89 protein-coding genes, 1 tRNA gene and 10 pseudogenes (2 of these 100 only partly in view) are annotated in these 115,343 nt (G+C 68.9%); 45 read left to right on the plus strand and 55 right to left on the minus strand.

Annotation, left to right across the window (positions count from 1 at the left end; all coding sequences use genetic code 11):
* A protein-coding gene (gene xylA / locus CP975_RS02475) for a xylose isomerase (protein ID WP_055528817.1) crosses the window boundary here: on the minus strand, positions 1–42 show its 5' end (the start). 1,125 nt of this gene lie to the left of the window's left edge; 42 of the gene's 1,167 nt are visible here — the first part of the coding sequence; it begins with the start codon at positions 40–42; its stop codon lies off the left edge, out of view.
* Between the two features lie 129 nt (positions 43–171).
* Here xylA and xylB point away from each other — a divergent pair, with 129 nt between their 5' ends.
* The 6 genes from xylB to exaC all read left to right on the plus strand — a co-directional run bounded on the left by xylB (position 172) and on the right by exaC (position 6,944).
* Positions 172–1,626, plus strand: coding sequence for a xylulokinase (gene xylB / locus CP975_RS02480; RefSeq protein WP_055528815.1), 1,455 nt, complete (start codon positions 172–174; stop codon positions 1,624–1,626).
* 14 nt (positions 1,627–1,640) lie between these two features.
* A complete protein-coding gene (locus CP975_RS02485) occupies positions 1,641–2,849 on the plus strand; it encodes an ROK family transcriptional regulator (RefSeq protein ID WP_055528814.1) in 1,209 nt (402 codons plus the stop codon).
* Positions 2,850–3,108: 259 nt separating this feature from the next.
* A complete protein-coding gene (locus CP975_RS36200) occupies positions 3,109–3,237 on the plus strand; it encodes a hypothetical protein (RefSeq protein WP_281292816.1) in 129 nt (42 codons plus the stop codon).
* 66 nt (positions 3,238–3,303) lie between these two features.
* Positions 3,304–3,900: an N-acetylmuramoyl-L-alanine amidase gene (locus CP975_RS02490; RefSeq protein ID WP_055528813.1), complete on the plus strand. Its 597-nt coding sequence runs from the start codon at positions 3,304–3,306 to the stop codon at positions 3,898–3,900.
* 118 nt (positions 3,901–4,018) lie between these two features.
* Positions 4,019–5,296, plus strand: a complete 1,278-nt coding sequence (locus CP975_RS02495; RefSeq protein WP_055528812.1) for a helix-turn-helix domain-containing protein — start codon at positions 4,019–4,021, stop codon at positions 5,294–5,296.
* A gap of 124 nt (positions 5,297–5,420) precedes the next feature.
* Positions 5,421–6,944: an acetaldehyde dehydrogenase ExaC gene (gene exaC / locus CP975_RS02500; protein WP_055528811.1), complete on the plus strand. Its 1,524-nt coding sequence runs from the start codon at positions 5,421–5,423 to the stop codon at positions 6,942–6,944.
* 163 nt (positions 6,945–7,107) lie between these two features.
* Here exaC and CP975_RS02505 read toward each other — a convergent pair whose 3' ends face one another.
* The 4 genes from CP975_RS02505 to CP975_RS02525 form a co-directional block, all read right to left on the minus strand.
* Positions 7,108–8,496, minus strand: a complete 1,389-nt coding sequence (locus tag CP975_RS02505) for a tyrosine-type recombinase/integrase (RefSeq protein ID WP_055528810.1) — start codon at positions 8,494–8,496, stop codon at positions 7,108–7,110.
* Positions 8,493–8,690: a helix-turn-helix transcriptional regulator gene (locus tag CP975_RS35645; protein WP_116152606.1), complete on the minus strand. Its 198-nt coding sequence runs from the start codon at positions 8,688–8,690 to the stop codon at positions 8,493–8,495. The genes CP975_RS02505 and CP975_RS35645 overlap by 4 nt, the downstream gene beginning before the upstream one ends.
* Positions 8,691–10,364: 1,674 nt before the next feature.
* Complete coding sequence (locus CP975_RS02520) at positions 10,365–10,880, minus strand: PGRP and LysM peptidoglycan-binding domain-containing protein (protein ID WP_150476522.1); 516 nt, start codon at positions 10,878–10,880, stop codon at positions 10,365–10,367.
* A 407-nt stretch (positions 10,881–11,287) separates the two neighbouring features.
* Positions 11,288–11,701 carry a hypothetical protein gene (locus CP975_RS02525; protein ID WP_055528807.1) on the minus strand — a complete coding sequence of 138 codons (414 nt, stop codon included), beginning with the start codon at positions 11,699–11,701 and terminating at the stop codon, positions 11,288–11,290.
* Between the two features lie 98 nt (positions 11,702–11,799).
* Between CP975_RS02525 and CP975_RS02530 the strand changes: the two are divergent.
* Positions 11,800–12,570 (plus strand): annotated as a pseudogene (locus CP975_RS02530) (transposase).
* A gap of 119 nt (positions 12,571–12,689) precedes the next feature.
* Here CP975_RS02530 and CP975_RS02535 read toward each other — a convergent pair.
* The 12 genes and pseudogenes from CP975_RS02535 to CP975_RS02595 all read right to left on the minus strand — a co-directional run bounded on the left by CP975_RS02535 (position 12,690) and on the right by CP975_RS02595 (position 27,102).
* Entirely contained in the window at positions 12,690–13,937 is a 1,248-nt protein-coding gene (locus CP975_RS02535; protein ID WP_055528806.1) for an MFS transporter, read from the minus strand.
* 62 nt (positions 13,938–13,999) lie between these two features.
* Positions 14,000–14,761 carry an SDR family NAD(P)-dependent oxidoreductase gene (locus tag CP975_RS02540; RefSeq protein ID WP_055528805.1) on the minus strand — a complete coding sequence of 254 codons (762 nt, stop codon included), beginning with the start codon at positions 14,759–14,761 and terminating at the stop codon, positions 14,000–14,002.
* 87 nt (positions 14,762–14,848) lie between these two features.
* Positions 14,849–15,091, minus strand: a complete 243-nt coding sequence (locus CP975_RS02545; protein ID WP_055528804.1) for an acyl carrier protein — start codon at positions 15,089–15,091, stop codon at positions 14,849–14,851.
* A 73-nt stretch (positions 15,092–15,164) separates the two neighbouring features.
* Positions 15,165–16,421, minus strand: coding sequence for an aminotransferase class I/II-fold pyridoxal phosphate-dependent enzyme (locus CP975_RS02550; protein WP_055528802.1), 1,257 nt, complete (start codon positions 16,419–16,421; stop codon positions 15,165–15,167).
* Positions 16,418–18,256, minus strand: a complete 1,839-nt coding sequence (locus CP975_RS02555; protein WP_246201375.1) for a condensation domain-containing protein — start codon at positions 18,254–18,256, stop codon at positions 16,418–16,420. The genes CP975_RS02550 and CP975_RS02555 overlap by 4 nt, the downstream gene beginning before the upstream one ends.
* 145 nt (positions 18,257–18,401) lie before the next feature.
* Entirely contained in the window at positions 18,402–19,664 is a 1,263-nt protein-coding gene (fabF, locus tag CP975_RS02560) for a beta-ketoacyl-ACP synthase II (protein WP_246201376.1), read from the minus strand.
* A 17-nt stretch (positions 19,665–19,681) separates the two neighbouring features.
* On the minus strand, positions 19,682–21,367 hold the full coding sequence (locus tag CP975_RS02565; RefSeq protein ID WP_055528800.1) for a thiamine pyrophosphate-binding protein: 1,686 nt from the start codon (positions 21,365–21,367) through the stop codon (positions 19,682–19,684).
* The gene (locus CP975_RS02570) at positions 21,364–23,997 is read right to left on the minus strand and encodes an aldehyde dehydrogenase family protein (RefSeq protein WP_055528799.1); all 2,634 of its coding nucleotides are present in this window, start codon (positions 23,995–23,997) and stop codon (positions 21,364–21,366) included. Before CP975_RS02570 ends, CP975_RS02565 begins: the two co-directional genes overlap by 4 nt.
* 563 nt (positions 23,998–24,560) lie before the next feature.
* Positions 24,561–25,139 (minus strand): annotated as a pseudogene (locus tag CP975_RS02575) (HARBI1 family protein); the annotation flags it as partial.
* Between the two features lie 7 nt (positions 25,140–25,146).
* Positions 25,147–25,473, minus strand: coding sequence for a PI-PLC domain-containing protein (locus tag CP975_RS02580; protein WP_425474306.1), 327 nt, complete (start codon positions 25,471–25,473; stop codon positions 25,147–25,149).
* Between the two features lie 277 nt (positions 25,474–25,750).
* Positions 25,751–26,049, minus strand: a pseudogene (locus CP975_RS02590) (transposase); the annotation flags it as partial.
* A 63-nt stretch (positions 26,050–26,112) separates the two neighbouring features.
* Positions 26,113–27,102 carry an AraC-like ligand-binding domain-containing protein gene (locus CP975_RS02595; protein WP_246201377.1) on the minus strand — a complete coding sequence of 330 codons (990 nt, stop codon included), beginning with the start codon at positions 27,100–27,102 and terminating at the stop codon, positions 26,113–26,115.
* Between the two features lie 235 nt (positions 27,103–27,337).
* On the opposite strand from CP975_RS02595, the gene CP975_RS02600 reads away from it, so the two are divergent.
* The 8 genes from CP975_RS02600 (at position 27,338) to CP975_RS02635 (ending at position 35,358) form a co-directional block, all read left to right on the plus strand.
* Positions 27,338–28,306, plus strand: a complete 969-nt coding sequence (locus tag CP975_RS02600) for an alpha/beta hydrolase (RefSeq protein WP_055528797.1) — start codon at positions 27,338–27,340, stop codon at positions 28,304–28,306.
* Between the two features lie 93 nt (positions 28,307–28,399).
* Positions 28,400–29,128, plus strand: coding sequence for a GPR1/FUN34/YaaH family transporter (locus tag CP975_RS02605; RefSeq protein WP_246201378.1), 729 nt, complete (start codon positions 28,400–28,402; stop codon positions 29,126–29,128).
* A gap of 100 nt (positions 29,129–29,228) precedes the next feature.
* Positions 29,229–31,124, plus strand: coding sequence for an amidohydrolase (locus tag CP975_RS02610; RefSeq protein WP_055528795.1), 1,896 nt, complete (start codon positions 29,229–29,231; stop codon positions 31,122–31,124).
* Positions 31,125–31,201: 77 nt separating this feature from the next.
* Positions 31,202–31,876: a hydrolase gene (locus tag CP975_RS02615; RefSeq protein ID WP_055528793.1), complete on the plus strand. Its 675-nt coding sequence runs from the start codon at positions 31,202–31,204 to the stop codon at positions 31,874–31,876.
* A gap of 15 nt (positions 31,877–31,891) precedes the next feature.
* Positions 31,892–32,434, plus strand: a complete 543-nt coding sequence (locus CP975_RS02620; RefSeq protein WP_150476525.1) for a DoxX family protein — start codon at positions 31,892–31,894, stop codon at positions 32,432–32,434.
* A 36-nt stretch (positions 32,435–32,470) separates the two neighbouring features.
* Positions 32,471–33,322 (plus strand): alpha/beta fold hydrolase, encoded by an 852-nt coding sequence (locus CP975_RS02625; protein ID WP_055528790.1) that lies wholly within the window; start codon positions 32,471–32,473, stop codon positions 33,320–33,322.
* Positions 33,323–33,344: 22 nt separating this feature from the next.
* Positions 33,345–34,217 carry an alpha/beta hydrolase gene (locus CP975_RS02630; RefSeq protein WP_055528788.1) on the plus strand — a complete coding sequence of 291 codons (873 nt, stop codon included), beginning with the start codon at positions 33,345–33,347 and terminating at the stop codon, positions 34,215–34,217.
* 298 nt (positions 34,218–34,515) lie between these two features.
* Entirely contained in the window at positions 34,516–35,358 is an 843-nt protein-coding gene (locus CP975_RS02635; protein WP_055528787.1) for a ribosome-inactivating family protein, read from the plus strand.
* Between the two features lie 90 nt (positions 35,359–35,448).
* Here the strand turns inward: CP975_RS02635 and CP975_RS02640 are convergent, their stop codons facing one another.
* Positions 35,449–36,474 (minus strand): helix-turn-helix domain-containing protein, encoded by a 1,026-nt coding sequence (locus CP975_RS02640; RefSeq protein ID WP_055528786.1) that lies wholly within the window; start codon positions 36,472–36,474, stop codon positions 35,449–35,451.
* A gap of 701 nt (positions 36,475–37,175) precedes the next feature.
* Entirely contained in the window at positions 37,176–38,063 is an 888-nt protein-coding gene (locus CP975_RS02650) for a DUF5655 domain-containing protein (RefSeq protein WP_055528784.1), read from the minus strand.
* Between the two features lie 209 nt (positions 38,064–38,272).
* On the opposite strand from CP975_RS02650, the gene CP975_RS02655 reads away from it, so the two are divergent.
* The 10 genes from CP975_RS02655 to CP975_RS02705 all read left to right on the plus strand — a co-directional run bounded on the left by CP975_RS02655 (position 38,273) and on the right by CP975_RS02705 (position 50,835).
* A tRNA-Arg gene (locus CP975_RS02655) sits at positions 38,273–38,348 on the plus strand.
* Positions 38,349–38,481: 133 nt separating this feature from the next.
* Complete coding sequence (locus tag CP975_RS02660) at positions 38,482–38,757, plus strand: DUF317 domain-containing protein (protein WP_150476528.1); 276 nt, start codon at positions 38,482–38,484, stop codon at positions 38,755–38,757.
* A gap of 13 nt (positions 38,758–38,770) precedes the next feature.
* Positions 38,771–39,175: an SPDY domain-containing protein gene (locus CP975_RS02665; protein WP_055528782.1), complete on the plus strand. Its 405-nt coding sequence runs from the start codon at positions 38,771–38,773 to the stop codon at positions 39,173–39,175.
* Positions 39,176–40,545: 1,370 nt separating this feature from the next.
* Complete coding sequence (locus CP975_RS02670) at positions 40,546–41,088, plus strand: CRISPR-associated endoribonuclease Cas6 (protein WP_199782917.1); 543 nt, start codon at positions 40,546–40,548, stop codon at positions 41,086–41,088.
* Positions 41,088–42,473, plus strand: a complete 1,386-nt coding sequence (locus tag CP975_RS02675) for a hypothetical protein (RefSeq protein WP_055528780.1) — start codon at positions 41,088–41,090, stop codon at positions 42,471–42,473. The genes CP975_RS02670 and CP975_RS02675 overlap by 1 nt, the downstream gene beginning before the upstream one ends.
* Before the next feature lie 2 nt (positions 42,474–42,475).
* Positions 42,476–43,504, plus strand: coding sequence for a type I-B CRISPR-associated protein Cas7/Cst2/DevR (gene cas7i, locus CP975_RS02680; RefSeq protein ID WP_055528779.1), 1,029 nt, complete (start codon positions 42,476–42,478; stop codon positions 43,502–43,504).
* Between the two features lie 108 nt (positions 43,505–43,612).
* Positions 43,613–44,290, plus strand: a complete 678-nt coding sequence (gene cas5 / locus CP975_RS02685) for a CRISPR-associated protein Cas5 (RefSeq protein WP_055528778.1) — start codon at positions 43,613–43,615, stop codon at positions 44,288–44,290.
* Positions 44,291–44,292: 2 nt separating this feature from the next.
* Positions 44,293–46,677, plus strand: a complete 2,385-nt coding sequence (locus CP975_RS02690; protein WP_055528776.1) for a CRISPR-associated helicase/endonuclease Cas3 — start codon at positions 44,293–44,295, stop codon at positions 46,675–46,677.
* 1,915 nt (positions 46,678–48,592) lie between these two features.
* Positions 48,593–49,677 (plus strand): IS630 family transposase gene (locus CP975_RS36510; protein ID WP_425474222.1). Its coding sequence is split into 2 segments (ribosomal slippage): positions 48,593–49,054 and positions 49,057–49,677, totalling 1,083 coding nucleotides; the frame shifts between segments, so codons are not numbered across the junction.
* Positions 49,678–49,815: 138 nt separating this feature from the next.
* Positions 49,816–50,835, plus strand: a complete 1,020-nt coding sequence (locus tag CP975_RS02705; protein ID WP_167532660.1) for a pentapeptide repeat-containing protein — start codon at positions 49,816–49,818, stop codon at positions 50,833–50,835.
* A gap of 637 nt (positions 50,836–51,472) precedes the next feature.
* On the opposite strand, the gene CP975_RS02710 is transcribed toward CP975_RS02705, so the two are convergent.
* The 11 genes and pseudogenes from CP975_RS02710 to CP975_RS36520 all read right to left on the minus strand — a co-directional run bounded on the left by CP975_RS02710 (position 51,473) and on the right by CP975_RS36520 (position 67,208).
* The gene (locus tag CP975_RS02710) at positions 51,473–52,243 is read right to left on the minus strand and encodes a hypothetical protein (protein ID WP_055528773.1); all 771 of its coding nucleotides are present in this window, start codon (positions 52,241–52,243) and stop codon (positions 51,473–51,475) included.
* A gap of 7 nt (positions 52,244–52,250) precedes the next feature.
* Entirely contained in the window at positions 52,251–55,925 is a 3,675-nt protein-coding gene (locus tag CP975_RS02715) for a CHAT domain-containing protein (RefSeq protein ID WP_150476531.1), read from the minus strand.
* Positions 55,926–55,941: 16 nt separating this feature from the next.
* On the minus strand, positions 55,942–58,020 hold the full coding sequence (locus CP975_RS02720) for an Hsp70 family protein (RefSeq protein ID WP_055528771.1): 2,079 nt from the start codon (positions 58,018–58,020) through the stop codon (positions 55,942–55,944).
* Entirely contained in the window at positions 58,017–58,973 is a 957-nt protein-coding gene (locus CP975_RS02725) for a hypothetical protein (protein ID WP_055528770.1), read from the minus strand. Before CP975_RS02725 ends, CP975_RS02720 begins: the two co-directional genes overlap by 4 nt.
* Positions 58,970–61,216, minus strand: a complete 2,247-nt coding sequence (locus tag CP975_RS02730) for an Hsp70 family protein (protein WP_150476532.1) — start codon at positions 61,214–61,216, stop codon at positions 58,970–58,972. Before CP975_RS02730 ends, CP975_RS02725 begins: the two co-directional genes overlap by 4 nt.
* Before the next feature lie 50 nt (positions 61,217–61,266).
* Positions 61,267–62,895 carry a dynamin family protein gene (locus CP975_RS02735; RefSeq protein ID WP_150476533.1) on the minus strand — a complete coding sequence of 543 codons (1,629 nt, stop codon included), beginning with the start codon at positions 62,893–62,895 and terminating at the stop codon, positions 61,267–61,269.
* Positions 62,892–64,892 carry a dynamin family protein gene (locus tag CP975_RS02740; RefSeq protein WP_055528766.1) on the minus strand — a complete coding sequence of 667 codons (2,001 nt, stop codon included), beginning with the start codon at positions 64,890–64,892 and terminating at the stop codon, positions 62,892–62,894. The genes CP975_RS02735 and CP975_RS02740 overlap by 4 nt, the downstream gene beginning before the upstream one ends.
* 242 nt (positions 64,893–65,134) lie before the next feature.
* Positions 65,135–65,356, minus strand: coding sequence for an IS3 family transposase (locus tag CP975_RS02745; RefSeq protein ID WP_150476534.1), 222 nt, complete (start codon positions 65,354–65,356; stop codon positions 65,135–65,137).
* Positions 65,357–65,704 carry a DDE-type integrase/transposase/recombinase gene (locus tag CP975_RS02750; RefSeq protein WP_150476535.1) on the minus strand — a complete coding sequence of 116 codons (348 nt, stop codon included), beginning with the start codon at positions 65,702–65,704 and terminating at the stop codon, positions 65,357–65,359.
* Positions 65,704–65,940 (minus strand): IS3 family transposase, encoded by a 237-nt coding sequence (locus CP975_RS36515; RefSeq protein ID WP_167532661.1) that lies wholly within the window; start codon positions 65,938–65,940, stop codon positions 65,704–65,706. Before CP975_RS36515 ends, CP975_RS02750 begins: the two co-directional genes overlap by 1 nt.
* 169 nt (positions 65,941–66,109) lie before the next feature.
* Positions 66,110–67,208 (minus strand): annotated as a pseudogene (locus tag CP975_RS36520) (IS110 family RNA-guided transposase).
* A gap of 404 nt (positions 67,209–67,612) precedes the next feature.
* Here CP975_RS36520 and CP975_RS02765 point away from each other — a divergent pair.
* Together CP975_RS02765 and CP975_RS34915 are read left to right on the plus strand one after the other, a co-directional pair.
* A pseudogene (locus tag CP975_RS02765) lies at positions 67,613–67,961 on the plus strand (ATP-binding cassette domain-containing protein); the annotation flags it as partial.
* 61 nt (positions 67,962–68,022) lie between these two features.
* Positions 68,023–68,715 (plus strand): hypothetical protein, encoded by a 693-nt coding sequence (locus CP975_RS34915; RefSeq protein ID WP_055528764.1) that lies wholly within the window; start codon positions 68,023–68,025, stop codon positions 68,713–68,715.
* 7 nt (positions 68,716–68,722) lie between these two features.
* Here the strand turns inward: CP975_RS34915 and CP975_RS02775 are convergent, their stop codons facing one another.
* Positions 68,723–69,175, minus strand: a complete 453-nt coding sequence (locus CP975_RS02775) for a hypothetical protein (RefSeq protein ID WP_055528763.1) — start codon at positions 69,173–69,175, stop codon at positions 68,723–68,725.
* An 18-nt stretch (positions 69,176–69,193) separates the two neighbouring features.
* The gene (locus CP975_RS02780; protein WP_150476537.1) at positions 69,194–70,987 is read right to left on the minus strand and encodes a hypothetical protein; all 1,794 of its coding nucleotides are present in this window, start codon (positions 70,985–70,987) and stop codon (positions 69,194–69,196) included.
* A 72-nt stretch (positions 70,988–71,059) separates the two neighbouring features.
* Between CP975_RS02780 and CP975_RS02785 the strand changes: the two genes are divergently transcribed.
* The 3 genes and pseudogenes from CP975_RS02785 to CP975_RS36530 all read left to right on the plus strand — a co-directional run.
* Positions 71,060–72,166: a hypothetical protein gene (locus tag CP975_RS02785; protein ID WP_055528760.1), complete on the plus strand. Its 1,107-nt coding sequence runs from the start codon at positions 71,060–71,062 to the stop codon at positions 72,164–72,166.
* Between the two features lie 304 nt (positions 72,167–72,470).
* Positions 72,471–72,623: pseudogene (locus CP975_RS36525) on the plus strand (transposase); the annotation flags it as partial.
* 73 nt (positions 72,624–72,696) lie between these two features.
* A pseudogene (locus CP975_RS36530) lies at positions 72,697–73,442 on the plus strand (IS701 family transposase); the annotation flags it as partial.
* Between the two features lie 54 nt (positions 73,443–73,496).
* Here the strand turns inward: CP975_RS36530 and CP975_RS02795 are convergent.
* Positions 73,497–74,330: a hypothetical protein gene (locus CP975_RS02795; protein ID WP_150476538.1), complete on the minus strand. Its 834-nt coding sequence runs from the start codon at positions 74,328–74,330 to the stop codon at positions 73,497–73,499.
* A 407-nt stretch (positions 74,331–74,737) separates the two neighbouring features.
* On the opposite strand from CP975_RS02795, the gene CP975_RS36205 reads away from it, so the two are divergent.
* A complete protein-coding gene (locus tag CP975_RS36205) occupies positions 74,738–74,872 on the plus strand; it encodes an MmyB family transcriptional regulator (RefSeq protein ID WP_281292903.1) in 135 nt (44 codons plus the stop codon).
* A gap of 2,042 nt (positions 74,873–76,914) precedes the next feature.
* Here the strand turns inward: CP975_RS36205 and CP975_RS02800 are convergent.
* Positions 76,915–77,262 (minus strand): annotated as a pseudogene (locus tag CP975_RS02800) (ATP-binding protein); the annotation flags it as partial.
* Positions 77,263–77,392: 130 nt separating this feature from the next.
* On the minus strand, positions 77,393–77,881 hold the full coding sequence (locus CP975_RS02805; protein ID WP_342787897.1) for a DUF4231 domain-containing protein: 489 nt from the start codon (positions 77,879–77,881) through the stop codon (positions 77,393–77,395).
* 107 nt (positions 77,882–77,988) lie between these two features.
* On the opposite strand from CP975_RS02805, the pseudogene CP975_RS36535 reads away from it, so the two are divergent.
* Positions 77,989–78,574, plus strand: a pseudogene (locus CP975_RS36535) (transposase); the annotation flags it as partial.
* A gap of 328 nt (positions 78,575–78,902) precedes the next feature.
* Positions 78,903–80,189 carry a low temperature requirement protein A gene (locus CP975_RS02820; protein ID WP_055530432.1) on the plus strand — a complete coding sequence of 429 codons (1,287 nt, stop codon included), beginning with the start codon at positions 78,903–78,905 and terminating at the stop codon, positions 80,187–80,189.
* A 187-nt stretch (positions 80,190–80,376) separates the two neighbouring features.
* Here CP975_RS02820 and CP975_RS35485 read toward each other — a convergent pair.
* From CP975_RS35485 to CP975_RS02855, 7 genes and pseudogenes are all read right to left on the minus strand, one after another.
* A pseudogene (locus CP975_RS35485) lies at positions 80,377–80,849 on the minus strand (transposase); the annotation flags it as partial.
* Between the two features lie 131 nt (positions 80,850–80,980).
* Complete coding sequence (locus CP975_RS02830) at positions 80,981–81,817, minus strand: sulfotransferase family protein (protein ID WP_055530340.1); 837 nt, start codon at positions 81,815–81,817, stop codon at positions 80,981–80,983.
* Positions 81,818–81,856: 39 nt separating this feature from the next.
* Positions 81,857–83,743, minus strand: coding sequence for an ATP-binding cassette domain-containing protein (locus tag CP975_RS02835; protein WP_150476539.1), 1,887 nt, complete (start codon positions 83,741–83,743; stop codon positions 81,857–81,859).
* Positions 83,744–83,865: 122 nt separating this feature from the next.
* Positions 83,866–85,278, minus strand: coding sequence for a sulfotransferase (locus tag CP975_RS02840; protein WP_055530342.1), 1,413 nt, complete (start codon positions 85,276–85,278; stop codon positions 83,866–83,868).
* Positions 85,275–85,904 (minus strand): sulfotransferase family protein, encoded by a 630-nt coding sequence (locus CP975_RS02845; protein ID WP_150476540.1) that lies wholly within the window; start codon positions 85,902–85,904, stop codon positions 85,275–85,277. The genes CP975_RS02840 and CP975_RS02845 overlap by 4 nt, the downstream gene beginning before the upstream one ends.
* Complete coding sequence (locus CP975_RS02850) at positions 85,901–86,893, minus strand: NAD-dependent epimerase/dehydratase family protein (protein WP_055530346.1); 993 nt, start codon at positions 86,891–86,893, stop codon at positions 85,901–85,903. The genes CP975_RS02845 and CP975_RS02850 overlap by 4 nt, the downstream gene beginning before the upstream one ends.
* A complete protein-coding gene (locus tag CP975_RS02855; protein WP_150476541.1) occupies positions 86,890–88,065 on the minus strand; it encodes a glycosyltransferase family 4 protein in 1,176 nt (391 codons plus the stop codon). Before CP975_RS02855 ends, CP975_RS02850 begins: the two co-directional genes overlap by 4 nt.
* A 792-nt stretch (positions 88,066–88,857) precedes the next feature.
* Between CP975_RS02855 and CP975_RS34930 the strand changes: the two genes are divergently transcribed.
* The 7 genes from CP975_RS34930 to CP975_RS02885 all read left to right on the plus strand — a co-directional run bounded on the left by CP975_RS34930 (position 88,858) and on the right by CP975_RS02885 (position 95,031).
* Positions 88,858–89,574, plus strand: coding sequence for an aKG-HExxH-type peptide beta-hydroxylase (locus CP975_RS34930; protein WP_167532664.1), 717 nt, complete (start codon positions 88,858–88,860; stop codon positions 89,572–89,574).
* 23 nt (positions 89,575–89,597) lie between these two features.
* The gene (locus CP975_RS34935; protein ID WP_167532665.1) at positions 89,598–90,767 is read left to right on the plus strand and encodes a YcaO-like family protein; all 1,170 of its coding nucleotides are present in this window, start codon (positions 89,598–89,600) and stop codon (positions 90,765–90,767) included.
* A 20-nt stretch (positions 90,768–90,787) separates the two neighbouring features.
* The gene (locus CP975_RS02865) at positions 90,788–91,531 is read left to right on the plus strand and encodes a class I SAM-dependent DNA methyltransferase (RefSeq protein ID WP_070321192.1); all 744 of its coding nucleotides are present in this window, start codon (positions 90,788–90,790) and stop codon (positions 91,529–91,531) included.
* Positions 91,532–91,671: 140 nt separating this feature from the next.
* Positions 91,672–92,376, plus strand: coding sequence for a class I SAM-dependent methyltransferase (locus CP975_RS02870; protein WP_199782961.1), 705 nt, complete (start codon positions 91,672–91,674; stop codon positions 92,374–92,376).
* A 37-nt stretch (positions 92,377–92,413) separates the two neighbouring features.
* On the plus strand, positions 92,414–93,292 hold the full coding sequence (locus CP975_RS02875) for a phytanoyl-CoA dioxygenase family protein (protein WP_055530365.1): 879 nt from the start codon (positions 92,414–92,416) through the stop codon (positions 93,290–93,292).
* Positions 93,293–93,435: 143 nt separating this feature from the next.
* Positions 93,436–93,768, plus strand: a complete 333-nt coding sequence (locus CP975_RS02880; protein WP_199782964.1) for a hypothetical protein — start codon at positions 93,436–93,438, stop codon at positions 93,766–93,768.
* A gap of 384 nt (positions 93,769–94,152) precedes the next feature.
* Positions 94,153–95,031 carry a hypothetical protein gene (locus CP975_RS02885; RefSeq protein WP_055530369.1) on the plus strand — a complete coding sequence of 293 codons (879 nt, stop codon included), beginning with the start codon at positions 94,153–94,155 and terminating at the stop codon, positions 95,029–95,031.
* 65 nt (positions 95,032–95,096) lie between these two features.
* On the opposite strand, the gene CP975_RS35660 is transcribed toward CP975_RS02885, so the two are convergent.
* From CP975_RS35660 to CP975_RS36350, 3 genes are all read right to left on the minus strand, one after another.
* Complete coding sequence (locus CP975_RS35660; RefSeq protein ID WP_246201383.1) at positions 95,097–95,498, minus strand: IS110 family transposase; 402 nt, start codon at positions 95,496–95,498, stop codon at positions 95,097–95,099.
* Between the two features lie 169 nt (positions 95,499–95,667).
* Positions 95,668–95,916, minus strand: coding sequence for a hypothetical protein (locus CP975_RS36345; protein ID WP_342788012.1), 249 nt, complete (start codon positions 95,914–95,916; stop codon positions 95,668–95,670).
* A gap of 10 nt (positions 95,917–95,926) precedes the next feature.
* Complete coding sequence (locus tag CP975_RS36350; protein ID WP_055530373.1) at positions 95,927–96,211, minus strand: IS110 family transposase; 285 nt, start codon at positions 96,209–96,211, stop codon at positions 95,927–95,929.
* A 504-nt stretch (positions 96,212–96,715) separates the two neighbouring features.
* Here CP975_RS36350 and CP975_RS02895 point away from each other — a divergent pair.
* On the plus strand, positions 96,716–97,084 hold the full coding sequence (locus CP975_RS02895) for a hypothetical protein (protein ID WP_246201385.1): 369 nt from the start codon (positions 96,716–96,718) through the stop codon (positions 97,082–97,084).
* Here CP975_RS02895 and CP975_RS02900 read toward each other — a convergent pair.
* From CP975_RS02900 to CP975_RS02910, 3 genes are read right to left on the minus strand one after another with little or no spacing between them, the layout of a single operon-like run.
* On the minus strand, positions 97,057–97,872 hold the full coding sequence (locus CP975_RS02900; RefSeq protein ID WP_055530378.1) for a hypothetical protein: 816 nt from the start codon (positions 97,870–97,872) through the stop codon (positions 97,057–97,059). The genes CP975_RS02895 and CP975_RS02900 overlap by 28 nt on opposite strands.
* Before the next feature lie 2 nt (positions 97,873–97,874).
* The gene (locus tag CP975_RS02905) at positions 97,875–98,246 is read right to left on the minus strand and encodes a hypothetical protein (protein ID WP_150476544.1); all 372 of its coding nucleotides are present in this window, start codon (positions 98,244–98,246) and stop codon (positions 97,875–97,877) included.
* Positions 98,233–99,921, minus strand: coding sequence for a hypothetical protein (locus CP975_RS02910; RefSeq protein WP_055530382.1), 1,689 nt, complete (start codon positions 99,919–99,921; stop codon positions 98,233–98,235). The genes CP975_RS02905 and CP975_RS02910 overlap by 14 nt, the downstream gene beginning before the upstream one ends.
* A gap of 1,001 nt (positions 99,922–100,922) precedes the next feature.
* Between CP975_RS02910 and CP975_RS02915 the strand changes: the two genes are divergently transcribed.
* Together CP975_RS02915 and CP975_RS02920 are read left to right on the plus strand one after the other, a co-directional pair.
* A complete protein-coding gene (locus CP975_RS02915; protein WP_055530386.1) occupies positions 100,923–102,731 on the plus strand; it encodes a C1 family peptidase in 1,809 nt (602 codons plus the stop codon).
* A gap of 36 nt (positions 102,732–102,767) precedes the next feature.
* Entirely contained in the window at positions 102,768–103,091 is a 324-nt protein-coding gene (locus CP975_RS02920) for a protease inhibitor I42 family protein (protein ID WP_055530389.1), read from the plus strand.
* A 277-nt stretch (positions 103,092–103,368) separates the two neighbouring features.
* Here CP975_RS02920 and CP975_RS35335 read toward each other — a convergent pair whose 3' ends face one another.
* The 5 genes from CP975_RS35335 to CP975_RS02945 all read right to left on the minus strand — a co-directional run bounded on the left by CP975_RS35335 (position 103,369) and on the right by CP975_RS02945 (position 112,603).
* Positions 103,369–103,962, minus strand: coding sequence for an ATP-binding protein (locus CP975_RS35335; RefSeq protein ID WP_208835534.1), 594 nt, complete (start codon positions 103,960–103,962; stop codon positions 103,369–103,371).
* Between the two features lie 212 nt (positions 103,963–104,174).
* The gene (locus CP975_RS02930) at positions 104,175–106,364 is read right to left on the minus strand and encodes a WD40/YVTN/BNR-like repeat-containing protein (protein WP_055530405.1); all 2,190 of its coding nucleotides are present in this window, start codon (positions 106,362–106,364) and stop codon (positions 104,175–104,177) included.
* Positions 106,365–106,412: 48 nt separating this feature from the next.
* A complete protein-coding gene (locus CP975_RS02935; RefSeq protein ID WP_055530407.1) occupies positions 106,413–108,794 on the minus strand; it encodes a non-reducing end alpha-L-arabinofuranosidase family hydrolase in 2,382 nt (793 codons plus the stop codon).
* Positions 108,795–108,974: 180 nt separating this feature from the next.
* Positions 108,975–110,492 carry a sigma-70 family RNA polymerase sigma factor gene (locus CP975_RS02940; protein ID WP_055530410.1) on the minus strand — a complete coding sequence of 506 codons (1,518 nt, stop codon included), beginning with the start codon at positions 110,490–110,492 and terminating at the stop codon, positions 108,975–108,977.
* A 134-nt stretch (positions 110,493–110,626) separates the two neighbouring features.
* On the minus strand, positions 110,627–112,603 hold the full coding sequence (locus CP975_RS02945) for a hypothetical protein (protein ID WP_055530412.1): 1,977 nt from the start codon (positions 112,601–112,603) through the stop codon (positions 110,627–110,629).
* 174 nt (positions 112,604–112,777) lie between these two features.
* On the opposite strand from CP975_RS02945, the gene CP975_RS02950 reads away from it, so the two are divergent.
* On the plus strand, positions 112,778–113,320 hold the full coding sequence (locus CP975_RS02950; RefSeq protein ID WP_055530414.1) for a GNAT family N-acetyltransferase: 543 nt from the start codon (positions 112,778–112,780) through the stop codon (positions 113,318–113,320).
* A 43-nt stretch (positions 113,321–113,363) separates the two neighbouring features.
* Here the strand turns inward: CP975_RS02950 and CP975_RS02955 are convergent, their stop codons facing one another.
* On the minus strand, positions 113,364–113,639 hold the full coding sequence (locus tag CP975_RS02955) for a hypothetical protein (protein WP_055530416.1): 276 nt from the start codon (positions 113,637–113,639) through the stop codon (positions 113,364–113,366).
* Between the two features lie 554 nt (positions 113,640–114,193).
* On the opposite strand from CP975_RS02955, the gene gap reads away from it, so the two are divergent.
* On the plus strand, positions 114,194–115,198 hold the full coding sequence (gene gap / locus CP975_RS02965) for a type I glyceraldehyde-3-phosphate dehydrogenase (RefSeq protein ID WP_055530418.1): 1,005 nt from the start codon (positions 114,194–114,196) through the stop codon (positions 115,196–115,198).
* A gap of 6 nt (positions 115,199–115,204) precedes the next feature.
* Here the strand turns inward: gap and CP975_RS02970 are convergent, their stop codons facing one another.
* Positions 115,205–115,343, minus strand: the end of a protein-coding gene (locus tag CP975_RS02970) for a MarR family winged helix-turn-helix transcriptional regulator (protein ID WP_055530420.1). Its footprint extends 323 nt past the window's final position; 139 of the gene's 462 nt are visible here — the last part of the coding sequence; the start codon falls outside the window, past its right edge; it ends in the stop codon at positions 115,205–115,207.

A 115,343-nucleotide genomic window follows, 5' to 3' on the forward strand; every position in this document is an offset into this window, starting at 1 on the left:
GCCGAAGCTGAACTTGTCCTCAGGAGTGGGCTGGTGGTTCATGTGCGGCTCCCTCGACTATCGACTATTTCGTCATGGCCCTTTACAAATTAGTGTCCGGAGGCTCCGCTGGGAAGGTCGGGAAGGAAACTCCAGGACGCACCCGAAGAGCCGAAGGAAACGGAGACCGCCATGTCCTCAGCGCCATCAACCCAGGGACCTCTTGTCGTCGGCGTGGACAGCTCCACACAGTCCACCAAGGCACTGGTCGTCGACGCGGCCACCGGCCGGGTCGTGGCAAGCGGCCATGCTCCGCACCACGTCACTACGGGCGAGGCGCGCGAGAGCGACCCCCAGGAGTGGTGGGAAGCGCTGTGTGCGGCTCTGCGACAGTGTGGCCCCGCGGCCAGGGAGGCCGCGGCGGTTTCCATCAGCGGCCAACAGCACGGACTGGTCACGCTCGACAAGAGCGGGCGCCCCGTGCGGCCCGCTCTCCTGTGGAACGACGTGCGCTCCGCCGCGCAGGCACGGTCTCTCCTGGAGCGGTTCGGCGGCCCAAAGGAGTGGGCTGATCGGGTGGGCAGTGTGCCGGGGCCCTCCTTCACCGTGACGAAATGGGCCTGGCTCGTCGAGCACGAGCCGTCCGCCGCCCGCTCCACGGCATCCGTGCGCCTGCCCCACGACTACCTCACCGAACGCCTCACAGGACTCGGTACGACCGACCGGGGTGACGCTTCGGGAACCGGGTGGTGGGCATCGGCTTCGGAGACGTACGACGAAGAGATCCTCGGCATGGTGGGGCTCGATCCGGCATTGCTGCCCCGCGTGGCACGCCCCGGAGAGGTGGTCGGCACGGTGCACGTCGGCGATGAACTGCCGTTCTCCAAGGGCACGCTGGTCGCGCCCGGCACCGGTGACAACGCGGCGGCCGCCCTGGGGCTCGGCCTGCGCCCCGGCACCCCGGTGTTGAGCCTCGGCACCTCGGGCACGGTGTACGCGGTCTCCCGGCACCGCCCCGCGGATCCGACAGGTACGGTGGCGGGCTTCGCCGACGCGCGGGATGCCTGGCTGCCCCTGTCCTGCACTCTCAACTGCACACTGGCCGTCGACCGGATGGCCGCGCTGCTGAGCCTGGACCGCGAGGCGGTGGCACCGGGAGGCGCCGTCACGCTGCTGCCCTACCTGGACGGTGAGCGGACGCCCGACCTCCCCCACTCCACCGGGATGGTGCACGGCCTGCGCCACGACACCACACCCGGGCAGCTGCTCCAAGCCGCGTATGACGGGGCCGTGCACTCACTGCTCGGCGCTCTCGACCTCGTCCTGGACCAGGACGCCGACCGGTCGTCCCCGCTGCTGCTCATCGGAGGCGGAGCGCGCGGCACGGCCTGGCAGTACACCGTACGTCGCCTCTCCGGCCGTCCCGTTCAGGTGCCCAAGGCACGAGAACTGGTCGCACTCGGTGCTGCCGCGCAGGCCGCCGGCCTCCTCACCGGCGAGGACCCGAGCGCGATCGCACGGCGCTGGGGCACGGCCCAGGGGCCCGTGCTCGACCCCACGGAGCGCGACGACGAGACGCTGTCGCGGATCTCCGGGGTACTCTCCGACGCGGCGCCGCTCCTTGACAGGGCGCCCCGTGGGGAGTGAGGACCGACCGAGGTATGACCGCACCGCTGCACGACAAACGCCCGGGAACGACGAGCGTCCAGCTGCCCGACACCCAACAGGGGATGCGCCGCCGCAACCTTTCCCGGGTCATGCACGCCGTGGCCGCGCACGGCCCGCTGTCCCGCGCCGCCGTGGCCACCAGGATCGGGTTGACACGAGCCGCCGTCTCCACGCTGGTGGACGAGTTGATCCGCTCGGAACTCTTGGACGAACTCGGCCCCGAGCGGCCCGGGCGAGTGGGCCGCCCCGGCTCCGCTCTCGCGGTCAGCTCACGCGGCCCCGTAGGCGTCGGGGCGGAGGTCGGCGTCGACCATCTCGCGGTCTGCGCGGTCGATCTGCGCGGCGAGGTGCGCGCGCGTGCCGTCCAGCACGTCCGCAATCGCGGGCGCTCGCCCGAGCTGGTGCTGCGGGACGTTGCCACATTGGCGCAGCGAGCGTGCGCCGAGGCCCGCCAGGTGGGCCTGTCCCCCGCAGGTCTCGCGGTGGCCGTGCCGGGCCTGGTCGCCAGGGACACGCGTTCGGTCGTCCGCGCCCCCAACCTCGGCTGGCACGACATCGACCTGGAACCGCTGCTCCCGTCCGGGCTGCCGCTGACGGTGGACAACGAAGCCAACTTCGGGGCGCTCGCCGAACTGTGGCTCGGCGAGGGCACACCGGAGGACTTCCTCCACGTCTCGGCGGCGATCGGCATCGGCGCCGCGCTGGTCGTCGAAGGGCGGCTGCTGCGCGGGACGCACGGTTTCGCAGGCGAACTGGGGCACGTACCGGTGCGGCCCGAGGGTCCGAGTTGCCCGTGCGGGGGGCGCGGCTGCCTTGAGCAGTACGCGGGAGAAGAAGCGGTGCTTCGAGCAGCGGGGCTGGAGCCGGGCGAAGGCCACGTCGGGCTCCTCGCCGAGCGCGCCGCGGCAGGTGACAGGGCGGTTCGGCGAGCGCTGGGCGGCGCGGGGGCTGCCATGGGCATCGCGCTCACGGGGGCGGTCAATCTGCTGGATCCACAGGCGGTGGTGCTCGGCGGGGCGCTGGCCCGCCTCGCGCCGTGGCTGCTCCCTTCGCTGGAGCAGGAGCTGATGGGGCGCATGGGAGGCCGGGCCTGCGGGGTGACGGTGTCCGGGCTCGGGCCCGACGGGCCTTTGCTGGGCGCGGCGCACTCGGTTGCGCGGGCCGTGCTGGACGATCCGGTGGGGGTTTGCACGGCGGGATAGGGCGGGGCAGGTGAACACTCCGGCCGCTTGCGACGAAGAAGGCAGCCGCAGGGCCGCCGCGGCCTCAGCACAGCCTCCTCGACGGGCGTCACCAGCCGTAGAGCCACCCGTTCGGGTGGCCGAGATATCCACAATCGCGATGCCGTACACAGATGTGAGTCTCGCCCTTCCACCCCAACCGGCAGGCGCCGTAACGTAATTCACGCGAGGCTCCGTCGGCCCTGATGACGGCGGCGTCCTCGCGGATCAGGAGATTCGCGTGTCGGGGGTGACCAAGCTCCGCAAGGAGTGGCTGCCCGCCCGTGAGGCGCACCGCGGACTGCACGCGCGGCTGCTCGAGACAACCGCCAAGCTCGCCCACGGACCAGCCCACGGCACGTCCTGGTAGCCGTATCAGCCCTTCCACCCGCAGCGCCCGTCCAGCCCGTTCCTCCCACCGAGAGGCAGGTCAGTCATGGATCGACCAAGACGCTTCCCGAGCAGGCGCCGACTGCTCCAGGGCGCGGCCGCCGCCGCACCTGCGGCGCTTCTGCCCGCCGGCTACGCGCGCGCCCAAGCTCTGGCAGTCGACTACCCCCTGGCCGAGTGGGTGCCGGCCAGCACGTCCAACTACACGGCCGCCAGCCGCCCCAGCACCTACCCCATCGACTACGTGATCATCCACGTCACCCAGGAGACATACGCGGACACGCTCGCCATCTTCCAGAATCCGGCGAAGAAGGTCTCGGCCCACTACGTGGTGCGTTCCCGTGACGGACACATCGCGCAGTGCGTACGCGACCGCAATGTCGGGTGGCATGCGGGCAATTGGACCTACAACACACGTAGTATCGGCATCGAGCACGAAGGGTGGGTCGACAGACCCCAGTACTTCACCAACGCGATGTACGAGCAGTCCGCCGCGCTCACCGCCGCCGTCTGCTCGAAGTACGGCATCCCCAAGGACCGCCAGCACATCATCGGTCACCACCAGGTGCCCGGCTCGGACCACACGGATCCCGGCCCGTACTGGGATTGGACGCGCTACATACGGCTCGTCAACTTCGCCTGACGGCGACCGAGACGCACCAGGCAGGAGAACGGCGAGTTCCGCCCTTCGCGGCACGCTTGTCGGCTTCCGCTCGCGGGGCGACGATGGCACCACCGCATCGCCGTCCCGGGAGGCCGAGTTGTCCGATCCATGGGTGGCGCTGGAGCCGGGTGCCGACCCCGCCGAGCGGGTGCGGGTGCTGCGCCGGGCGCACGAGAGGTTCACCGTCGCCGGGACGGTTGCCCGTCCGGTGCGTTCCGTCGTGGCGGAATCGTGGCGGAGGTCTGCCAGGGCCCGCGTCAGTCCGGAGGGCAGCGGCGCTGCGGTGGAGCTGACCGACGGCGACTTGGGGGCGTACCGGGCGGAGCATCCGCTGGCGAGGGTGATGCCGCTGTTCCGCGAGTTGATGGGCACCTTCGCTGCGGATGGGGAGCATCTTCTCGCCGTGTGTGACGCGCAGGGAAGGTTGCTGTGGGTCGAGGGTCACGCGGTGGCGCGGCGGCACGCGGGGCGGATGAACTTCGTGCCGGGGGCGCGGTGGGCGGAGTCCGCCGTAGGGACCAACGCTCCGGGCACGGCGGTCGCCGTGGACCGGCCTGTGCAGGTCTTCGCCACCGAGCACTTTATGCGGCGCGTGCAGCCGTGGACATGTGCTGCGGCCCCCGTGCACGATCCGCGCACGGGGAGGTTGATCGGGGCGGTTGACATCACCGGTGGGGACGGCCTCGCGCACCCGCACAGTCTCGCCTTCGTCCAGGCGGTGGCGAGGGCGGCCGAGTCCCAACTGGCGCTCCTCGCACCACCAGTAGCGCCCGATGGGACGGTTGAGCTGTCGGCGCTGGGCCGGGACGAGGCACTGCTTCTGGCGGGTGGGCGCAAGGTGCGGCTCAGTCGTCGGCACAGCGAGATCGTCGTGCTGCTCGCCCGCCACCCCGAGGGGTTGAGCGGCGACGAGCTGCTGTGCGCGCTGTATGAGGACGAGTCGGTGCCGCAGGTGACGTTGCGGGCGGAGATGGCGCGGCTGCGGCGCATTCTCGGGGCGGAGCTGCTCCGGTCGCGTCCGTACCGCTTGGCCGTGCCTGTCGAGTGCGATGTCGACACGGTCGAGCGGCGTCTGGGAGCGGGCGCGGTGGCGGCGGCCGCCGCCGCGTACGCCGGGCCGCTGCTGCCGCAGTCGCAGGCACCCGCTCTGATCCGTCTCCGCCGCAGACTCGCCGATCAGTTGCGGGCGGCGCTCATCGATCGCAACGACCCCGATCTGCTGGCGGACTGGGTCCACGCTCCATGGGCCGAGGACGACCTGGTGGCGTGGCGGGCACTGGCCTCGCTGCGCCCGACGCCTCCCGTCCTGGCCCGTCTGCGCGAACTCGACACCGATCTGGCCTTGGCGGTACGGAGGCCCGAGCGGGCACGCTGACCGCCCCGATCATTCCCACTGGCGACCGACGGAAGGACCGCAACGTGGATGCAACGTCCTTGGTCCTAGCCTCCGGGCGAGAGCTGCCCAACGGCGGGCAGTCTTCCCCGGGAGGCCAGCCAAGATGACCCGATACTCAGCACCCGGCACCAAGGGTGCGATCGTCTCCTACCAGTCGCGCTACGACCACTTCATCGGTGGCGAGTACGTGGCTCCCGCCCGCGGTCAGTACTTCGAGAACCCCAGCCCGGTCAATGGACAGTCGTTCACGGAAATCGCCCGGGGCACCGCCGAGGACGTCGAGCGTGCCCTCGACGCGGCGCACGCGGCGGCGCCCGCTTGGGGGCGGGCCTCCGTCACCGAGCGCGCGGATGTCCTGCGGAAGATCGCCGACCGGATGGAGGCCAATCTCGAACAGCTCGCGGTCGCCGAGAGCTGGGAGAACGGCAAGCCCATCCGCGAGACGCTGGCGGCCGACATCCCGCTCGCCATCGATCACTTCCGCTACTTCGCGGGCGTCATCCGGGCGCAGGAGGGGTCGTTGAGCGAGGTCGACGAGGACACCATCGCGTACCACTTCCATGAGCCGCTCGGTGTCGTCGCGCAGATCATTCCGTGGAACTTCCCGATCCTGATGGCGACATGGAAACTGGCCCCCGCGCTCGCGGCAGGCAACGCGGTGGTCCTCAAGCCCGCCGAGCAGACACCGGCCTCCATCCATTACTGGATGAGCCTGGTCGCCGATCTGCTGCCGCCTGGCGTGGTCAACATCGTCAACGGTTTCGGCGTCGAGGCGGGCAAGCCGCTGGCCTCCAGTTCGCGCGTCGCGAAGGTCGCCTTCACCGGGGAGACCACCACGGGGCGGCTGATCATGCAGTACGCCTCCGAGAACATCAAGCCGGTGACGTTGGAGCTGGGCGGGAAATCGCCGAACATCTTCTTCGACGACGTGTGGGCCGCCGACGACGACTTCAGGGACAAGGCGCTGGAGGGCTTCACTATGTTCGCCCTCAACCAGGGTGAGGTCTGCACCTGCCCGTCGCGGGCGCTGGTGCAGCGCGGGCACTACGGCGAGTTCCTCGAAGCGGCGATCGCCCGCACCGAGCAGATCAAGGCCGGGCATCCGCTCGACACCGACACCATGATCGGCGCGCAGGCCTCCAACGACCAGTTGGAGAAGATCCTCTCCTACCTGGACATAGGCCAGCAGGAGGGAGCCAAGATCCTGACGGGCGGCCAACGGATCGATTACGACGGCGAGTTGGCGGGCGGCTACTACGTCCAGCCGACGATATTCGAGGGCGACAACCGCATGCGGATCTTCCAGGAGGAGATCTTCGGCCCGGTCGTCTCGGTCGCGTCGTTCAATGACTTCGACGACGCCATCAAGATCGCGAACGACACGCTCTACGGTTTGGGAGCCGGGGTGTGGACGCGGGACATCAACACCGCGTACCGGGCGGGGCGTTCGATTCAGGCGGGACGCGTCTGGACGAACTGCTACCACGCGTATCCGGCGCACGCGGCCTTCGGCGGGTACAAGCAGTCGGGCATTGGGCGCGAGACGCACAAGATGATGCTGGAGCACTACCAGCAGACGAAGAATCTCCTCGTGTCGTACTCGCCGAAGAAGCTCGGCTTCTTCTAGCCGCACGAAAAAAGGCGCCTGACCTGGGCTTTTACCCGTCAGGCGCCTTTCACCCGATCCGCTCAGAGCGGGGCCTGGTTTATGCCGTACCTCCCATTTTCTCCCACCGCTATCCCGCTTCTGACCAGCACTTCCGGACCAGTCACGGACCAAAACCCCCCACTCACCCCGTTGGCGCCCCGCCCAGGCTGACGCGGTCCCACTCCTCCATCGACTGCTCGATCAGCCGGTTGGCTTGCTCCCGGACGCCGTCCAGGAACTTGGCGTAGTGCCGGAAGAGGACCTCGATGCTCTGGCCCGCGCGGCGAGCACATTCGGCCGGGTCCACACCGGAGTACAACCAGAACGAGATCCCGGCGTGCCGGAGATCGTAGGGCCGCTTGGCGAGACCGGAGGCGAGTTCCGTGCGGGTCAGGACGTACTTTCGTGCCCGCGCCCACGTAATGCCATACGCAGACGCGTCCACGTAGTTGCCGGCCTGGTTCCGGAACACCCGACCGTCCGGCGCCACGCCGAACCGTTTGATGTGCGCGCGCAGGATGCGCACGAACTGCGGCGGGATAGGCACCGGCCGGGTCGCGGTAGCCGCACGGCGCTTGAGCGAGTGCACCTCGTGCACCGCGCCGTCGTCCGTCCACTCCTTGCCCGCGGTGATGACGCCGCCCGACAGGTTGAGCATCCCCCACCCGGTCTCGGGCAGATGGCACTGTTCGAGACGCAGGTGAATGACCTCCCCCGGCCTCATGGCCGCGTAGTACATGCACCCGAAGAACGCCTCCAGGTGAGGGCCGCGCCCGCGCTGCTGAGCAACTGCCGCGAGCAGCCGGGCGACTTGGGCCAGATTGGGGACGGCAGCCGGGTCCACCTCCTCGCTGACCGCCGGAGCGTTCCACCTGAGCCCGTTGAGAGGGTTCTCCGCGAAGTAGCCTTTCTCCACTGCGGTGCTGAGCACTTCGCTCAACGCAGCCCGCTTGCGCCGCACCGTCTTGGCTGCAGCCGCTTTGCCGTCCAGCTTGCGACACAGGCTGTCCAGTGCCCGCCGCAGCACGTCGGCTTCCGCGAGAGCACCGACGGGCAAGGAGTTTCGCTTCAGCCAGTCCAGGGCCTTCCGCCACTCCTCCCTCGGCTCTTGGGTCCATGCGTTTTTGTTGAACGCCCACGAGTACAAGGCGCGCCGCAGTACCCGCGGCTCCGGATATATTGCGCCATGGTGCACCAGGGCAGGCGTGATGGTGGCGAATGCGTCGGCCAGGGTACGACGGGTGTTTCCGGGCGTACGGTCCCACCGTTGGTCGATGTATTCGTGGGCAAGGTCGTACCACGTCGTTCGCTGCTTGATGGCCCGCAGCTCGGACGCCGGCAGCCCCGTGTATTCATCGAAAGGCTCGCCCTCGCGCGCCGCCGTCATCAGCTTCGCGTGCCTGCTCTCGGCGAGCCCGACGGTCATGAATGACTCTGATTTTTCACGTCCGTTGACTGTCCACCGGACCATAAACGCCTTGCGTCGGTCAGGACGCTCGCGTATGTCCCAGAAACGGACGTTGTAACTCATCGCCAAGTGTCAGAATCTCTCTCGCACGCGTCCCACCAGGCATCCAGATCTGTGCGGCGGCACCGGAGTTCGCCATTGGGTAGCTTGATCATGCGGGGGGCTTGCCCGCGGGCACGCATGCGGTAGAACGCCGACGGACTCATGCGGATCTCCGCAAGCACCTCGGCCAGCTTCAGCGCAGGAGGACGAGCCATGCAATTTCACCTTCGTATCGATAAAGGCTTCATACCGGAAATCCAGGCGTGCATTGATACGCAATACAGACCACCCTTTCCGAGAGAACCATCCATGGTGGAGTGGGCTATAAAACGCAGCGGGTCATCGTGAATCGGCACAGTGTGGGTTACGCCTCACGGCGCACAGTCGAGCGGCCAGGGGGAGACCTGGCGTAGCAAGCAGCCAGCCAAAGCCATGGGCATGAAGACGCGGTCATTGATAGGGCAGCAGGCGGCAGCAGCGCCCTATACCTCCTCGCGAATGCGTGCGGCGCTGCCAACTGCGTCCGCCACGGCTCCACCGCCAAGCACAGCCGTGTGCGAACACCATCAATGCTCTGCACGATCCCCGGTTTCGCTAACCGGGGATCGCCTGCTATGTATCGCGCAGCACGAAAAGGGCATCGCCTGTGGGCACCCCCTGTCATCTCCGTTAGGGCGACAGCCGGTAGGACCGGAGAGCGGGGTCGCTCCGTCCATGACGAACGTCAGAAGCCCGTCTTCGGTGAGTCGGCTGAGGCTACGAGCCTCGACACGCTCGAGGGCGCCAACGGCTCGGGCGACTTGTCAGGGTGCGGCTCCGGGGTGCACTGCGATGTGCGCGACAACCGCTCGAGCACGACGGTAGCCCCGGTGCACCAGGTCGAAGAGCGCGGCCGCGCAGACGCAGAGACAGAGCGCCGTGGAGAGCGCGCCATGGTCTTCTGTCTCCTGCGTGGGCTACGCGTTCAGGGCGCCGAGCGCCAACAGGATGGGGCAGTGAAGCGAGCAGATCGGAGAGCGGGATTCGACAGACGGGGCCTCCTTAGAACAGGTCTCGGCGGCAAGACCGAGCAGAGCGGGAGTACGGGCTCCCAAGGCGTCCGGCATGCATACCGGTCGCCCCGAAGCCGCATCACGTCGCTGACCTGGTGTTTTCCGGGACGTTGTACGTTGACATGGTCTCGGAGGAGGTTCCAGTCGTTTGGGGCTCTTTCCCGTCTGCCGTGGGCGAATCCGCGCCGGGCACACCGCAGGCAGCGTCTTCGCTGCCTGGCTTGTACCCGCCTCTCTGCACCGCGGTCGAGCAACTACCCCCACCGTGTGGATGACGGCTTGCCCAGCGCTCTCCGCCAGCTGACCTTTATCACGGCGGAGGTTTCGTTGTTGAAGCCCGACGGCGAGTGCCGGATTGATAGCGGATTCGTCACGGCCGCGTCGGAGCAGCCTGCGGGGCAGTCACCGCCGCGTCATATGCCGGGCTCGATGCGCCAGAGGTACTCGGCAGCTTGGTCATCGACCAGTTCTGCAAGGCGGCAGCGTTGGCTCGGTGTTCTTCGCGTTCGGGCCCGGCACCCCGGATGGCGTAGGCAGGGGCGCCCGTTCGGTCCGGACCAGCAGGGCCCGTACATCCGGTACGTGCACGCTGACGGGGGGGCGGATGACGTTCGTGCCGGACCGGGTGGTCGTGGCCGAACTGCGGTCCGTGGCAGAGCTCGACCTGCGGTCCTCCACCCGCTGAACAGCCTCACCGGTACCGAGGCTCGCGGCGACTCGGGCGAGGATGAGTCCCGTCGGCAGGTCGTCCACGGAGTAAGGCGACGAGGGGCCAGCGCCGCGGCGGCGATCGTGTAGAGGCGGGTGCTGTGCGCCTGAATGAAGTCGATCAACGTTCTATTTCCCGTCGGCAAGTTCGCGCAGGAGGCTCCAGCCCCGACGGCCGATCACCGGATCATCGGGGTGACCTGCGGTGAAAAGGTTGTGCTTGCGGTTGAAGGCGGCGACGGCCTTCTGCGTCTGCGGCCCGTAGGCGTCGGACAGCGGCACCGACCGGTCAAGCCAGCCAGCGTCCTTCAGCGCCTTCTGGAGACCCTGCGCAGACGGTGCCGAGCGGCCCGGAGCAAGACCCTCCGGAAACGGAGGAGCCGAGTAGGAGCCGGCGCTCACCTTCCCCGGAACGGTGAGCTTCTGCCCTGCCCTGATCACGAACGGCTTCTTGATCTTGCTGGCCTGGGCGAGGACTTCCCAACGGACGCCGAGCTTCTTGCCGATCCCGGACAGCGCGTCGCCGCTCTTGACCACGTAGGTCGACGAGCCCGCCGACGAACCCCCCGCCGAGCCACTGTCTGAACCTCCACTGGACGGCTTCGACTTCAGCCGGGCAGCCACGCGCTCGCGCAGCCAACTCATGGTGAACCCCTGGCCACGTCCAGATCTCGGGCTGCGGCCCGTCCTGCGGGCGCCAGGGGCGGGTCGGTTCCGGCTCGGGGGCACGGCTCATGCCTTCGACTCCACGATCCGCCCGACGCCGCCGTCCGAGAGGCTGGGGACGCCCACCGCGCAGCACATCGCCCGCATCCTCTCGCCGCAGGTCCGGCCCCGGCACTCCCGGAAGGTATGACGCAAGCCGTAGAAGACGCGCACGATACGGAGCCTCTGCCCCCTTGGAAGGCCACACTCATGTCCACCCGTCACTACCCGACTCCGTTCGCTGCGCCTCACCGCGGCGGCCACCGCCACCGTTGCCGCCGTTGCGCTGCTATTGACCGGCTGCTCCAGGGCCTATGAGTTGTCCCGATATCCCGTGAGGCTGAGGGTCAGGCTGTGTCCGGGTCGGCGCCGATAGCGCCGGCTGAGCGAAGCGAACGCCCGAGGTCTCCGGTGAGGATGCGGGGGTGGCGCCGCCACCACCACAGGTCGGGGCCGGGGACCCTGTGGAACTGGTCGAGTGCTATGCCGTCGTCGTCAACGGTCGCGGCCTTGTGCCGCTCATCAAGAGTTCTGATCTGCGGGGTCCAGAGCTGGACGATGTGGTCGTCCAGTAGGAGCCAAGCCTCGTGCAGCCAGTTTCGGCAGAAGAGGTCGTTGGCGTACTCGTAGATGTGATCGCCGTAGCCGCGCTCGATGGCGCTCACCAGGACGGCCCACGCGTTCACCCTTTCAGCGACCGTGAACGCCGTCCGCCAGCCGCGCTGGTGCAACAGCTCTCCGGCCCCGGTTTCCGTAGCCACGGGTGTGAGGTTCTCATGCCGAATCCTCCAGGCGACTGAGATGTTTCCAGCCCGAGGCAGGCGGCCCCGCAGCGCGATCAAGATGAGACGATCTCGCCGTGGCTGGTGTGATCGCGGCGTCGGAACCGTCCTGGATAGCCCCGTTCACCGGACTGAGCCCGCGGCAGTTCGGCAAGCTGGTGACGGTTCTGCGGCGCGAGGGTGCGGACGCGGTCCGCAGGGGCCGGCCGTGGAGTCTTTCGCTGAAAGACCGGGCCCTACTGGTCGCGGCGTACTGGCGAACGAACCTGACCATGCGGCAGCTCGCTCCGCTGTTCGGGGTGTCGAAGTCGGCGGCGGACCGGATCATCGACCACCTCGGGCCGATGCTCGCGCTCCGACCCCGGAAGCGGTTCGCAAAGGACACCGTGCTCATCGTGGACGGCACCCTTGTCCCCACCCGGGACCACACCATCGCCGAGCGGTCGAAGAACTACCGGTACTCCACCAACCACCAGGTCGTCATCGACGCCGACACTCGCCTGGTAGTCGTGGTCGGCCGACCACTCGCCGGGAACCGCAACGACTGCAAGGCATGGTAGGAATCCGGCGCCAAGGCCGCCGTCGGCAACACCGTCACGATCGCCGACGGCGGCTACCCGGGCACCGGACTCGTCATCCCGCATCGCCGGCAGCGCGGCCAGACCGAACTGCCGGACTGGAAGGAAGAGCACAACAAGTCCCACAAGCAGGTCCGGGCCCGGGTCGAGCACGTCTTTGCCCGCATGAAGACCTGGAAGATCCTCCGCGATTGCCGTCTCAAAGGCGACGGCGTCCACCACGCCATGCTCGGCATCGCCCGGATGCACAACCTCGCCCTCGCCGGATAGGCGAGCGGTCCGCACGACGGGTCGAGCACGCCCCAGTCGACTCGTAGATCATTTACGGGACAACCCTTAGGAGACGGTCGAGGCTCGCCCGGCAGCGGGGAGCCACAGAAGAGGTCGGGTCAGCGCAGCGTACGCATCGCCGGGCTCGTGGCCATCAGTGCGGCGCAGGCCAGGACCGCGCCGCCGCTTGCCAGGAACAGGACCGTCGTGCCGTACGGGAGAAGGGCTCCGGCGAGGGCGTAGGAGATCGGGTCGAAGGCCACCGTGGCCAGGACGACGAGGCTCAGCACCCGGCCGCGCAGCCCTTCGGGCACGCTCTCCTGCAGGGTGGCCACGATGACCACGCCGAGGAACCCGGACCCGATGCCGGCGAGGGAGACGACCGCGGTCGCGGCGATCACATGGGTGACGGCGGCGAGTCCGGCCGTGCCCGCGCCGATCGCCGCGACCCCGCCGACGACGATCCAGCCGCGCCGGTCGGACGGGAGCAACCCGGCCAGCAGCGAGCCTGTCAGCGCGCCCGCTCCGAACCCGGAGAGCACGATGCCCAACGCGCCCGCACCGCCCAGGCGTTGGTCAGCGAGTACCGCTCCGCCCACGATCACGGGGCCCACCACGGCGATGTTGATCACCGCGACCGCCGCCAGCATCCCCCGCACCAGCGGTTCGTTCCAGGCGTGGCGCAGGCCCGCCGCGAGGGCGCGGGCGCTGCTCTGAGGTTCGGCGTCGTGATCGGCCTCCGCCGCCTTCGCCACGCGGCGCAGCGAAACGAGGGCGAGAGCGGCCGACGCCGCCACAACGGTGATCCCGGCGAGCGTCGCCTCGAAGCCGACGGCCGCGATCACGCCTGCGGCTACCGCCGGGCCGATCAGGTCGCCGCCCGACTCCGCTCCCTGCACCAGTGCGTTGACCTGCGGCAGTTTCGCGGCCGGCGCGACCGCGGGCAGCAGCGCCAGTGCCGCCGGGAAGTACGCGGCGTCGGCGATGCCGAGCAGCCCGGCGAGTATCGCGACCGTCGTCACCGAGGGCGAGGTCGAGGTCGAGGTCGAGACGACGATCACGGTGAGGGCGAGCAGCACGCCCACTCGCAGCCACGCGGCCACGGCCGCGACCCGGCCCGGACCCACGCGGTCCACCAGTACTCCGGCGGGGAGCAGCAGCAGCGTCCGGGGCAGTGCCACCGCCACCAGGACGAACCCCGTGGTCATCCCGGGTTCCGAGAGCTTCAGTACGAAGAGCGTGAGCCAGATCAGGAACAGGGCGTCGACCACGGCCGCCAGCCCCTGCCCCACCACGAGGCGGCGCAGGCGCGTGTCGCCCGACGGTTCGCGCTGCTTGGCGTCGGCGGCGGTCGGCTCCGACGTCATCGTCCGCTCTCCTTGCGCTCGTGGATTGTGGTGGTGCGGGCTGCCCGCCGCTGGGGCTTGTTCTAGGCGATGTGCGTGCCGCCGTCGACCATCAGGGTGGTGCCGGTGACGTAGGACGCCGCGTCCGAGACGAGGAAGACCAGGGCCGCGGCGAGTTCCTCGGGCTGCCCGATGCGGCCCGAGAGGACGCGGGGCAGCATCTCGTCGACGTACCCCTCGGTGTATCCGTCGGTCATCGGGGAGCCGAAGAGGCCCGGCGCGAGGGCGTTCACGCGGATGCCCCTGGTGGGGGTCCACTGCTGGGCGAGGTCGCGGGTGAGGCCGAGGAGTCCGGCCTTGGACGCCGAGTAGGCGGCTTGCGGCAGGCCCCCCGTGACCAGCGCTAGGATGCTGGAGACGTTGACAATGGCGCTGCCGGGAGGCATGACCGCGCCGGCGGCCTGGGACATCCAGTAGGAGCCGTTGAGGTTGATGTCGACAACCTCACGGAACTGCTCCGGCGTCTCATCCGTCGCGTGCCGCTCGCCGCTGATCCCGGCGTTGTTGACGAGGATGTCCACTCGCCCGAACTCCCGCACCGTCGCGTCGATCAGCGCTCGGCAGTCCTCGGGGCGGGCGATGTCGGTACGTACGGCGACGGCCCGGCGGCCGAGCTTCTCGACGGCCCCACGCACCTCCTCCAGCTTCTCGACCCGGCGCGCGCCGAGTACCACGTCGGCGCCCGCCTGCGCCAGCGCGGTGGCGAAGGCGACGCCCAGGCCGGAGGACGCGCCGGTGACCACGGCGACGCGGCCGTCGAGCCGGAAGCGGTCGAGGATGCTCACGGCTGCCTCCTGGCGGCGGGACGAACCAAGGTGTGCATGTCCGGTCTCCCGAGATGATGAGTGAGGTGCGGGGTCCTTGAGCGGTGGTCAGCCATCCTCGGTGATGAAGCCCACCACGTCGCCGACGGTCTTCAGGCCGGCCGTGCTGCCCTCGGGGAACTTCACTCCGTACGCCTCCTCGACGGCGACGGTGATCTCGACCATTGACAGGGAGTCGATGTCGAGGTCCTCGACTAAGGACTTCTCGGGGGTCACCTCGGCCGCGTTGATGCCGGTGACTTCCTCGACCAGCTTGGCGACGGTGCGGAGAACGTCGGTGTTCTGCGTCACGGGTTCCTCTTTCCGGTGGGTCGTGTGGAGTGTGCGGGTCGTACCCGTTGGTTGTCGTGGTGCGGTGCGGGTGTCACATGCCGAGACGGCGGCGGTAGGCGACAAGCGTGCGCAGGAAGCCGTCCATCTGCTCCTCGGTGTGGCCCGCGTGCGGGAACAGCCGCAGCAGCGCCTGGTTGCGCGTGACGGCCGGGTAGGAGAAGACCGGGACGAGGTAACCGTCCTCGACGAACCACTCCCGCATCTGGAGCGCGGCGGCGTCGTTGCCGATCGGCACGGAGAGCATGTACGAATCGGTCGGCGTGGTCGCCGTTCCGGATGCGTGGATCTGTTCACGGAGGCGTGCGGCGTGCGCTAAGTAGTCGTCCACGATGGCGGGTTGGACGGCGAGAGCCTCGATCGTGCGCTCGGCGGCGTACGCGGTGGGCGGCTGGATGGCGGCGGTGAACATCGAGGTGCCGGAGAGCAGTTCGAAGGCGTCGATGGCCGCAGCCGGTCCGGCGATCGCGCCGCCCTCCAGGCCGATGGCCTTGGAGAGGGACACCATCACGAAGTCGGCCCGTTCCCGGATCGCGGTCGCCTCCCGGGCGTACGGGCGGTTCTCGGGCCCGTACACCATGAAGCCGTTCGCGTCGTCGATCATGCTGATCGCGCCGTACCGGTCGCAGGCGTCGAGGATCTCCACGATCGGGCCCATGGTGCCGTCGGCGGAGTAGATGCTCTCGGCGATGACCACGATCTTGCGGTTCTCGCCCGTCTGCAGGCGGTTCAGGATGCGTGCGAGGTCGGCGGCGTCATTGTGCCGGAACGCGTGCACGTTGCGGCCGTAGCCGAGTCCTTCGAGACCCTTCCAGACGCTCCAGTGCACATCACGGTCGGCGATGAAGACAGTGTCGTGGTTGCGCACCTCGATCCCGGTGTCGAAGTGCGCGGAACTGCTCATGGCGGTGACGAACCCGATGTTGGCCAGCAGCCCGGTGGCGAAGCTGATGGCCCGCTCCTTGCCGGTGCGGCGGGCGATCGTCTCCTCCAGCACCTGGTGCGGGCGGCAGATTCCCTGGGTCATCCGGGAGCCGCTGGTGCTCAGCCCGTGGGCGTGCGCCCCTTCGGCGAAGTGGCGTCGTACCGGAATGTGCCGTTCCAGGTCGAGAAAGCTGATGCTGGCGAAGTTCACCAGTTCGCGGCCGCCCTGGACGATGGTGGGTCCGACAGGACCGTCCACGACCGGCGGGCGGTACGCCGTGTCGTGGGTGTTCGCCTCGACGAACTCGGCGAAGGCCCACGGGGCGAGCCGGTCCACGGACGGCGGGGCGGTTCGGGACGTGGTCATGGGGCGGCTTCTCCTCCGGGCGGGGTGCAGGGCACGACGGGTTCCAGGGCTGCGGCGAGGTGGCCGAGCGAGGCCGTTCCGGCCAGTTCGTCCGAGGCGATCGCGGTGAAGCCGAACTGGCGGAGCAGCACCAGGAGGCGGGGGACGGTGACCAGGGTGATGCCGTGGTCGGCGAGACAGCGGTTCATGTCGACGGCGGCCGGTCCGTCGAGGGGGTCGGGTTCGGTCGGCGCGGAGGCGGCGACGGCGACGGCCAGCGCTTGCTCCGCCCTCGTCGCGGGCGGGCGCGGGGGCAGTGCGTCGGTGGTGGACGGGATGAGAAGTGCGGCACCGGTCGGCGTCAGGACGTACCGGTCCGGGGCCACGAGGCCGTGCACCTCGTCGAGGTGGTCCAGGAGGTGGTGGTGCAGTACGTCGGCGGTGACGCCGGGGGCGACCCGGGCCCGTACGACGAGGTGCGGTCCGCCGGACTCCGTCGTTTCGCTGGGCTGCGTCGTGACGCCCGCGCTGGGTGTCACCGTCACGTCCAGCACTCCGGGATGCTCGCGCAGCACGTCCGCGATCCTGGGCAGGGACGCCCACCCCTGCGGGGTGCGCCACCAGCCGGGAGCAGGCGGCGCGAGCGCTTGGGCGGGCACCGGGCGGTGGGCCCCGTCGGCGACCGCGCGCAGGAGGCCGCACAGCCGCACGGGCAGCGAAATGGCCTCCTCGGCGTCGAGCAGGTGATCCCCGACGGTGACATCGAGGGTGAGCACGCCCGCGTCACGGCTGACGTCGACGTAGAGCGTGTCGCAGGGTGCGTCGGGGGCACTGTCGATCCAGGCGACCGGCCCGTCGGGCGCGGTGCCGTAGGCCGGGACCAGGTAGTCGCGCGGCCATGAGTAGCAGTTGTACTCGATGGTCGGTACGGTCACGGCTCCGCGGCGCCGGTCCAGGCAGGCCTGGGCGGCGACCAGTTCCGCCGGGCGCCACTGACCGTGCCGGTAGGCGGCCGACAGGGCGGCGGCCACGGAGGCGACCGCCTCGGCGAAGGGCACTCCGGGGAGGAGGTCGATCTGTACAGGAACGGTCAGCGCCCGTACGCCGATGCTGTCGCGCCAGACCGCACGCGCCCGGTTGGAGACCACCACGGAGGCCAGGAAGCGGTGTTCGCCGGTGCGGGCGGCGACGTCGTGGGCGAGCGCCGCGAGCACGACGGTCTCCGGGCTGACCCGGCAGTGTGCGGCCACGCGGTCCAGCGCGTCGTGGGCGTCCGCCGAGCGGTACTGGAGGCGGTGGCGGCCGGCGCCGTCCTCGGTTCCGCCGAACGGGGCCAGGACGTGGGCGGGGTTGTCCCCCAGGCGCGCGAGCCACTCGCGCTCCGCCGCGCGGGCGCGCTCCAGGGACTGGGCGGCCAGCATGTCGAGGGGGTGCGGCAAAGACTCAGGCGGCACGTCGGCGCCGCACAGACGCTCGTACAGCTGGTCGATCAGTACGGCGAGTCCCCAGCCGTCGATGACGACGTGGTGGACGGTCACCAGAACCGCGCGCGGCTTCCCCGACTCCAGCAGCACCCGCGCCCGCCACGGCGGTTGACACACGGGATCGATCGGGAGGGCGGCCAGCGCTGCCGTCGCGGCATCCAGGGCGGCCGTGTCGACGGTGGGGACGTCGACGCGGTCGAGCGGGAGCGGGGCCCAGTCGGCGCCGTGGACGTGCTGGACGGGGCGGAGGGCGTCGACGGTGGTGCGCAGCGCTTCGTGGCGTTCGGTCAGGGTCGTGAGCGCGGCGTGGATGTCGGCGATGGTTGCCGAGGGGGGTACGCGGCAGTGGTCTGCGAGCGGGGTGGGGTTCACGCGGCGTTGCGGGGGGATGGTGTGCTCGTACCAGTGCCACTGCTGGATCCAGGTGAGCGGTCCGCTCCGGACGGCCGTGGCGCGCCTGGGGGGCGGTTGTTGAGGAACGGAGGGCTGTCGTTGCAGTCGGTTCACGGGCCCGGCCTCAGATCGCGCGGATGACGAGGGCGGCGTTGTGGCCGCCGAATCCGAAGGAGTTGCTGAGCGCGGTCCGCAGACCCCGATGGTGCTGGGTGTGGTGGGCGACGAAGTTGATGTCCGGGTCGATCGGGTCGTCGCAGTTGATCGTCGGCGGGACGTCACCCGTGCGCAGGGCCTGGATCGACGCCACCAGCTCGACCGCACCGGCCGCACCGATCATGTGACCGGTCATCGATTTGGTGGAGCTGACCGGGATCCGGGTGACCCGCTCCCCCAGCACCCTGCGCAGGACGGCGGTCTCCGTGGCGTCGTTCAGGAGGGTGCCGGTGCCGTGGGCGTTGACGTAATCCACATCCGTTCCCGTGACCCCCGCGTCGCGCAGCGCCGCCTCGACGGCCAGGCACGCACCCCGCCCCTCGGGGTGCGGGGCGGTCCAGTGGTGGGCGTCGGAGCTGGCTCCGTAGCCGGTGAGTTCGGCCAGCGGGGTCGCACCGCGCGCCTCGGCCACCTCGGCGGCCTCCAGCACCAGGACGGCGGCTCCCTCGCTCATCACGAACCCGTCGCGCTGCCCGTCGAACGGCCTGCACGCGGCTGTCGGGTCGTCGTTGCGCCGGGACAGCGCGCGGGCGTTGCCGCTGCCCGCGAGGTCGACGGTGGTGACGCAGGCGTCGGCGCCGCCGGCGAGGACGACGTCGGCCTCGCCGTGGCTGATCATGCGCATCCCCGCGCCCACCGCGTCCGAGCCGCTGGCGCACGCGGTGCTCTGAGCGCGGCAGGGCCCTTGGGTGCCCAGGCGCATGCTGATCTCACAGGCCGAGCTGTCCATGGCGGTCGTGACCTGGGTGAACGGACCGATCGCCCGGGGCCCTCTGGCGCGCAGCCGGTCCGCGGCCCGATAGATCGACCCCACCGGACCGTAGCCACTGCCGATGACCACCGAGATCCGGGGTGCCAGCCGCTCGGTCACCACCAGTGCGGCGTGCTCGACGGCCTCCAGCGCCGCGGCGAGCGCGTACTGCGCGTACGGGTCGGCACGACGGCTGACAGCCGCGGGCATGTAGTCGCCGGGTTCGAATCCGCGGACCTGACCGCCGATCCGTACCCCCAGATCCGTCACGTCGATCGCTTCCACGGTGTCGATGCCGCTGCGCCCGGCCACCATCGCCTTCCACGTCGCGTCGGCGCTGTGGCCAAGGGGCGTGACGGCCCCGTACCCGGTGACCATCACCCGGCGTCGGATGTCGCGCCGCTCTCTGGTGCCTGTCACGGCGGAACGTGGGGGTGTCACAGCGGAATCACCTCGGCGTCGCGGAGGGGCGGAAGGATGTCGTCGGGGGCGACCGGCACCATGAGCACGGCCGTGCCTCCCTGGGTGCAGAAGCGTCGCGCGGTACGGATCTCGTCGGTCAGCGCGGCCTTGTCCCGCAGAACGCGGTGGCGGATGTCCGGTCCGTCCACGGCGGGCGGCGGCGCTCCGGGGCGGGTGAAGGGGTGGCGCTCGGCGTCGAGGCCGAGGAGGGCGCGCTGGGAGTCCAGCCAGCCGTATCCGCCGTTGCACAGCACCACGTAGAGAATCCCGCCGTGGTCCCGGGCGGTGACGGCGATGTCCGCGCGGGCCGCGAGGAACGCCCCGTCCCCGACGAACGCGGTCACCTCGTGGTCCGGGGCAGCGCGCTTGACTCCGATGGCGGCGGCTGCCCCGAACCCCAGCGGGGTCTGCTCGGACGGTACGACGGAACCGCCGCCGGCGCGGTAGGGGTAGCCGTAGGACCACATGTCCTGAAGCCCGTTCTCCTGGACCAGCACACGGCGTTCGCCCGAGGTGGCGTCGAGGGCGGCGAGGAGTTCGGCGACGCGGATCTCCGGATGCCGTGCCGCGCGGTCGAGTTCCGTCTCCGCTTCGAGCGACATGGCCTTGCGGGCACGGCCGATGGTGTCCGCCCACTCCCCGTCGGCTGCCGTGCCGTGCTCGTCCAGCGCGCGCGTCCAGCCGAGCACTGCGTGCCGCCCGTCGGCGAGCACCCGCGGGCCCGCGAACTCGGCCGAAAGGCCGCCCGGATCGGTGTTGACCTGAACGACCGGGACCGACGGCCATGGCCTGCCGCCTTCGACGGCCGTCTCCTCCAGCCGGCCGGCGAGCGACACCACCAGGTCGCAGGCCGCCCACAGTTCGCGGGCCGGCGCCGTGGCGTACAGCCCCGCCGAGCCGCAGTACGCCGGGTGGTGCTCGTCCACGGCACCCCGGCCGGACGCGGTCGTGAACAGGGCCGCGCCCAGACGCCCGGCGAAGCGCTCGACCACGCCGTCGGTGTTGCGGTGCCGCATACCGCCGCCCACCAGCACCACGGGGCGTCGGCTCGTACGTATCGCCTCCAGCGCGGGCCCCGGCAGCACGGGTACGGATTCCAGGACCAGCGGTACGGGCAGGGACGGCAGGGGCCCGGTGACGACCACCTCCGCCGCGCGGACATCGTCCGGCATCTCCAGGTACACGGGCCCCGACGGCGGTCCGACCGCCCGGGTCAGCGCCGTCACCGTCGCGGGGACCACCCGGTCCGCATGTCCCACCCGGTGCGCCCAGCGCACCAGGGGCGCGGTCACGGCCACCTGGTCGAGTTCCTGGAACCCCCCGCTCCCCCGCCGCCTTTCGGGCGCGCCCGCGGCGAGCACGAGCACCGGGACACCGGACTCACGCGCCTCCAGCAGCCCCGTGGCGGCGTGCGTGACGGCGGGCCCCTTACCCAGCGCGCACACGCCGACCCGGCCCGACTGGAGCGCGTAACCGGTCGCCATGTACATCGCGTTGCGCTGATCGCGGCACGGTACGAGGTCCACGCCCGCGGCATCGAGCGCCCGCAGCAGCTCCAGGTCGTCGCCCGGCAGCCCGAAGCAGGTGTCCACCCCGTTCGCCACCAGCACGTCGACGACCGCGGACCAGGCGTCGGCGTACCGCTTGACCGCCCCGCTCACCGCCCCACCCCCGCGACCGGGTCGCCCGACGGGAGGGCCCTCGCCACCGCCTGCGAGACGAGCAGGGGTTCGGCGCGCCGCTCCCCTCCGTAGGAGAGGTAGTTCGCCCTCATCCCGTAGCCGCCGAACGGCCGGTTGCCGTCCTCGGCGTCGAGCAGCGTCCGGTTGACGCAGGTCTGGTGGCGCCTGGCCAGCACCTCCACCGTCTCCGGGTCGTTGCCGTAGACCATCGCTCCCAGCGCGCGTTCGTTGAAGTACGGGCTCGCCAGGCGCTCGCGCAGCCGCCGCGCGCCGGGGTAGGAAACGACGTTGAACACCGGGGCGAACATCTCGTCCAGGGGAATCTTGTCGTCGAAGTCCCAGAGCAGCACGGTCGGTTCGACCCTGCGGGAGGGGAGGTCGAGGCGGCCGCCGTAGTGGATGCGCCGTGCGTGGCGCGCCAGGTAGTCCGCACAGTCGACCAGGGCCGAGTCGTAGCTGAGGGGACCGTAGTCGGCCTCGGGGTCTTTGTTCTGCCCGAAGCGCAGTGCCGACAGTTCGGCCGTCAGCAGGTCGAGGAATTCCTCGGTGCGGCCTTGTGGCGCGTATACGACGTCGGGGCCGAAACAGTCCTGGCCGGAGTTGTGCATGCGTATGCGTACGAGATCGCGCACGGCGTGCGGGAGATCGGCGTCCGGTGCGATCACGAAGGGATTGATGCCCTGGCCGAAGAAGAGGAAGAGCTGGTCGTCCGCCAGCCCTTCGCGGATCGTCTCGGCATTGGAGAATTCACCGGTGAAGACGATGAAGTCTGCTTCGCGGACGGGGCCGGTGACGAATTTCCGGCGACTGAGTTCGAATATCTCGATGGGTAATCGGTGCACAGGGCCCAACAGGGCGTGCAGGCGCTGCATTTGGTTCTCTATCGCCGTTGCCGGACGGAACGTGACCCGATCGCTGTACAGGGAGGTGACGAGCAGGTAGAGGGCGTATGAGTAGAGCGGAATGTTGGAGGGCATGAAGACGGCGGCCTGCGGCACGCCGTTCGGGCGTCCTCGTCGGATTTCCTCCTCCGCTCCGTCGAGTACGCAGAGGAACGACTGGATTTCCGTGCGGGCGGTGTCGTACGGCGAGATGTCGGTGAGGATTTCGAGGACCTCGTCCTCGTGCTCCGCCACGTACCGGCGGACGGCGCGCAGTGCGTGGACGCGTTCGGCGAAGGGGATGCGGTAGGCGGCCGTCCCGGTCTCGGTCGCAGCGGTGGTCGCGTGCAGCGAGGTCATGGCGATCTGCTCCAGGGCGGACAGGTCGGGCTTCCCGGTGGTCGTGAGCGGCAGCTCGGGGAGCACGGCGAGGTGGTCGGGCTGTTCGTAGCGGGCGAGCACGGAGCGCAGGAGCCGCTTCCAGTGCGCGGGCTCCTGGCCGGCCGGATCCGCGACGACGAACACCAGGCGGGAGCCGAGGCGCTCGTCGGGGACGGCGACGACCTGGGTCTGGGCGCCCACCGACTCGGCGCGCTCGGCGAGGTGGTCGGGGTAGAGGGTGTGGCCGTCGCGGTGTACGGCGCGCTTGCGTCCGACCGGGAAGACGCGCCCGGCCGCATCGCGCCTGCCGATGTCGCCTGTGCGGTGCACGGAATTCCGCACCGGAACGATCTCGCCGTCCTCGCCCAGGTGACCGGTCATCAGGCCATCGGTGCGCACGACGAGTTCGCCGAGCCGGTCGTGGGGCAGCGGCATGCCGTTCTCGTCATGGACCTCGACGGTCACACCGGGCAGCGGCGTGCCGCACCCGACCGGATCGCCGGGGGGCGCCAGCGCGATGTTCCCGACCTCGGTCGCTCCATAGCCGTCGAGGAGATGCCGGCCTGTGCGGGCGAGGAACCGGTCGGCCAGGTTCCGGCCCAGCGGTGCACCGCCTACACACCAGGCACGTACGCTCTTCAGCGTGTCGACGAGGACGGGGCGCCGGTCGAACAGGTTGAGCAGGCTGTAGTACGTCGAAGGAGCCGCGTCGACGACGGTCAGCCCGTGCTCGGCTCCCGCCTCCAGCGCACGGTCCAGGCGCGTGGTCGGCCCGTAGACCACCAGCGTGCCGCCGCCCAGCCACCAGCACAGGACCAGGGATAGCCCGTACTGGTGGGAGTACGGCAGGACGGGCAGGAAGACGTCGTCGGGCCGGTAGCCCATGCGCTCCGCGCTGAGCGTGAGGTTATCCAGGATCGAGCGACCGGAGCGGACGATACCCTTGGGCTCGCCGGTGGTGCCCGAAGACCAGGAGATCACGGCGTCCTGGCGGCGGGACCAGGCGGCGACGTTGGGCACCACACCCGCGCGCCTGACCGGCTGCGGTGACGCGGTACAGCCGATGCCGTCGCCCGCGTCGAGCACGACCCGGGCCTGGCGGCGGATCCGTGCGCGCTGCGCGGCAGCGGCCCGGTGGTCGGTGAGAACCACGGAGGCGTCCAGATGAACGAGCGCGAGCAATTCGACGACCCATTCCGGTGAATTCACGCCGCCCACCATCACGCGCGAACCGGGTTCGACGCCACGGCGTTGCAGGAGGTCGATGGCATCGCGTATGCGGTCCGCCACCTCTTCGGTCTCCCAGATGCGCCCCTCGGCCGAGGCCAAGCGCCTGTAAGTGGGCAACGCGCACTCCTTAACAGCAGAAGGCGTTCTCGATTTCCCGGACGGAGGCGTGTGAACCTCCGCAGCACTCACTTTTCCGTTCAACGGCAAAAGCAGAAAGACTATCCCATACCCATGGACCGGTGTCGAGGATACGAAGAACCCCCATGGTTCGCCTGTGACTGCCGAGTCTGCCGTGACTGAACGTGCAGGTGGGAGTGGCCAATTCCTGGCATCGGAATCCATGTTTCAGGACACCTGGCCGAATTCCGAAATTCCGGGCCAGGGCGCGGAATCTGCTGCACTGCCCATACGGCAGCAACCCGCACGCGAGGCCGGCCGTCCCCCTGTTCTCATCGCAACAACGAAAAGAACGCGCCGCACGAAATCCGTTGAATTTGAACGCAGTTGCACCGCCCGCGCTAATGCCTATATCGGCCACGCCGTCCGGGACCGGCCATCATCGGCGACCCCGAGGCGTGTTCTACGAATCATGCCTGGTGTGGGGCGCGACGCCCGTCCGGCGTGTGGTTGCTGCGCTGCGAGGTCTCGGCGGCTGCGGCATGGGTGACCAGTGAGCCTTCTCAGCGTTGCCTCTCCAGGGTGAGGACCGCAGCAGCGATCAGGGTGAGGCGTGTTGGGCTGCAGCGGACGCGTCGAAAGATCCGCCAGGACTTCAGGCGGGCGACTCCGCGTTCGACGGGTGCCCGGGCGGCGGACAGGGCTCGGTTGACCGTCCGCTCGGTGGGTGTGAGCTCGCCGTTGGGCGGGCGGCGCTTTGCGGTGGTGACCCAGTCCCCTGCACCGATGTAGGCCATGTCCGCGAGGATCGGGACGCCCTGGCGTTCACAGATCCGGATGATCTTGTGGGTTCGGGCGGCTGTCAGGTCGTGGGTTCGGCCCGGCAGTGCCGGCGACAGCCAGAGGATCCTTCCGGCGGGGTTGGTGACGACCTGCACGTTCACGCCGTGCCGCTTGTGCCTGGAGGAGTAGTCGGCCCGTCCGTCACCGACCCGGTCGCACTCGGCGAGGGTGCCGTCCACGAGGACGTAGTCGGGGTCCGTCTCCCTCAGTGCCTTCAGCAGTCCTGGCGCCTTGTCCGCCAGGTGCCGGACGACGGCGGTGACGTAGGCGTGGGTGGTGCCGATGGATATGCCTGATCCGCGAAGATCATCCGCGGCGGGGGTCGAGGAAGGCTTCGAGCCCCGCGAGGTCATCGGTGTTGAGGTGGTCGACACCGGCGGCGAGCAGTTCGCCCCAGACCGCGTCGCGCTGCGGGCCCGGCAGATCGGGCGTCGCCCAGAAGCGGACGCGCTGCCCGCGCTTGTGGGCCGAGGAGACGATGCCGCGCAGCTTGGCGCGCTCGGCCGCGGGGATCGGGCCTGTGCCCTGCCAGCTGAAGTTGAGCGACCAGTTGTCGCTGATCAGCGGGATGAACGAGGCGGGCGCCGCGGTCCCGAGGTCGGCGAGGCGGCCGTCGTAGAAGGCGTGCCGCACCTTCTGCGCCTCCGTCGGGGCGCGGGCCGCGCGGTGGACCAGGGCGACGAGAGCACGCTGGTGGGGCGGGAGTTTGCAGCGGCGGTCACTCTACCGGGTGACGATGAGCATGGTTACCCACTCGACCAGGGCGTGAGGCAGGTCGAGTGCGGCAGGATAGGGAACCAACGAGGCTCCTGCGCTGATGAGTTGAGACGTCGAACACCTCTCTCAACGGCACGGGAGCCTCGTGCGTTGCGGGCACCGGCCTCGTCACCCGTCCGGTGGCAACGCTGAGAAGGCTCAGTGAGTCCGCGCGGCGAAGTTCCGTCAGCAGGGCGGCGTGCAGGCGTGGCCAGACGCCGGCCTCGGTCCAGTCACGCAGTCGGCGCCACGCCGAGACTCCTGAGCAGCCCACCGTCTCGGCCGGGACATCGCGCCAGGAAACGCCGGTCCGCAGGACGTACATGATGCCGGCGAGCGCCACTCGGTCCGGAACGCGAAGCCGCCCGGGATAGCGATGGCGCCGTTCGGGAGCAGGTGGCAGGGCGGGGCCAGCCGCTCCCACAGACCGTCCGGAACAAGATCAGCACGCACCGGAACCCTTGCCCACCAAGATCGGGAAGTACCTTGCCAGCCGCTGGAGTCGTTCCGAAACGATCATTTCTCGGTGGAGTGGGTCCGGTGGCGACGCCACTCGGTCGGGGTGGTCCCGTAGGCGGCGCGGAAGCGCCGGGTGAAGTGGCTGGGGCTGGTGAAGCCGCACCGTGCCGCCACGGCGGAGACGGGCACTGCTGCGTGGCGGGGTGAGGTCAAGAGCCGGCACGCCGCGTCCAGCCGCTCGGCGATGAGCCACTGTTCGAGCCGGATGCCCGCGCGTGCCAGCACGACGTACAGCTGTCGTTTGGAAATGGCGTGTGCTGCGGCAATGCACTCCGGTCCGAGGTCGGGGTCGGTGAGGTGACGGCGCGCGTACGCCATGATCCGGGCGACCAGGGAGCTGTCCATGGCATCCCGGACCCGCTGCTCCCCTCCGTCGTGGGCTGCCGAGGTCAGCAGGGCCCGCATGAGTTCGGTGGTGGCGTTCGCAAGGGCTCCGGCTCCGGGATCCATTTCGAGGCGGTCCGGATCACGGAAGAGCGTCCGCAGATGACCCAGGAGCAGGTCGTGCACGGGACTGGCCCGCAGCCGTAGGGAGGCCCGCACGACGGTGTCGATGGGTAGCCCGAGGTACTCCATGTCGATGGTGACGGCCTGAGAGGCGCCGTAGCCGGACCAGCCGTAGATGCGTGGCGCGAGTTCGTGGAAGACGCAGATGTCCTGCGGCCCGAGGGTGAACTGCCTGCCCGACTGTTCGGCGCGGTGGAGGCCCCTGGTCTGAAGCGAGACGGAGACCACCGGACGGTCCCGGTGGCTGCGCACGTGCCTGGCCGTGCGGCGGACCTCGAATCCCGAGCACCGAACGTCGAAGAGATCAAGGCCGCCCACCCGCCATCCTTCGATCCGGGCGCTCATCCCCGCTGGGTGCTCCTCGTGGACGATGTCGTTCGGTACGGAGGTGTCCGTCATCGCGTGGTGGAACGCGTCCACCCGCTCGCGCGGCGTGAAGTCCTCCAGGTCCAGCAGCAGCACGAACCAGTCCTCCAGCACGGTCTCGGGGTGCGGCAGCGCCCATCATCGCGTGAGCACCGGCCCGCCCACTTGTCCGCGCGTGCACGCGGCTGTTCTCCTCGTGCAGCGCCTCCCGGCACAGCCCTGCGCGGAGGGGCAGCTCCCCTGCACGCACAGGCGACCAACCCCGCTGCCCTGCATCTAGCTTCGGACGTGCGCTGCCCACCCATCCGGTGTCGGCACACACTTCTCGATCCGCAGAGAGGCCCGATCCATGAGCGACCACAACCCTGTCGCGCCGATACTGGAACCGGAGGCCGCCGCCTTCGCCGAGGCGACCGCGACACCGCCGTTCCTGTTCCAGCTGCCGCCGGCCGAGGGCCGCGAGGCCGTCGAGGAGGTGCAGTCCGGCGAGATCGACCTGCAGGCCGTCGACGAGGAGTGGGTGGGCGTCCCCGGCGGCCCGACCGGCGAGGTGCGGGCCCGCATCCTGCGACCGGCCGGTGCCGAGGGCGAGCTGCCTGTCGTCGTCTTCGTGCACGGCGCCGGCTGGGTCTTCGGCAACGCCCGCACCCACGACCGCCTGGTGCGCGAACTCGCCGTCGGCACCGGCGCCGCGGTCGTCTTCCCCGAATACGACCTCTCACCCGAGCACCGCTACCCGGTGGCGCTGGAGCAGGTCTGGACGGTCGCGCGCTGGGTCGTCACCGACGGAGCCGCGCACGGCCTGGACGCCACCAGGATCGCGGTCGCCGGTGACTCAGTGGGCGGCAACCTGAGCACCGCGTTGACCCTGCTCGCCAAGGAGCGCGGCGGCCTCACCCTTGCCCACCAGGTCCTCTTCTACCCGGTGACGGACGCGAACTTCGACACCGGCTCCTACCGGCAGTTCGCCGAGGGCTACTTCCTGCGCCGCGACGGCATGCAGTGGTTCTGGGACCAGTACACGACCGACGAGCGCGAGCGCGCGCAGATCACCGCCTCCCCGCTGCGAGCCGCAGTCGAGCAGCTGGCCGGCCTTCCCCCGGCGCTGGTGATCACCGCCGAGGCGGATGTGCTACGCGACGAGGGCGAGGCGTACGCCGCCAAGCTGCGGCAGGCCGGTGTCGAGGTGACCGCCGTCCGCGTCCAGGGCGTCATCCACGACTTCGTCCTGCTCAACGCGCTGCGCCCCACTCAGGGTGCCGAGGTGGCCATCGCGCTGGCCGTCACCACACTGCGCAAGGCCCTCGCCCCCCACTGACCCCGAGCGGTGGGCCTGGACCAGGCGCCGCCGACACGGGCGAATCCGGTGCCCGGCCCGCCACGGCGCCCGCCCCCAGCCCGAGGAGACCGCGTGGCCACCAGCGACACCATTCCCGAGGGGCCCGACGCCCCGATCCGGCCGCCCGGCGGCCGGCACCACGAGCCCGACTTGCGCGCCATGACGCGCATCACCCTGCGGCCCATCGCCTCGCCGATGCCGCTCGGCTTCTACGCCGTTGCGATCGCCTCGATCATCGTCGGCTGCTTCCAGCTCGGCCTGTTCGAGGACGGTGCCCAGCGCGCCGTCGCGCTCGCGATCCTGCCTGCCTTCTTCCTCCAACTCCTGGTCGGCTTACTTGCGTTCGGCGCCAGGGACGTCCTGGCGGCCACCCTGATGGCCTGCTTCTCCGGGATGTGGCTGGCCAGTTCACTGGTTCTTGCCATCGAACCGACTGGCGGTGCACAGGTGTTGGGCGTGCTGAACCTCTGCTTCGCCCTGTTCGCCCTGATGATGGCGAGCGTCGCCATGCCCAAGCGGGCGCTGTGGCTGGTCCTGTGCACCGCCGTGCCGCGCTTCACCGTGGCCTCCGCTGCCAGCCTGACCGGGGTGCACTGGATCGCCACCGTATCCGGCGCACTGGGCCTGCTGCTGGCCGCAGTGGCGATGTACGCCGCGTTCGCCCTGATGCTGGAGGACATGCGCGGCCAGGAGGTCCTGCCGCTCGGCCGCAGCGGTCCCGCCCACCAGGCCGTGCACGGCGACCTGACGGTCCAACTGCGCAACCTCGAACGCCACGCGGGCGTGCGCCGAACCCTGTGACGGCCCGGCCGCCCGCAGTCCCGCCGACCCGACCGTCCACACCGGGTGCGGCCCGTGCCGCCGCCCCACATGCCGTGACCACTCCCGAAAGCGAGCCACCATGCCCTCGATGCCGGTCAGCGGCGTCACTCCCGTGCCCGGAAGCGGCGACGGCGCCGACCTCGTCCTGCGCAACGCCAGGATCCACACCGGCGACCCGCTGCGCCCCGGCGCCACCGCCCTGGCCGTGCGCGCGGGCCGGATCACCGCCCTCGGCGACGACGGCGATATAGCCGCGTATGTCGGACCTCGCACCCGCGTCGTCGACGCCCTCGGGTGCCGGGTGGTGCCCGGCCTGAACGACTCGCACCTGCACGTCATCCGTGGCGGGCTCAACTACGTGCTGGAGCTGCGCTGGGACGGCGTGACCTCGCTGCGCCAGGCGCTGGCGATGCTGCGCGAGCAGGCCGGCCGTACTCCGAAGGGCCAGTGGATCAGGGTGGTGGGCGGCTGGACGGCGGATCAGTTCGCCGAGCGGCGGATGCCGACCGCTGCCGAGCTCACCGCCGCCGCCCCCGACACCCCGGTGTTCGTGCTGCACCTCTACCAGTCGGCGATCCTCAACCGGGCTGCCGTCCGCGCGGCTGGCTTCACCCGCGACACCCCCGACCCGCGCGGCGGCCAGATCGTGAGGGGCCGCGACGGCGAGCCCAGTGGGGTGCTGCTGGCCGCACCGAGCGCACTGATCCTCTACTCCACCCTCGCCGCCGCCCCGACCCTGGACGAAGCCGACAAGCGGACCTCCACCCGGCACTTCCTGCGCGAGCTGAACCGCTTCGGCCTCACCTCCGCCGTGGACGCCGCCGGCGGCGTCCAGAACTTCCCCGACAACTACGCCACCGTCGTCGAACTGGCCCGCGCGGGCGAGCTGAGTGTTCGGATCGGCTACCACCTCTTTCCGCAGACCGCCGGGCAGGAGCTAGCCGACCTGACGCGCTGGGTGGAGACGGTGCGGCCCGGGGACGGCGACGAGTGGCTGCGGCTCAACGGCGCCGGGGAGAACCTGACCTGGGCCGCGGCCGACTTCGAGAACTTCTCCGAGCCCAGGCCCGAACTGTCCGCCGGGTACGAGGGAGAGTTCGAGCAGGCCGTGAGGCTGCTGCTGGAGCACGGCTGGGGATTTCGGCTGCACGCCACCTACGACCAGACGATCCGGCGTGACCTGGCCGTCTTCGAGAAGCTCGCCGCCGAGGGCCTGTTCCCCGGAGGCAACCGCTGGCTGTTCGATCACGCCGAGACGGTCACCCCCGGCAGCCTGGAGCGGATCGCCGCGCTCGGCGGCGCGATCAGCGTCCAGAACCGGATGTCCTTCCAGGGCAAGACGTTCGCCGACCGCTACGGCGCCGAGGCCGCGGCTCGCACCCCTCCACTCAAGGAGATGCTCGCCTGCGGCATCCCGCTGGCGGCCGGCACCGACGCCACCCGGGTCTCCTCCTACAACCCGTGGGTCGCCCTGCACTGGCTGGTCACCGGACAGACGGTCGGCGACCTGTCCCTCTACCCGCCGGACCGGCTCATCTCCCGCGAGCGCGCCCTGGAGCTGTACACCCGCGGCGGAGCCAGGATCACCGGCGAGGACGACGTCAAGGGAGTGCTCAGGGAGGGCTGGTACGCCGACTTCGCCGTCCTCAGCCACGACTACTTCGCCGTGCCGCAGGACGACATCGCGCACATCGAGGCCGTCCTGACCGTCGTCGGCGGCCGGATCGTCTACGCCGCCGGCGAGCACGAGGGCCTCGACGAAGCCCTCCCGCCGCTCAGCCCGGCCTGGAGTCCGGTCGCGCACTTCGGCGGATACCAGGCCACCCCCGTGCCCTGGACGGCCGGCGTCCGCCAGGCCGATCTGCTGGCGCAGGCGGTCGCCGCCGGCGAGGAACACCGCCAGTGGCGGGTCGCGCGCGGCCTCGCCGCCCCCGAGCAGGCGAGTGCCGCCCACGACCCGTGCTTCGGCCCCTGACCCACCCCGGGATGGCAGCCCGTCCACCCCTCGCCGTTCCACCCCACACACCGCCCACCGTTCGGAAGGTACCCCTCGTGTCTGACTTCAACTTCGACCTCGACGCCGTCTCCGCCGCGCCCAGCCGCGACCTGCTCACCCCCGACAACTCGATGATGCTGTTCGTCGACCACCAGCCGCAGATGTTCTTCGGCGCCGCCAGCACCGACCGCGTCGCCGTCATCAACGCCACCGTCGGCCTGGCCAAGGCCGCCCGGGCGTTCGAGGTCCCCGTCGTCCTGTCCACGGTCGCCGCCGCATCCTTCTCCGGCCCGATCCTGCCGCAGCTGCGCGAGGTCTTCCCCAAGCACGACATCGTCGACCGGACCTCCATGAACGCCTGGGAGGACCAGGCCCTGGTCGAAGCCGTCAAGGCGACCGGCCGGCACAAGATAGTCCTCAGCGGCCTGTGGACGGAGGTCTGCCTCGTCCTGCCCGCCCTCTCCGCCCTCAGCCAGGGCTACGAGGTGTACCTCGTCGCCGACGCCTCCGCCGGTGTCACCCCGGCCGCCCACGAGCACGCCCTCCAGCGGATGACCGCCGCCGGCGCCGTGCCCGTCACCTGGCTCCAGGTGCTCCTGGAACTGCAGCGCGACTGGGCACGCACCGACACCTACGCCGCCACCACCGACATCGTCAAGGAGCACGGCGGTGCGTACGGCCTGGGCATCGTCTACGCCCACTCCATGATCGACCCGCACGCCGCCGGCTGACCGGCAACCCCGATCATGGACACCGACACCGGCCTACTCCTCCTGCGCCTGCTGACGGGCCTGCTGATCGCCGCGCACGGCGTGCAGAAGGTCAGCTTCCTGCTGGGCGGCAGCGGCCTGGCGGGCGGCACCGAGGAGTTCCGGCACGACGGCTTCCGCGGCGGGGCACTCACCGCCATCGCCGCGGCAGCCAGCCAGATCGGCTCCGGCCTGCTGCTGGCCGCCGGAGCCCTCACCCCGCTCGCCGCCGCCGGGGCCATCGGCGTAATGACCGTCGCTCTCACCGTCAAGTGGCCCAACGGCCTGTGGGTGCAACACGACGGCTACGAGTACCCCCTCGTCCTCATCGCCGTCGCCACCGCTCTCGCCCTCACCGGCCCCGGACGCCTCTCCGCCGACCACGCCCTGGGCCTGCCCCACTGGCCCGGCTGGTCCGCCGCGGCGGCACTGGCCTTCGGTGTGGCCGGCGGCCTCGCCGTCCGCGCCCTGCTGCACCACCCACCCCTACCCGCCCCCAGACACCGCCGACATCCCCGTGACCGCACCGGCGCCCGATAGCTCCACCGTGTCCCAGCCCCCGGAAGGACCCCGACCATGACCGGCCGTCCACTGAGCCGACGCCGCACCCTGAACTACGCCGCCGGCGCCGCGACAGCACTCACCGCCGCAGCAGCCACCCCGGCCACCGCCGCGCCTGCGCCCGCCGAGTCCGGCGCCCGGCCCGGCCAGCGCGGGACGGCGACCGTGGTCCTGGTCCACGGTGCATTCGCCGACGCCTCCAGCTGGACCCCCGTCACCGAACGGCTCCAGCACAGCGGCCACCCGGTCATCGCCGTCGCCAACCCGCTGCGCGGCCTCACCCACGACGCCGCCCAGGTGGCCGCCCGGCTCGCCGCCGTCCCCGGACCCGTGGTCCTGGTCGGCCACTCCTACGGCGGGGCGGTCATCACCCAGGCCGCCGCCACCGCGCCCAATGTCAAAGCCCTCGTCTACGTGGCCGCGTTCATCCCCGACAACGGAGAAATCCTCGGCGAACTCGCCGCCCGGTTCCCCGGCTCCCAACTCGATGCCGCCCTCAGTCCCGTCCCCGTCCCCGGACCCGACGGCACCACCGCTGTCGACCTCTACATCCGCCCCGACCGATATCACGAGGTCTTCGCCCAGGACGTCCCGCGCTCCACCACCCGGGTACTGGCCTCGGGCCAACGCCCGCTCAGTGCGTCCGCGTTCACCGACCGAGTGAGCGCCGCAGCCTGGCACACCGTCCCGTCGTGGACCCTGGTCACCACCCGGGACCGGGGCATCGTCCCCGAACTCCAGCACTTCCAGGCCGCCCGCGCCCGCTCCCGCACGGTCGAGGTACCCACCTCCCACCTGCCGATGCACGCCAGGCCAGACGCCGTCACCGCACTGATCCGCTCGGCCGCCCGGACCGTCACCCCCTGAACCCGCCCCCGAGGAGCCACCCGTGTCATCCCTCGAACCGACCGCGGCCTACGCACGCGACCTCACCCGCATCGAGACGGCCAACTCCTCCGGCCGCATCCCCGTCGTCTTCATCCACGGCCTGTGGCTGCTGCCCACCAGCTGGGCCCGCTGGGCCGCCGTCTTCGAGGAGGCAGGCTACGCGCCCCTCACCCCCGGCTGGCCCGACGACCCGCAGACCGTCGAGGAGGCCAACGCCCACCCCGAGGTCTTCGCCGGCAAGAGCGTCGGCCAGGTCGCCGACCACTTCTGCGACCTCATCGGCAAGCTCGACCGCAAGCCCGTCGTCATCGGCCACTCCTTCGGCGGGCTGATCACCCAGATCACCGCCGGACGCGGCCTGGCCCGGGCATCGGTGGCCATCGACCCGGCACCCTTCCGCGGCGTCCTGCCACTGCCCCTGTCCTCACTGCGGGCCGCGAGCGCCGTCCTCGGCAACCCGGCCAACTACCACCGGGCCGTCCCCCTGACCTACGAGCAGTTCCGCTACGCCTTCGCCAACGCCGTCAGCGGGGAAGAGGCCCGCGAGCTGTACGACACCTTCGCCGTCCCCGCCCCGGGAGAGCCCCTCTTCCAGGCCGCCGCGGCGAACGTGAACCCGTGGACCGAGGCCAAGGTCGACACCACCTCCGCCGACCGCGGACCGCTGCTGGTCATCTCCGGGGAGAAGGACCACACCGTCCCCTGGGCCATCGCCAACGCCTCCTACAAGAAGCAGGCCCACAACGAGCACGCCGTCACCGAGATCACCGAGATCCCCGGCCGCGGCCACTCCCTGACCATCGACCACGGCTGGCGCGAGGTCGCCGACACCGCCCTGGCCTTCGTCCGTCGCTTCGCCGACCCCACCTCCTAGAACACGACCGGGAGCTGCCGCCGGCGTCCGGGACCTGACCGCTCCCCGCGTCCGACCTCGAACCGGAGCACAGGCAGCACAGCCGAGCGGCGCGTCCGACAGGCCGGACCGGCCCACGACGAGCGCAGACAGGCCACGCCCGGTAGTCCGGCCAGGGAGCACCGCTCGCCAGGCAGCCCCGCCCGCAGCCGCTGACCAGATCCATACCCACGGACAGAACAAGGAGCATCACATGATCATCGCCAGACTGTGCCGACGGGGGGCCCGGCATACTGCCGGCCTCCTGGTGACATTCGCCATGTCGATCGCAATGCTGGGCGCGTCCGTACCCACCGCCCACGCCGACCCTACCCAGCCGCTCACGGTCGTCGACTGGGACATCACCGGTCTCGAGCATGGCGGCCAAGGGCACCACGACCGGTACTGGAACGTCATCGACCAGATTCACCGCATCAGCGGCCACGACTTCTACCAGGTCCTGGACGAGACCACGACGACCCCCAACCGGCTGATCCAGGTCCGGGTGAACTACGCCGGGCAGCACGCCGTATCCCTGTACTTCTGGGCCAACACCCTCTATCTCGCCGGCTTCTACCAGCCCGGTCAGTCCAACGGCACGGGCAACCGCCACTACGTGTTCCCCGACGGCTACCCCGCCGCCTTCGACAGCGTCCTGGGAGTACGGGCCTTCCACCTGCCATGGAACGGCAGCTACGCCAACCTGCCGGACGGCGGCGCCCGGGCGGAGCGACAGCTCACTCCCCAGAACCTTCAGAACGGACTGCTCACCCTGCGCAGGACACAGGAGCTGCTCGGCTCTGAAGCCGGCACCCGCACCGTCGGCTCGTACCTCGTCGACATCATCGGTGCGACCGCCGAAGCCGCCCGCTTCGGCTACATCTTCGACGTGGTGCGCCAGAACATCAGGAGCAACACGTCGACGGCGATCGGCCCCTTCGGCGTGGCCTTGGAGCAGAGCTGGAGCAACCTCTCCACCTGGGTGTACGAGAGGCTCGCCAACCCCTCCGGCCCCGGGTTCACCATCGGCTCCCAGAACTACAGCCGGTACTACCCAAGCGTGGCGGCACTGATCGCCAACCTGGGGTACATCGAACTCAACGGGTACAAACGGAGGCGCTGACGCAGCAGGCGACCAGCACTCCCAGCCTGCGCGCCACCGGCTCGCCGACCCGGCGGCGCGCGGGTACGGGACCGGTCCCGACCGCCACCGTCAGCCAGAGGACTCATCGCTCCGTGGCCTTGACGTTATGCCGGCCGACCCGACCGGGCTCTCACGGCTGACGGCGTGCAGATCCCGCCAGTCCCTGGGGGTGAGGCCGAAGGCTTGTTTGAAGGTGCGGCTGAAATGGGCGCCATTCGGGAAGCCCCACCGGTACCCGACTGAGGCGATCGGCCGGTGGCGTGCCGACGCGGACGCGAGTTCCTCACGACAGCGTTCGAGCCGCTGCGACCGGATGCACTCACCCAGGTGCACACCGTTTCGGGACAGGATCTTGTACAGCTGGCGAAGCGAGATGTGGTGGTGGGCCGCGACACGAGCCGGCGTCAGGTCGTGATCGCCGAGGTGGGTCCGGACAAAGTCCATGACCCGCAGACACAGGGTCTCGTCCGCAGCCTGGAACGCTGTGCGGTGATCACCGAGCCGAGCTGCGATGAGAGCACGCAGCAACTCGATGCTCGGCCTGCCAGCCGCCTCCAAGCCGGGGGTGGGAGACGCCGCAGACCGGGCCTGCCGGCGGGCGATCCGCCGCAGGTACGTGGCGGTGAGATCGGACAGGGGGTCCCGGTGACTGAACGGCACTGCTGTCGCAAGCTTCAACAGCCTTTCAGATAGGGCGAGTTCGGCGCGCGGGACGCGGAAGTAGTGCTGATGGATCCCGTCTCTGTTCAGGAGTGTGTAGGGGCGGGTGGTGTCGTACAGCGCTAGGTCGCCGGGACGCAGCACAGCCTCCCTGTCGTCCTGCACGACCATGCTGCTGCCGGTGACCTGCAGCCCGACGAACACGCTCGGCTCCATGTCGTCCCGGGCAAGTGCGGGAGTACGCCGGACGATGGTGGCGTTGGCGCGTACCGAGCAGACAGTCAACGGCCCGACACGGCTGATCACCCCCGAGGTGCGGATGAGCCGCGGGTCGGGCTGATGAGTGATCTCCACCCGCACGACACTGCTCCAGATCACCTCGCGAATCGCCTCAGCCCGCTCGCCAGGCGCCATGACCGTACTGTCAATCAACACCTGCTGATCACCTCCCCCGAGCACCACTCGACAAACAGGCGCCCAAGCAAAGTCAAACGGGTGGCAGCACCGGTGACAAGGCAGGACCGGACTGAACGATCTAGCGAGAATCCGGTCGAGGGTCCCGCGCTTGCGATCTCGGTCGTCAGGATGACTGGGTGTGTGCTGGTCCTTCCTGGAGACCTGTAGGTGCAGGTGGCCCCGTTGCCGCCGCCTGCTCCCGAAAGACTCAAACCATTCCGGGCGGCGCTCGGCAGCATCATGTACGCCTCGCGAACCGGTCTTCCCTGGCGCGATGTCCGGGCCGAGACCGTGGGCCGCTCCGGCGTCACGGCCTGGCGTCGGCTGCAGGGCCGGACGTACGCCTCCACCGTCTACGAATCTCATTCGAAACGATCAGTAAGGCCCGCGAGTTCACAGATGGCCAGGATGGCTATGCGGCACAACGGCGGCTCTAGCGGCAGCTGCCGGCGCACCTGCGGAACGATCCGCTGCGCTGACACACCTCATTCGGGCACTGAAGCCGAGGGAGCGGAGGGCCCCTCGGCACCTAGCACAGGATCCCCGGTTAGCGAAACCGGGGATCCTCCGCACCATTAGTGGTCCACCGCCATTCCCTGCCCATCACGTCGAAAGGCAGCGTCACGACGACAGCCCACAACTCCACACTCCGCTTGGGCCGATGCCGTAGCGGGGGATCTCTATGCCGCGGCGTAGCTGAGGCGGAGAAGGTCTCCGGCGCGCTCCAGGTCGCGCTCCGTACGCAGTTGCAGTTCCAAGTCACCCGTGCCGTGGTGGCCGAGCCCCGTTACATCCCGGGTGAAGCCGGGAACAAGGTCGACCTCGTTCGGGTCGGCCTTGAGGTAGACGAGGAGCTTGGTCTGCTGGGGCGGGCAGACGCTGGCGAAGTTCCGCAGCCGCCGGTAGGCGCGGTACTGCTTGCGCTGCACCCGGGTCACACCGTCCCCGAGTCCGACCAGGACCTCGTCGACCGCCTGGGCCAGCTCAGCCATCGCACCGTCCCGCTCCCGGACCGGCGCCCCGGCCGCTCGTCGGCGCACCCGCTTGGCCTGAGCCGAGTGACCCGTGACGGAGGCTACGGTCTCCAGGCCGAAGTGGTCGCTGCCGAAGTAGCGGTAGCGGACCAGGTCGATCGAGCGCCGGTGCTCTCGTACGGCGTGCGCGTCGTAGCGGGTGAAGTCGCTGGCAACGCAGATCAGCCGGGGTGCGCTCCACAGGATCTGGGACGCGGCCGTCACCCCGAGCCGGTCGCGGACCAGGTTCCGGAAGGCGTCCTTGTGGTTCGTCAGCCAGGCCATGTAGTAGAGGCCCTGATTGATCACGCCGGCGTTGGTGCCGCGCTTGTACTCGACGATCACGGGCGCGCCGTTCTCATCGAGACCCAGCGAGTCGATCCGCCCGCCGTCGACACAGTCGATGACGAACTCGCTCGCCAGGAAGGTGACGCCCAGCATCGTCTCCATGTGGGCCTCGACGAGGTCCTGCACATCCGCCTCGACCGCAGCCAGCCGCGGCGTGACCTCGGTCATGCCGCTATTTGTCGTGTGGAACAGCTTCAGGCCCGACACCTTCCCCTCCTCGGCTCGGAGATCACCAACGCCGATAGGGTGCAGGTTGTTTCCGCGAGAGGCTTCGGAGCCGTGAAGATAGTGTGAGACCCTACATACGGCCTGGCTGGAGGCAGCTCGCGTCCCCCAGCCACCAGGGATCTACGATTCCCCCATGTGTCCCCCGCGCCCTGGGGGACAGGGCCAGGAAGCTGCGTTTTCGCAGGTCAGCCCCTGTAGCTCAGCGGATAGAGCACGTGCCTTCTAAGCGCTTGGCCGCAGGTTCGAGTCCTGCCTGGGGCGCCACTGACGTCACGTCAGGTCGGCCGCGTTTTGCCTGATTTGCCCCGACTCGAGAGGCGGATCATCCACCACCCTTCTCTCAGGAGTACCTCATCCGCCACCCTCTCCATCGCTTCCCTTGACGGAGCCGGTGCCGGTGTACGCAGCCGACCCCGGCGACCATGAGGCCCTGCTGGACACGTTCCTGGAAGAGCAGGGCGAGTGGCAGAAGTACCGCACCTGGGAAGACTCCACGACCATCGCGAACCACGAGTCCCTGACGCTGCGCGCGATCTTCGACCACGACGCCGAAAACCGCGAGACCAAGTGGACCTTCGCCGCGTACGAGACGCCGGTCAGTGACCGCCTCTGGCACGGCACGGGCACCGCCTCCACACCGACCGCGGTCGTAAGCGCACTGCCGACGCGATAGCCGCCGAAAACGCATGGAGCAGCCCCCCCCTTCCCCCGCCATCACTGAGGCGACGGAGCCGCTCGCCGACGCGGAGTGGAAGCACACCATCGACGGGCGCTACCTCACCTGGGAAGCCCACGGCCCTCAGGAAGGCGGCGTACAGTTCGACGCCTTCGCCTCCCAGAGGCCCAACAGCCCCCTCCCGACCTGGACCATCTGGGGCGGCCACACCGCCCACCAACCGGCCTGGGCACTCCAACTCTCCGCAAACACCCCCGCGGACCTGGTGCAGTACATCACCTTCGAAATGGCCGAGGGCTCAGCCCGCCGCCTCATACATCCAGCAGCTGACGGCCTGGCGCTCCGCACCACGCTAGTCCCGGCTCCGGTGGCCAAAGCGACCCCGGACACTCGCCTTCCCGGCCACGGCCGATGAAGCCCGACCCTGCACAGGACTCCGCCTCCCCGCCAATCCGGCGCGGTGAGGACGGACGCGTCCTCCAGCACTTCGGTTGCATGCGGCTACCCGTTGCGACCCCTCGTGGGGTCGATGAGGACTGGTCGTCGTCGCTGTCCGGGCGCCCGCGCTCATTCCCGGTTGTGACCCCTCGTAGAGTCGATGAGAACGATCTGTCCACCCGCCTGCGGATTCCCGGTGCTCACATTGTGACCCCTCGTAGGGGCGATGAAGACTCCGGAAGACTGCGCACCCGCCGGTACGGCCAGGTGTTGTGACCCCTCGTAGGATCGATGAGGACCGCCGCCACCGGAGTCGCCTTCTACCGCATCCGCCGGTTGCGTCCCCTCTTAGGGGCGATGAGGACTCTTCGCGGCCGTCGCGCTCCAGGCCGCCGACATGATGTTGTGACCCCTCGTAGGGGAGATGAGGACCCGCCGGGGTGCGCAGGCCGCGCAGCTCAGCCATCAGGTTGTGACCCCTCGCAGGGTCGATGAGGACCTGGCCCGCGCGGCCGCCGCCCTGTGGCCGACGTTGTTGTGACCCCTCGTAGGGCCGATGAAGACACGCCTTCCGCGAAGTCGGGATCAAGGTGGTCACGCTGTTGTGACCCCTCGTAGGGCCGATGAGGACTGGCCGTCGCCGCCCTCGGGTTCGCCCTTTCGTAGTTGTGACCCCTCGTAGGGGCGATGAGGACGCGAGGAATTCGAGGCGCACCTCGGCGAGCTCGACCTGTTGAGACCCCTCGAAGGGTCGATGAGGACAGCCAGGGCCGGGCCGTCTCTCCCCGGGACTACGCGTTGTGACCCCTCGAAGGGGCGATGACTGGCATGAAGATTTCAAGATCGCGAGCGCTCCCAGGGCCTACCTGGAGCGGCTAGCGGCAGACCGTACCCCACTCCTTTGGGAACTCACACATACGCGACCGCTACCGACCACTTATGCCTGCATTTGGCCACCTCCACTGCCGTTGTCAGTGGCCGCTGATAGACCTTCAACTTCGGGCCACGGCCGATGAGTTGGCTGTGATAGGCATGCCGGTATCTCGATTTCCGCAGAGAGATTTCACGTACCGAAATTGGCATCCCTTTGCGGACACACACGTGTCCGCTGACCAGCAGGAAGGGGGGAATATGCGTCTCCGCGTCCACGTCAGCACAAGGGCACGGGAGATCCCGTGGGACCAGGTCATGGCACCTGGCCGCGCCATCGTCTACACCGCACTCGCACGTCAGGCACCACAGCTCGGCGCTAAGGTCCACGACGGCGGATGGGGGCCACATCGCATGGCGCCCTTCGGTCACAGCACCCCGGGGTTCCCTGGAGCTCCTCGGATCAAGGGCACTTACGTGGCCGGGGGGAGCGGCACCGTCGAGTTCGGAAGCCCTGTAGGCGAGATTATCGAAGCGCTTGCCAAGGACTTCGCGACGATTCCCCTCCTGGACTGGGGCGGCGTGGCGCTGAACATCAACGCCGTGACACGCCTCGTTCCGCCGGCCTTCGCCTCCGGCCGGGCGCGGTTCCGCACCGTCAACCCCATCGCCGTCAAGAGCGAGGTGACGCGGGCACCCGACGGCAGCCGGAGAGGAGGGACGTGGGTCCTTCCGGGCGAGACGGGATTTGACGTCGCTCTGAGTCACAGCCTTCACCGAAAGGCGGAGACCTTCGACTGCGGCTCGGCGTCTCTAGAGGCCATTACCTGGATCGGGCCCCAGCGGTCCTTCTCGGTCGTCGGCCACGGCACGACTACCTCAGGCCCGGTGCGCTGGGGGAAGAAGACCGGCGCGGCTGTGGAGGTCGACGTGTCGGGGGCGCCTGCGGCGCTCCAGGCCCTGTGGTCCTGTGGCATCGGTGGAGCGACGTCGGCTGGTTTTGGCTGGGTGAGGTCCTGATGACGACCACCACCGCCCAGGACGAACTCCGGCTCACCGCACATCCTCTGCAACGTTCGGGCGCCTACGCCATCGCCACCCTCGCCAGAGCAGCTCACCCGGAGACAGTCACCGGCGACCAGTTCCATCAGGTCGTCCAGCGCATGATCGACGACCTCATCGCTGCCAGCACCGTCGTCAAGGGCAGCGCCGGCTGGTACCTCAAGGGCGTCTCGTACACGCTGTGGCCCAACTGCGCCCTGCACTACAAGAGCAAGTGCACAGCTGAGGGGATCACCGCCTGGCGCACGGCACCTCCGGTCGAGGAGTGGCCCGGCGCGCCGTGCTCGCTGTGCGGAAGGCCAGCCTGCGCCTGGTACGGGAACGTCGACATCCCCCTGGGGGCCAGCGTCGAGCACCGCAACACCACCGCCCCCGACCATCAGGGCAATCCGCTGTGCTTTCCCTGCGTCAGCAGCTTCCACTCTCTGCCCTACGCGTTCACCGCGGGCGGTGGTCTCCTGCAAGGCGTCCATTCGTGGGATGAGCGGTTCATGGCTCGCGCCACCCGCAGCGCGGTGCCCGTCAACTGCCGGAGCATGGCCGTCCGGGGCGACCTTAAACGAGGCGGTGGCGCGTTCGCGGTCGAGCTCACCGCCCTGCGGACGCTGCGCTGGTGGGACCGCCGTATCACCGCCGGGGTCCAGTGCATCCAGTTCAGCAACAGCACCAGGGATATGAAGTTCCAGGTCGAGGACATGAACCAGGCCCTCGCCGAGTGGCTGCGGACAACCGCCTCGGACTCCCAGCGCCGCACCGGATTCCGGTACCTGGCTGAAAGTCAGGCCACCGCCAAGGTTCCGGGACTGCGCATGCTCGCCTGGCGAGCCTTCAACCGGCCTGAACAGATCCCCTATCGGGCCACCGCCTGGCTCCGCGACCAGATCACCGACACCGGCGGCATCCCGGCCTCGGTTCCGCATCTCACCCCCCTCATCCGCTCCTACCTCACGGAGGTCCTGCACGTGCTAGAGAAGGAGGTCGGGCACGTCACCACCATCGCCCGCCGTATCGCCGACGTCGTCGCCACCGACGACGACAAGCGCCTCAAGAAGTTCGTCGTCGCCACGCGCAGGCCCAACGACCTCAAGAGTTGGCTGCGCAGCGAGATCGCCGACTGGGTCAAGAAGCGCCCCGCCGACGCCGCGAACTCCCCCTTTATCAGCGTCCCCCAGTGGCGAACGCTCTTCGACTCCGGCAACAGCTCCTGGAGCGCCCGCGAACTCCTCTTCGTCGCCGTCTTCGAGGAACTCTGCGCCCGCGGAGCCACGCTCGAGGCCACCGACGAAACGACCACCGACGACGACTTCAAGACCCTCGACACGAACGACCAGGAAGAGAGCTGACCATGAGCGTGTACCTCACCGGCAAGGCCGTCCTCGACATCCAGGCCGGCGCCCCCAACAACGGGCGCGGCACCGCCGACCAGGGCAACGTCACCCCGGTCAAGCAACACCGCACCGGTGGCAAGACCTACCCCTACGGATCTGCGCAGTGGTGGCGCCGCATGCTCAGGGACAGCTTCCCCGACACCGATACGCCCTCACCCATCATCATCAACGGCAAGGACGCCAAGCAGCAGTCCTACACCTCCGGCCGCCCCGACCGGCACACCGACGACGACCTCTTCGGCTACATGGCCGCCACCAAGTCTGCCCAGCACATGCGGGACACCGTGTTGTCCACGGGCACCTTCGTCTCCGTCGCCCCGGAACGGCCCACCCGCGATTTCTGCACCATGAGCCGGGGCCTGCCAACCGGCGCCAACCCCATCCTGCACGAGCACGAGTTCTACACCGCAGCGCTCCAAGGGGACCTGCGCCTTGACCTGTTGCGGGTCGGCTTCTTCGAACAGGAAGGCAGGGTCCGCAAGGCGGCCCTCTCCGACGAGGCAGTCAAGGAAGCCCTCCGAGCCGGTTGTGTCGAAGTCACCCGCCGAGGCAACACCGGCATCCTGCTGCCCATCGAGGAGCGCCGTCGACGCGTGGGCTTGCTGCTGCGCACGCTGGCCTCGATGCACGGCGGAGCCAGTGGTGCAGCGCACTACGGCGACCGGACACCAGCCCTGATCCTCCTGGCTCCGATCCAGGGAGGGAACCAGCCGTTCACCCGGATCCTGGCACCGGTCGAGGGAGAGATCCGATTCTTCCCGGACACCCTCCGTGAGGAAATTGCAGCCTGGGCCGATGTCCTCGACGGGACGGTGCACCTGGGCTGGGCCCCGGGCTTCCTCGGCGACCAGCGCGAGAGCGCTCGCGCCGAACTGGACGATCTGATCACAGCCGGCCGTCTGATCATCGACCACCCCCGCGTCGTCCTGACGAACCTCGCCCAGGCCATCGAGACCGGCCATCACGACACCTGGTTCCAGGACTAAGCCCCCCACTCATCCGCCCCATAGGGTCCCAGCGCCTGATCCGGCTCCCTCCCCGCAGCCCCGTACCCGGCCGGAAGACCAGCTCACCAGGAACAGCCAGGAGAACCCGTGGCACCTGCCGAAGCCCTCGAGATCACCGTCACCGCGCCCATCGCCAGCTTCCGCAACCCTCTTTACCAAGGCATGCAAGTCGGCCTTCCCTGTCCTCCCCCAAGCACCGTCGGCGGCATGCTCGCCGCCACCGTCGGCACCTGGGACAAAGTCCCCGAGAATACACGGTTCGCCATGACCTTCACGGCAAAAGGCTCCGGCACAGACCTGGAGAGCTACCACCCTGCCTCCGCCAAACCTGCCTACCGCAACGCCACCATCAAGGACCGCGATTTCCTCACCCACATCACCCTCACCACCTGGCTGACCGCCGAACTCGACATGTGGGAGGCCGCCATCCGGACCCCCGTCTGGCCACTGCACCTGGGACGCTCCCAGGACCTCGCCAGCGCACGCACCCGCCGCGTCCACCTCACCGAGCAACGCAGCGGACCCCAGGGCCACGCCGTCATCCCCCACACCACCCCTGCAGATCCACTCACCACCGACAACGGTGAACAGATGCGGCTCCCCACCTCCATCTCCTTCAATCGAGCCCGCACCAAGTGGGATATCTACCGCTACGCCAGCACCGGCACGGACGCCGCCATCGACGCCGACTACGTCACAGAAACCGGCCAGGCTCTGATCCTGCTCCCCCCAGCCCACCCCGTACACGCCGCGGCCCAAGGATGAACATGCACGACCGCCACTCGCTCCGCGCCAAGAGCCCCCGCGGCCAACGCGCCACGGGCGAGCTGCTCACCGACCACTCCCTGACAACGCTCCACCGCGCCAACACGGTCGCCGCCCGCATCGGACGCCTACCCATCGCACATCACCGCTTCGCACTCTGGTTACGGGCCGCCGCCCTTCTGCACGACACCGGCAAGGTCGCCTACGGCCTTCAGCGGCAGATCGGCAACACGCCTGAACCTGCCGAAATCTGGGGCGAGCGGCACGAGGTCCTGTCCCTCGGCTTCCTTCCCACCATCCTCGCCAAGCTCCCACGTGAAGAGCTCCTGTGGATCGCCACCGGCATCGTCACTCACCACCGCCCGCTGACCGGCGGCGAAGGCCGTCACCGCGCGCTCCTCGCCCTCTACGGGCGTGACAGTGCAGAGGACTTCGCGCGAAAGTTCGGCCGCATCGACGCCAACGCCGTTCAGGACCTCACCAATTGGCTGCACACCACCGCCGTCACGGCCGGCCTGGCCTCACCTGGCCCGCCGCCCACGCTCACCGCCGAGAGGCTCCTGAAGGACACCCACACTCTCTTCGGTGAGCTCATGGACCGCTGGGAATGGCCACTGGACTCCGAAGAGGACGCCGACGGGCTGACCGCCATACTCCTGCAAGGCGGCGTCACGATGGCCGACCGCATGGCCTCCGCCCACACGCCCGTGCACCGGGATCACCCGCTCACCCCCGCATACCGGCAACGCCTCGAAGAACGTCTTCGAACCCACGGCCACGGCCTGCGCCCGCAACAAACTGAGGCCGCGCACACCACCGGTCACGTCTTCATCCGCGCATGGACCGGCTCCGGCAAGACCGAAGCCGCACTTCTGTGGGCGCTGCACAACCTTCACGACATGGCTGCCGCAGGCCAGGGCACCCCCCGCGTCTTCTACCTGCTGCCCTACCTTGCAGCGATCAACGCGATGGTCCGCCGTCTCGAAGAAGGAGAACTACAAGCCACAGGCCAAGTGGGCGTCTCCCACTCCCACGCCGCCTCCTACTACCTCAGCCGCGCCCTGAACGATGACTGCGCCAGCGACGCCGAGTCCCTCGCCGCCGCACGCAAATCCCTCGCCCAAGAGAACGCCACCCGCCTCTTTCGCGAGCTGATCCGGGTCGGAACCCCCTACCAGCCCCTGCGCGGCGCTCTGGCCGGCCCCGCCCACTCCAGCGCCCTCCTGGACGCCGCGAACTCCCTGTTCATCCTCGACGAACTGCACGCCTACGACCCGCGACGCCTCGGCATGATCCTCGCCATGATGAGCTTCTGGGAACACCTCGGAGGACGCATCGCCATCGTCTCCGCCACCCTGCCCGACGCACTCCAGGAGGCCATCCAAACCGCTCTGGCCCAGCACGTACAGCTCATCCAGCCGCCGAAGGACACCGTCTTCCCCCGCCGGCACCGCCAGCTCACACGCGACAACGTCCTTGGTTCGGATGCAGCCATCACCGAGATGTCCGGCCGCATCGAGGCAGGAGAAGCACTCCTCGTCGTCGCCAACAACCGGCCCAACGCCCGTGCCCTCTACCGCAAGCTCGGAGGTATCGCCCGGCGCGTCCACCGCGAACGGGACGCGGCGATCATGCTGCACTCCCGCTACCGCCGCGACCACCGCGCGGCCATCGAAGACCGCATCCGCGCCCGCTACCGCAACGGCCACCCGGACCGGAAGGGCGGCGTCCTCGTCGCCACCCAAACCGTCGAGGTGTCACTCGACGTCGACTTCGACACCATCCACACCGCATGCGCCCCCATGGATGCCCTGTGCCAACGCTTCGGCCGCGTCAACCGCAGCGGCGCCAGACCACCGGCAGACGTCATCGTCCACGCCCCCAAGTACCTGCCCCGCCACGGCGAACCTGGCCTCTTCGCTGACGGGGTCTATCCCAAGGAACCGGTCGCCCTCGCCTGGCAGATACTTCGGCAGCACAGCGGAGAGGTCATCGATGAAGCCATGATCGGCACGTGGCTCAACCAGATCTACTCCAACATCCCAGGAAGCTGGGGCAACGCCTGGCGAGATGAACTCAACCAATCGAAGGACCAATTCACCCACGCATTCCTGACCTGGAGCGAGCCCTTCCGGGACCGCTCCACACTCAAGAACGACTTCGACGCAATGTTCGACGGAAAGGAGGCCATCCTCGCCGCCGACCGCCCCGAATACGAATACCGCCTCACCATCGACGACGGACGACGACCAGGACGCCTCCTGGCGGAGGACCTCCTCATCCCCATCGCAGGCAACAACCGCACAACATGGGATGAACAACTCGAAGTTGACATCATCGAAGCCGAATACGACGAAGAGAATGGCCTCGGCGCAATTCGCAACTGACCACAGCTCACGCCACGCCCCCCCGAGGCAAGCACCTTGAAAACTCCATACCCATCATCGCCCCGAAAGGGGTCACAATGTACGCGAAATCTCTCACTCGATTCCGCTTCATCGCCCTACTCAACTGCAACCTCGACCTCATCGACCCTGCAGGGATCACAACGTGGCCGGACCGCACGGCCCGGCGAGATTCCCACTAGTCCTCATCCACCCTACGAGGGATCACAACCGGATACTCTCCAGAGCGTCCGCGATCCGGTTTGCCCGTACTCATCGACGCTGCGAGGGATCACAACTCGCCGGGAACACCGGAGCTCGGGCCCTGCACCGCAAGTCTTCATCGACCCTGCGAGGGATCACAACGCTTCGCGCTGCGGCGACAGGCGGTCAGTCATCGCAGGTCTTCATCGCCCCGTCGAGGGGTCACAACGTCATCTTCCGGTTGGTGTCGGTCAGCTGAGACTCCGGTCGTCATCGACCCTGCAAGGGTCAGAGCGCGACGATGCCGTTGATGCGTTCGGCGGTCTTCTTCGCCCCTGCGAGGGGTCACAACAAGCAGTCACCTGCATCGAGCCAGTACGCGGCGAGCCCTCATACACCCTTCGAAGGGGCACACACTGATGTCTCTGGTGGGGCAGCGCTGATCTGGCAGTCCTCATCCACCCCGCGAGGGGTCACAACTTCGCTCGAATTCGAGCGGGAGGCCAGCGAGGTTAGTGTCCTCATCGCCCCCACCAGGGATAACAACGTGCCGGTCAGCACGTGCACCTCGGGCACGGCGACCATTCCTCGTCCACCATGCGAGGGGTCACAAACTGGAACCTTTACAGGCCACCGCGCACCGGATGCTCCCGTCTTCATCGACCCTACGGGGGGGTCGCAACGAATCGAGGTCCCTGATGATGTCGTCCCAGACTTCGTGTCCTCATCGCCCTGCGAGGGGTTGCAACGTGGCCTGCAGGATGTCCCCAGCGCCGGTCTCGTCCCGTCCTCATCGCTCCTGCCAGGGACCACAACTCCACAGGCGGACACTGGCCTGCTCGGGTCCGGAGTGGCCCTCATCCATCGTGCGAGCGGTCACAACGCGATGTGCGGGTGGTTCTCGCTGTGTCCGCAGTCCACGTCCTCATTCACCCTGCGAGGGGTCACAACGTGTGGTACACGGTGTTGCCCGCCTCATCCGGATAGGGCCCTCATCGCCCATCGAGGGGTCACAACGCGTACTGCGTCTGCAGCTCCGTGAGAGCTTGGCGGTCCTCATCGACTCTGTCAGGGGTCACAACACGATGTCGGGGTGGTTCTCGGCATGCCCTACTTCGAGTCTTCATAGCCTGCTACGGGTCACAACTTGATGGTGCCCCGTTCCCCGGAGGTCGCTGTCTGGTCCTCATCCACCCTGCGAGGGGTCACAACTGGAGCAGGCCCGCCTTGACCAGGTCCTCGCCGAACGGCCCTCATCGACCCTTCGAAGGGGCACAACACGTAGGTGGAGCCGAGCTCGTGCAGCGCCTGCGCTGTCCTCATCGCCCCTTCGAGGGGGCACAACGCCGAGCTCGTCCCGCTTCGGCCGGAGGTGTGCCAGGTCCTCATCACCCCTCCGAGGGGTCACAACTTGTTGGCAATGCCGTGCCTGTGGCTGCCCTCGGAGTCCTCATCGACCCTGCGAGGGGTCACAACAGGCCGAATTCGACGTTGGTCGTCATGCCGGGCATCGTCCTCATCGATCCTACGAGGCGTCACAACGCGGTGAGGCCGTACTGGGTTTCGGCCCACTGCTGGCGCCCTCATCGACCCTACGAGGGGTCACAACGAGCGTTCTAAATGGCCATCACCCCGGAGAAGATGGTCCTACTGAACTCTTCGCGGTGTTGTTGGGGAGGGTGACGGTTGGTGATCCCTGCGGTAGGCCGGTGGTATGCGGTATTCGCAGGGTGGCGGGCTGACCGCCGAGCGGCAGCGGTTTCGTGAGCGGATCCGGTTCGAGGCCGGTGAGCGGTTCGCGCGGGGCGAGAAGAACGCGGTGATCGTGAAGGATGTGCGGGTCAGTGAGCGGTCGGTGGAGCGCTGGAGGCGCGTCTGGCAGGTGGGCGGTATGGGTGCGCTGGCGTCGTCGGGGCCGGCGAAGGTGCCGAAGCTGTCCGATGAGCGGTTCGTCGAGCTGGAGCGGGAGTTGGCGCGGGGTCCGGCGGTGCACGGCTGGGAGGACCAGCGCTGGACGTTGGCGCGGATCCGGGCGTTGATCTGGTGGAAGTTCGAGCTGGATTGTTCGCCGGCGGCTGTGTGGCGGTTGTTGCACCGTCATGGCTGGTCCTGGCAGTCGCCCGCCCGCAGGGCGCTGGAGCGCGATGAGGACGCGGTGGGGTTGTGGAAGAAGGAGGTGTGGCCGCAGGTGGAATGACTGCGGCGGCGCTCGGGGCTTACGTGGTGTTCGAGGACGAGGCCGGGTTCTCGATGACGCCCTCCATCGCCCGCACCTGGGGCCGGCGGGGGCACACGCCGGTGGTGCGGGTGCGGGGACGCTCCTGGCGCCGCTTCTCGATCGCCGCCCTGTGCTGCTATAAACCCGGCGAGATCTCACGGCTGATCTACCGCCCGTATCGTCACCGCAAGCATCCCGGTTTAGCACGCAAGAGCTTCGCCTGGAGCGACTACCGCGACCTGGTCGTGCGTGCCCACCTGCAGCTCGGCGCCCCGATCGTCTTGATCTGGGACAATCGCAACACCCACCGGGCCGCCGGAATGCGTCAGTACGCCGCGGAACACGACTGGCTCACCATCGTGCAGCTTCCCTCCTATGCACCGGATCTGAACCCGGTGGAAGGGGTGTGGTCACTGCTGCGACGCGGCCCGTTGGCCAACACCGCCTTCGCCGATCACGAACACCTCGAACGCGTCTTACGCCACGGCCTGCGGCACATCCAGCGTCATCCCGAACTCATCGACGGCTGCGTCTCCGGCACCGGATTCAGCCTCACCCACCACCTGACAACACTCCGATGAATTCAGTAGCCGATGTGGAAGCGGTGGGAGATGGCTAGGAATAGGAGACAGCTGCGAGCTCTACCCGGGCATCCCCTGCGCGAACAAGAGCGTCAAGGCAAACGCCCCACTGGCCTGTCACGGCCGATCACTGTGGTCGTGATCTGCAGCAGCCTTCTACTGGTCGCCTTCGTGACAGTGGTGGCCCCCAGATACTTGCTGGGCTGGGACGCTCCAGACACGCCTGTCTCGGGTCAGGCCAAGGCTATTAACGACATCCGTACCACGTTGCTGCAGGGCCTGGCCGGAGTCGCTTTGCTGGTCGGTGCCTTCTTCAGCTGGCGACAATTACAGGTCAGTAACCAAGGCCAGATCACCCAGCGTTTCGCAGCTGCTGTGGAGCAACTGGGCAGCGTGAGCCCGGAAGTTCGACTTGGAGCGATCTTCGCACTGGAACGCATCGCCGACGACTCCCCCTATGACCGCGTGACAATCGCGGAGGTGCTCTGCGCATTTGTCCAGCGCAGCTGGCCTGCCGATCCATCCTCAGCACGGCCGGTGGCACGGGATCCGGCTCACAAGCACGAACTTGCCCTTACGCACCGTGCAGCGGATTCCTTGTCCGTACGCTGCACCGACCGTCAGGCGGCCATGACAGTCCTCGGCCGTCGAGCTCTGGTGCCGAATCGGCACGTGTTGGGACTGGCCCGGACCGACCTGCGGGGCGCGAGGCTGGCTTTCGCGGATCTCGAAAAAGCCGACCTTCATTACAGCGACCTCTCGGATGTGAATCTCGAAAGCGCAGATCTAAGAGGCGCAGATCTAACTGGCATCTGGCTGGCAGGGTCGTTCCTTCGCGGTGCACGACTGCACCGGGCCGACCTGCGGTCTGCGATCTTGTGGCATGTACGGCTGGAGGAGGCTGACCTGCGGGCGACAGACTTGAGCGGTGCCGATTTGACCGGGGCTGTCCTCAACGGCACCTGCCTGGACCAGGCCGACCTACGCGGTGCCGATCTAACCGGAACGGAAGCCTCACGCGCCAGCCTGGCAGGAGCGGTCGCCGATGCCAGTACGGTCTGGCCCGGCGGCTTTGACGCCGCAGCCGCCGGAGTAGTTACCGCTGATGGAAGTGCACCACCGCCCCGCCCGCAGACCTGGTACGACCTGCCGAGATGAGAACCTGCCTCCGGGAGGCTCGGCCATGGGGGCTCGTGGCGCAGATCGTCTTTCGGTTCGCGGTTGCAGGGCCAACAGACGGCCGCAGAGCTGTCCGCTACTGCACGGAGCTCTGCAGGCGAACCGCCAGCCCTACCGACAACGCACTGCAAAGGTCAGTAATGGTGCTGACCGGCGGCGCCGCAGAGGCGAGCCAGGCGAAAGCTGGCCTGAGCCGCGCCGACGTGGTCACGGAGAGCGGCGAGGCGTCGGCGTACACGTGAACGTGGCCCCGGTTCGGCATCCACAGCGTCGTGCCCAAGCACCCTCTGCCGAACAGTTCCGGGCGCCGCCTTGATGATCTTCCGCCAGGTGGTCGTGGGGATGTACCACCCGTTACTGGGGGGAAGTCCCGTGGCTTCCCAGGGTGCGTGCTGGGCCGTGCGCCACTGAGGGTGGGGACGGCGTGCCGGGCCGCTGCGGAACAGCACGGGTACGTCGATGCTGTCGGCGTAGACAGGTGGCGGGGCGTCGTTCATATGTTCAGGGATCACGCCGACCAGTCTGGCATCGACCATTCAGCGCCTGGTGTTTGCGGATTGAGGGCAACGCGCCGGAACTCCACGCAATTTTCCACCAACGGCCCCACCTTCCCGCGTTAACCCGAGAGCGGGTAGGCCACGCTGAGTACTGGTGCGTTGCTGCGGGGGCCGAAGCGCTGGGTCAGCCATTTGTCTAGGCCCGTCCGTACCGCAATGTCGACGGTGATGCGGAACTGCCCCGACAGTTGTGCCCCCGTCGGTGTTCGGACGATGGTCTCAAGGCCCAGAACGTCTCCGAGCAGTTCGTGGTCCGGAGTCGCGCGCAGACGCCACCCCACTTCCGAGTAGTTCACTCCGTGCCCGGTGACTCGCTGTACGTAAGTCACGCCGTTTCGTTCCTCTACGTTCTCCTCGGTGACTTTGGCGAGCAGCTTGCCGATGTCAGTGCCGAGCTCGCGGCTCTTTGTGGAGGTCTTGTTGTACGGGACCTCCTGTAGGACCACGGTGGGCTTCACCTCGTACGCGATCGCCGGCGTCATGTGGTTGCCGCCGTCGGCTCGGGGGGTGGTGAGGAGTTCGAGGCTCAGCTCGGCAGCGACGAAAACGCAGTCCCCATCGGGGAGGAGAGTCAGGCTCGGCCGTACTCGATGGAGGTCGTAGCCCTGCTGTACCAGCTGCTCGATCTCGCGGGGCAGTGTGGAGGACTCGGAGAGAAGCTCGGCCACGTAGTCGCTGTACCGAGGCGCGCCGAGGCGGACGCGGTTGCGCTTTCCCAACACGGTCGTGAGGTCGGCTTGATCCTCTCCTGGTGCTTTGACGGGGCGACCGTCCAGCCTGATCGGTGCGAGCTCGATTGTGTTGCTGTCCGGGTCGTCGATGTTGGTCATTCGCTCCCTATCGCCAGTCTCCGATGAGTACGAACGGTGCCCATTGGAACGACGACCGCGCACCCGCCTGACAGATCATTTCCTGCTGCGCCTGTTGGAGGGCGCTCGCTTTGTCGATCGTGCCGGTGTGACGGTAGTGGTCCCGTAGACGCCGGTAGAAGACCGTCATCATTTCCCGGGTGGTCTCCGCGTCGACGGACCAGAGGCTGGCGACGATCGACGAGGCCCCTGCGTAGAGGACGGCACGGATCAGCCCCACCAGCTCGTCGCCCGTGCTCACCTCGCTCAGTGCGCTCTGGCAGGCACTCAGACACACCAGCTCCGCCCGCAGCTCCATATCCATGATGTGGCGGGCGGTCATGACGGTTGCGGCAGGTCCGTATGCGCATCTGGGGCCCTCGTCGGCGAGCAGCAGACCGGAGGAGAGCGGGTCGACGCTGTTGAAGTAGCCATGGCAGGAGAAGTGGCAGATGTCCTTTCCCCTGCACAGCTGGGGAATGTCATCCACCCGCAGTACGTCGGACACGATCGCCTCCGCGTCGAACAGGCCCGCTACTTCGCGCGCCTCCTGTTCGAAGACGACGCCGAAGGCGGCACAGGATTCCAGTTTTCCCGTCCCTTTGGCCGGATTCTGGACGAGTGGGAGCAGACCGGCGGTCGGGGTGTAAGCGACAGGGTGGGCAGCGGCAAGAGCTTGGGTGGAGCCGCAGGGCAGGGCATGCAGCGGTAGACCGTGCAGGATCCCGTGGGGTGCCAGGTAGACGAGGTCGCCGGAGCGGAGATGGGGGGCGAGCGGCGCCGTGAGTGAGGTGGACAGTCTGGTCCAGCTCGCACTTCCCGCGTTGTGGTCGTCCACGACCTGGCGCTGGAAGTCACGGCAGCCCTCACGCAATTGCTCGGGCGTCATGGGAGGGGTCGCGACGCGGACGCTGTCCCATTCGGCTCGTAGAAGGAAGAGAGTCAGCCGTTCATCGCTGAGAAAATAGTCGACGAGCAGGACGGGCCGGCGCTGGGCGGCCAGCCACGTACGCAATTCCGCCACTGTCGACGGCGTTCCGCGACGCAGCGACACGTAGTCTGGGTCGAATGCCGTCATTTCCGCGTACACGGCATCGAGCCGGTTGCGTACCGAGGTCGTCGTGGTCGTCGTGGCCCGGGAGGGGCCTGGAGCGAGGGGTGAACCGCGGTACCGGTCGGCCCGCAGGCGCGACAGACAGTCCTCTTCCTCGCTGAGGAGTTCAGCGAATCTGCCGGTGCGAGGAGCCACCGGTTGCAGCGTCGTCGTTCCCGCCATCTCCAGCAGGGCACGTGACTTGGCTCGCTGAGCGAGCTCGAACGCCTCGTCGTAGGACTCCCTGGAGACCAGGACATCGATCAGTCTGCCGTAGGGCCGGGCCTTGTCGCGGACGAAGTTGACCCGGTACCGATCGGTGAGCGGCACGTCGAACCGTGCTGCTTCGATCATGCGCACCGATTCGGAATAGCAGGCTTCCGCGACGGCGGGGTGGTTCTGTTCCTGCCGCAACAGCCCTAGCTTGTACGACGTATCGGCTGCGGACTCGAAGAACTCGGCCGCGTGTGAGACGCGCAGGCTGTCCTCGAAAGCCTGCGCGGCTTCGTCCTGCCGGCCCAGAGCGTGGTGCAACGACCCCAGATTGGCGAGTACCACTGCCGTACCGAGCTTGTCGCCGATCGCCTTTTTGCGGGTCAGCACCTCGGTGAGGATGGTGATCCGGCGGGGGTTCTCATCGGATGGCAGGAAGTTGGCGAGGTCCGTCATGACCTTTGTCCGGCCCAGCTCGTCGTTGATCTCCTGATACGTCCTCTCGGCGCGCTGGAGAAGGCGGGTTGCCGTGATGGAGATCCAGCCGTCGATCGGTGTGGAGGCGAACGCGGGGTCCATGGAGACGAACGTCTGCTGGAGCGCGACCAGGTCTTCCACACGGGGCTTACCGAACCGGCCTTGTCCGAGGCGGCCGAGGAGAACGCCCAAGGCGTGCAGCGTCGCGGCCTCACCGCGCCGGTGTCCCAGCAGCTGGCAGTACGCCCCGGCCTGGTGGTGGTTGATGAGTGCTGCTTGAACGTCGCCGAGGTACGCGTACGACATGCCTAGCATGTGGTGGGCCGACCCGCAGTCGACCTGCTGCTCTCGGCTCGTCTCACCCTCGCAGAGCCGAATCGCCTCGCGCAGCGACTCCAGGGCCTGCTCGGGCTTGCCGAGCAGCAGTTGAGACTCGGCGCGCGTGATGAGCCAGGTGGGTCGCCGGCCCAGCTGGGAGTCAGGGCCTGTGTGGCGCAAGGCGCGGTCACACGCCGCGACAGCCGCCTCGGGGCGTCCCCGCATGTTCTCGGCCTGGGCGAGCGCGGACAGCGCGGAGGCGGTCTCCGCCCGCAGGTTCAGCCGTTCGAAGTGGCGCAGCGCAGCACGGGCTTGGTCGGCGGCTCCATCGACGTTGCCCGTCAGTACACCGAGATGAGCTCCCAGCAGGTCGAGGGCAGCGGAACCCTCCGCCGTTGGCGCGAGTGCGTGTGCACGGTCCGCGACGGCGCACCAGCGTTCAGCCTCGGCCAGCGCCTCCCGGTCGATGTACTCCTCGTACCGGATCCCGCCCGCTGACGGCATCGTGAGCTCTCCCGGCTCTGCCCTGTCACCCCGCGGACCGACGCTCCGGTCCGCGCTCAGGAATGCCCCCTCGGCCAGTGCGTCGCTGACTTTTGTGGCCGGGCAGGCGCGGGAGAGCGTGATGAGGTCGGAGACGATTACTTCGTTGCTCGGTATCTTCGACGGCAGGAGATCGATCAGGATCTCCGCGTGCGGCAGGGCTCTGCCGGTGTCTCCGCGGGCCGCGTAGTTGCTTAACACGAGCGGGAGCAGGGGAAGCGCACGCTCGACCTGGCCGGCGTCGAGGCGGTGCCGGATCGCCATGTCGAAGAACTCCAGCGCCTGATCCATGTCTCCCCTGGCGCTGAGGAGGGTCGCAATGTCCTGGTAGGTGGGACCGAGCAGCGCGTCGGCGCCCTCACCTGCTTCACGGAGCACCTCGACGGCTTCCTTGAAGGCGGTGAGCGCCTCGTCTTTGCGGTCCAGACGCACCATGGCGTCTCCGACAAGACTGAGACAGCGGCCCAGCTCGAACATGTTGCCGACCGACCGCCACAGGTGGGCCGCGGCGCGCAGTTCCTCCGCAGCCGTTTCCGGCTGCCGCAGAGCGAAGGCGAGACGACAACTCTCCAGCCGGCACCGGGCTTCGAGCCCCTCGTCCTGAAGGAACACGGCGACACGAAGGCTCACACCTAGGAGGCGCCGGACTCCCGGAACGGCGATGCCAAGGGGGATGGGGGCCTCGTCGGACAGCAGGCGGCGGATCTCGGTGAGGGTGTCGTCCACGAGCTGCGGGGTCACGTATGAGCGGTGGTTTACCAGGACTCGGTCGATGTCCGCGTCGTCCACCGCCTCCTGAAGAGCCTGCCCGAACCGTTCCACCCCGACGTGGTGGGACGTCATCTCGTCGCACCACCGCTGCAGGGTGCGCGCTTCGTCCTCACGGCCCAAACCGTGGATCTTGGGTATCAGCGCAGCAAGCCGCTGCCTCAGGAGCGGGTCCGCCATCAGCTGTGCCCCGAACCGCTCCAGCGTGTCGTTCCACTCTTCGGGGCCGCGGGCCGCCAGGACGGCCCGCACCAGCTCGGAGAACTCGTCACTCATGAGCGACCGGACCTTCCTCCGGCTGGATCAGCAGCTCCGTGTACCGGGCCGCTGTTTCCAGATGCTCGCGGACCGTGGCGCCGACTAGTCGGATGATCTCGTCACGCTGCTCGGAGAGGAACGTTGTGGCGAACTCCGCCGCGGCGGTTTCCTCCGTGGAGTCCTCCGCCGTCTTGGCACGGATCTTGCCGAGCAGATGCCGTTCGCTGACAAGCTTGCGCAAGAGGCCCGGCATTGGGCGGGTCCTGGCGTACCTCATCGCCTCTTCCTTGCCGCGTACCGCGGCGATGACGAGGACAACGACGCCGACGACGGCGGCCACAGCGGCTCCCACCGGGTTGAGCGAGACCCCGACGGCCACCATGCCGATGACTCCGGCCACGTAGGCGACCGCACCGACGGCTGCCTTCCCGATGGTGTTGAGGTTCTCCACGGCCAGGTCGGAGTACGAGCCCACGGGCGAGGCGCTGCGCGGGACGAACGGCCGGGACAGGCTCAGGGCCCCGGGCGGGATATCCCATGTGCGACAGATTTCGGCGGTCCGGGTGTCCACCAGGGCACTGACACGCTTGCTCCAGTCTTCCGCTTCGGACTCGACGCGGCTGCGGAAGGCGCGCGAGGACAGGTAGTTCTCCCGAGTGCGCGCCACTTCCGTCTCGATGTCCGACACCAAATCAAGCTCTCCGGTGCGCCAGCGCAGGACGGCGGGAATGACGTGTTCCTCGACGATGTTCTCGGTCATGACGGTGCCGAGCGTCCCGGCGAGTTCCGGAAGCTTCTCGTCGACGATGCTTTCGATCCGCCCGGAAGCCGCGAAGTCCTTGAGGTCCTTCCGGAAACCCTCCACACGAGTCCGGGTCCTGCCCGCGATCACCAGTCCCTTGGCGATGGCGTACTCGGGCTCGGCGCCCAGAACCACCCGGCTCTCGCCAAAGACCTCGCGGGCGATGTCCTGCGCGAAGTGCATCCGCGAAGCCCCGCCGGTCATCATGACGAGGTCCGGACCCTCGTCGTCGAGCTTGGCCTTCACCCTCTCCAGGTCGTCGCGGAACGCTTCGCGCCACGACGCCCCGTTCAGCGCGGTCAGCGGAGCGTTCGTGATGTCGTCCAGCACATCGGACGTGAGCCGGATGTCCACATCGATGCGCTCGCCCGCAGATGTCTTGACCTCTACTGTCCTCCGCGAGGTGGTGAGGTCCGGTTCGAGCGGGTCCACATCGGTGAAGAACTGCTCCTTCAAGAGCCTGCACTGGTACTCCAGGTGCGCCCTCGAACCGGGCACCTCCAGGGCCTCCAGCAATCGATCCCGGTCGTCGTGGTCCTCGCCGCTCCGCCGCATCAGCTCTCTGTCGATGAGGGAAGCGCCGAGCGCGTTGTTGCCCGTGTCCGGGTGCGCGGAGAGTCCGGTCACGATGGTGTAGTCCGCCGTCGACGACCCGAGGTCGATGACCACGGAGGTGAGCCGTGCGACCGTGTCGCCCTCCAGCAGATCCAGCGGGTTGGGCAGGTCACGCGACTCACGGCCGTACAGCAGGGCCGCCCGCGACTCCGGAAGGACCTCCACCTCGCCCGGACACAGACCCGCCAGCAGATCGCGGTACGCCTCCCGCTGCTGCAGGCTCCAGCCCGACGGTGTACCGAAGAGCCAACGGGTTGGCGTGTCGGCCGAGATGACGATCACGTCGTGCGGTGCGTCGTCCGTCTCGGACAGGCCGATGAGTTCACGCACGACGTGGGCCACGAAGAGCTCGACCGCTCGTTGGGTGCGGCCGCCGTCTTCGAGGTCGGCGCTTTTGAACGTGGAGTAGAACTCCAGCACTCTTTCCCTGGGCCGGCGGGCGAAGCAGGCACCACCAATCACTGTGCGGGTCGGATGCTGCTGCGACGGGCCGGTGAGCAGCGCGACCGCCGTGGGGTAGGACTTCCCACTGCCCTTCCCGCTGCGGGGCAGAGCGGCTACGCGCGGCTCGTCCCTCGACTCGGACCATGCGGTGCAGATGGCCGTCTCGCCGTGCCCCAGATCGAAGCCGATCAGCAGTACCCGCCCGTCACCCGATGCGTGGCTGGTCATGAAGATGTGTCACCTTCTCCCCTGTCGCCGGCTCCGTCACCCTGTGCGTCGACCGATGCGGAACAGTGCACCTCGCCGGCCAAGACGAGACGCTGTGCCCCGTTCGGCGCCTCCACCGTGATCGCGGGCGTGAGCTCCTCGAGCTGGGGGGATGGGGCGTCGCCTGCGCCGTGGAAGGTGAAGAGATGGGTCTGCTGCTCGGGTTCGAGTTCCGGGTCGTAGTGGACGATCCGGATACGTCGCCGCTCGAGTTCCGAGCACATCCGGTCGATCGCGTCCCCGGCCAGCGCCTCATTGCGTCGCCGGGCAGCCCCGACCAGGTCCTGGACGAGCCTCATCAGCGAGTTGTCCGCGTCCCAGGGACGGTCCCGCACCTCCGGGGGCTGCGGCGATCGGCTGAAGGCGTCCTCGACGCGCCCGAGTGCGGCACGTGCCGCCATCAGCGCGGCTTCGTGCAGCTGGGCGGCACGCGTGTCCTTGACGGGCGGGGGCTCGGAATCGGCGGCCGGGTGGCTGCCGTGAGACCTCAGCTGGTTCATCTTCGCCTGTACCTTGCTGAGGGGGCCGCGGTGCTGGCTTCGGCGGTCGTCCAGTTGTTTTCCGGCGGCGTGCGTCACCGCCTGTTGGAAGACCGAGGGCGACACCTCCTCGAGCATCTTCTGAATGGCGACGATGAGGACGTCGAGTACATCCCGGAGCTGTTCCCGAGCCTGCCGGTCGGCTCGCATCTCCTGGACGGCCTGGGTTCGCAGGGCCCGCAACACGGAATCAACCGCCGTTGCGACCTCGTTCGGCCCGCAGCCTTGCAAGTCCCCGCCGGATGGCTCGAAGTCGTCGAGAATCCTGACCAGTTGCCCCTTGCCGATCAGCGGAGGCAGCGGCGCGACCCGTGGTTCTCCGCGGTCCGTGGGAGGGCCGGCGCGATTGTTCCGCTCGGGGCCGTGTTCAGTCATGCTTCCCCCTCATGTGTCAGAGCCCATATCCGGACCCCTTCTTGCGCCCCTACAACGAGCCGGTGCCCGTCTGACGTGATGGCGATGGCCGTGGGGTCTCCGGCTGCTGTCGCATGGGCCCGCGGTCGCTGGTCACGGACGCTCCACACCTGCACACTCGCGTCGCTTCCCGCAGCAGCCACCAGGGCGCCGTCGGGTGAGAGGTCCACGGCACGCATGCTGGGCCGATGAGTGGAGGCGAGGATCACGGACCAGGCGGAGGTGTCGTACACGTCCAGGTAACCCCGGCCCCCGGCTTCGCCGCCGACCACGGCCAGTGACCGGCCGTCCGGGCTGAACCGCACGGCCCGGACCGGTGCGGTGTGGGTGAGGGTGCGGGACCTCTGCTCGTCGTCGAGATCGATGACGTGTGTGACGCCTGATCCGGACTCGTTGTCGTCACCACCGACCGCGAGTGTTCGACCGTCCGGATGTACGGACAACGCCGCCGACCACGTCGGAATTTCGGTGGCTGTGTGTGTCCGGCCCGTGCCGGCGTCGACCAGCCGCAGTGATCCCTGGCCGCAGGCGATGGCCAGGTACTGACCTCCGGGCAGGAATTCGAGTGCCTGCGCGGCTCCCGGGAGCCGCGACGTCCACACGGTGATCGCCGGATTCTCGGGATCCAGGAGGTGCACGGACTGTTCCTGCGAAGAGAGCCCGAACGCCAGGTGTGCGCTGTCTCGAGTCCAGGCAAGGGCGCGAACACGTCCCCTCTCCGGGCGCTGGCAGATCTCCCTCGCCGAGTCCGCGTCCACAACCCGTACGGTGCAGCGGTCTGTCGATTCCTGTTCCGCCACTGCCAGTCTGCGGCCGTTCGGGCTGCAGGCGAGCGCGGTGACACGAGCGGCCCAGGAACGGACCATACGGGGACTGCCGCGTACCTCAGCGGGTATCGGCGGGCGCAGGGATGTGAGGATCCAGTCGCCGGTGAAGAATTGCTGGTCCTTGTCTAGGTGCCGCTGGACCACCCGTCCCGGCTCCCGTGCGGACAGGTCGTGCAGAGCACCGTCGACCAGCCGGACCCTGGCCAGCGTGGAGCCTGCCGAGTAGGCGTCACCGGGCTCCACGAGCCAGCGGCCGAGGACTGCCCGGTCACCGCGCGGCAGCGTCCAGCGCAGGGGCCGTACCAGATCGGGCGGTGCGTCCGACGGTGTACACCGCGCCGCCATGTCGGCCGCCCACCGCGACGCGCCCTCCACCACGGCGAGGACCGCGTCGGCCGCCGGATGCAGTGGCCTGCCGAGGTGATGGGCGAGGTACGGGGCGACCACGGGCATTCTGCTGCCGCCGCCGATCAGGAGTACGCCGGTGATGTCGTCCAGGGTGAGATGTGCCTGGTCGACCAGGGCCAGGCAGCAGTTCACCGTTCCGCGCAACAGAGGTGCGGTGATCTGCCGGAGCCGGTCGCGGTCGGCGGACATGTGCGGCAGCCCCAGGGAGACGTACGCGCGAGCGTCCTCGGCCGCGCTCAGGCGGTGTTTGAGGGTGACGGCGGCCTGGGCCATGGCCTGTTCCAGCAGGTCCTGCTCGTCGGCTCGGCTCCGGTGTCCGGCAAGCCACGCCTCCGCTTGGGGGCGGAAGTCCTGGACCAGAGCCGCGTCCACCTCCCGGGCGCCGTGATTCTCGGCCAGTCCCCCTTGGGCCAGTACCTCGGGCTGCACTGCGTCTGTCATGCGGACCAGTGCCGCGTCGAAGGTGCCTCCGCCGAGGTCGTAGACGAGCACGACGTCGCCGTCGGCCCAGCGGCTGCCGACCGCCTGGGAGTGGGCGGCCGCGACGGGCTCTGCCAGGACCTCCACGTCGGTGAATCCGGCCAGTCGGCCCGCGTCGATTGTCGCGGCCCGCTGCTTCTCGTCGGCGGAGACCGGGACCGTGATCAGCAGTCGCCCCGGGTCGAAGCCGAGCTGCCGTGCGGCGGAGCGCAGTTCTCGGAGCACCGCCGCAGCCAGCTCCACCACCGGATAGGGCCGACCGTCCAGCAGGACGGGCGAGTCGCTGCCCAGGCGGGGCTTGAACTCGGTGAGGTACGCACGGGGGTTGTCGCCCTTGCGGTCCTCGGCCGCCGAGCCGACGAGTAACCGTCCCCCTTCGTCGAAGACGCTGGTGGGCCACCAGTCCCGGCCCGTCGACGGGTCCTTCACCAGACGCCGTTCTCCTCCGGCCAGCAGGACCGACGACGAGGTGGTCGTTCCCAGATCCACGACGAGAACGGCTTGCGCAGGCGGTCGCCCGGCGGGCTCCGGAGGCGGGGTCACTCCTGCTCCTCCAACAACGCCCGGGCCGTGCGGACTCGATGACACAGCTGCTCGTACCGGCGCTCCATCACCTGGACCAGCGCTCGCCCGCCCGGTTGGTTCGCAACCGGAGATGTGCGCCAGTGGCCCAGCCGCTCCAGCGCCGTCCTCTCCATCTCCGCCAGTACGGTGACCGGGGGCAGTCCGAGACGTTCGGCGACGGATGCGCCCTGTTCGCCCATCGCCGTACGCAGCTCCGCCGCCTCCGCCTCGGACAGTGCGATCTCACCCTCGTACCAACGCCTCAGCGTGCGCAGCTCCACGAAGGCGAGTTCGTCTCGTTCGAGATCAGTGATCTGTTGTAGGGCGTTCCGGACTGCGGCGCGGGTTCGGGGGTCTTTGCCGCAGATGTCCGGCCCGTCGACGTCCATGGCGTGGACTGAGTCGAGGATGCGGCCCAGTTTGATCAGGTCACGTCGGCGGCCGAAATGCCGAACGAGAGCCTGGCGCAGCGCCGCCATCCCGCTGCGTCGGTCGAGCTCAGCCCTCAGGTCGTCCGGTGTGTCGACGCCTTCCCGAATCAGCGCGGTGGCCAGGGCGATCCCGTACGGGCTGAACCGTTGCACGAGCGGTCCCCGCCGCTCCGGGGGCAGCGGCAGGTCGCCGTAGGGACTGGTGGCGAAGGCTCGGTGCACGCGGAGGCGCTTCTCCAGCAGCGCGCGATCGGTTCGGGCGAGTGAGACCAGATCGGTGTACTCCTCGTCGCCCATGGCGACGGCCGCTGCCGCGACCTTGCTGCACACCGGATGCACATCGTGGAACAGACGGGACATGTCCGGGTCCGCGGCGATCCGCTCGGCGGTTTTCCGTGCCCGCACCAGCGGATCGCCCACGGGACGGCCGGCTTCCCCCAGCCAGGCCAGTTCGACCTTGGTGAGCACCCCGACGCAGGTGACCGGGGACAGGGCGAGGTCGTTGCCCCGGAAGCGGGCCAGCAGATCCGCGTCACTGCGGGACACGCCCGCGTTCAGGACAGCGAGCACCGCGTCGGCACGGCTGAGCTGGGCGGCGGTCGCGGCGCTGACGCCTTCGGCGGTGAGCCCGAGAGCCGTGAGGGCCGCCAGAGCGTCCGCCTCGAACTGCGAGCCGAATCCCGGGGTGTCCACCAGGTCGAACCACCGCAGGTACGGGAAAGGGCCGTGGACATCCACCCACGCGGCATCCACGCAGCCACGGCCGTCCGGTGTGCGGGCGGTGAACCGTGCCAATGACGTCATCGAGTGGTGCTCGGAAGGTCGGCCGTCCCGGAAGTGGACTGTGACGGCTTGCTCGTCCGCGTGGCGAAGGACGCTGACGGTGAAGGTGACGGGATTGAGGCCGGTCACCATCAGCTCTCCGCCGACCAGGGCGTTGACCAGCGTCGACTTTCCGGAACTGACGACTCCCGCCACTGCTACGCGCATCGGCGTGTGCAGTGCGCGCCTGGCCTGTTCCAGCACGTGACGGACGTGACCGCTGTCGGGGCCCGGCGGTATGCGGTGCAGGGCGACATCGAGCGCCCGCTCGGCTCGCAGTCGAAGGGGGGACCCGGTCGGCTGCGGACCGACGGGTACTGAAGACTCGATCCATACAGGGGCCGAGCTCACGAGGCTCCCTGCGTCCGCAGGTCTTCGGCCAGCTGGTGGATGCGTTCCTGCAGCGTCAGCAGTACGGTGCAGCGCTGCTCGGCTGCGGCGCGTTCAACTGCTCTGTCCTGACCGACGGCTGCGCGTGCGGCCGCGATTGCTCTCGCCGAGGCGGCGCATTCCGTACGGCGCTCTTCGACGCGATGACGTAAGTCCTCCGTCACTTGGCGCGTGTGGGCCTCGACGACCTCGGCGAGAGCCGTTTGGAGGAACGCCTTCTGCTCCGGTTCCCAGGACTCGAATACCTGGTCAAGGGCGTGGACCCGTTCGCTGTGGGCGAGTTCGCGGAGCCATCGCAGCTGCCGGGTGAAGGACAGCGTGGCGCCCACGACGCCGCCGACCATCCGTCCGACCAGTGCCGCAGGCGATTCGTACGGCCCCTCGCCCGCCTTCAGAACCCGAGTGACGCCCCGTTCGACCTGCTCGGCTGGCAGGGCTCTGCGCAGAGCCACCTCCCACGCCACCTCTCCGAGCCGCCCACCCGCTTCGGCACCCCGCCGGGCTCCCTCCGTCGCTGTGTCCAGGGCGATGAGCAGCTCGGTGAGCAGGGGCGAAGAGGGGTCCGGCCGTCGGCTCTGTACGGCAGCTGACGCCGTGGGCAGCGGCGGCGTGGCCAGACCGCCCGGCGCTGTGTCCCTCAACTGAACCCTGGTCTGCACTTCGAACGCCTTGTGAACTTCGGCCGCCCGTTTCCGCACGAGCTGGCTCAGCTCGGCGGTGAGCAGGGCCAGGCCCTGCGCCACACGGTCCAGAAGCAGTTGGGGATCGTCGAGCAGTTCCTGCCGGCCGCGGTACGCGTAGCGGAGCGTTCGCCACATCTCGGCCAGATCGGTGTCCACCCGCTGCTTCAGCTCGACGGTTACAGCGGTCATTTCCTCGGCGAGTCGATCCGGCCACACGGCGGAGCCGTCGGCGAGGGCGGCAGCCCTCTTCTCCTCGGCGTCGGCAGCCGCGGCGAGCCTCTCGTTCACGGAGCGGTCCTCGGTGTTCATCACGGACAGGACCGCTTCCACCGGTGCCAGCAGCGACGTTGTCACCCGATCCAGTTCGGCGAGAGCCGCCTCCTGGAGCAGCCGGGCGCCGGACCGCGCCAGCGTCGGCCAGAGTTTTTCCTCCAGGGGACCGAAGTTGCTGAGCTCGAAGTCCTCCGGATCATGCTCCGTCAGGTGGGCCAGGCGCAGATGGCTGGAGACCGGCACGATAGCCAACCGCTCGGGAGCCAGGCCCGGCACCGCCCGCAGCCGTGTCCGAAGGTCGAGTACGGCGGCTTCCACATCGGGCGACTGATCGCACTTCGTGACGACGAATAACAGTCGCTCCGCGTGGGTGGCGGCGCCCACCGCGCGTGCGACGACATTGATGAACGCCAACTCCGACGCGAGAAGGGGCTGGAGTGCGTCCGTCACATACAGCACGGCATCAGCAATGGGCAGCACGCCCAGGGTCGCGGTGCTGTGACTCCGGTACACCCCGCCGACGCCGGGCGTGTCGACGAGCAGCACTCCGCTCTCGAGCCTGGGGTTCGGCAGTTCGATGGACACCGCGGACACGCGGTCCGCGTCCGGCGCGCCGTATCCGTCCGCCACTGCGGATTCGCAGAGGTGAGAGCGGAGCTCCTCCCGGCTGATGCGGCGCTCCTCGGCACGGCGTTCCCCGTGCGCGGCGAGGCTGACGGTGATGACCTCTTCGGCACCCCATCGCAGGGTCGTGACGGCCCGCGTGGACAGGTAGGAGTCGACCGGAAGCAGTCCCGGTTCCTCCAGCAGTGCGTTGATCAGTGAGGACTTCCCCCGGCTGAACTCACCCATGACCACGAGAGCCATCTGTTTCTCATAGAGTCCGCGCTCCGCCTCGTGCAGGCGCTCCACGCTCGCCTGGGCTCCCGCGCCCAGCGCCGCCCCCACGACTGCCGGAAAGAGCGCCAGGATCTCCCGCTCGCGCTCGTCATAGTTGACCACGATACCGGCCCCCCTTGGCCCGACATGTCGGCCGTGGCGGCAGCCCGTGGACTGCCAGCGGTCGACACCTACCCGCCAAGCGGAATATACGACCAATCGAAGGAATGGCCAATGACGGACCAAAGGGTCACATTCTGTGACGCGACTGGTCTATCGACGGTGGGGCGCGTCCAATCAACGGCTGTGTCTCACATTCGGTGGTGACGCCGTCTTGAGGTTCCCCGTTGATCGGGAGGTGCTGATCAGCTGGTCAGGGCGGGTTGATGGGTGTTCAGGTTCGCTTGTTCAGCCGTCGCCTGGTCGGCGTAGTGCTTCTCCTCGAACTCGATGGGGCTGAGGTAGCCGAGCCGTTTCTGGATGCGCCGGCTGTTGTAGAAGCCGTCGATGTACTCGAAGAGCGCCAGGTTCGCCTCGGCCTGGGTGGCGAAGACCCGACCGCGGACGCATTCGGTCTTGATGATCATTCAGAGGTTCCCCGCGAGGGCGTTATCGTACGAGTCTCCAGCTGAACCCATGGATGCCTCAATTCCCGCCCGCACCAGCCGTGTTGTGAGCTTCACGGACGTGTATTGACAGCCGTGGCCGGCGTGGTGGACCAACTGTCCGGGCTTCACCTCGCGGCTGGCCAGGGCGTACTCCAGCGAGGACAGCACCAGGTCGGCGTCCGCGCGGGCGGAGGTCTCCCAGGCCACCACCCGGCGCGAGAACGCGTCGCGGATCGCGGAGAGCCCCAGCGGACCCTCCCCGGTGGCGATCATCGTGAGGTCGGTGACCCACAGCCGGTTCGGCGCGGGCGCGGTGAAGTCGCGCATTACCAGGTCCGGAGCCAGGGTGGCCTTCGGTTCCTGGCGGGTGAAACCCTGCGGCGCGGGCTGATGCCCGCGAGATCGGCCTCGCGCATCAGACGCTCGACCCGCTTGCGGCCCACCCGTGTGCCCTCGCGTTTGAGGACGGCGTGCACGCGCGGCGAGCCGTAGATCCCACCGGAATCAGCGTGGACCTTCCGGATCCCGCAGTCAACTCCGCGTCGTAGCAGATGCGTTCGCACGGCTGTTTCTCGGCGCGGCGCCAGCGGTAGAAGGTGGAGGAGGCGATGTTCAGTTCCCGGAGGGTGGGCTCGACCTCCAGGTGCGGGTGCTCATCGAAGAGCGCCGTCACCTGGGCCGGGTCGGGTCGAGCTGGGCAGCGAAAAAAGCCGAGGCCGTCCGCAGACGCCCCTATAACGCGGGGGTGCGGGAAACCGGTCTGACCAGGTTAAAGACCTCTCGAGCAGCATATCGCTTGAGGCATCGGATGGTCTCACGACGGGTCTTGCCCTCCTGGGTGCGGCGTTCGTAGTACGCCTGGGTGCGCGGGTCATGGCGCAGGCGGGTGAACACGATGCGGTGCAGGGCGGCGTTTGCCTCACGGTCGCCGCCGTAGTTGAGCCGGCGCGTGCTCCGACGGCCCGCGGAGTACTCGACGGGGCTGACTCCGCAAAGGGCGGCAAAGGATGCCTCGGTGTTCAGCCGCTCGGGGTTGTCTCCCATGGTGATCAGTAGAGTGACGGCACTGTCCGGGCCGATGCCCACCGGGACGAGCAGCTGCGGGGCGTGGCGTTCGACGAGCCGGGTCAGGCGTTGGTTCAGCTCATTGATCTGCCCGGTGAGCTGTTCGATACGCTCCGCGAGCATTCTCAGGGTCATGTGGGTGGCCTGGGCCATCGCGTTCTCGCCGTCCTCATCGTCGCCTGGCTCGAGGCGTGCGCAGGTGCGGAACAGTTCGCGGTTGCCCAGGCTGGACAACCGCTCCCGCAGTGCGGGATCGGCGATGACCAGGACGGCCTTGAGCTGGTTGATCGCCTGGGTACGGGCCTTGACCGCCGAGTCCTGGCGAGCTTGAAGATCCGGGCGCTGTGCACCGGACCGTCGCCGGTTTTGGCCCGGGCCCAGGAGCGGCCGCTGAGCACGGCTCGCGCGGCGGCCTGAGCGTCGAGCGGGTCCGACTTCCCGAGCAGTCGGCGGGCTGAGCGGTCGGGCCGGTTCACTCGAAGACCTGAATCTGTTGGGCCAGCAGGTAGCGGGACAGGCCCGCGCCGAAAGTGCCGGTGCCCTCCACACCGGCCCGGCGCACCGTACCCCGCTTGCGGGCCCACACGAGCAACTGTCGGTAGCCGGCCGCCGTCGCGGGAAAGGATTCCGTTCCCAGGATCTTCCCGAGCGGGGAGAGCACGGCGGCAACATGCACCTCACCGTGCGTGTCCACGCCCAGGACGACCTCGCGCCGAACGGGCGGATCCGTGCTCGAGGTGGTGCTGTGCTGTCGGGTCGTCACGATGGTTCGCCTCCCGCGTGGTGACGTACTGGGTGGCTGGCACCAGGCTTCTCGGGCGGTCTGAACCGTGATGGCGCCTGAACTTCGGCAAGGCCCCTATGGGGACACGCCCTGTGGCTCGGTGACAGCAGACACCATCCCGCAACGACAGTCGACAAGCCCGTGACTGGACACTTCGGTCATAGATCTCATGAGTCAGACCCCCGCCCGGGACAGCACCACGCAACAATCCCACCAGCACCGGCACAACGGCATGATCCGATCACTGTCGGAAGACTTCGTCCGGACCGGAGACCAACTGCTGCCGCGAGACGAGAGGACGGCCTAACCCTTGGTCTGCTCGTGACCGGCAATGACAGACACCCAAGTCACCCGCCGCACCAGCCGGATACGACCGGCACGCGCCCGTGGTCCGGGACGCCTCCCTGACCGTCGCGCCCGGCGAAGCGGTCGGTCTGCTCGGCCCCAGCGGCTGCGGCAAATCCACCCTGGCCCGCGTCGCCGCCCTGCTGCACCGCCCCTACTCCGGCACCCCTGAACCTCGACAACGAACCCGTCCGGCACTGGCGGCACCGCGCCCTAAACGACCTGCGTACCGCCTTCGGCGTCGTCTTCCAGCAGCCCCGGATCTCCGCCGACCCCCGCCTCAACCTCGCCAACCCCATTAGGAGGGTGCCCACGGACGTGCGGTCGATCGGCCCCCTCGGTGCGACAGGGAGTGCCCCCGTGCGCCGTCGACGTGCGGCGGAACCGGCATTAAGATCCGGACATCGACACCACGGGGAGTTCTTTAAGGTATCGGTCGGCGGTCGCCATAGTGTGCGGCGCGATCGCCAGTACGGGCTTCGTCTTCGCGCTCGTGCTGTGGCACGACCCGATAGAGAGAGCGATCGGCGCCGAACCGTACAAAGCCTTGCTCCAGTTCTTCCTGGTGGCGGTGCTCGGGGGCGGTGTCTCACTCGTCTATCAGGCGTTGAATCGCGAGGCGGACCGCCGTGCGGAGCGAATCCGGCAGCAGGAGGAGCGCACCGAGGCCCTTCGGGAGACCCGCCGGGACTATCTCCGTGATCTCGTCGCGCACTACAACGCCACGAAGCGTGCACGGCGGTTGCTGCGTGCCACCGCCCTGACCGGCGGTCCGGGCGACGCGCACCGTCGGGTCCGGCTGGCCCGGTACGACGAGTTGCTGCAGGCGATCCTGGACGCGCAACTGGCTCTGGAGACCATGTCCCGGATCATGGGCGCCCACAGCGGCGTCCTTGGTGCGGACCGCGGTCCCGCGGAGTCGCTCGACACGGCCTCGGACTACTTGCGATTGCTGATCACGGAGTACGAGGACTGCATGCCGGTGGCGGCGGGCCCGGAAGCAGAGCTGAGCAGCTTGCCCGAACTGGCCGACTTCATCGGCCCCTATGCGGAGTCCAGCAGGTTTCGACACGAGTTCATCCGCCCCATGCAGGCGGCCATGTCCGCTCTGGAACAACTCGTGGTGGGGCCAGCCGTGAACTGAGAAGACGTCAACTCGTCCGACGACGGTCGTCGCCTTCGTCGGGCTCACCCTTCTCGTCGATCAGCATGCTGATCACCTGTCCGTGCTCGTGGCTCTGCAACGCGGACGGACTGTTTCTCTCTGTGGTGGCGAAGAGGGCGATGGCCGTGTCGAGTTCATTCTCCAGGAAGCCGGCGAGCCTGCTCAATGACTCGAAATACTCATAGGGAGAGTATGTGTCCCTGCCGTCGGCGAGTAGCCGGATGGCATCGGCTGCCCGGCGCACCGCCTTCACTTTCTTCACCAGGGCGTCGACCAGCGAGGCGGTGAACTGCCCCGTGAGCTCTTGCCGCATCCGCTCCACCCTGCGGACACACGACGGAATCTCCCGTTCGAGCGCCTCTATGTCCTCGGTCAGATCACGTATCTCCTCAAGGGCACGTCGGGCACGCCCCAAGATGAGGGAAGCGGGTTCGGCCATGTCGGGACGGTGGTGCGGTCAGGAGGACAGACCGAGGATCCAGGTCCTAAGCAACTGTGCGTGTCGGCAGGCGGCTCGTACCTCCGTGTCCGTGGACCCGGCCTGGAACGCCTCCTCGAACGTGGTCCGCAACTCGCCGAGCAGATGTGCTGCTTCGCCGCCGGATCCCGGCCCGCCTCCCAGCGTGCCGTCCCCGAGCGTGCTCAGCGCCCGTTCCAGCCTTAAGCGCAGAGTCTCCGTGCACGCTGCCAGGACGGCCGCGTCTGGCGCGTCCAGTCGTACGGTGCGCAGTTCCGACAGGAACTCTTCCCACGGGCCGTCCCCGGGCGCGGTCTCCCGCGCGACGGAGTTCGGGACGGTCTCTGTGGCGGCAGAGGCCAGCTGGGTCCCCGCTTCGACCTCGTCCACCACGCCTACGACGGACGGCGGCTCCACCGACCGGACAGGTCCTGTGATCTCCCGGCCGCGGTGATCGTCGAGACGGATCACCGTGTTCTGAGGGATGAGCGTTGCGGGCAGGATGAGCGGCTCCTCTTCAGGTCCGGGCCCGAACGGCACGAGTTGCGTAGCCGCCCGTGCCGCCAGCCAGAAGAACCAGGCCCGTTCCCACGGTTGGAGAAGACGGTCGCGGCCGGTGAGGATCAGAGAGATTGCGACGACGCAGAGTAGCCGCTGTGTTCGCCATGGGGCCGTGTTTGACCTATGGAGCGCCCGCGCCTCACCCGCTCTGGTCGTCCCCACGCCGATCGCTCGTAGTGGCGCGGGCCAGTTGCGCTCCTGAGGGCGGCTAGGGTCGATGGCCCACTGCTGAAGCGTGTCGAGGGTACGACGGTCCATGACGGACAAGGACTTGGCGATGGTGGTCAGCAGGAGGTAAACGGGATCCCAGGCCAGCGGGCTGGAATCGCTGTGCCGGGCCAGGTCCACCAGGAAGAACGCAATCGTGTGGTCCCTCGCCGGGAGCAGTAGATTCCCCGGGTGCAGGTCGCCGTGGACCTTGCCACGGGTGACGAGCACACTGTCCAACTGGTCACCGAGGGAGCCGTTTCCGACCAGCGCGAAGGGGTTGATCCACAGTTGTCCTCCCTGGCTGATCCACCTCCGGGGAGCGGTCAGGAGTCCCTCGTGCTCGGCCGCCCATAGATGCAGGGTGCCCCTGGGGGCCAGGCGATCTTTGGGTTCTTTGAGCAGTTGTGCCAGGAGGGTACCGATCTGCTCAGGTTTCGATTTGGACTTCGTGTTCCACTCGGTCAGCAAGGATGAGGTGATGTGTTGGCACGTGTCGACTTGGTCCAGACGTTCGGGCAGTGCTTCGTCGATCTCCTGGGTCTCACGGAAGTCGCCTCCGGCCACACTCTGGAAGGTGACGGACCCGCCGCTCTCCAGCTGAAGGCCCTCCACGATGCGGGCCAGGTGACGCTCGGCGAAGGTGGGTGAGTCACGGTACGCCTTCTTATGGGCCGTGAACTCCTTGTCCGGATCGCCTTTCGTGACGATTTTGATGATCACCCCCTGCACGTGCTCCCCATCCCTCTGGACGTGAGAACCGAGCACCTGAGCCTCCGTGAAGCCCCTGCCGCTCCAGTGGGCGTCGTAGAAGACTGCTTCGTGCCGTTTCGCCCACCGTTGTAGTTCCCGGGCTGCGTGCGGTGATCTCACCTTTGCCAGGAACTTCTCGGTGTGAGCAGCGTCCTCGGGTGTCACAGGGTCTCCTGGCGTCGATGTCGGCCACGGCCCTTCCAACGTAACGGCGAACCGGACGATCGTCCTGAAGAACGTGCTCGATTCGCGAAGACCCGACGCACCGTGCACAGACCAACGAATTGCCCGTCCATGGTTTGGGTCATGCTGGTACCGCCGCGCGCACGGAAGGGCCGCTGACACATGTGCACGAGCAGGACTTGGCGCGACCTGTTGGAGCAGGTGCTTCGGCGGGATGGGTACGGCGAGTGGAGGGACTTTCGAGAGGCACTGAGTGCGTTCGGGGCGGAGGGCCCCGGTTTTCGTGCGCTGCATCACGAGGCCGACCAGATTATCTGCTCCGCGCAGGTCCAGGGAGTGCAGGCGCCGCTGACGGTGGCCGAGTGGTGCGCCACGGTGAGCACACGGCGTGAGCAGCGTGACCGCGCGCCGGTCTGGTCGCATGTGGAACTGCTGGTACGGGTCTGGTCTGCCCACCACCGCCAGGACCACACCGACGCGCAGGTTCTCCTCGACCGGTGGGCGAGCGCGTACCGGGCCTGCGGCGGTACGACCACCTTGGAGTCACCCGAGCGGGCCGCACCTGGCCGGCGCCGCACGCCCGGCGATCGGCCTGTGGCCGAAAACGTGGCAGGGGCCAATGCCAGCGGTGAGGTGACCTCAGTGGCATCACCGAGGAGATCCCAGTGGTTCGCGATCGTGCCCTGGCTCAGACCGCCCAGGGCCACACGCTCGATGAGGCCATGGGCAGTGGGCACAGGGCTCGTAATGCTGGCAGGTCTGACCGTCACAGCACTGAAATTCTCGGACTGGCCTGCGACCGGCGACGACAAGGCGGTCACGGACAGCCGTACGACCACCTCTGCCTCCAGCAGTCCCCCGACCTCTCCCCCCGCCCACGACGACTCGTCCGTACCTTCCGCGTCCGTGCCATGCCTGCGCACCTGCAGGGACATAAAACTGGGCGGCACCCGGAAGTTCGACATCGAGAGCTGGGGGAGTTCGGAGAGGAATCCGGACGTGGAAGCGGCAAGTCAGTCGGCGGACAACTACGAACTCCGCCCGCTCAACGGCGCTCGCCTGCAACCCATGCCCGGCGGGGGAGAGTTGGATGCCACGAAGTGCCCGCAGGGCGACCAAGGCTATTCCACCGCCCCGGTCGCAGCCCCACCCACGGTGAACGTGTGTCTGCTCACCGCTGAAGGCACTCGTGTCATGCTGACCCGACAGGAAGCCAATCAGCCTTACCGTCTCTTTCACGCTTCGGTGTTGGAACGGCGCTCGCCGTAAGCCAGCCCCATACCTTTCGCTCCAGGCACAATGCCGTGACTCTGTTGGTGATCTCCAGTGGGTGCTGACAGCTGCTCCGGTCGGTGCTTCAGTGGAGGCAGCGGGGCGGTGCCGAGGTCGGGGCGGGCCTGATGTCGTTGCAGCCAGGGGATTACCAGCGGATTCCGGCGCGGACCGTGCGCACGGCGTGGGCGGCCTGCCCGAAGGGAACGCCCGCGATGCTGGTGCGGGATCGTCCCGATGTGCTGTTCGAGGACGAGGAGTTCGCCGACCTCTATCCCGCTGATGGGCGCCCGGGTTCTCACCGGGGCAACTCGCGCTGGTCTCGGTGCTGCAGTTCGCCGAAGACCTGTCGGACCGGGCGGCGGCACAGGCGGCGCGTACGCGGATCGACTGGAAGTACGCCTTGGGCCTGGAGTTGGAGGACACCGGGTTCGACTACTCGCTGCTGTGCGACTTCCGTGACCGTCTGGTCGAAGGCGACGTGGCGGACCGGATGCTCCGCGTGATGCTCACGCGGCTGACCGAGGCGGGACAAGGAGGCGGGCTTCGGCTGCCGGGCGGTTGTCGCCGACTGTGCCTACTCCGTCAGCGACGACTGGTACTTCACACTGCGGGCCTACGTGGTGGCCCTCAAGCAAGCGGAGCAACGGCACCTGGGCCCCGGCCGACCAGCCGCACACCCCTATCAACGCCGCACAGACTCTGACCTGCCGGGACGCCGGCCGACCCAGCAAGTGGACACCCGTCGAGCGCCACTTTCGCAACGGGCACACCGAGACCTGGTGGGCCGCCGACGCCCGTCTGGGCGGCTACGGCCCCGACAGCCCCTGCCGCCTGGTCGTGGCCACCACCGACCCGGCCACCCTGCCGGAGAAGGCGACCGGGTACCTGGCCGCCAATCTGCCCCACCCCGCCCCTCACGCCGCCACCAGCCCGCACCCGCCGCACGACCTCGCCGAGATCGTGCGGCTCTACGGACTGCGGCCGTGGATCGGGCAGAGCTACAAGCAGATCAAGGACAAACTCGGCTGGGCCGACTTCCAGGTCCACTCCGACTGCGCCCTCCGCCGTCACCAGACCCTGGTCATCTGCGCCTTCTCGTTCTGTTGGGACCAGTGGTTCGCGCCGCCCGGACCATTGGATGCCACCGCACCGGGCCCCCTGCCCCGACGGCCGGCCAGAGAGGGGGCACCGCCACACCCCACCAGCCCCAACTACCCTGCTGGCCCGCGGCATTACGTGCCGTCCGAGCCTGCGGGCAACACCGTTCCACGCCCGGACAGTCCGCACGCATGCGTGCGCAGTTCCACGCGCACGGCCTGGCTGACTACTGAACGGGGGCGAAGCGGTCGATCAGGTACCGAACCACACTGGTCAACGCCTGAAGGCGGAACCGTGCCTCCCCTGCGTCCGAGGTGCCCGGGTGCGGTCCGTTGGTGTGCGTGATCTGCCAAAGTCCGCGTACGAAATGCCCACCGTCCTTCTCGGGCAACAGGCCCTGGTCGATGAGGTACGCGATGGCCAGCCCTCCGTCGCCTTGCTTCGTGCTTGTGAACCCATGCGCGGCTGCCACGTGGACGACGACGGCCTCGAACATGGCCCGCAGCTGCCCGTTCGCCGCCTCGAAACGCTGCTCCACAAGATTGTCCACGGCCTGGCGGTAGCAGTTCTTCGCGACGGTCATCCCGAGCCGGTCGAAGCCGTGCTCCAAAGCCGTGATCTCGTTGCTGAGCGGTGCGAGCGGTTCGTCCAGGGGCAGGAGACGTACGCCGACCAGACCACCCGTCTGCGGTGCGCCCCATATGTCCTCAGAGGTCTCGTACTCCGCAACTAGGTCGAAGCCGTCCGCCCGGAGGGCCTCTCGCAGCTGCCAGAACGGTGTTCCGGTACGGACGTCCCCCTGCTCGGAGGGAGCTGTCCGCTCCGCGACCAGCCGCACAAACTCGTACAGGGCCTTACGGGCCGTCAGGTCGGCGTCGGCGGCCTGTCGCTGTGCGCCCCGTACCGTCTGGATCACCAGCTCGGCCTTGCTGTACGACGCGGATGGCATGAAGTCGTCCAGCCCGGCCTTCATGAAGACGATCTCCAAGTCGGCCTTGGAGAAGACATCCCTCGCGATGTCGGCTGCGCACCCGATGGCGGGCGACGAAATCTGTTTCACCCTGGAATCGTCCCAGCCCAGAAGGCGCCGTGTCACCCTGATTTCACCTTGAGTCCGGATCGCGACTCCCGTGATGGTTCGACTCTCCGGGCGCAGCCAGCCCGTAGCGCGCGGCAGCCCGACCAAGGGTGGACGAGACCAACGGAAGGCCCGCCCGCGTACAACCCAGCACAGGGATCACGCCGGGTGCCGGGTCAGGACGGAACCGCCCACCATAGGCTCGTTTCCCGCGGCCACGGCGACGAGAGTCCGCTGCGCCGTGGCGAAGGTCAGCGCATCGACAAGCTGGGGCTGGTGCAGCAGCGACGGTCCCGACAGCCCTGTGCTCACGTTAATAACGTGAGCATCCGCCTCCACGCAGGCGACTGTGGCATCGGCCATCTCCGTCGGCGTCGCCGACGGCCGGACTGAGCTGTCGGCATCGGGGAAGCGAGGAGTTCCGCGCCCTCTGGGCAGCCCACGACGTACGCCTGCACCAGACGGACACCAAGCTCTTCCGCCATCCCGCGGTCGGCGAACTCTCGCCGCCTTCGAGGGGATGACCATCCCGACGGACCCAGACCTCACCCTCACCGCTCTCAGCACGGACCCCGTCCCACGACAGCCTCCGGCTGCTGGCCAGTTGGGCCGCTACCCTCGGCCAGGACGACTACCGACGAAGTCCGCGACCACCGGCGACGAACCTTCCCGGTTCTGACAGTGCTCCCCCACCCAGAGCCCTCAGGGTGTAGCGCATGCACAAGGTCACGCACGACCCCACACGTGTACCACTCGTGACGTCGGCATCTCGAAGATCAGCCGACGGCCGTTCGTCCGCGCCCGCCAGCTGAAAGCCGGAGCCCTCCGGGTCAGATCAGCCTCGTACACCATCTGCATGGACTCGACCGGTGGACGGGGATGCACGCAAGCCTTAGGTGAGCCGCCTGCGCCACGGCAACGGTCCCGTCTCGGTGGCGATGCGCAGGTGCCAGGACGCGACTCGCACAGGCACGCGCGAACGCTGACGGGCCCTGGCCTCCCGTGCCCTGGAGAGGCTATCTCGATGGCCCAGCTCGTTACGGGTGGGTGCTGCCGCGACCCGCACGGCTCTGCGCGAAACCGAAGCGTTCCTTCGGGCAGTTTCCAGTACGGGCAGTTTCTCCCGCACCGCGGTCGACCTAGCCCACGATCCAAGGCTCCGCACGGCACCTTGATCGGCCGGCGCCACTCCGTCGCCCACCTCTGTGGCGTCGGATTGAATGACACCGGAGCGACCCTTCCGATTCCCTGCGTCCTGCCAGCGTCCCGAATAGGACGCCCAGCCGCTCACAGAGGCCGCTTGCGGCCACCTGCCCGACTACGAGACACACCATCGATGCAGGTCAGGAGCAGTTCTAACTACAGGTGGCAGCAACGCTGTTGAACTCACGCGCAGCGGCGTTACTCCGTTGGGTCAAAGTTCTGAATCCACACACCTACTGAGACGTTTTCACAGGTCAGAGACCTGCACAGTGGGGCGGGTGGGACTCGAGCCCACGGCCGACGGGTTATGAGTCCGCTGCTCGACTCAACGGCAAGGTTCGCTTCCTCAACGCTCTTCGGCCGCCGACGACGTCCGGAAGCCCGCTACTGGACCGAACGATGCCTTTGCTACGCCCCCGTCGCAGCGAGGCAGGGTCTCATCAATCGGGCAGGAGTACGACCAGGCCAGCCGCGGCCGCCGTTCTCCCGGACGCAGCGCGGGCACCAACGTGAATGGTGAGTGAGGCGAAATTCCTGTCCCGATGAAGTCGCGGGCACCATCGGTCCGCGAGTCACTGACAGGAAGGGCGGGGAAACCAGCCTCGAAGTAGCGGTTGAGCAGCATCGCGGCGAGGTCACCCTCGGCAACGGCCGGTGGCGACGCTGATATGGGCGAGGTCAGCGTAGTACGCCTGGCTACCTCCGAACCCCTCGTGGAAATCAGGATGAGCGCAGGGGCACCGGACCTCTCGTTCTTCCGACACAGCCCGGCACGTGCGCCCTGGCTTCCTGGTGTGGGCCTGCGGCCAGGTGGACCGGACCGGTCCACGCCGGATCTTGACGACGAGAACACCGCTCCCGGCGGCGACGGCAAGGTCCGTCGGCCGCGCCGAACCTGGGCATCCGTCGCCGTTGTCACAGCCCTGGCCCTGGCCTCTGCCGCGGTATGGCAGGACGCCGACGACAAGGAACAGCGCAAGGAACGCGAGGCCAAAGCCGCCGCATACAAAGGCAGGTCAAAGCAGCACTCAACATCGACAGCGTCAAGGCCGATGGCGTAGCCCGACGGTCCGGGTAGCAGTTGGCCGGAAGTCCTGGAAGAAGGCCTCTAGGGCCAAATCCCGAACCATCCGCCTCTCCCCCACCGGCCGTGCGTACGACGGTGAAACCGGGGAGCGGCTCCCGTCAGGCCTCTGACACGTCTCTGCCCCTGCTGACCCGCGCCTCCAGAGAGATGGGCGCGGGTCAGCAGCATTTCTGAGCGCGCTTCTCCGGTAGCTCCGCCTGGTCCTCGCTGAGCCGAAGCACGGTAGTTGTCACATAGGCAGTCTTGTTGTCACCTGCGAGGTGCGGCGTCGGGAGGTCGTCTCAGCTCTTGACGACCGTGGAGGACGAAGTGCCTGACCGAAATATCGTGCTGCACAAGGCCCGAGCTGATCTCGCGCCAGTACCGCTCGACCAGGTCGGTAGTGGGCATCACCAGGTTCCCGCCGGTGTAGTCGAGGATGCGTCGGGCGGTTTCGACCACGAGCGGCCGCCATGGCGGCCAGTGCTTATAGTTGTCCGTCGCGGGCAGTCCTGGCTCAATGTCCATGAGTATCTCGCCGACTTTCTCGGCGTCGAATACCCGTGAGTCCGGGATCAGCTGCTGGACGAGCGCACTGGTCGTCGTCTTGCCTGCGCCGTGAGTGCCGTTGAGCCATACGATCATGGCCTTGACGCCAAGCGGTCTCGGTAAAGTTCGCTGCTGATCCTGATACGCGAGTTCGTGCCTGGGTCACGACGGTGCCGATGGCTTGGGCGTCGGTACGCCGGCGGGCGGACCTGACCCTGTTGAGCGTTCACGGAGTGATCTGGCCTTGGTGCGCGGCTCCTCCTCCAGCCGCGCGACGGCCTGAAGCCCACGCCGTGACCTCAGTTGCGGCGACCTCTTCGATCTTCTGCAGGAGTCGTTCCCGCGCCGATTGGTCGCGGTCCTCATCCGTGAGGAGCCGGTAGCGATGGACTTCCACGCGCAGGCTCGTCCAACTCTCTGCGGCCAGAACCCAGCGGTCGACGTGCTGAAAGACCTGCCGGAACCCGCCGATGAACACAGCCGCTCCGGCCAGGGACGCCGTGACCGCCGCAGGCGCCTGGATCCCGGCGGCGACCACAGTCGCAGCGCCGGTGATCAAAGCTGTCAGTTCGGTCAGCTGATGGAGCCGCCGGGCTCGGTCGCGCGTTCCCGCGTACCAGGCCAACTCCTCCTCGGCGTAAGCGAGCAGAGCGTCGTGGCCCGTTTCCGGAGCCGGTGGCTGTCGTCTTCCTAGTCTCCGTAGGCGCACTCGCACATGATGCCGAATGCCTGCCGCGGACCGCGGTGAAATGCCAGATCGGGACCGCGCACCGCTAGGCCGTGTGTCGAAAGTGGATCATGAGCGTTGGGTAATCACGGTTCATGGGGCGGGGAGATCTCACGAATGAACAGTGGGCGGTATTGGAGCCGTTGTTGCCGAAGGGGACGAGGACGGGGCGGCCGCCCGTCCGGCCTCGGCGGCGGCTGATCGACGGCCTACAACTTCGGCTGACACAGGATCTTCACGCGTCTCCAGTCTCTGGCCGACGCGAAGGGTGTGATCACGTGGGACCTGAGCGTTGACTCCACGGTGTGCCGCGCTCATCAGCACGCGGCCGGGGCCCGCAAGCAAGGTGACCTGCAAAAGGAACCACCAGGCGGGGTCTTCGCCGAACCTGGTGATCACGCCCCTGGACGCTCGCGCGGCGGGTTCACCACCAAGCTGCACCTGGCCCTCGAACAGGCCCAGAAGCCCATGCCGGTCGTGCTCACGGCGGGACAGCGCGTCGACTCGCCGCAATTCGAACCCGTGCTGGAGAAGGTCCGCGTGCCTCGCATCGGGTCGGGCCGACCCCGCGTGCCCCCCAGCCGAGTCCGGGCGGACAAGGCATACGCCTCTCGGAAGAACCGCGCCTACCTGAGCCGCCGGGGAATCCGCTGCACCATCCCGGACAAGACGGACCAAGCGCTTGTTGACCTGCGCGCTCTCGGCGATGCGATCCACGCGGGCACCTGCGAGCCCGTAGTCGGTGAACTCTTGGTATGCGGCTTCGAGCAGGCGTCTCTTGCTGGCGGTGGCGCCCGGTGGCATGGCAATACCGCTTGGGGCGGCTACAAGCAGTCCGGCAACGGCCGAGAGTGGGCCGGCTTCGGCATCGGCGCATACCTGGAGAGCAAGTCCATCGTCGGAGTGGATACCTGACATGCCCCCGTTCCGCCCCAGACCCGCCTACGCCCCTGCCGGCGCCGCGTGGCGCCGGACCGTCAGCGCTTCCGCATCGGGCATCATGCGGCGCATGAGCGACTCCCACACCACCAGCGCCGGCCGCCGGCGCGGGCTTTCGCACCGCCTGGTACCGATGACCGGCCGTGACCCGGAGGAACACGGCCGGGCCGCCTCACCACTGGAGCTGCTGTTCGACCTGACCTTCGTGGTCGCCGTCGGCACTGCGGCATCCCAGTTCGCCGAGATGCTCGCCGAAGGTCACGCCACCCACGCGATCCTCGCTTTCGTACTGGCGATGTTCGCCATCAGCGTCGCCTGGATCAGCTTCAGCTGGTTCGCCTCCGCCTTCGCTACCGACGACTGGCTCTACCGCGCCCTGACGATGCTCCAGATGATCGGCGTCGTCGTCTTCTCCCTCGGCCTCCCGGCGATGTTCCACTCCCTCGAAGAGGGCGACCACCTCGAACTGCGGGCCATGGTCATCGGCTACGTCGTGATGCGGATCGCGATGGTCGCGCAGTGGTGGCGCGCGGCCCGGGAGTCTCCCCCCTTCCGCAAGGTCGGGATGGCCAACATCCGCTGGACCATGATCGCCCAGGCCGGATGGATCATCGTCGCTTTCACCGAGCTGCCGCTCCCCGCCGTGCTGGCCGCGTTCGCCGTGCTCGGAGTGCTCGAACTCGCGCTGCCGCTCCTCACCCAGGGCCGCGCGGGAGGGACCCCCTGGCACCCCCACCACGTCGCCGAACGCTACGGCCTGTTCGCCATCATCACCCTCGGCGAAGGAGTCGTCGGCACCATCGCCTCGTCCGGCGAGCTCCTGGGCGGCGCGGACGGAACACAGTGGAGCGCGAACGCCATCGCCGTCGTCGTCGCCGGAGTCGGTCTGACCTTCGGCATGTGGTGGGTGTACTTCACCACCCCCTTCGGCGACATCCTCACGCACCGCCGCAACCGCGGATACCTCTTCGGCTACGGACACATCCCCCTCTACATCGGCATCGCCGGAGCGGGGGCGGGGCTCCACGTGGCGGGGCTGCACCTGGAACACCACACGAAGATCAGCGATGCCGCCGTCGTCCTGTCCCTTGCCCTCCCCGTCGGCCTCTACCTGCTGATGGTCTATCTCCTGCACACCCTGCTGCTCTCCACCGCCGACCGCTTCCACCTGCTGCTCATCGGCCTCACGCTCGCCGTGCTCGCCACGGCCGTACTGCTCTCCGCGGCCGGCGTCGCCATCGCGGTGTGCCTGCTCATCGTCATGCTCGCCCCCTTCGTCACCGTGATCGGCTACGAGACAATCGGACATCGCCACCAGCAGGACATGCTGAACAGCATCGCCGCACAGGACCACTGACTCACCGTCGGAACACCGCGCACCAGCTGCTCCACGGTCGAAATCCGGTTCGTCCTCCACACCCCCTACACCGACGCGGTCGACCAACAGGCCTCACCAAAGGCACCCGACGCTCGAAGCAGCGGCGCGGAATCGCCACTCGCTATAAGAAGATCGCGACCCCTAAGACCCCACCTACTAAGAGTCGCTAACAAGGCCGTTGAACGTGGCGATGAGTCATCAGGCAGGCAGCGAGGCTGAGGAAGCTTCGTGCGTGTCGTCGCGTCGTTCCCAGCGGATACGGAGATGGCGGAAGCCGTGCAGCCACACGATCGTACGCTCGACGACGTATCGGAAGATACCCAGGCCCGAGCCGTGTGGCTGGCCTCGTTCGGCAATGACTGGGCGGATACCGCGGTGCCAGAGCAGTCGGCGGTACAGGTCGTACTCATAGCCGCGATCAGCCAGCAGCGCGTCCGGCCGTAGGCGGGGTCGGGAGACGATCACCACCCGCGACCAGACCAGCTGGTTCTTCGAGCGCAGCTTCTCCAGCAGGACGACGTGGAGTTGGTCCCAGACACCGGCCTCGCTCCAGGCGGCAAGCCGCCGCCAGCGGGTTATGCCCGAGCTGAAGCCCAGCTCCTGGGGCAGGTACTCCCACTGGATGCCGGTGTGCAGGACGGAGGAACATACAGGTCAGAGGCTACTTTCGGGATGATCAGGCTGGCTCATCATCTGCTCGCCGCCACCCACCTGGGTCGGCATGCGGGACTGCCCGCGCCGGCCGGCACAATCCTGAGGCTCGGCAACCGTCAACGCGCATAGGGTGCGTTGGTCTCGCCCGCGATCGCGTCGAAGGCGCGCAGCGCGGGCTCGGACATCTCCTCACGCCAGCGCAGGTCCAGCACGATCGCGGGTGGGTGGCCGAGGTAGTAGGCGCGCTCGGTGCGCTTCAGATTGACGGGCCGGCCCGTGGCCCGTGCGGCGCGTTCCCGCGCCACGATGTACTGAGTGCCCGCGTTGCCGCCCAACGGATGCTGGACGCTGAGCCAAGGGTCGAGCATCGCGGGAAGGAAGGAGAAGCCCAGTGTCGCGCTCAGGTGGGACAGGACGTCCTCCGGGTGGGTGGCGACGTCCTCGTAGTGCACCCGGCTGACGATGCCGGGCCAGCGGGCCGCAAGATCCTCTGTCCGGCGCATCTGGGCGACCCACTCCGCGGCCAGCTCCGCGGGGCGGGCGTCGGGGTACTTGCGCAGGAGGGAGTTGACCACCGCCCGGCCATCACGGGCCAGCACCACCAGATGACGGTGGACGGCGCCGGGCAGCAGTGCCGCCTGCTGATCGATCCAGCCGACCGCTTTCGTGGAGTCCACGACGAAGGGGCGCCCGCAGCGCCGGGCCAGCACCTCGTAGAGGTCGGGGCCGGTGCTCGGCAGCGGGTCGCCCCACACGGGACAATCGTCGGTGCAGAAGTTGCAGCCGACGGTCCGCCCCTGTCCGTCGGTGGTGCCGAGGCGGGTGCTGTTCCACGCCTCGCCGGCGAAGCAGACCGCCGGATGCGCACCCAGCATCAGCCCGAGCAGCGTGGTACCGGAGTGCCCGGCCCCCATGATGAAGATCACCGCCTTGTTGTGCCGCTCACTGTTCATCACTTCACAGCACCTCCGTCGCCGGGGCCGAGGAACCGGTCACCGATCTTGTGACAGCTTGTACAGTTCCGCGAACAGCTCGCCTTGCTCGAGGAGTTCATCGAAGGTTCCCTCCTCGGCGATGCTCCCACCGGCCAGCACGATGATGCGGTCGGCGACGCGGGTGTTGGTGAGGTTGTGCGTGACGAACACGGCGGTCCGGCCTTCGGCCAGCGTCTTGAAGCGGCTGATCACCCGGTGTTCGGCACGTGGATCCATCGCGGAAGTGGGCTCGTCGAGGACCAGGACGCCGGCCTCTCGGTAGCAGGCGCGGGCGACGGCGAGGCGCTGCCACTGGCCGCCCGAGAGATCGTGCCCGCCCCAGAACGACTTGGCCAGCAGTGTGTCGAGACCGTTCGGCAGTCCGGCCAGCACGCTGTCCGCGCCGGCCTCGCGGGCGGCGGCGTGCACGAGGCCGTCTCCGCCGCGGTCCTGACCGAGCGTGATGTTCTCCCTCGCGGCCATCGGCCACTTGGTGTAGTCCTGGGGCACCAGACCGACACGCGACCAGACCGAGTGCGGATCTGCCTGGGCCAGATCGATGCCGTCCCAGCTGACCGTGCCGTGTGTGGGCAGGTAGAGGCCGGTGAGGAGGTGGGCGAGAGTCGTCTTGCCGGAGCCGTTCTCACCCACCAGGGCTACGACTTCACCGCTGCGCAGGGTCAGGCTGATGTCGTGAACCGCAAAGTCGTTCACCGGGCTGCCGGGGTGACGGTAGGACACTCGGTGGGCGCGGATCTCCCGGGGACCGGCCGAGTCGATCGCCAGCGGTCCACGCGTGGCGCGCAGGGTGTCGGCGAGAGCCAGGAAGTCCTGCCAGTCCTGGAGGTGGAGCGAGGTGCGGAACAGTCGGGCGCTCGCCACCACCAGGGAGTTGAGCGCGCCGGTGGAAGAGCGGACGGCGACCACGGCCGTGATGGCGACCGCGAGCGCGATGGTGCCGTTCATCGTCAGCATCCCGACGGTGAGCCAGGTGAGGGTGAGCATGATGCCGGTCCCGGCCGCTCCGCCGAGTGTCACCAGCAGCACTCTGGGTGCGGCCGCCCGGTGCCTGGTCCTGATCCGCGTCGCGACTTGGGCGTACCACTGGCGCAGGAACGCGGCCATGGTGCCGGCCCTGACTTCGGCGGCCGTCCGACGGTCCGTGCTGTGCTGGCGCAGGATGTAGCGCAGTCGGTTGTCGGCGAGGCTGGTGTGAGCGGTGCGGTGGGCGATACGAGCCGCGCCCAGAGCGGCCGCTCCCTTGGGAAGCATCGCGAGAACCAGCAGCGGCAGCAGCAGGGGGTTCAGCAGGGTGAGGACGGTCGCCGCGGCCGTCAACTGTGCCACCGCGGAGATCAGTTGCTGCGCGTCGGCGATCAGATCCTGGGTGGCCATCGCCCCCAGTCCGGCGGCCTGGAGCGAGTCGTTGAACTCCGGCTGGTCGTACGCGGTCAGCTCGACCTCAGGGGTTTTGGCGAGGATGCGTTCCTCGGCGAGGGCGGTCACCTCCGGTCCCAGTTTCACCGCCGCGTACTGGGAGACCGCGTCCGACGCCGCCCGGGTCGCGGCCGCCCCCGCCGCGATGAGCAGAGCCGGCACCGCGGCGTGCAGCCGCTCGGTGGCCTGGCCCTGCCCGACAAGGGCTCCGATCACCTGGGCGGTCGCGGCCAGGAGCACCGCGGCGGAGGCAGCCGCGAGCAACTGGGCCACCAGCAGCTGGAGGGCCGCCCACCGGTCGGCGGCCCAGCTCAACCGGGCGGCGGCGCCGATCGTGGCGGGCAGACGGGCCGCCATCTGCGCCAGACCCGCCGCCGCGACGTGATCGTGATGCGGGTCGTCCCAGCCCAGGCGCAGTTCGGGCTGTTGAGCGGAGGTCGAGGGAGCATGGGTCGGCACCCGTGCCATCCTGCCGTCGCTCCCGGTGTCGCACGGTGACACCGCTCCGGGCCGCGCCTCTCCGGGCGCGGAAACCCCACGTGCGGATGACAGTGCGGATGACAGTGCGGATGACAGTGCGGTGGAGGATTTCACACTCTCGGGGACGGCCCTGGTGGAATCGGCCGCCCGAGAAAAGGGGCGAGCTTCTCCCAACCCTCGCCCGCACAGATGTCCAATGTCAGCAGGTCCCCGGGGCGCCGAGCGAAGTAACGCTGTACGCGGACGAGTTGTTCCTGGTAGGCCCGAGCCAATCGAACCGGGTCGAAGGTCTCCCCGCCACAGATCCGCGTACGGAACAGATACGCCGCCTCCCTGTGGGCGGCCCGCTCGGCCGCGGGCGCCCCCGCCGGCCATCCGGTGTCCCAGAGCCGCTCCACCGCACGCAACCAGCTCTCCGTCTCCCGTACGGTGACGACGAACCGTGCCCGCGGATGCCGCGCGTCCAGTGCCGTCAGGGACGCGAGTGCGAAGACGCTCGTCAGGCCGTCGTAGTGCCGCAGCGCCGGGAAGTCACCGTCCCCGCGGCGCAGGGCCGCCAGGTCTGCTGCACCCAGCGGGTAGTGGGCGAGGTCGAAACCGAGCAGGTGGAGGGCCTCGACCAGGCTCCGGGTCGCCGTACCGGGCAGGCCGAGGGAGAATACCTTGGGCCGGTCGGCGGCGGGTCCAAGGGTCTGCGGGGCGCGGGCCACGGCCTCCCGGACCTTGGCCATGGTCAGCCGAGGACGGCTGGGCAAGCGCAGCTCCCCGACCACGCGGGCCGCCAGTTCGGGCAGGCCGTCGAGGTACTGGCCCAGCGCGTGCGGGGTGACATCGGCGGGTACCACCGAGCGGCTGTGCTGTATCGCCTTTCTGGCGACCACGAAGTCCGGGTCGTCCCCCCAGCTCAGCAGGGCCGACTTCAGCACCGCGTGTGCGCTTTCGGTACGGCTGCGCACCTCGCGCAGAGCGTACTTGGCGAAGATGTGGTGATAGTGCTGGAAGTGGTCGTGCAGGATGTGAAAGCCCTTCAGCTGCACATCGGGCTGGAGATGACGTCGGGCGAGGTGCCGCCGGAACGCCTCGGGCCGCAGCATCGGCCCGCGCCCCGCCGCTGGTGCCTCCGCTTCGACATCCACCTCCCGCATCGCCCGGACCAGGTCGGTTCGGGTGATGTGCACTCCGCAGTGGACCCGGCCGCGGAACCGGTCGTGCACGAAGCTGTCGACGTATGCCAGGTCGTTGGCGTCGAGAAAGGGCCTCATGTCCTCGAGGATCAGGCAGTCGGCGTCGACGTGGACGACATGCGAGGCCTCGCCGTGGTCGATGTGCACCTGACGGTCCACGGCACGGGCGAGCGGCCGGATGTTCTCTGCGATGTGAACCCGGCGTGGGCGGATGTGCCGGATCGCGAGGTCGAGAGCGAGGCGGGTGGTGCGCTCACCGACCGTGCGGAGCACCAGATCGACCGGACGGCCGGCGGGCGGTGACCAGTCACCCGGGAGGGTGCGGATCGCGCCGCTCACGGCCGGTCCTGGGCGGGCGAGGGCCGGTTGACGTTCGGGAAGGGCTGGTCGGGGACCTGCTTGCCCAGGAAGGGGGCCAGCCGTTCGTAGCCCTCGCCCCCGGCGATGTCGAGGACGAGCAGGTCGTCGTCCCGGCCCGCGAAGTGGTGCAGCACCTGCTCGACGTGGCGGCGGTGGACACGGGCGAATCGTTCCGGGTTGAATTCGAGACACCCGTAGACGGCAGCACGCAGGAAGCGCTGCATGTCCGGATACCCCTCGCCACGGTCGGTCTTGCTGTCCACCGGTCGTGCCCAGTGTGTCGCGCACGAGCGCAGCCAGGCCTGCTCCTCCCGGACCGTCAGGATGAATTTGGCTCCTGGCCAGTCGAGATCGAGTTCCTCGTAGTACGGAACCACGCTGATGTCGGTGATCCCGTCATGGTCCGCCAGCAGCGGAAAGCGCCCGGTACCCGCGAGCAGGGTCCGGTAGGTGGCGGGGTCGGAGGGGTAGTGCACGGTGTCGAAGCCCAGGGTGCGCAGCGCGGCGGTCAGCGAGCGGGTGCCGGTGCGCGAGAGGCCGATACCGAAGACCTTGGGACGAGGACGGGAGCGGTCCGGTGCCGCACCGGGAATACCACCGGTCACGTGGCCCCCCTCCACATGGCTCGCGGGCCGGTGCTTCCGGACTCGGGTTGACGCGCCAGATCGATGACGCTCTGGTCGGCCATCGCCGCCAGACCGTCGTCCAGCTCCGTGCGGGGACGATATCCGAACGCCCGCGCCGCCAGGGCGATGTCGGCCGCGGTGTGCCGGGCCTCGCCACGGCTGCTGGGCCGTGGATCCAGGTTCACCGGGCCGACGAGACGCTCGACGGCCGCGATGGCGTGCTTCATGGACACCGGGGCGTCACCGCCGAGGTTGGCCACGCCGGTGAAAGAGGAACAGGCCGCCTCCCGCATCGCCGTGACGACATCGTGCACGTAGGTGAAGTCGCGGGTCTGCTCGCCGCTCCCGTAGAGCGGGAAGGGCCTGCCGGTCAGGGCCGCTTCGATCAGCCGGGCCAGGGCCATGTCGGGCCTCTGCCGCGGGCCGTACACGCTGAACAGACGCAGTGACACCGCGGGCAGGCCAAGGGTGATCCGATAGACCTCGCACAGATGTTCCGCCGACAGTTTGGTCACGCCGTACGGCGTGAGCGGCCGGGGGCACACCGACTCGCCCGTGGGGATGGCCGGGGCGTCGCCGTACACGGAGGAACTGGAGGCGTAGACGAACTTGCGCAATGGTCGGTCCCTCACTGCTTCCAGGAGCCTTTGCGAGGCGAGCACATTGCGACGGGCATACAGCTCGAAGTCCTTACCCCATGAAGGCCGTACTCCTGGTTGACCGGCCAGGTGGTAGACGACGTCCGCTCCGTCGACGAGGGGTTCGAGAGCGGCTTCCAGCAGGTCCACGCGGTGGAAGGTGAAGGACGGGTGCGGGATCAGGTCGCGCAGGTTTCGTTCCTTGAGTGCCGGGTCGTAGTAGTCGGTGAGCACGTCGATACCGAGGACGGTGTCACCGGCCGCGAGCAGGTGAGCGCAGAGGTGGGAGCCGATGAAGCCGGCGGCGCCGGTCACCACGGCCCGGGTCAAGGCTGCGGCCTGGTGGTGTCGCCGAGCCCGGCCAGCACCCGGTCGGCCCGGATCCGCCAGGTGTGGCGGTCGTGGAGCTGCCGTCGTGCCTCGCCGCCCAGGGTGGCGCGCAGGTTTTCATCACCGACGAGCCTCTTGACCGCGGCCGCCCAGGCCTCGGCGGAGTCCGGCGGACAGAGAAGGCAGTTGACTCCGTCGGTCAGAATCTCCCGGAGTACCGGCAGATCAGAGGCGATGACCGCCTTGCCGTAGGACATGTACTCGAACAGCTTCATCGGCGATACCCAACGGCTGATCTCGCCCGCGCCTCCGGCACAGTACGTCCGGCGCTGGTAAGGCGCCAGGACGACGTCGAACGCCCGCTGGTAGGGGGCCAGCTCGGCAGGCGGGAGATGTCCGTGGAAGTAGACGTTGGGGCGTGTGCAGCGGCTCTGCCAGTGGGTGCGGTCGGCCGCGGTGCCGCCGACCAGATGGAAGTCGGCCTCGGGTACGCGGGCGGCGAGTTCGAGAATGACGTCGGTGCCGCGCCCCGGGTACAGATGACCGACGTAGCCGATCTTCGGTGCCTCCGGGCGGCCCGGCAGGTCTGCCACCGGCCCGTCGGCCGGGACGGGGTCGGCACAGTCATGAGCCGTCACCAGATCCGCCCACCGCGACGAGTCGAGCTCCGGAAAGACGCGACGGTAGTCGTCGGCGAGCGCCTGGGACACGAAAACCACGCGTCGCAGGTTCCTTCTGCGGAACAGGACGCCTTCGATCCTCCGGACGATCCGCCGCGGCCACATCAGATGCGTCTCGTACACCAGAGGGGTCCGGCCCGACGAGACGAGTAGGGCGCGCAGGTCTCGTCCGTACAGCAGATCGGGGGTGCCTCGTCGGTGGAGGTCGGCGCGGATCCGCCAGGCACGGATCCATACGCCGAGCCCCCGCAGGGCGGGCTGGGCGATGCTCCGCACCTCGAATCGGTTGCGGGTGCCGTAGTAGCGGTGCACGTCGCCGGCGGGCACGGTCCCCGGCAGCGCGTAGAGGACGACCTCGTGCCCCGCGTCGGTGAAGGCATCGCACATCCGCATGACGTGGACGCCGTTCGCGTAGACGGAGGGGATGCTGCCGGAGTGCAGGTAGGCGATCCGCATGACTGGATGGGCCTCCGAGATGCCGGTGAGAGACACCCATGCTCCGCAGCGGGGCGTCGGGGCACAATGCCCGCCACCGGGCGGCCGTGGCACACAGGGGCGCACGGCAGCGCACGGGCGGGCCCGACCTCACCCTTGCCAGCCAGATTTGACGGGCCGGCAGGGCCCATGGCGCCCCACACGTCACACGCGCATCGACAAGGACCGGTCACCAGAACGCCGTTCGCCTGTTCCATGCCGTAGCGGGCAGGCCGGAGCACGAAAACCAGGACCTGTCCGGTTCCCGCACCGGCCGGTCTCCCCCGATGGTGTGCCGTCCTGGTGTGCGGTACTTCTGATCGGGGCGTCACCCGACGCTTCCACCGGGCCCGCGAGCAGCCATGGAGGACATCGTGGAGAACGAGGACATCGAGCAGGTCACCGAGGAACTCCCCGAGTACGCGCTCATGATCGACATTCCGGACCAGGACTGAGCGGTCCGGACAGGTCTCACCCCGCCCGTGGTGCCGGTGCTCCTGTCGGCGAGGTTCGTTCCGTCGGAGCCCCGGCAGTCCGGCGAAGGACGGGCCCTGCCGGACATAGCACCGGCCCCTCCCCCTCAAGTCCTTGCCCCGGAGAGAGTGAACGCGTGGAGGTGAGCAGTTGCTGCGAGTAGCACCCGACACGCGCGAGGCGGTGCGAGATGAGGGAGCGGTCCATCGAGTGGTCTGTTCCGTCCTGACGGCGGCGGGGCTCCCCGCGCCGCCTCAGGCGCATCCCGCCGTGGTGGCCGCCGCGTTCACCCTTCAGGCGAAGCCAGGACTCGCTCCTTCGGCGATCTTGCGCAGCATGCGTGACACCAAGGCCCGCGAGAGCCTGGCGCCCGCGGAGCCATCCCCCCACCTCATCCGCTCGGTGACCCGCGCACTGTCCGCGCTGCCGACCGGAGCCGGCACCCCCGGGGGCTCCCGCGTGGCGTCCTGGCAGCGACCAGACCGGGCCGTGCTCGACGAGAGCGTGGCGCGGCTGGCGGCCACCTGGCCGCTGATGCTGAGCGAACTGCGCGTCGGTGTCGCGCAAGTGGCTCTCTTGGAGGGCCCGGCGATCGACGGCTTCACCGACTTCACCACTCATGGCGCGATCTACGTCAACCGGTCGCGGCTGCGCACCAGTCCCCGCGGGCTGCCCGGTCCGGTGCGGTGCGCGGAGGCACTGGTGCACGAAGGCACCCACACCCGCTGCAACGCCGCCCAGCTGAGCGCTCCTTTCCTCACCCCGTCCGCGGGCTCCGCTGGTCCCGTCCGCACTCCCCTGCGCGCCGATCCCCGGCCTGTGGCGGGGCTGTTCCAGCAAATGGTCGTCCTGACCCGGAGCAGCGCGCTCTACACGCTGCTTCTCGGCGGGGACACCACGGCCGCGGACGCGCTGGACGCCCGCCGGGCCCTGCTGGTGAAGAGGGCGCGGCAGGCGATCGGCACCCTGCGGGACCGTACATCACTGCTCACCGGACACGGGCTGACCGTGCTGGAGGAGTGTGCCGCCCTGCTGAGGACCGTCGCCGTCTGACCCGACACCCCGGAGCCACGCCGTTGCCACAGCCCGCAGCTCCCTCCTCACCGACCGCGTGGGAGCCCCAGGTCTTCGTACCGTTCCCCATCGAACCCGCGGTGTTCTTCGGGCGGGTCGCGGCCCGCAGCGCGCTGTTCGCCGCCACGGACAGCGCCGGGGGCGACCACGTCCTGATCGGCAGCGCTTCGGGGGCGCACCCCGACGACGTCGCCGTGCGGGCCCGCGGCGAACTGCTGGAGCGCCTGGGCAACGTGCTGGCGGCCCGCGCCGCCGAGCAGTCCTGCACTCTCCTCGCCGATCACGCCGAGTTGGTCCGTCGAGGCGCTCCCGCCCTGGACCCCGCGCCCTGGTCCGGGCCGGCCACCCGGAGCGTGCGCCAGCTGTGGGTCACCGGGCGTTCCCTGCTCTCCGGTTCGGAAGTATTGGTTCCGGCAGGTCTGGCCTTCCTTCAGCACCGTCCGCCCACGGGTTGCGCGGCGCCCGACCGGGCCGGCTCGACGGGCCTCGCGGCCCACCCCGACCCGGGCACCGCCGTCGAGCATGCCGCATGGGAGACACTCGAACGCGATCTGCTCCGCCTGAGCTGGCAGGATCCGGCACGGCATCCGCCCCGCCACCGTCCCGTACACGACGAACTGCCCCTCCCCCTGCGCCGCGTATGCGAGCACCTCGGACTGCGGGCCACCGCCTTCACCCTGCCCGCGCCCGGCTCCCACGCCGTCGCGGTCTGTCTGCACACGCCCGAGCACAGTGAGCAGACGTTCGGTGCTCGCTGCGGCCCTCCAGGGCAGGATGCGGAGCTGATCGCCCGCGCGGCCCACGAGGCGCTCATGGTGCGTTGGAGCATGAGCACGTCGGCGGCCCGACGGGTCCGCGGGCGGCCCTTACCCGGCGACAGACCGGTCTCCGCGGTCCAGCACGCTGTGTGGACGTATCTCGGCTGCCAGGACGCGATGGCGCGTTGGCTGCCGCACACCACGGCAGACGTGTGCCCGACAAGGCAGGGGCCGGTGGACCCGGTGCGCCTGCTCTCCGAGCACACAGGCCAGGACGTGATCGCGGTCGACACGACCCCCGCCGCGTTCGCCGCCTCCGGTACGGCCGTCGTCCGGCTGATCGCCCCCGGCGCCCTGCCGCTGCCGTCCACCTCTCCCATCGGCTCACGTATTCCGCCGCACCCCTTCGGCTGAACCACTCACAGAGGAGCAGCATGCCCCCGAGTCCCGACTATGCCGTGGACCTGGCCGACCACTACGACGACTGGTTCACCCCGCCGACGGCCACCACCGACGCGACGGTGTCCCTGCTCGACCGGTTGGCGGCGACCGCACCGGAAGGGCCCATGCTCGAACTGGGCATCGGCACAGGACGGATAGCCCTTCCGCTCGCGGCGCTCGGGCATGACCTCCACGGCATCGACGCCGCGAAGGCCATGGTCGAACAACTCCGCGCCAAGACCGGGGGAACCGAAATCGCCATCAGCATCGGCGACTTCTCCGATGTGGACCACGACGGCCGGTTCGGGATGATCTACGTGGTCAACGGCACGTTCTTCGAGCTGACCTCCCAGGAAGCGCAGATCCACTGCCTGGCCCGGGCCGCGGCGCGGTTGCTCCCAGGCGGGATCTTCGTCCTGGACGCGCATCTTCCGGAGGTCCTGGCGGCCGAAGCCGGGGCTGATGCCCAGCCTGTCCGGGCGGCCAGCGGCGACCCGGTCACGCGTATTCGCCGGATCCACCCGGCGACCCAGCGCTACACCTCCGACTACAAGGTCGTCCACAACGGCGAGGTTCGGCACATCCGGGTGGCCTTTCGCTACGCCTCTGCCGGCGAACTCGACCTGATGGCCGCCATGGCCGGCCTGCGACTGCGCCAACGGTTCGGCGGCTGGTCCGGGCGCCCGTTCACCGACAGCAGCAATTACCACGTCAGCGTGTACGAGCTGCCCTCATGAGCGCGGCGGACCTGCCCCGTGGGCCTCGTGACCCAGAGGCCTACCTGCGCAAGAATCGTGAACTGTGGCGCCTGTGGACGCCCTTGAAGGCCGCGTCGACCCAGTACGACCTGGCCGGTTTCCGGGCCGGCGGTTCACGCATGCGCGCGCTTGAACGTGCCGAGGTCGGCGAGGTGAGCGGCCGCTCGCTGCTGCACCTGCAGTGCCATGTCGGCATCGACACACTCTCGTGGGCGCGGCTGGGTGCCCGGGTGACCGGTGTCGACTTCGCCGCCGAGGGCGTGGCGACGGCACGTTCCCTGGCCGCCGACATCGACCCGTCGGCGGTCTTCGTGGAGGCGGACGTCCTGGCGCTGCCCGACCATCTGGACGGCCATTTCGACATCGTCTACACCTCTCACGGTGTGCTGGGCTGGCTGCCCGATCTGCGCCGCTGGGCCGAGGTCGTCGCCCACTTCATCGCACCGGGCGGCTTCGTCTACGTCTTCGAGTCCCATCCCGCGGCCTGGATGCTCGACAACCGCCTCGACACAGCCGAATTACGCCTCCGCTACTCGTACTTCGGTGAGCCGGAGCCCCTTTCCTTCGAGTACCGCAGTCCGACAGCTGTACCAGACCGGGAGGTTCCGGGAGTCGAATACGCCTGGGGCCACTCACTCGGCGAGATCGTCAGCGGCCTGGCGTCCGCGGGACTGACCATCGAATTCCTTCACGAATGGCCCTTCGTGGCCTGGCGAATGCTCCCCTGCATGGTGGAGCACGACGACTACTGGTGGCGGCTGCCGGATGGTCTGCCGTCCATACCCCTGTCCTTCTCTCTCCGTGCTTCCAAGCCGCCCGCCTGAAATCAGGTCTGAGACAGGGAGAAGCAGCTTGCCCGCCGTGACCTCATACCGCTCACTCGACGAGCTCGATCTCCGCCACGTCCTCGACGGCCGGATCGTGGTCGTCCGGGACGGTCTCGCACAGCTAACCCCCACAGGATCATGGACCCGGGCGGCACTGGCAGCCATCGCCTCCGCCGTCTCGCCGGAGGCCGCCCAGCAGGTGTCGGAGCGAGGGCTGGAGCACATCCACACCGTCGCCGACATCGATCAGTTGCGCGCCGTCCGCGACGACCTGGACCGTCGCCTCAGACCCGCCGCACGTCACCTGCTGCTGCGCTTCGCCGACCTGCTCCCGCCGCAGAGCCGCAAGGTATACGTCAGCGAGCACTTGGGTGTACGGATCATGCCCCCAAGGGCCATTGTCCACGGCCGGGAAGGAGAACTGGGTGGGTACACCGGCTTCATGGTCCCGACCGGCGCCCACGTGGACTCGTGGTTCAACACAGCCGTCAATTCCGTCAACCTCTGGATGGCTCTCAGCCGGGTCCGCCGGGACAACGGCCTGCTCATCTGGCCGGCGGCATATCGACGCTCGCTGCTCCACGAGGGTGTACGGCTGCTCCCCGGCCAAGCGGTCGGCGAACCGGTGGAAGTCCAGCTCGACCCGGGTGACCTACTGCTCTTCGCAGGCGACCATCTTCATGGCACTCGTCCCAACAGTGGGCCGGAGACCCGGTGGGTGGTCACCAAGCGCATCTGCCTCGGCCCGCCCCGCTACCACCCGCGCGCCACCGGCTGGGTTCCGTACCTCGACCCGCGCCTGCTCGGCACACCGCTTCGCCCCCTGGCACCGCTGCGGTCGGTTCTGACCGCCGGACGCGCCCGCCAACTCGTTCGTCAGACCCGCCGCCGTCTCAATTCGCGCGGTACTTGACACCGGCGCAGCAGGCCGAGCGCAGGCAGATGACACACTTGGGCGCGCCAGTACCACTACCGTCTGCGAACCGTGGACTCTCCGCACGAGGCGAGGGACGCCGTACGCGCCGCCCTCACCCAGCGCTTCCCCCAGTACGCCGCATGGTGTCGGAATCTCCGAGTCAGGACGCCCCCGGCGCCGTCATGCGGCCATGGCGAAAGCGGGACGAAATGTGGCTGGCGACCAGAAGCCTCCTCCAGCCGGACCCGTCCTCCGGCTGCGGACGGCTGCGCCTCCACGTCGACAAGAAGGCAGCAGCGCAGCTCTCCGCTCCGAAGCTCTTGTCGAGAACCGGCGGCTACACCGAGGTCGGGTCGAAGAAGGCGCTGCGGGCCCGCGGCATGAAGTCGCCGGACCGCGCCGAAGCCATCCTCTTGTCCCTGTACGAGCCCGAGCCCCTGTACAGGCCGCGGCGCCGCGGCCTCCTGAACTGAAGGACACCGCCGGCGCCGCCGCACCCTGCGCACTTCCTGGCAGCCCGCGCCAAGCCCCGGCGCACTGGCCGAGGCCGCGGCCATCGGGGCCACACCGACCGGTGGCGTCGCTCCCGGCGGCGCCCTGGGTGCGAAGGCAGCGCCCGCCGAGGTCTCCACCACCGACACCGAACAACTCCGCCTGGCCCCGCGCGACTATTGCGAGACGGCCGAGCGACTTTGTGGCCCTGACAGCCCGACAGGCGGCGCGGGGGTGCCGCGGCGCGTCCGTCTACCCGGCCCGCAAAGAATCCGGCGAAGCGCCATGGTCTGCGCCCCGGCGGCCCTACCGTGTACAGAACGCGGCGCTTCTCGTGCCGGGGCGGTACCAAAGGGGGCTAAGCCATGTCCAAGGAAGAGTCCCCGCAGCGGTCCGCCCGGCCGCGCCGCCGCCCGATGGCGGTGGCGGTCGCCGTCGGTCTGGTGGTCGGCGTCGTGGGAGGCCTCGCCGCCCACCTGTGGTGGCCCGGCGAGGACGGCGGGTCCGAGCCGTCCACTGCCGCACCGGCCGGTTCCCGGGCCGAGCCCGTCCGCTCCGCGATGCTGGGCCAGCGGCGGGTCGGTGTCGACGTCCGCGCCCGCGAGCTCGGTGCCCCCGACTTCTTCCACGGCCAGGCCCGCCTCGACCTGGTCGACGCCGGCACCGCGAAGGCGGCGACCCATGTCGCCTACGACGGGGGCGAGGGCCACCCCTGGTATCCGCCGGAGGTGGTGCTGATCGGCAACCGCGCCACCATCACGCCCCACGAAGCGATGGCCGGACCCGGGTCCAGCCCGGACAACGAATACCGCACAGAGCCCCACGCAACCGCCGCAGCCGAGGACGACCCCGACGTCCACGCCGCCCTGGAGACCCGCTGGCTGGCCCAGCCCGCCCACATCGAGGCGCTCCTCGACGGCGCCACCGGCGTGCGCACCCACCGGGACGGCGGCACCCGCACCCTCACCGGCAGCACCCCGCTGCGCGCCCTGGCCGCCGACCCGGCCGTCGGCGCCCTCTACCTCCCCTACGCGACCGACCGCCCCGGCAGCGCCGTCCGCTTCACCCTGGTCGTCACCGCGCGCGACCTGCCCAAGAGCCTGAAGACCCGGGTGCCTTCGGCGGCCGACACAGCGACCGGCGACCAGTCCTTCCAGGTGAAGTACCGCGACTGGGCCGAAGGCGAGCCGATCACCGCCCGCCCCGGCCCCACACCCGCACCCCAGTGGACCGCCGCCGACTGAGGCGGGCCGACTCGTGCGGCTGCGGGCCCCAAGAGCAAGCCGTCAGCTCGGCCGGGCAGCGGTTCTCACAGCCCCCATGAGCGGGGTCCTGGCTGTAGCTGTTTGACCAGGTGGAAGACCTCCCGGGCAGCGTTGCGTTTGAGGCAACGGGCGATTTCGCGCCAGGTCTTACCCTCCTTGATCCGACGCTCGTACTCGTAGTAGTCCTGGGTGCGCGGCTCGACCCGCAGACGCGTGAACACGAAGCGATGGAGCGCTGCGTTGGCCTGACAGTCGCCGCCGCGGCTGAGGCGACGGAACTGCCGGCGTCCCGAGGAGCGCTCGACGGGGCTGACCCCGCACAGAGCGGCGAAGGACGCCTCGCTGTCCGGGCGTTCCGGGTTGTCTCCCACTGTGAGCAGCAAAGTGACGGCCGTGTCCGGACCGATCCCCACCACCTCCAGCAGCTGCGGGGCATGATCTTCCACCAACCGGGTCAGACGAGCATCCGCCTCCCGGATCTGCTCGGAGAGCTACCCGATCCGGTCAGCCAGCAGCCCCAGTGTGATCCGGGTGGCCTTCAGCACCGACTCCTCGCCGCCCTCTTCCTGGGTGCCCGCGTCGGTGAATCGCGCGCAGGCACGGAAGAGTTCGGCGTTACCCAGTCCGGCCAGCTTCTCCCGCAGGGGGGTCCGCAGTGACGAGGACGGCTTTGAGCTGGTTGATGGCCTGGGTGCGGGCTTTGACGGCCGACGCCTTCCTGAGTTTGCACATCCTGGCGATCTGCACCGGCCCGTCGCCCGATTTGGCCCGCGCGTAGGCCCTCCCGCTCAATACGGCTCGCGCCGCGTTCTGCGCATCGAGTGGATCCGATTTGCCGCGCCGACGGCGATCGGCCCGGTCCATCCAGTTCACGTCAGACACGTCCACGCCCTGAGCCAGCAGATAGCGCGACAGTGAAGCCCCCGTAGGAATCGGTCCCCTCCACCCCGGCCCGCCTCACGACTTCCGACCTTCTGACCCACCGCAGCAGAGCCCGGTAGCCGGCCGCGGTGGCCGGGAACTCGTCGATGGCCAGCACCGCCCCCGTCAAGGAGAGCACCGAAGCCACATGCGCATCCCGGTGCGTATCCACCCCCAGCACCACCTCCCCCGCAGGGCAGCGACGGCGGGGCTTCGGAGCAGGCAATGTGCTGGACATGGTCGAACTCGCCGTACCCGATTCCCTTCCCGGTCCGACGACGTGTCGCGTTGCCGGTACCGGGCCGCGTCAGGCAGTCAGAATCGCGAGGACGCCACAACGTTCGACAGGCCCCTATCGGGACACGCCCCGGCAGCCCGGTACCGACAACGCACCATTCCCGGCCAACGGCCGACACTGCGACACCGGGACACCTCGGTCAGAATTGTCATCAGTCAGACTCCCGACCCGGGACGGCACTCACCCACCCTCCCGCTCCCATGTCACCCGTGTTCGGTGACCGCAGAACATGCTCAATCCCCCTCACGCCCCACCCCGAGCCTGATCTCGACCGAGCACCACAGCGCACGAAGGCAAGCGGTACGTTCCACGTTCGGATTGTGCGACATCTCGTGAGTTCTCCTGAGATCCGCCGAGTCCTAAGCTCATGGCCAGGGGTTTCGCCCCCTCTTTGGTGGCTCTTCGCGCCCTGACGTAACTTCGGATTCCTGAAGCGTTCTCATTGTGCCTGACCGGTCGACGGTCATGGTGAAGGTGAGGGGGCTCGGGTTGGCGCTGGCTGTCGTACGGGGCCTGCGCGATGTCCGGCCGCCGGCCACGGCCGAGGAGCTGGAGCAGTTCGAGACCGACGTACTGGCGGGGTTCGTGCTGGTGCGGGCTTCGGCGGGGCTGGCGGACGGTACGATCCGCGGCGACGTTGTGCACTTGGAGCAGATGCGGTCCTGGTCAGGCCGGCCGCTGTGGGAGATGGAGCCGCCCGACGCGGACGCGTACTTCGGGAAGGTGCTGCGGGCTTCGCCGAGCTTCGTACCTCACCCGCCACGAGGCTCTTTGACGCGGGTGATTCACGCACCCGGCGCAGGCACGAAATGACGCAGGGCGGTTCCTACCCTCGTCCCTTGATCAGGCCATTCTGCGGCGGGGCCGATGGCGAGAACGGCGTACTGGCGGCTGCCGCTGGTCAGGAACGCAACGTCCATGGCCATGCGGCGTTCCCCCAACGATTGACTGTCGTACGCGTAGACCAGCTTGGCCGTGCCGTCGTTCAGCTGTTTCAGCTCGACCTCCTCATAGCCCGGCCTGTCTGCCCTGAGGCCCTCGGATGTCTGCTGCAACGCTTGGTAGGGAGTGAGCATGAGGCCCGAGGGTGTGGAGATCTGCAGCATCCGACGCTGGTCCGGGGATGTGTAGTACACCTGCACCCCGTCCTCGCTGCGTTTCCAGCCTTCCGGAACGGCGGTCGAGAACCCCTTCTCGTCCTGCACAAGTTCGTATCCCTCCGGCACCCGATCTGCCTCAGGCGCCTCGGCGGAGGGTGTCAGTTCATCGGGAGGCGGCGGTGCCTCGGTTTCGGGGGCGGAGGCACTCACCGAGGACCGGCCACCCGCCGACTGGTCCCCGTCGTCGTCCCCCAGGAGCAGCCAACCCCCGACCAGACCGCCGACCAGCAGCACCGCCACCGCGACGACGGCCGGCACGCCGACACGCGAGAAGCGCGGCAGGCTGCCCGGTGGCCCGTACCCGACGAAGTGCTCCGGAGCACTTCGGGGCCCCGCTTCGTCGGCGCGCCGCCCCGCACTCGACACCGAAGCCGGGTCGACGCCCGGCTCCCAACGTTGCGCCTCGTCGTTCCAGTACGCATCTCCTCTGTTCTTGCTCATGGTCAGCCTCCCAGCAGTGCCCGCACCGATTCGGCAACCGCAGCTCCCGATGCCAGCACCCCGGTCACAGCACTCGCGTCCGCCAGTGCCTGCCGGAGCCGCGTGAGACGGCCTGGTGCAGCCTCACCCGTTGCCACCATCTCAGCCTCGACATCTGCCAGTTCAGCGTTGAGCAGGGCAGTCTGCGGGGTCGTGACAGTACGGGCGAGATCGTCGCGCAACCGACGCACGAGGCCGAGCAGTTCTGCCTGTGCCGGATCACTCATCGGCCCGACACCTTGGTTGTACGTCACGTGGTTGCGGTCGCCTATCGCGAAGGCCCCCTGCACGCTGCCGATATGGATGTCCCTACGGTGCCCGTCAGGTGTTCGCATGGCCTCCCCCGGTCCGGCGCGTCGCGCTCAAGTGGGTGGTGTGAGTGTTGCTGGTGACGGTGTTGTGATCCCCTACGGCCACTCCATACGCACGCCCGATATATTGCGCGCCTTCGGCCAAGTTGACGATTTGGCGCTCGAACTCGCCGGTCTGCCAGCCGGCTTCGGAGAGCGCCAGTTTCACCCCTTCGGTCACTCGCTCCTGGATGGACTTGAGGTAACGGCTGACGTCCATCTCCTGGAAGAGCGAGGCTTCGTCGTCCGAGCCGAGTTCTCGTACCGACGCCCATGGACCGTCCGCGAGGGCCTTGGCGTGGCCGCCGGACGCGATCTGCCACAGCGAACGGCAGCCGTGCCACAGCGTCACCACGGCGCGCCCGGCCGAGGTCGACACCATTCCCAGTGCCCAGACCGCCCTCCCGAAGCGGTGGTTGTGCCGGTACTGATGGGCCACTCTGTCGGCATACTGATAGAGCTGTTTGACCGGACGCAGCACGTGTGGAGCAACCTCCAGCATCAGCATCCCGCCCTGCGTGTGGACGCGTACGAACACGGTCGTGACGATCTCCTCGTCCCAGCCGCCGACCCGGACGCGCAGGAAGTGCCGCCGGGTCTCGCCGCCCTCCTCGACCGAACGGGACCTGTGCTCCTCGAAGGCCTCAGCGGTGTACGGGGCACGGGACCGCTCCGGTAGCCCGTCCACCGGCAGAAACACGACCTCCTCAACCTTCAGTTCCCGCAGACGGTCCCGCACCGCGTCCGCGAGATACGGTGCCCCGTGCGGGGACGGTTCGCGCAGCGCTTCGAGGAGCGGGACGATGCGGTGCAGGATCGTGCCGTTGTCCATCGGCGTCGGTTCGGCCTCCTCTTGCGGACGCAACTCGATGGAGAACGACCATGGTTTGTACGGCGTGCCCGCACCGCAGAAGGGATCGACCGGCCGATACATCATCAGGGGTGCGTGCTGTTCCCTGCGGATGCGGCGGCTCAGCCGGCGGAAACGGATGCCCTCCGCCTGCTCCGCCGGGTCGGAGTCGATGTCGGGAAACCGGGACCTGGACAGCTCACCGGTGAGCGCCTTGGCGAACTGACCGCGCTGCCCGGCGACGGCCCAGGCCATCAAGAGGGGCAGGGTGAAGGAGATCCATGCCTGCGTCCGCGTCACGTCGGGCAGCAAGACCCGACTGCCGCTGCCGAATCCCCCGGTCGCCAGCCGCAGCAAGCCCCACAGGGTCAGGAGGAAGAGGCCCCGCCCGGCCCAGCGCAGGTGCCACGCGGCTACCCGGCGGATCCAGCCCGGCCGCTGACCTGCCCCGCGGATCCAGCCCGCGAGAACGATCAGCGCGAAGGAGAACAGATAGCAGGCGACCACCCCCTCGGTGAGTGGTACGGCCACCACCCACAGGAACAGGATGATGGCCGCCCAGGCCAGTTCGATACGCCGGGCGCGCAGGGCGTGGGCGAGCACCCGGGCGGCGTCGATCCCGAAGGACGGGGCCGCGAGGCGCTCCTCGTGAACGTACAGCTCGTCAATGACCGCTTCCCGGAATGTCCCGTCGAGGTACGTACCCGCGCACAGCAGCCGCGTGGCCTCACTCGCCTCGGGCGTCTGCCGCGGGTCAGCAGGGTGCCTGTGGGGCCGGCTGGTCTGCCCCAGGCCGTACGTCTGTGCCATGGCGTCACCTGCTGCGCTGAACTGCCGTCATCCGTAGGCCGGTTGAGACTGGCAGTGACTGCAGTCTAAGGGCAGGCGCGCCGTGCTTTCCTACGCCAAAAGGACCGCCTCCGACGGTCGGCCAGGTGCCGGGAAAACCCTCAGCCGGGGGCACGATGGCTGCCGCCAACCAAACGGCACCGAAGGACATCCTCACCGAGGGCCGCCTGGCCGCACTCCCCGCAATGATCAAATGCGGGGTCGGCAGCCCTGCCGCCTGCTACGCCGCCGGCAGAGGTGTCCACGAGCGCGCCACCGCGGCCGCCCTCACCGACCCTGCCACCGCCCGCCGCCTCATCCGCAGAACCGACCACCGAAGCCCCCGCGCCACCCAGCCGCGATCCTCAACAGCACCGGGACTTTCCCCTGCCCCCTGCGAGGCGTCCGCCACAGCGCCAACGACGTCCACCTCGCGCAACTGCCAGCCGGTACCCCCATCGACCTCGTCCGAGATCCCGGCAATGAGACCGACTCGTACGCCATCCAGGTCCAGGCGTTCGGTACTCACCGGCGTCGCCCCTCCCACATGTGTCCGGCGGCCGTTGCCTCCGGAGGGCACCGACCTGTGCCGCACTCCGCAGGTGTACGGGGAGGCAATTCGCCGGCTCCCACAGGAGAACGACGTCGTCCTGCGCACCCGCGCCACCGTCACCGCCCTCCCGCTCTACTCCTACGACGCGGACCGCGGGACCTATCGTCTCGATGAGCCCGACACGTCGCACCACCCACACCGGTAACCATTAATCTCATTCTTGCGGCAAATCGAAAAATAATCATCGATCGATCCCCAGGAATTCTCTTCCTACCCTATTGCCCGCCTGTGGACCGAGGGATAACGTATCGACCACCGGCCTCCTCGGGGGAAATATGAGGTCGGCCCTGGTATTCGGGGAGGGGACTTCATGGCTACGTACGGGGAGATTCGCAGTGCCCTAGAAGGTGCTCGTGAAGCAACATGGCAGATGGATCCGGAGGCGTCCGACAACGCTCCGGTACGCGTGTACGCGTTGGGCGTTCCCAACGAGGACCAGCTGGTGCCCGCCGGTGACGTACCGGAGATCGACCTGACGGCCCTGCTGGAGGCGCACCCCACGGGCAACCAGCTGCTGGCCGCCCGGCGGGCCGTGCTCGGGCTGCCGACGGGCGGCGTGGAGGTGGACGAGCAGCTGCTGGCCCGAGTGACGCCGAGCGCGGGCGCCGACGAGGCGGGCCTGCCCACCACGGTGGACTGGCGCAACCGCTGGGGCACCAACTGGGTCACCCAGGTCAAGGACCAGGGCGGATGCGGATCCTGCGTGGCATTTGGGACCGCTGCGGTGATCGAGAGCCGGGTCCGTATCGAGCACGCCGTGTGGTGCGTGCGCTCCGAGGGCGACTCGCACGACGGCCAGGGCATCCCCTGCGCCCAGGGGTCCTGGCCGAACACCTACTTCGACTGGATCAAGAGCAACGGCATCGCCGACCCGGCCTGCTGGCCGTACCGGCAGGACAATGCGCCGTACCGTCCCACGCCGGACCGCGCGGGGCGCACCGTCAAGATCGACGGATATACCGAGACGGGATCGGTCGCCGACCAGAAGAAATGGCTCGACACCGTGGGCCCGCTGACCTGCTGCATCGAGGTGCCGGACGACTTCTTCTCGTACCGGACCGGGGTCTACCGGAAAACCGTGTCGCATATTGCGGGACTGCACTGCATCGCCGTCGTCGGATATAACGACAGCGAAGGCTGCTGGATCATCAAGAATTCCTGGGGAACGGGTTGGGGTGAAAATGGATTCGGCCGAATCGCGTACGGACAGATTCGGATCGACGAATTCACCAAACAGGGTGTACTCTCCACCAACCCCGACCCGTGGACGAAGCGACGGCTGCACAACGGAAATTTCTACGAGGGCGGGAACGGTGCCGGGCACCGCAACTTCGAAATGCTCTCGTCCGGCGGTTCGCAGATCCAGCACTGGTGGCGTGAGGGCACCGGCGGCTTCGGCTGGGCGAAGGCCAGTGTCTTCGGCCTCGACGCGGCCGTCTGCCCGACGCTGACCAGCACGACGTTCAACCGGAACTTCGAGTGCGTCTACACCACCGGAGCGGGCCGCCTCCACCACTGGTGGCTCGACCAGAACACCGGCAAGTGGAACGACGGCGGCATTTTCGGCCCGCCCGACGCCACCGGAGTTCCGGGCTTCATCCAGTCCAACTACGGCGCCCCCGGCAATCTGGAGGTCGTCACCCGCCTGTCGGGCGGTCGGCTCCAGCACTGGTACCGCGCCGGAAGCTGGCATCCGGGCCCGGTCTTCGGAGCGAACGTCGCCTTCGCCGGCGCGACCCTCGTCCAGAGCACCTACGGCGAACAGGGCAACCTGGAGCTCGTCTGCACCCTCGGCTCTGGCCAGCTCCAGCACTGGTGGCGCGACGACGACCGCGCCGACAAGCCCTGGCATGCGGGCTCGCTCTTCGGCTCCGGCATCGCAAGCCCGGCCGTGATGATCCAGGGCCAGTACGGCATGGCGACCGAGAGGGACCACGGCAACTTCGAACTCTGCGTCGCGGCGGGCGGCCGCGTCCAGCACTGGTGGCGACACAGCGGCACGGGAGTCTGGACCTGCAGTGCCGTCTTCGGCCACGATGTCGCCACGGTGACCGGGCTCGTCGAGGGCAGCTTCGGCTTCAACCTGGAAGTCGTGGTGCTGCGCACCGACGGCCAACTCCAGCACTACTGGCGCGGCGGCGACGGCTGGCACGAGGGCCCGGTGATCGGCCGCGCCTGAACCCGGCGGACCGCCCCTGGCGAACGGACGAGACAGATGGCCGACGCGGACATCACCCTGACACCGGGTGAACGCCGGGAGATCCGCCTCCCTGCCCTGGGCACTGCCGGGTTCACCTGGACCTGGCGGCTGGACGGCGACACCGACTCCGTCGCCATCGCCCAGGGCCGGCCACCCGCCGGCGAACTCCATGACAGCCCGCCGGGGGCGTCAGCCGACATCCTCTTCACGCTCACGGCGCTGCGCCCCGGCCACGCCACGCTCCAACTCGACCACCGCCGCCCATGGGAGCAGGACACGCCCCCGAAGGAGCGGCGGTGCTACGAGATCACGGTCGAGTCGCCCCGCCTCCGGGCGTGAGAGCAGGACCTACGCGTAAGCAACGCGTCCGGAGGCCTGCGGCACTGCGGCTTCGGGGCAGGCACGGGCCACGCTCGGGTGCATGTAGAGGGCGGTCAGCCACCGCTTGCACTTGCAGCCATGCCGCACCGGTAGGCGCCGTTGACCGCCCCGGCGTTTGCTCGCCGCCCGCAATCCCTCGCCGAACCCGTTTGTGGTCCGCCGGTCTACTGCTTTCGTGCCGCCGGCGCTCTCGTGCTGGTTTCGTAGTTGCGCTGAGGGGAGTTGTGCTGGGGAGCTAGAACCATGCGGCTTTGCCTTCCTGGGTGGGCAGGGTGCCCCAGGGGGCGGCCAACTGATCCAGCAAGGTGAGTCCGCGGCCCGACTCCTCGTCAGAGCCTGCGGGCTTCGCCTGCGCCAGTATGGGGCTGCCGTCGCACACTTCGACGTGCAGCTCGTGCCGGGTGCGGCGCAGCCGCAACCGAAGCGGGTCACATGCGTGGCGCACCAATTCCTGTGTCGGCGGCGCCCCCGCCGAGCTTGCCATCGTCGAGCGCATCCTCCTCCTGCGCTCGATCCCGAGACCGGCCGCGAGCTCACCCGCTTCATCAACCCCCTGGACGGCAAGAGCCGCCCCGCCATACCTGTCCTGCTGGAGTACGTAGCGAACCGCTACCGCGTGGTCGACGGACGCCTGCACCAGGTCCGCAGGAACGGCCGCGGGGCGCGCGAACTTCCCCGTCCCGAGCGCGGCGCAGGCATGATCAGCTGGTCCGTGGACACGGCGCTCAACCTGGATCTGAGAAAGTCCCACGGCATCGACGACACCTTCGGCCTGCGCGGTGCGCGCCTGATGCAGACCGCCGATCTGACCATCACGGTCGACACCCATTCCCTGCCCCGGACGCACCGCGGCAGCCACGTCCTGCCCGCCTGCCGCACGCGCACGTTCGTCCAAACATTCCCGCCCATCGCCCGACTCCCCGCCTCCTCCCCCGCCCACCCTCGCGCTGCAACGCGTCGGTTACGCCGCGGGCCGCCCTCATGACCGTGATGTCGCCTCGGTCATGAGGGCGGCCCGCTGTCACGGGTGAAGCGCGGGGATCAGGACGGGTCGCCGTACTGGAGGCCTCGGCCGTTGGTACCGATGTAGACGCGGCCGTAGGTGTCGGGATCGCCGGTGACGACGCCCTGGCTGCCGATGGCGCCCCACTGGTGGGCGCCGTCGTTGACGCGGGTCCAGGTGGTGCCCTTGTCGGTGGAGCGGAAGACGCCGGTGACGTCCTTTACCGTGCCGATCAGGTACAACGTCTGGTACGAGGCACGCGGCGCGGCCTTGCCGAAGCCGATCGCCGAGGCGGACGTCACCGAGGCGAGCCGGGTGAACGTGCCGCCACCGTCCGTGGAGTGGAGCAGGCCCTTGCCGCCGCCCGCGATCCACAGGTCGCCGGCCCGGCCCGGGAGGGCCTTGAGGCGGCCGTCGGCGGGCAGGCCGGTCGCGCGGGCGGTGAAGGTCGCGCCGCCGTCTGTGCTGGCGTAGAGGGTGCCGCCGGTCAGGGAGTAGAAGGTGCGGGCGGAGGAGCGGTCGGCGACGACCTCCGCCCCCGTCCCGAGCCCCCGCACCTTCGTCCAGGTCGCTCCCTTGTCCGTCGAACGGTACGGGGAGTGCCCGGACTGGGTCCACACCAGCGTGGAGCCGTCCGCAGCGAGGGCGACACGGCCGCTGTGGGCGCCGGCCACCGGTTCGGCGGCGAAGCCCCGCCAGGTGACGCCCCCGTCGGTGGAGTAGGCGCCGTCCTGCTTGCCGCCCGTACCGACACGCGCCATCACCGACGGCTTCGACGCGGCGTAGTCGATGTCGGTGCTGTTGCTCATCAGCGGGTTCCTCATCCGTCCGGACGGCACCCGCGTCAGGTCGGTGTGCCGGAATCCACCCTGGTCACCCATGGCGGTCAGGACGCTCGCGCCGCCGGGCGGGGCGATGGCATCGAGGATCGCCGTCTCCTCAAGTCCCTTGGCCCCTACGGTCCAATGGCTCGTCCCGGCGTCGGCGTCCTCGCTCCGCCAGATTCCGTTGCCGGTGCCGTACAGCACATGCCCGGAGTTGAACGGATCGATCGCGAGGGCCGTCATCCAGTGACCGGTGTGGGTGCCGACGTACGGCGCGCCGGACGCGTCCCGTACGGACTTGTCCGCGAGAGCCTGCCAGGTCGAACCGCCGTCCGTGGTGCGGTAGATCTCGTCCTCGGGGTACCAGCGGCCCAGCGTCGTGACCATCACCGTGGACGGCTTGCGCGGGTCGACCGCGAGCCCCGAGAAGCCGTACGAGCCCTGCGAGGGAGATATGTCCTTCCAACTCCCGCCGCTCGGCGTGTACTTCCGGACCGAGCCGCCGGTGACGCCGTTGGGCCCGAGGTTGTCGGTGTACGTCACATACAGCGTGCCGTCGCCCGTGACGACACCGTGCTGGGGCAGCTGGCCGGTCGGCTGCCCGGCGACCGCCCGCCATGTGGCACCGCCGTCGGTCGACCGGTAGAGGGACGTGGACTTGTCGGCGACACCGGCGTACACGGTGTCGCTGCCCTTCGGCCCGTATGTCACGAACGAGATGCCGGCACCGCTGCCCGCCCCGTCCTTGACCGGGAAGGACTCGACCTGACGCCAGCTCGCACCGTAGTCGGTGGACCGCCACAGGCCGTTCTTACGGGAGCCGAGGAGCAGATTCGAGTGGTTCGACGGGTCGACGACGAGGCGTTCCCCGGCGCCGCGGCCGTCCTCATTGCCGCCGAGCTTGAAAGGCAGCTCGGTGCGCCGGAAGGTGCGGCCGCGGTCGGTGGAGCGGAGGATCGCGCCGTTGCCCGCCCAGTCGTTGGTGTACGTGCCCGCGCCGAGGTAGAGCCGGTCGGGGTCGACGGGGTCGGTGGCGAGGGAGTCGATACCGAGCAGGTTCCAGTCCTTCTCGCCGAGCCAGTCGGTCAGCGGGATCCACTTCTTGGCGCCGGCGTCCCAGCGGTACGCGCCGCCCATGTCGGTGCGGGCGTACAGCAGACCCCGCTCACGCTGGTTGAAGACGAGGCCGGAGACGTAACCGCCGCCGACGACCTGCGCGTTCTTCCACTTATACGGGGTCGCCGCGGACGTCCGGGCCTTCGCGGCCCGGGAGTCGTCCTGCGTGAGGAGCAGGTACGGCACGGCCGCGGCGGGCACCGCGAGCAGCAGGGCGATGGCGCCCCGGCGGCGACGGTGCAGACCGCGCCGCCGGGAGTTCGTGCGGGTGGGGGGTGAGGTGTTCATGGAGGGGACTTGTGCTCCTTGTACGTGATGGGCTGTCCGCGGAATTGCTCAGCGCTTCAGGGTCAGAACGCCGGGCCGGTACGGCAGCGCGTCATAGGGGGCGTCCGACTTCGGGTCCTTGCCCTGGTAGAGCAGCTGGAGGTTGCACGGGTCGACGGTCATGGTCTGGTCCGGGTTGGAGCGGATCAGGTCACCGTGGCTGATGTCGTTGGTCCAGGTCGCACCGCTGTTGGTCTTGCCCGCGAAGGGGTTGGACTCGGTGGCGGCCTGCGGGGTCCACGTGCCGTTCAGGCTGGTCGCCGTGAAGGAGCGGAAGTAGCGGTTCTCGTCGGCACCCCGCGCCTCGACGATCATCAGGTACTGGTTCTGGCCCTGGACCTTGTAGACCTGGGGTGCCTCGAAGAGGTTCTTGACCGTGTCGCTCATGACCGTCGTGTAGGACGAGCCGAAGTTGCCGGGGAAGTTCCCGATCGGCATGGACGCCCGGTAGATCTTGCCGTTGTCACCGGCGAAGAAGAGGTACATGTTCTGGTCGTCGCCGATCAGCGTCTGGTCGATCGGACCGGTCCGGGAGTCGGGCAGGCTGCCGGTGAACAGGGGCTGCGGCGCGGACCAGCCGTTGGGGTCGGTCGGGTCGGCGGAGGTGCGGTAGCTGAAGGGCGAAGCCCCCCACTGGTACGTCAGCACCCAGATCTTCTTCGGCGCGAAGTAGAAGAGGGTGGGCGCGACCGCGTTCTGGCTCATCTTCGTCTGCCTGGCCGTCCCCATGCCGGACCAGTCGGTGAACGGGGCGAACGCCATCGAGCCGTACGAGGTGCCCGTCGACATCGACCCGTAGACGAGGTGCTTGCCGTTGTACGGGACGTGGGTGAAGTCCTTCAGCGAGGCCCAGCCGTTCGCGGGCTTCGCCAGGGCGCCGGTCGAGCTCCACTTGTACGTGGACGGCAGCGCGCACGCGCCACCGGCCGAGCCGGAGGGGGCGGTCCACTTCTGGTTGCCGACGTCGGCGCACGTGTACAGCTGGATCTTGGTGCCGTTTGAGGTGCCCGCGCCGATCGCGTCCACGCACTTGCCGGACTGGATGCCGGAGATCGAACCGTTGGCGTTGATGTTCCACTGCTGGTTCGTGCCGCCGTTGCAGTCCCAGATGACCACCTCGGTGCCGTTCGCCGTGCCCTTCGCCTTCGCGTCCAGGCACTTGTCGCCGAACACCTTCAGCTGCTTGGCAGCGGTGTGCGTCCAGCTCTGGTTCGACTGCCCGGTGCAGTCCCTCAGCTGTACTTGAGTGCCGTTGGCGGTCGAGGAGCCGGGGACGTCGATGCAGCGGCCGGAGGCCACGCCCTTGATCCGGCCGGTGCCGTCACCCGGGTCGGCCGGGGTCGTACCCGACCCGGCGTCGAACGCTTGCTTGACGGCGTCGTACGCGGGCTTCGGCTTGCCGGCCGCGTCGAAGAGGAGCGGCTTCTCGTCCGCGCGCCACGAGTCGCTGTCGCGGACGCCCCACACGGTGATGCCGGTGCAACGCTGCACGCCGAGGCAGGCGTTGACCGCGCTCGCGTAGTGCGTGGGGGACGCCTGGGCGATGTCCAGTTCGGTGATCTGCACGTCGACGCCGAGGGCCGCGAAGCTGTCGAGGGTCTTCTTGAAACTGGCCGGCGGGCCGCCCGCCCCGAAGTGGCTCTGGAAGCCGACGCAGTCGATGGGGACACCGCGCGCCTTGAAGTCCTTGACCAGGCGGTACACGCCCTGGGTCTTGGCGGCCGACCAGTCCTCGATGTTGTAGTCGTTGTAGCAGAGCTTCGCGGCCGGGTCGGCCGCGCGGGCGGTGCGGAAAGCTTCCTCGATGAAGCCGCTGCCGAGCACCTTCTTGAACACCGACTCGCGCAGCGCACCGCTGCCGCCGTCCTGGAAGGCCTCGTTGACGACGTCCCAGGCGTAGATCTTGCCCTTGTAGCGGCCCATCGTCGTCCTGATGTGGTTGTTCGTGACGCCGCGCAGCGTGCTCGGGTCGTTGATCGCCTTCACCCAGTCCGGCAACTGCGAGTGCCACACCGTGGTGTGGCCGCGCAGTCGCTGGCCGCGCTCCAGGGCCCGGTTGACGATCTTGTCGGCGGCCGCGAACCGGAACGTCCCGCGGGACGGCTCGATCGCGTCCCACTTCATCTCGTTCTCCGGGGTGATCATGTTGAACTCCCGGTCGGCGATCGACGTGTACGTCGAGTCGCTCAGCCGCCCGGCGGCTATCGCGGTACCGAAGTACCGGCCCGACGAGGATGCCTCGGCCTCCAGGCTCGCGGCCCCGGCGGAGTTGGGGAGCCACGTCACGACCCCGGCCACCAGCGCCGAGGCGGTCAGGCCGACCGTCAGCGTCCTGCGGGGCCGGCGGAGGCGGTGCAGGCCTTTGCGGGGTTCGTCGGTGTGTCTGGTCATGGGGAGTGGCCTTCTTCAGGGGACAGGTCAGCGGGGATGCCTGTGAAGGGGCACCCCTGAAGAGGAGGCCGGGGAAGGCGGGACGGCGTAACGAAAAATGTGCGCGCCCGCGCAGTGAGGGATCTCGCAGCAGAAAAACGTAATGCGGGGCGCGGTTGTGAAGTCAGCGGGTTCCTGCGCTCACCCCTGCGGCGCGCGGACGACGAAAGAGGCCTGGCCGGTGAAGGTACGTGTGCCGTTGAAGCCGTCGAGGCGGATCGATCCGTCGCGGGGGCGCAGGGCGGAGCCCGGGTAGTTGTGCGCGTACAGAGTCACCGATCCGTCGACCGTCCCGGGGCGCGGGCAGAAGGTGGCGTCCTCCCGGAACAACTGACTGCCGTCGTCGGCGCTCAGGCGTAACCGCAGATAGTGATGGCGCAGATACCGGCCGTCAGCCGACCGGAACGTGACGCACCGGCTGTCTGCGAGCCCCTTGCTGACGGTGAAGGCGGCCTCACCGCTGCTGAGCGTCGCGAAGTCGCCGTCGTACGTGAGGAATTGGCCGGGCCGGTCCACGGACTCAAGGGACCGCACGCCCAGCGGAACCACGGCCGGACCCGACGGCGACGGCGTGGCCGAGGGAACCGGGGTGGCGGACGGAGCGGGGGTGGCCGACGGAGCCGGGGTGGCCGAGGGAGCCGGGGTGGTCGTACCGGTCGTCGGCGCGGCGGCGACACCGGGCGCCCGGTGCTCCGGTTCGGGCCAGGCGACGTACGTGGCGGTCCCGGTGATGAGCACCGCGCCGGTGGCGAGGGTCGCGATCGGGTGGGCGGTCACCGCGTGGAGCTTGCCGAGCAGAGTGCCGCCCCCTGCCGCCGTACCCGTGGCGCTCGCGGCTGCCGCCGTCGTCACCGTCGTACCCGACAGCAAGCCCTTCGCGGCCAGCGCCCCGAGGAGCGCCGTCGGCACGGCCAGCGGCGTGAGGCCGGACAAGAGCAGCTCGGCCGGTACCCGCTCGGCCGCCGTCGCCGTACATATCGGGCAGTCGCGCGTGTGCCGAGCGATCCGCTTGCGCCACACGGACGTTCGCGCGCCGTCCCAGCCGGAGACGGTCACGCTCAGGCCCGGACAGCGCGGGTCGGCCGCCAGCGCGGCGACGATCGTCCGGCTCAGTTCCAGCTGCTCGCGCATGCGTTGCAGACGAACCCCTGTGTGGGAGACGCCGAGGCCCGTCGCGTCGGCGATGTCCTGGCGGCTGAGCAGCCCGGCGCACTCCTGCCACCACAGTGAAAGGAGCACCCGGTGTTCCGGGTCGAGCCAACGGCTCGCTTCGGCCGCCTGTGCGCGCTCGTCCGACATGCGCAGCCGCAGGATCGTCGTGTCCTCCAGAGGGGCGGCGGCGTCCGGTACCGGGAGTGCCTCGTCGATGAGCGTGGTCCGGTCGGCGAGTGCCCGCTGCCGCTGCCAGTACGTATTGACCTGCCGGAGCGTGATCGACACCAGCCACGAACGGAAGCTCTCCGGGGCCCGCAGGGCGGGCAGGTCGCGTACCGCGCGCAGCAGCGTCTCCTGGACCACGTCGTCCACGTCGGCATGGCCGCTCAGCGCCCGTCCGACGATGTTGTACACCAACGGCAGATATGCGGCAACGAGCTCCTCCCGCGCCCGCTCGTCACCGCGCTGCGCCGCGACGACCAGCCTCACGTGGTCCGCGTCCATGAGCCCAGTCCCCTCTCTTCGGGGAAGTGATCCGCCGAGTACGGCGCCACACCCTAACCGTGTGGACCACGACGTCATCCCCCAGGGGTGACGATCATGCCAACCTGCACAACGTGCGCAACGTGCCACCACGCTCAGTGGGACCGCGTCCGCCAGGCCCGGGCGAAGAGTTCGGGCAGGGGGCCGGCGACGGGCCGGGAGTAGACCTTGCGCCCGATGACCCGGACCCCGAGCAGCTCGGCCTTCCAGGTCTCCATCGGAGGGTAGAACTTGTCCCCGCCCGCCCAGTCGCCGGGCAGGAAGACCCCCCGCCCGGCCCGGGCCCTGCGGTCGGTGACCGCTAGACCGGCCTCGACGAGTGCGGCCGCAACAGCCTTGTGGTGCGCGGCAGTCCACCGGTTGAAGCGGCGGATACGGCGGTCGGTGGGCACGGGCAGAGAGAGCAGTTGCAGATACAAGGTGGCCGCGTCCGTATCCAGACCGGTGGTGGCGACCGCCTCCTCGACCACCTCTGGTGCGGACAGCCGCGGATCGGACTCGTAGCCGCCCGGCGGCAGAGCCCCCTCGGTTATGCGCTGCACGATCCGCTCGAACTCGGGACCGCGCAGTCGGCGGACCAGCGCCAGATGCGAGTCCTCCACGTCGACCACGGCCTCCAGTCGCCGCGAGCGCTCGTCGGCCCCGTAGCGACCGGGCCGGAAGTACACGCCGGGCGCCTCGCGCTCACCGCGCCGGTCGAACCCTGCCTCGGACACGACGACCAGGCCGTCGTCCAGCGTGGGATGGGCAAGCGGCTCGGCGGCGTCCAAGTAGGGCAGGGCGCCGGGGAAGTCCGGCAGCAGGCTCGCCACGGTGCGGCCGCGCAGGCTGCGGCCCCGGGCGGAGAGCAGCAACTCCGGGTGGGCCAGGCGCTCCCGCAGCAGCCGTACGGTCTCGGGGACGCCCCGGCGTACGGGGTCTCCTTCGGGAAGCTCGGCGTACACCCAGTCGACGGCGTCGCAGACCACGGCGAGCAGCTCTCTGAAACGGAAACCCTCGTCGCCCTCCCAGCCGCCGCCGCTGATGCTGTTCACCCGCAGCCTGGTGTCGGCGTCGCGGGTCAGCCGCGGCTCGCGCGCGGGATCGGCGAACACGGCGCACACGTCTGCCGGGGCCATCCGAACGTCACTGTGCTCGGCGGCGACGGCGAGCGTAGACTCGGGCACGGCGGGGCGTACGCCCTGCTGCCTGCGCCAGGCCTCGGCGATCCGCTCGGCGAGCGCCAGCTGCCCGCCCTCCAGCCACAGCTGCTCGGGGTCTGCGGGCAGCACGTCGGCCAGCAGGTCGAGGCGCTCGGCCACCCCTAGGGTCGCCAACTCCCGCTCACCGGCCTCGACTTCGGACTGCTTGAGTCCCATCACCTTGCGTGCCTCGGCATCGAGGCCCCGGTACCCGTACTTCACATCGGGTATTCCGGCGAGCAGCAGCGCGGCACCGGCCCGGCTCAGCCCGGTCCGCTCGGCGAGAACCGCGGCCGCCGCCCGATCCCAGGGGGCGGGGCCCTTCTGCCGTACGAGGTGTATGAGGCGCCGAAGTCGGTCAGGTGTGTCCCAACCGGCCGCGGGCACCGGCTCGGTGGCCGTGATCCGACCTGGTGCCGGCGGCGTGGCGGTGCCGGTGCGCAACTCGACGAAGCGCTGCCCGTCCCGGCCGGTGCCGAGCCCGTGCAGAGCGACCACCGCACCGTCGTCGGTCCGAGCGGCATGCGTGTCCTTGTCGACGAGTTCGAGGACGCCCGTACGCATCCGGGTGCGAGCCTCCGGGTCGGCAAAGGGGGTTTCTGCCCACACCTCCAGCATCGCCAGCTGGACTGCGCGCAGATGGTCCTGCACGTGGAAGCAGCTCGCCCGCAGGGCCACGGCGCCGCACCGGCCGATGAACCGGTACCAGTTCCAGCCCCGGTATCGCGCGGGCGCCTCCTCGGCGCCCCCGGTCAAGTAGTCGCCGACCTCGGTGACCACGGTGAGCGTGCCGGGCCCCCAGTATCCGGAACCTTCGATGAAACCGTTGAGGGCCTGGGCGATCCACTTCTCGTCGAAGGGCTGTGCGGGGCGTATCGGGGTGCGGGGCATGCGGCCATCCTGCCGGATCGCGCGCCTGCCTTTCGCCGGTGCCCGGGTACGCGCTTCATCACCTTGGAAACCCGGTGTTCCGTCGGGGGGGGGCGCACACCCGCGACCGCGTCAACTCGGGCTGTTCCATATATTCGTTTGCCGTAGGCGAACCAAGTCGGATAAGAAGCCCCCATGCTAAAGGGCAGCAAGATCGGGCTGAGGGCCCGGCACGAGGACGACATCCCCACTCTTCGGACCGAGCTCTACGATGACGTGGTCGGCTCGGCGCGGGCCGAGGCCGGGCCGTGGCGTCCGATATCGCCCGGTTCGAAGGACCCGCGGCTGGTGGTGGACGACACGGCGCAGGGCAGCGTCGCGTTCTCCGTCGTGGAGCTGGACGGAGGCTCCCTGGTCGGCACCGCCTCCCTGTGGGGCATCGACAACCACCACCGGTCTGCCCACATCGGACTCGGGATGCTACCGGCGGCGCGCGGCAAGGGTTACGGCACGGACGTGGTCGCGACACTCTGCCACTACGGTTTCGTGGTCCGCGGCCTACAGCGGCTGCAGATCGAGACCCTGGCGGACAACCACGCCATGCTGCGCGCCGCCGAAAACAACGGCTTCATCCGCGAGGGCGTACTGCGCTCCTCGGCGTGGGTGCTGGGCGAGTTCCTGGACGAGGTACTCCTCGGGCTCCTCGTCCAGGAGTGGAAAGCGAACTCGCAGGGCTGAAGCCCAAGATTTCCATAGGTCTTCCAGCCGCGGCTCCGCCGTGTCAGGTAACGAGGAGTCCCTCCTGCACGAAGCCGACGGCTTCTTCGGCGACGGCTGCCCTGCCACCGCGGTCCTCGCCCGGCGGTATGAAAGCGTCGGCGCCATCGGCATCCCCGACATGCCCATCGGCATCGACCGTGATGGCTGCCGCCCGCCCCCGCGAGGTGATGAGCCAGGCCAGTACCTGCTCCGCCAGCGGCGTTCTCCTTGGGCCCTCGTCCTTCGAGTGCCCCCCCAGGCCGATGTCGGCGTGCGACGTCGCGGTACTTCGGATCATCCCCCGCGATGTTCGCGGGTGCCTACCGGGGCCCATAACCTGCCGCACCGCAACTTGACCCTGTACGGGTTGGGCGCGAGGAGGCGCACGCCGCAGCCAACCGTCTCGCCACCCAGCCCGGGATGCCGGTCGAGCGGCTGTGCGCGTACGGGGCGGACTTCGCCCGTCTGGCAACGAGATCGCCTTCCAGGTCAACTTCGTCGCTAACACAACACCTCGCCCTCGCCTGCGTCCAGGGCGTGACCGTCGACGTCACCGCCCGCGGCCGGACCGCCACCTGGAGCTGCGCCGGCGACAACCGAGCCAGCCGCCGGGTGCGCAACCTTCCTGCTCGGCCGGACCAGGCCGACTGGCGGTCCAGGAATTATGGGGCACCAAGACGGTCCGGACCGACCGGCTCACGGCAGCGGCTGCCTCGGTCGGCTGTCCCTACGCATTGATAACTTACAGAAGTTGCTTATGGTGTTCTGGGCGGCCGCCGCCGCGGCGCGCCGCGACACGCTCGGCTGCCCTCTCTTCACCGTCGAGCCCAAAAACCGTCGTGAGAGGAACACATGACTGTTCGTGTAGGCATCAACGGCTTCGGCCGCATCGGGAGGAACGTCTTCCGGGCGGTTGCCGCCCGGGGTGCGGATGTCGAGGTCGTCGCGGTCAACGACCTGGGTGACGTGCCGACCATGGCCCACCTGTTGGCCTACGACTCGGTCCTCGGCCGCTTCCCGGAGGAGATCACCGCCGAGCCCGATGCGATCCGGGTCGGCGACAGGAGGGTCAAGGTCCTCGCCGAGCGCGACCCGGCCCAACTTCCCTGGGGCGACCTGGGTGTCGACGTCGTCATCGAGTCCACGGGCATCTTCACCAAGGCCGAGAAGGCCCGCGCGCACATCGACGGCGGCGCCAGGAAGGTGATTATCGCCGCGCCCGCCGACGGCGAGGACGTCACCCTCGTCCTCGGGGTGAACGACGACGCGTACGACCCCGAGCGCCACGCGGTCATCTCCAACGCCTCCTGCACCACCAACTGCCTGGGCGTCCTCGCCAAGGTGCTGCACGACACCGTCGGCATCGAGTACGGAATGATGACCACGGTCCACGCCTACACCCAGGACCAGAACCTCCAGGACGCCCCGCACAAGGACCTGCGCCGCGCCCGCTCGGCGGCCGTCAACGTGGTGCCGACGTCCAGCGGCGCGGCCAAGGCCATCGGCCTGGTCCTGCCCGAACTCCGGGGCCGCCTCGACGCGTTCGCGCTCCGGGTTCCCGTGCCGACCGGCTCGGTCACCGACCTGACGGTCACCACGAGCCGCCGCACCACCGTCGAGGAAATCAACGAGGCATACGCGAAGGCCGCCGCCGGCGCGTACAAGGGGCTGCTCTCCTACACCGAGGCCCCCATCGTCAGCTCCGACATCGTCACCGACCCGGCCTCCTGTATCTACGACGCCGGTCTCACCCGCGTGATCGGACCGCAGGTCAAGGTCGTCGGCTGGTACGACAACGAGTGGGGCTACTCGAACCGCCTCATCGACCTGGCGCTCAAGGTCGGCACCTCGCTCTAGGGGCCGTCACGACCGGGTCTGGTTGCCGAGTTCCGCGAGGCGGGAGAGCGCGGGGAGCGCCTCGGTGATCGCCCGCTGGTCCTCGGGCGCCAGTTGGGCGACGAGGGGGACCAGGCGGCGGATCCGGTCCTCCAGACGGGACGCG

Origin of the sequence: Streptomyces alboniger (genome assembly GCF_008704395.1) — a bacterium.
Lineage (GTDB): Bacteria > Actinomycetota > Actinomycetes > Streptomycetales > Streptomycetaceae > Streptomyces > Streptomyces alboniger.

Bases quoted from the DNA above. Each gene is read 5' to 3' on its own strand.
- CP975_RS02550 (WP_055528802.1), bottom strand. From the start codon at position 16,421: ATGACCACGTCCCGAACCGCCCCGCCGTCCGTGGACCGGCTCGCCCCG.
- CP975_RS02635 (WP_055528787.1), top strand. From the start codon at position 34,516: ATGTCGATCGCAATGCTGGGCGCGTCCGTACCCACCGCCCACGCCGAC.
- CP975_RS02920 (WP_055530389.1), top strand. From the start codon at position 102,768: ATGGCCGACGCGGACATCACCCTGACACCGGGTGAACGCCGGGAGATC.
- CP975_RS02820 (WP_055530432.1), top strand. From the start codon at position 78,903: ATGAGCGACTCCCACACCACCAGCGCCGGCCGCCGGCGCGGGCTTTCG.
- CP975_RS02745 (WP_150476534.1), bottom strand. From the start codon at position 65,356: ATGATCATCAAGACCGAATGCGTCCGCGGTCGGGTCTTCGCCACCCAG.
- CP975_RS02900 (WP_055530378.1), bottom strand. From the start codon at position 97,872: ATGAGCAAGAACAGAGGAGATGCGTACTGGAACGACGAGGCGCAACGT.
- CP975_RS35335 (WP_208835534.1), bottom strand. From the start codon at position 103,962: ATGGGTGTCGACCGTGATGGTCAGATCGGCGGTCTGCATCAGGCGCGC.
- CP975_RS36345 (WP_342788012.1), bottom strand. From the start codon at position 95,916: ATGGACCGGGCCGATCGCCGTCGGCGCGGCAAATCGGATCCACTCGAT.
- CP975_RS35645 (WP_116152606.1), bottom strand. From the start codon at position 8,690: ATGGCTCGTCCTCCTGCGCTGAAGCTGGCCGAGGTGCTTGCGGAGATC.
- CP975_RS02690 (WP_055528776.1), top strand. From the start codon at position 44,293: ATGCACGACCGCCACTCGCTCCGCGCCAAGAGCCCCCGCGGCCAACGC.
- CP975_RS02865 (WP_070321192.1), top strand. From the start codon at position 90,788: ATGCCCCCGAGTCCCGACTATGCCGTGGACCTGGCCGACCACTACGAC.
- CP975_RS02675 (WP_055528780.1), top strand. From the start codon at position 41,088: ATGACGACCACCACCGCCCAGGACGAACTCCGGCTCACCGCACATCCT.
- CP975_RS02930 (WP_055530405.1), bottom strand. From the start codon at position 106,364: ATGAACACCTCACCCCCCACCCGCACGAACTCCCGGCGGCGCGGTCTG.
- CP975_RS02520 (WP_150476522.1), bottom strand. From the start codon at position 10,880: ATGAGTTGGCTGCGCGAGCGCGTGGCTGCCCGGCTGAAGTCGAAGCCG.
- CP975_RS02485 (WP_055528814.1), top strand. From the start codon at position 1,641: ATGACCGCACCGCTGCACGACAAACGCCCGGGAACGACGAGCGTCCAG.
- CP975_RS02935 (WP_055530407.1), bottom strand. From the start codon at position 108,794: ATGACCAGACACACCGACGAACCCCGCAAAGGCCTGCACCGCCTCCGC.
- CP975_RS02625 (WP_055528790.1), top strand. From the start codon at position 32,471: ATGACCGGCCGTCCACTGAGCCGACGCCGCACCCTGAACTACGCCGCC.
- CP975_RS36350 (WP_055530373.1), bottom strand. From the start codon at position 96,211: ATGTCCAGCACATTGCCTGCTCCGAAGCCCCGCCGTCGCTGCCCTGCG.
- CP975_RS02775 (WP_055528763.1), bottom strand. From the start codon at position 69,175: ATGGCCGAACCCGCTTCCCTCATCTTGGGGCGTGCCCGACGTGCCCTT.
- CP975_RS34930 (WP_167532664.1), top strand. From the start codon at position 88,858: ATGCGTGACACCAAGGCCCGCGAGAGCCTGGCGCCCGCGGAGCCATCC.
- CP975_RS02725 (WP_055528770.1), bottom strand. From the start codon at position 58,973: ATGACTGAACACGGCCCCGAGCGGAACAATCGCGCCGGCCCTCCCACG.
- CP975_RS02710 (WP_055528773.1), bottom strand. From the start codon at position 52,243: ATGACCAACATCGACGACCCGGACAGCAACACAATCGAGCTCGCACCG.
- CP975_RS02905 (WP_150476544.1), bottom strand. From the start codon at position 98,246: ATGCGAACACCTGACGGGCACCGTAGGGACATCCATATCGGCAGCGTG.
- CP975_RS02915 (WP_055530386.1), top strand. From the start codon at position 100,923: ATGGATCCGGAGGCGTCCGACAACGCTCCGGTACGCGTGTACGCGTTG.
- gap (WP_055530418.1), top strand. From the start codon at position 114,194: ATGACTGTTCGTGTAGGCATCAACGGCTTCGGCCGCATCGGGAGGAAC.
- CP975_RS02665 (WP_055528782.1), top strand. From the start codon at position 38,771: ATGGAGCAGCCCCCCCCTTCCCCCGCCATCACTGAGGCGACGGAGCCG.
- exaC (WP_055528811.1), top strand. From the start codon at position 5,421: ATGACCCGATACTCAGCACCCGGCACCAAGGGTGCGATCGTCTCCTAC.
- CP975_RS02945 (WP_055530412.1), bottom strand. From the start codon at position 112,603: ATGCCCCGCACCCCGATACGCCCCGCACAGCCCTTCGACGAGAAGTGG.
- CP975_RS02880 (WP_199782964.1), top strand. From the start codon at position 93,436: ATGGTGTCGGAATCTCCGAGTCAGGACGCCCCCGGCGCCGTCATGCGG.
- CP975_RS02870 (WP_199782961.1), top strand. From the start codon at position 91,672: ATGCGCGCGCTTGAACGTGCCGAGGTCGGCGAGGTGAGCGGCCGCTCG.
- cas7i (WP_055528779.1), top strand. From the start codon at position 42,476: ATGAGCGTGTACCTCACCGGCAAGGCCGTCCTCGACATCCAGGCCGGC.
- CP975_RS02955 (WP_055530416.1), bottom strand. From the start codon at position 113,639: ATGATCCGAAGTACCGCGACGTCGCACGCCGACATCGGCCTGGGGGGG.
- CP975_RS02490 (WP_055528813.1), top strand. From the start codon at position 3,304: ATGGATCGACCAAGACGCTTCCCGAGCAGGCGCCGACTGCTCCAGGGC.
- CP975_RS02750 (WP_150476535.1), bottom strand. From the start codon at position 65,704: ATGCGCGACTTCACCGCGCCCGCGCCGAACCGGCTGTGGGTCACCGAC.
- CP975_RS02610 (WP_055528795.1), top strand. From the start codon at position 29,229: ATGCCCTCGATGCCGGTCAGCGGCGTCACTCCCGTGCCCGGAAGCGGC.
- CP975_RS02600 (WP_055528797.1), top strand. From the start codon at position 27,338: ATGAGCGACCACAACCCTGTCGCGCCGATACTGGAACCGGAGGCCGCC.
- CP975_RS02835 (WP_150476539.1), bottom strand. From the start codon at position 83,743: ATGGCACGGGTGCCGACCCATGCTCCCTCGACCTCCGCTCAACAGCCC.
- CP975_RS02720 (WP_055528771.1), bottom strand. From the start codon at position 58,020: ATGACCAGCCACGCATCGGGTGACGGGCGGGTACTGCTGATCGGCTTC.
- CP975_RS02785 (WP_055528760.1), top strand. From the start codon at position 71,060: ATGTGCACGAGCAGGACTTGGCGCGACCTGTTGGAGCAGGTGCTTCGG.
- CP975_RS02910 (WP_055530382.1), bottom strand. From the start codon at position 99,921: ATGGCACAGACGTACGGCCTGGGGCAGACCAGCCGGCCCCACAGGCAC.
- CP975_RS02535 (WP_055528806.1), bottom strand. From the start codon at position 13,937: ATGACGTCGGAGCCGACCGCCGCCGACGCCAAGCAGCGCGAACCGTCG.
- CP975_RS02950 (WP_055530414.1), top strand. From the start codon at position 112,778: ATGCTAAAGGGCAGCAAGATCGGGCTGAGGGCCCGGCACGAGGACGAC.
- CP975_RS02620 (WP_150476525.1), top strand. From the start codon at position 31,892: ATGGACACCGACACCGGCCTACTCCTCCTGCGCCTGCTGACGGGCCTG.
- CP975_RS02830 (WP_055530340.1), bottom strand. From the start codon at position 81,817: ATGAACAGTGAGCGGCACAACAAGGCGGTGATCTTCATCATGGGGGCC.
- CP975_RS02940 (WP_055530410.1), bottom strand. From the start codon at position 110,492: ATGGACGCGGACCACGTGAGGCTGGTCGTCGCGGCGCAGCGCGGTGAC.
- CP975_RS02885 (WP_055530369.1), top strand. From the start codon at position 94,153: ATGTCCAAGGAAGAGTCCCCGCAGCGGTCCGCCCGGCCGCGCCGCCGC.
- CP975_RS02505 (WP_055528810.1), bottom strand. From the start codon at position 8,496: ATGAGTTACAACGTCCGTTTCTGGGACATACGCGAGCGTCCTGACCGA.
- xylB (WP_055528815.1), top strand. From the start codon at position 172: ATGTCCTCAGCGCCATCAACCCAGGGACCTCTTGTCGTCGGCGTGGAC.